This is a genomic window from Pseudomonas sp. SM4, assembly GCF_051913165.1.
GTDB lineage: Bacteria > Pseudomonadota > Gammaproteobacteria > Pseudomonadales > Pseudomonadaceae > Aquipseudomonas.
The window spans coordinates 173,015-285,077 of sequence record NZ_JBODOE010000010.1; the positions used below are offsets into that span (position 1 = coordinate 173,015).

108 protein-coding genes and 2 pseudogenes (1 of these 110 only partly in view) are annotated in these 112,063 nt (G+C 60.0%); 62 read left to right on the top strand and 48 right to left on the bottom strand.

Going from position 1 to position 112,063, the window contains the following annotated elements; genetic code table 11:
* On the bottom strand, positions 1-1,209 hold the 5' portion of the coding sequence (locus ACQ4MY_RS19510; protein ID WP_440096175.1) for an AAA family ATPase. The gene continues 75 nt to the left of window position 1, outside the view; the window shows 1,209 of its 1,284 coding nt (coding positions 1-1,209); it begins with the start codon at positions 1,207-1,209; its stop codon lies off the left edge, out of view.
* A gap of 531 nt (positions 1,210-1,740) precedes the next feature.
* Between ACQ4MY_RS19510 and ACQ4MY_RS19515 the strand changes: the two are divergent.
* The 9 genes and pseudogenes from ACQ4MY_RS19515 to ACQ4MY_RS19555 form a co-directional block, all read left to right on the top strand.
* Positions 1,741-1,935, top strand: a pseudogene (locus ACQ4MY_RS19515) (DUF6124 family protein); the annotation flags it as partial.
* 147 nt (positions 1,936-2,082) lie between these two features.
* Positions 2,083-3,072, top strand: coding sequence for an aldo/keto reductase (locus ACQ4MY_RS19520; protein ID WP_440096176.1), 990 nt, complete (start codon positions 2,083-2,085; stop codon positions 3,070-3,072).
* Positions 3,069-3,659, top strand: a complete 591-nt coding sequence (locus tag ACQ4MY_RS19525; RefSeq protein ID WP_440096177.1) for a flavodoxin — start codon at positions 3,069-3,071, stop codon at positions 3,657-3,659. Before ACQ4MY_RS19520 ends, ACQ4MY_RS19525 begins: the two co-directional genes overlap by 4 nt.
* 68 nt (positions 3,660-3,727) lie before the next feature.
* A complete protein-coding gene (locus ACQ4MY_RS19530) occupies positions 3,728-4,195 on the top strand; it encodes a (R)-mandelonitrile lyase (protein WP_008086708.1) in 468 nt (155 codons plus the stop codon).
* Positions 4,196-4,423: 228 nt separating this feature from the next.
* A complete protein-coding gene (locus ACQ4MY_RS19535; protein WP_440096178.1) occupies positions 4,424-5,197 on the top strand; it encodes a carboxymuconolactone decarboxylase family protein in 774 nt (257 codons plus the stop codon).
* A 121-nt stretch (positions 5,198-5,318) separates the two neighbouring features.
* A complete protein-coding gene (locus tag ACQ4MY_RS19540) occupies positions 5,319-6,263 on the top strand; it encodes an alpha/beta hydrolase (RefSeq protein ID WP_440096245.1) in 945 nt (314 codons plus the stop codon).
* A gap of 49 nt (positions 6,264-6,312) precedes the next feature.
* Positions 6,313-7,365 (top strand): alpha/beta hydrolase, encoded by a 1,053-nt coding sequence (locus ACQ4MY_RS19545; protein WP_440096179.1) that lies wholly within the window; start codon positions 6,313-6,315, stop codon positions 7,363-7,365.
* A gap of 81 nt (positions 7,366-7,446) precedes the next feature.
* Positions 7,447-8,340 (top strand): LysR family transcriptional regulator, encoded by an 894-nt coding sequence (locus ACQ4MY_RS19550; protein WP_440096180.1) that lies wholly within the window; start codon positions 7,447-7,449, stop codon positions 8,338-8,340.
* A gap of 48 nt (positions 8,341-8,388) precedes the next feature.
* Complete coding sequence (locus ACQ4MY_RS19555; protein ID WP_008086703.1) at positions 8,389-9,057, top strand: class I SAM-dependent methyltransferase; 669 nt, start codon at positions 8,389-8,391, stop codon at positions 9,055-9,057.
* A 164-nt stretch (positions 9,058-9,221) separates the two neighbouring features.
* Here ACQ4MY_RS19555 and ACQ4MY_RS19560 read toward each other — a convergent pair whose 3' ends face one another.
* Entirely contained in the window at positions 9,222-9,473 is a 252-nt protein-coding gene (locus ACQ4MY_RS19560) for a transmembrane sensor/regulator PpyR (RefSeq protein ID WP_440096181.1), read from the bottom strand.
* 288 nt (positions 9,474-9,761) lie between these two features.
* Between ACQ4MY_RS19560 and ACQ4MY_RS19565 the strand changes: the two genes are divergently transcribed.
* From ACQ4MY_RS19565 to ACQ4MY_RS19575, 3 genes are all read left to right on the top strand, one after another.
* Entirely contained in the window at positions 9,762-10,286 is a 525-nt protein-coding gene (locus ACQ4MY_RS19565) for a sigma-70 family RNA polymerase sigma factor (protein ID WP_008086700.1), read from the top strand.
* On the top strand, positions 10,279-11,256 hold the full coding sequence (locus tag ACQ4MY_RS19570) for a FecR domain-containing protein (protein ID WP_440096182.1): 978 nt from the start codon (positions 10,279-10,281) through the stop codon (positions 11,254-11,256). Before ACQ4MY_RS19565 ends, ACQ4MY_RS19570 begins: the two co-directional genes overlap by 8 nt.
* 90 nt (positions 11,257-11,346) lie before the next feature.
* On the top strand, positions 11,347-13,773 hold the full coding sequence (locus ACQ4MY_RS19575) for a TonB-dependent siderophore receptor (protein ID WP_440096183.1): 2,427 nt from the start codon (positions 11,347-11,349) through the stop codon (positions 13,771-13,773).
* Positions 13,774-13,786: 13 nt separating this feature from the next.
* On the opposite strand, the gene ACQ4MY_RS19580 is transcribed toward ACQ4MY_RS19575, so the two are convergent.
* Entirely contained in the window at positions 13,787-15,124 is a 1,338-nt protein-coding gene (locus tag ACQ4MY_RS19580) for an XAC2610-related protein (protein WP_440096184.1), read from the bottom strand.
* A 148-nt stretch (positions 15,125-15,272) separates the two neighbouring features.
* On the opposite strand from ACQ4MY_RS19580, the gene ACQ4MY_RS19585 reads away from it, so the two are divergent.
* On the top strand, positions 15,273-15,776 hold the full coding sequence (locus tag ACQ4MY_RS19585) for a VOC family protein (protein ID WP_008086693.1): 504 nt from the start codon (positions 15,273-15,275) through the stop codon (positions 15,774-15,776).
* Positions 15,777-15,811: 35 nt separating this feature from the next.
* On the top strand, positions 15,812-16,645 hold the full coding sequence (locus ACQ4MY_RS19590) for an AraC family transcriptional regulator (RefSeq protein WP_440096185.1): 834 nt from the start codon (positions 15,812-15,814) through the stop codon (positions 16,643-16,645).
* A 121-nt stretch (positions 16,646-16,766) separates the two neighbouring features.
* On the opposite strand, the gene ACQ4MY_RS19595 is transcribed toward ACQ4MY_RS19590, so the two are convergent.
* From ACQ4MY_RS19595 to ACQ4MY_RS19605, 3 genes are all read right to left on the bottom strand, one after another.
* Positions 16,767-17,354: a LysE family translocator gene (locus ACQ4MY_RS19595; protein WP_440096186.1), complete on the bottom strand. Its 588-nt coding sequence runs from the start codon at positions 17,352-17,354 to the stop codon at positions 16,767-16,769.
* Positions 17,355-17,725: 371 nt separating this feature from the next.
* Positions 17,726-19,963 (bottom strand): ATP-binding protein, encoded by a 2,238-nt coding sequence (locus ACQ4MY_RS19600; protein WP_440096187.1) that lies wholly within the window; start codon positions 19,961-19,963, stop codon positions 17,726-17,728.
* On the bottom strand, positions 19,960-20,574 hold the full coding sequence (locus ACQ4MY_RS19605; RefSeq protein WP_440096188.1) for a biliverdin-producing heme oxygenase: 615 nt from the start codon (positions 20,572-20,574) through the stop codon (positions 19,960-19,962). Before ACQ4MY_RS19605 ends, ACQ4MY_RS19600 begins: the two co-directional genes overlap by 4 nt.
* A gap of 288 nt (positions 20,575-20,862) precedes the next feature.
* Between ACQ4MY_RS19605 and ACQ4MY_RS19610 the strand changes: the two genes are divergently transcribed.
* Positions 20,863-21,483, top strand: a complete 621-nt coding sequence (locus ACQ4MY_RS19610) for a LysE family translocator (RefSeq protein ID WP_440096189.1) — start codon at positions 20,863-20,865, stop codon at positions 21,481-21,483.
* Positions 21,484-21,486: 3 nt separating this feature from the next.
* Here ACQ4MY_RS19610 and ACQ4MY_RS19615 read toward each other — a convergent pair whose 3' ends face one another.
* Positions 21,487-21,900: a VOC family protein gene (locus ACQ4MY_RS19615; RefSeq protein WP_008088990.1), complete on the bottom strand. Its 414-nt coding sequence runs from the start codon at positions 21,898-21,900 to the stop codon at positions 21,487-21,489.
* 184 nt (positions 21,901-22,084) lie between these two features.
* Here ACQ4MY_RS19615 and ACQ4MY_RS19620 point away from each other — a divergent pair, with 184 nt between their 5' ends.
* From ACQ4MY_RS19620 to ACQ4MY_RS19630, 3 genes are read left to right on the top strand one after another with little or no spacing between them, the layout of a single operon-like run.
* Positions 22,085-23,167: a bifunctional transcriptional activator/DNA repair enzyme AdaA gene (locus ACQ4MY_RS19620; RefSeq protein WP_440096190.1), complete on the top strand. Its 1,083-nt coding sequence runs from the start codon at positions 22,085-22,087 to the stop codon at positions 23,165-23,167.
* A gap of 33 nt (positions 23,168-23,200) precedes the next feature.
* Positions 23,201-23,998 (top strand): isocitrate lyase/PEP mutase family protein, encoded by a 798-nt coding sequence (locus ACQ4MY_RS19625; RefSeq protein ID WP_440096191.1) that lies wholly within the window; start codon positions 23,201-23,203, stop codon positions 23,996-23,998.
* 1 nt (position 23,999) lies between these two features.
* Complete coding sequence (locus tag ACQ4MY_RS19630; RefSeq protein WP_440096192.1) at positions 24,000-24,617, top strand: DNA-3-methyladenine glycosylase family protein; 618 nt, start codon at positions 24,000-24,002, stop codon at positions 24,615-24,617.
* Between the two features lie 303 nt (positions 24,618-24,920).
* Here the strand turns inward: ACQ4MY_RS19630 and ACQ4MY_RS19635 are convergent, their stop codons facing one another.
* The 3 genes from ACQ4MY_RS19635 to ACQ4MY_RS19645 all read right to left on the bottom strand — a co-directional run bounded on the left by ACQ4MY_RS19635 (position 24,921) and on the right by ACQ4MY_RS19645 (position 28,129).
* Positions 24,921-26,018, bottom strand: a complete 1,098-nt coding sequence (locus ACQ4MY_RS19635) for an extracellular solute-binding protein (protein ID WP_440096193.1) — start codon at positions 26,016-26,018, stop codon at positions 24,921-24,923.
* 2 nt (positions 26,019-26,020) lie between these two features.
* Entirely contained in the window at positions 26,021-27,145 is a 1,125-nt protein-coding gene (aguA, locus tag ACQ4MY_RS19640) for an agmatine deiminase (protein WP_440096194.1), read from the bottom strand.
* A 99-nt stretch (positions 27,146-27,244) separates the two neighbouring features.
* The gene (locus ACQ4MY_RS19645; protein ID WP_008084211.1) at positions 27,245-28,129 is read right to left on the bottom strand and encodes a LysR substrate-binding domain-containing protein; all 885 of its coding nucleotides are present in this window, start codon (positions 28,127-28,129) and stop codon (positions 27,245-27,247) included.
* Positions 28,130-28,390: 261 nt separating this feature from the next.
* On the opposite strand from ACQ4MY_RS19645, the gene ACQ4MY_RS19650 reads away from it, so the two are divergent.
* Both ACQ4MY_RS19650 and ACQ4MY_RS19655 read left to right on the top strand, forming a co-directional pair.
* Entirely contained in the window at positions 28,391-28,879 is a 489-nt protein-coding gene (locus ACQ4MY_RS19650) for a GFA family protein (protein ID WP_440096195.1), read from the top strand.
* Between the two features lie 204 nt (positions 28,880-29,083).
* Positions 29,084-31,276, top strand: coding sequence for a TonB-dependent siderophore receptor (locus tag ACQ4MY_RS19655; RefSeq protein WP_440096196.1), 2,193 nt, complete (start codon positions 29,084-29,086; stop codon positions 31,274-31,276).
* Positions 31,277-31,826: 550 nt separating this feature from the next.
* On the opposite strand, the gene ACQ4MY_RS19660 is transcribed toward ACQ4MY_RS19655, so the two are convergent.
* The 3 genes from ACQ4MY_RS19660 to ACQ4MY_RS19670 form a co-directional block, all read right to left on the bottom strand.
* Positions 31,827-33,113, bottom strand: coding sequence for an ATP-binding protein (locus ACQ4MY_RS19660; RefSeq protein ID WP_440096197.1), 1,287 nt, complete (start codon positions 33,111-33,113; stop codon positions 31,827-31,829).
* A complete protein-coding gene (locus ACQ4MY_RS19665; protein ID WP_122660760.1) occupies positions 33,114-33,821 on the bottom strand; it encodes a response regulator in 708 nt (235 codons plus the stop codon).
* A gap of 213 nt (positions 33,822-34,034) precedes the next feature.
* Entirely contained in the window at positions 34,035-34,643 is a 609-nt protein-coding gene (locus ACQ4MY_RS19670; protein ID WP_008084220.1) for a tRNA-(ms[2]io[6]A)-hydroxylase, read from the bottom strand.
* 158 nt (positions 34,644-34,801) lie between these two features.
* On the opposite strand from ACQ4MY_RS19670, the gene ACQ4MY_RS19675 reads away from it, so the two are divergent.
* Positions 34,802-35,665, top strand: a complete 864-nt coding sequence (locus ACQ4MY_RS19675; protein ID WP_158831882.1) for a universal stress protein — start codon at positions 34,802-34,804, stop codon at positions 35,663-35,665.
* 79 nt (positions 35,666-35,744) lie between these two features.
* On the opposite strand, the gene ACQ4MY_RS19680 is transcribed toward ACQ4MY_RS19675, so the two are convergent.
* Positions 35,745-36,215, bottom strand: a complete 471-nt coding sequence (locus ACQ4MY_RS19680) for a DUF1289 domain-containing protein (RefSeq protein WP_038366489.1) — start codon at positions 36,213-36,215, stop codon at positions 35,745-35,747.
* A gap of 410 nt (positions 36,216-36,625) precedes the next feature.
* Here ACQ4MY_RS19680 and acnB point away from each other — a divergent pair, with 410 nt between their 5' ends.
* Positions 36,626-39,235 carry a bifunctional aconitate hydratase 2/2-methylisocitrate dehydratase gene (acnB, locus tag ACQ4MY_RS19685; RefSeq protein WP_440096246.1) on the top strand — a complete coding sequence of 870 codons (2,610 nt, stop codon included), beginning with the start codon at positions 36,626-36,628 and terminating at the stop codon, positions 39,233-39,235.
* A 179-nt stretch (positions 39,236-39,414) separates the two neighbouring features.
* Here acnB and ACQ4MY_RS19690 read toward each other — a convergent pair whose 3' ends face one another.
* A complete protein-coding gene (locus ACQ4MY_RS19690; protein WP_008086938.1) occupies positions 39,415-40,620 on the bottom strand; it encodes a molybdopterin molybdotransferase MoeA in 1,206 nt (401 codons plus the stop codon).
* Positions 40,617-41,156, bottom strand: a complete 540-nt coding sequence (moaB, locus tag ACQ4MY_RS19695; protein WP_008086942.1) for a molybdenum cofactor biosynthesis protein B — start codon at positions 41,154-41,156, stop codon at positions 40,617-40,619. The genes ACQ4MY_RS19690 and moaB overlap by 4 nt, the downstream gene beginning before the upstream one ends.
* Before the next feature lie 286 nt (positions 41,157-41,442).
* Here moaB and ACQ4MY_RS19700 point away from each other — a divergent pair, with 286 nt between their 5' ends.
* The 7 genes from ACQ4MY_RS19700 to ACQ4MY_RS19730 all read left to right on the top strand — a co-directional run bounded on the left by ACQ4MY_RS19700 (position 41,443) and on the right by ACQ4MY_RS19730 (position 47,934).
* Positions 41,443-42,342, top strand: coding sequence for a LysR family transcriptional regulator (locus ACQ4MY_RS19700; RefSeq protein WP_440096198.1), 900 nt, complete (start codon positions 41,443-41,445; stop codon positions 42,340-42,342).
* A gap of 226 nt (positions 42,343-42,568) precedes the next feature.
* Complete coding sequence (gene fdhD / locus ACQ4MY_RS19705; RefSeq protein WP_440096199.1) at positions 42,569-43,402, top strand: formate dehydrogenase accessory sulfurtransferase FdhD; 834 nt, start codon at positions 42,569-42,571, stop codon at positions 43,400-43,402.
* Positions 43,399-43,884: a cyclic pyranopterin monophosphate synthase MoaC gene (gene moaC / locus ACQ4MY_RS19710; protein ID WP_440096200.1), complete on the top strand. Its 486-nt coding sequence runs from the start codon at positions 43,399-43,401 to the stop codon at positions 43,882-43,884. Before fdhD ends, moaC begins: the two co-directional genes overlap by 4 nt.
* Positions 43,881-44,132 (top strand): MoaD/ThiS family protein, encoded by a 252-nt coding sequence (locus ACQ4MY_RS19715; RefSeq protein ID WP_008088781.1) that lies wholly within the window; start codon positions 43,881-43,883, stop codon positions 44,130-44,132. Before moaC ends, ACQ4MY_RS19715 begins: the two co-directional genes overlap by 4 nt.
* A 3-nt stretch (positions 44,133-44,135) precedes the next feature.
* Positions 44,136-44,597 (top strand): molybdopterin synthase catalytic subunit MoaE, encoded by a 462-nt coding sequence (moaE, locus tag ACQ4MY_RS19720; RefSeq protein ID WP_008088783.1) that lies wholly within the window; start codon positions 44,136-44,138, stop codon positions 44,595-44,597.
* Between the two features lie 545 nt (positions 44,598-45,142).
* Entirely contained in the window at positions 45,143-46,507 is a 1,365-nt protein-coding gene (locus ACQ4MY_RS19725; protein WP_440096201.1) for a glutamine synthetase family protein, read from the top strand.
* A 143-nt stretch (positions 46,508-46,650) separates the two neighbouring features.
* A complete protein-coding gene (locus tag ACQ4MY_RS19730; RefSeq protein WP_440096202.1) occupies positions 46,651-47,934 on the top strand; it encodes an NAD(P)/FAD-dependent oxidoreductase in 1,284 nt (427 codons plus the stop codon).
* Between the two features lie 112 nt (positions 47,935-48,046).
* Here the strand turns inward: ACQ4MY_RS19730 and ACQ4MY_RS19735 are convergent, their stop codons facing one another.
* A complete protein-coding gene (locus ACQ4MY_RS19735; protein ID WP_440096203.1) occupies positions 48,047-48,832 on the bottom strand; it encodes a DeoR/GlpR family DNA-binding transcription regulator in 786 nt (261 codons plus the stop codon).
* Positions 48,833-49,086: 254 nt separating this feature from the next.
* Complete coding sequence (locus ACQ4MY_RS19740; protein ID WP_440096204.1) at positions 49,087-50,004, bottom strand: LysR family transcriptional regulator; 918 nt, start codon at positions 50,002-50,004, stop codon at positions 49,087-49,089.
* A gap of 61 nt (positions 50,005-50,065) precedes the next feature.
* Between ACQ4MY_RS19740 and ACQ4MY_RS19745 the strand changes: the two genes are divergently transcribed.
* A complete protein-coding gene (locus tag ACQ4MY_RS19745; RefSeq protein WP_440096205.1) occupies positions 50,066-50,842 on the top strand; it encodes an NAD(P)H-dependent oxidoreductase in 777 nt (258 codons plus the stop codon).
* 117 nt (positions 50,843-50,959) lie between these two features.
* Here ACQ4MY_RS19745 and ACQ4MY_RS19750 read toward each other — a convergent pair whose 3' ends face one another.
* Together ACQ4MY_RS19750 and ACQ4MY_RS19755 are read right to left on the bottom strand one after the other, a co-directional pair.
* Positions 50,960-51,382, bottom strand: coding sequence for an HD domain-containing protein (locus ACQ4MY_RS19750; protein WP_440096206.1), 423 nt, complete (start codon positions 51,380-51,382; stop codon positions 50,960-50,962).
* Between the two features lie 15 nt (positions 51,383-51,397).
* Positions 51,398-51,787: a hypothetical protein gene (locus ACQ4MY_RS19755; RefSeq protein WP_008086910.1), complete on the bottom strand. Its 390-nt coding sequence runs from the start codon at positions 51,785-51,787 to the stop codon at positions 51,398-51,400.
* 164 nt (positions 51,788-51,951) lie between these two features.
* Between ACQ4MY_RS19755 and ACQ4MY_RS19760 the strand changes: the two genes are divergently transcribed.
* Positions 51,952-52,383 carry a hypothetical protein gene (locus tag ACQ4MY_RS19760; RefSeq protein ID WP_440096207.1) on the top strand — a complete coding sequence of 144 codons (432 nt, stop codon included), beginning with the start codon at positions 51,952-51,954 and terminating at the stop codon, positions 52,381-52,383.
* A 101-nt stretch (positions 52,384-52,484) separates the two neighbouring features.
* On the opposite strand, the gene ACQ4MY_RS19765 is transcribed toward ACQ4MY_RS19760, so the two are convergent.
* The 6 genes from ACQ4MY_RS19765 to ACQ4MY_RS19790 form a co-directional block, all read right to left on the bottom strand.
* Positions 52,485-52,910 (bottom strand): hypothetical protein, encoded by a 426-nt coding sequence (locus ACQ4MY_RS19765; protein WP_440096208.1) that lies wholly within the window; start codon positions 52,908-52,910, stop codon positions 52,485-52,487.
* A 59-nt stretch (positions 52,911-52,969) separates the two neighbouring features.
* Entirely contained in the window at positions 52,970-53,656 is a 687-nt protein-coding gene (locus ACQ4MY_RS19770) for a hypothetical protein (protein WP_440096209.1), read from the bottom strand.
* 625 nt (positions 53,657-54,281) lie between these two features.
* Positions 54,282-54,830, bottom strand: coding sequence for a cupin domain-containing protein (locus ACQ4MY_RS19775; RefSeq protein ID WP_053121083.1), 549 nt, complete (start codon positions 54,828-54,830; stop codon positions 54,282-54,284).
* A 502-nt stretch (positions 54,831-55,332) separates the two neighbouring features.
* Entirely contained in the window at positions 55,333-56,616 is a 1,284-nt protein-coding gene (locus ACQ4MY_RS19780) for an NAD(P)/FAD-dependent oxidoreductase (protein WP_440096210.1), read from the bottom strand.
* A 49-nt stretch (positions 56,617-56,665) separates the two neighbouring features.
* On the bottom strand, positions 56,666-58,156 hold the full coding sequence (locus ACQ4MY_RS19785; protein ID WP_008086905.1) for an aldehyde dehydrogenase: 1,491 nt from the start codon (positions 58,154-58,156) through the stop codon (positions 56,666-56,668).
* 184 nt (positions 58,157-58,340) lie between these two features.
* Positions 58,341-59,717 carry a glutamine synthetase family protein gene (locus ACQ4MY_RS19790; RefSeq protein ID WP_064120847.1) on the bottom strand — a complete coding sequence of 459 codons (1,377 nt, stop codon included), beginning with the start codon at positions 59,715-59,717 and terminating at the stop codon, positions 58,341-58,343.
* Positions 59,718-59,999: 282 nt separating this feature from the next.
* Between ACQ4MY_RS19790 and ACQ4MY_RS19795 the strand changes: the two genes are divergently transcribed.
* From ACQ4MY_RS19795 to ACQ4MY_RS19815, 5 genes are all read left to right on the top strand, one after another.
* Positions 60,000-60,761 (top strand): gamma-glutamyl-gamma-aminobutyrate hydrolase family protein, encoded by a 762-nt coding sequence (locus tag ACQ4MY_RS19795; RefSeq protein ID WP_440096211.1) that lies wholly within the window; start codon positions 60,000-60,002, stop codon positions 60,759-60,761.
* A gap of 346 nt (positions 60,762-61,107) precedes the next feature.
* On the top strand, positions 61,108-62,250 hold the full coding sequence (locus tag ACQ4MY_RS19800; RefSeq protein ID WP_008086902.1) for an ABC transporter ATP-binding protein: 1,143 nt from the start codon (positions 61,108-61,110) through the stop codon (positions 62,248-62,250).
* Between the two features lie 29 nt (positions 62,251-62,279).
* Positions 62,280-63,161, top strand: a complete 882-nt coding sequence (locus tag ACQ4MY_RS19805; protein ID WP_371042493.1) for an ABC transporter permease subunit — start codon at positions 62,280-62,282, stop codon at positions 63,159-63,161.
* On the top strand, positions 63,158-64,030 hold the full coding sequence (locus tag ACQ4MY_RS19810) for an ABC transporter permease subunit (RefSeq protein ID WP_008086901.1): 873 nt from the start codon (positions 63,158-63,160) through the stop codon (positions 64,028-64,030). Before ACQ4MY_RS19805 ends, ACQ4MY_RS19810 begins: the two co-directional genes overlap by 4 nt.
* Positions 64,031-64,238: 208 nt before the next feature.
* Positions 64,239-65,336 (top strand): polyamine ABC transporter substrate-binding protein, encoded by a 1,098-nt coding sequence (locus tag ACQ4MY_RS19815; protein WP_008086899.1) that lies wholly within the window; start codon positions 64,239-64,241, stop codon positions 65,334-65,336.
* Positions 65,337-65,636: 300 nt separating this feature from the next.
* Here ACQ4MY_RS19815 and thpR read toward each other — a convergent pair whose 3' ends face one another.
* A complete protein-coding gene (thpR, locus tag ACQ4MY_RS19820; protein WP_440096212.1) occupies positions 65,637-66,158 on the bottom strand; it encodes an RNA 2',3'-cyclic phosphodiesterase in 522 nt (173 codons plus the stop codon).
* A gap of 106 nt (positions 66,159-66,264) precedes the next feature.
* Here thpR and ACQ4MY_RS19825 point away from each other — a divergent pair, with 106 nt between their 5' ends.
* Positions 66,265-66,459, top strand: a complete 195-nt coding sequence (locus ACQ4MY_RS19825; protein ID WP_158834803.1) for a hypothetical protein — start codon at positions 66,265-66,267, stop codon at positions 66,457-66,459.
* Between the two features lie 109 nt (positions 66,460-66,568).
* Here ACQ4MY_RS19825 and ACQ4MY_RS19830 read toward each other — a convergent pair whose 3' ends face one another.
* Together ACQ4MY_RS19830 and ACQ4MY_RS19835 are read right to left on the bottom strand one after the other, a co-directional pair.
* Positions 66,569-66,922, bottom strand: coding sequence for a DUF1428 domain-containing protein (locus ACQ4MY_RS19830; protein WP_158834466.1), 354 nt, complete (start codon positions 66,920-66,922; stop codon positions 66,569-66,571).
* A 2-nt stretch (positions 66,923-66,924) separates the two neighbouring features.
* The gene (locus ACQ4MY_RS19835) at positions 66,925-68,007 is read right to left on the bottom strand and encodes a hypothetical protein (RefSeq protein ID WP_440096213.1); all 1,083 of its coding nucleotides are present in this window, start codon (positions 68,005-68,007) and stop codon (positions 66,925-66,927) included.
* A 307-nt stretch (positions 68,008-68,314) separates the two neighbouring features.
* Here ACQ4MY_RS19835 and ACQ4MY_RS19840 point away from each other — a divergent pair, with 307 nt between their 5' ends.
* On the top strand, positions 68,315-68,590 hold the full coding sequence (locus ACQ4MY_RS19840; protein ID WP_008086894.1) for a hypothetical protein: 276 nt from the start codon (positions 68,315-68,317) through the stop codon (positions 68,588-68,590).
* A 42-nt stretch (positions 68,591-68,632) separates the two neighbouring features.
* On the opposite strand, the gene ACQ4MY_RS19845 is transcribed toward ACQ4MY_RS19840, so the two are convergent.
* Entirely contained in the window at positions 68,633-68,836 is a 204-nt protein-coding gene (locus ACQ4MY_RS19845) for a hypothetical protein (RefSeq protein WP_007918829.1), read from the bottom strand.
* A 243-nt stretch (positions 68,837-69,079) separates the two neighbouring features.
* On the opposite strand from ACQ4MY_RS19845, the gene ACQ4MY_RS19850 reads away from it, so the two are divergent.
* From ACQ4MY_RS19850 to paoC, 4 genes are all read left to right on the top strand, one after another.
* Positions 69,080-70,834, top strand: coding sequence for an L-lactate permease (locus tag ACQ4MY_RS19850; RefSeq protein ID WP_440096214.1), 1,755 nt, complete (start codon positions 69,080-69,082; stop codon positions 70,832-70,834).
* A 357-nt stretch (positions 70,835-71,191) separates the two neighbouring features.
* The gene (gene paoA, locus ACQ4MY_RS19855; protein ID WP_440096215.1) at positions 71,192-71,815 is read left to right on the top strand and encodes an aldehyde dehydrogenase iron-sulfur subunit PaoA; all 624 of its coding nucleotides are present in this window, start codon (positions 71,192-71,194) and stop codon (positions 71,813-71,815) included.
* A complete protein-coding gene (locus tag ACQ4MY_RS19860) occupies positions 71,812-72,765 on the top strand; it encodes an FAD binding domain-containing protein (RefSeq protein ID WP_440096216.1) in 954 nt (317 codons plus the stop codon). Before paoA ends, ACQ4MY_RS19860 begins: the two co-directional genes overlap by 4 nt.
* Entirely contained in the window at positions 72,762-74,960 is a 2,199-nt protein-coding gene (paoC, locus tag ACQ4MY_RS19865; protein WP_440096217.1) for an aldehyde oxidoreductase molybdenum-binding subunit PaoC, read from the top strand. Before ACQ4MY_RS19860 ends, paoC begins: the two co-directional genes overlap by 4 nt.
* A gap of 97 nt (positions 74,961-75,057) precedes the next feature.
* Here the strand turns inward: paoC and ACQ4MY_RS19870 are convergent, their stop codons facing one another.
* The gene (locus ACQ4MY_RS19870; protein ID WP_440096218.1) at positions 75,058-75,534 is read right to left on the bottom strand and encodes a (R)-mandelonitrile lyase; all 477 of its coding nucleotides are present in this window, start codon (positions 75,532-75,534) and stop codon (positions 75,058-75,060) included.
* Between the two features lie 98 nt (positions 75,535-75,632).
* Between ACQ4MY_RS19870 and ACQ4MY_RS19875 the strand changes: the two genes are divergently transcribed.
* Complete coding sequence (locus tag ACQ4MY_RS19875) at positions 75,633-76,526, top strand: LysR family transcriptional regulator (protein ID WP_008086885.1); 894 nt, start codon at positions 75,633-75,635, stop codon at positions 76,524-76,526.
* A gap of 170 nt (positions 76,527-76,696) precedes the next feature.
* On the opposite strand, the gene ACQ4MY_RS19880 is transcribed toward ACQ4MY_RS19875, so the two are convergent.
* The gene (locus ACQ4MY_RS19880; RefSeq protein ID WP_440096219.1) at positions 76,697-77,641 is read right to left on the bottom strand and encodes an aldo/keto reductase; all 945 of its coding nucleotides are present in this window, start codon (positions 77,639-77,641) and stop codon (positions 76,697-76,699) included.
* Between the two features lie 112 nt (positions 77,642-77,753).
* Here ACQ4MY_RS19880 and ACQ4MY_RS19885 point away from each other — a divergent pair, with 112 nt between their 5' ends.
* The 3 genes from ACQ4MY_RS19885 to ACQ4MY_RS19895 all read left to right on the top strand — a co-directional run bounded on the left by ACQ4MY_RS19885 (position 77,754) and on the right by ACQ4MY_RS19895 (position 80,596).
* Entirely contained in the window at positions 77,754-78,524 is a 771-nt protein-coding gene (locus tag ACQ4MY_RS19885; RefSeq protein ID WP_440096220.1) for an alpha/beta hydrolase, read from the top strand.
* A 297-nt stretch (positions 78,525-78,821) separates the two neighbouring features.
* Entirely contained in the window at positions 78,822-79,688 is an 867-nt protein-coding gene (locus ACQ4MY_RS19890) for a CAP domain-containing protein (protein ID WP_440096221.1), read from the top strand.
* Positions 79,689-79,831: 143 nt separating this feature from the next.
* Positions 79,832-80,596: a PoNe immunity protein domain-containing protein gene (locus tag ACQ4MY_RS19895; RefSeq protein ID WP_440096222.1), complete on the top strand. Its 765-nt coding sequence runs from the start codon at positions 79,832-79,834 to the stop codon at positions 80,594-80,596.
* A gap of 54 nt (positions 80,597-80,650) precedes the next feature.
* Here ACQ4MY_RS19895 and ACQ4MY_RS19900 read toward each other — a convergent pair whose 3' ends face one another.
* Positions 80,651-81,097 carry an NUDIX hydrolase gene (locus tag ACQ4MY_RS19900; RefSeq protein ID WP_008086879.1) on the bottom strand — a complete coding sequence of 149 codons (447 nt, stop codon included), beginning with the start codon at positions 81,095-81,097 and terminating at the stop codon, positions 80,651-80,653.
* 523 nt (positions 81,098-81,620) lie between these two features.
* On the opposite strand from ACQ4MY_RS19900, the gene ACQ4MY_RS19905 reads away from it, so the two are divergent.
* Positions 81,621-82,049 (top strand): nuclear transport factor 2 family protein, encoded by a 429-nt coding sequence (locus ACQ4MY_RS19905; protein ID WP_158834446.1) that lies wholly within the window; start codon positions 81,621-81,623, stop codon positions 82,047-82,049.
* Positions 82,050-82,203: 154 nt separating this feature from the next.
* On the opposite strand, the gene mqo is transcribed toward ACQ4MY_RS19905, so the two are convergent.
* From mqo to ACQ4MY_RS19920, 3 genes and pseudogenes are all read right to left on the bottom strand, one after another.
* Entirely contained in the window at positions 82,204-83,850 is a 1,647-nt protein-coding gene (mqo, locus tag ACQ4MY_RS19910) for a malate dehydrogenase (quinone) (RefSeq protein ID WP_008082399.1), read from the bottom strand.
* A gap of 532 nt (positions 83,851-84,382) precedes the next feature.
* On the bottom strand, positions 84,383-85,246 hold the full coding sequence (locus tag ACQ4MY_RS19915; protein ID WP_440096247.1) for a methyl-accepting chemotaxis protein: 864 nt from the start codon (positions 85,244-85,246) through the stop codon (positions 84,383-84,385).
* Positions 85,241-86,017 (bottom strand): annotated as a pseudogene (locus ACQ4MY_RS19920) (MCP four helix bundle domain-containing protein); the annotation flags it as partial. The gene ACQ4MY_RS19915 and the pseudogene ACQ4MY_RS19920, both read right to left, overlap by 6 nt.
* 222 nt (positions 86,018-86,239) lie before the next feature.
* Here ACQ4MY_RS19920 and sodC point away from each other — a divergent pair.
* The 3 genes from sodC to ACQ4MY_RS19935 all read left to right on the top strand — a co-directional run bounded on the left by sodC (position 86,240) and on the right by ACQ4MY_RS19935 (position 87,720).
* Positions 86,240-86,761: a superoxide dismutase [Cu-Zn] SodC gene (gene sodC / locus ACQ4MY_RS19925; RefSeq protein ID WP_440096223.1), complete on the top strand. Its 522-nt coding sequence runs from the start codon at positions 86,240-86,242 to the stop codon at positions 86,759-86,761.
* A 162-nt stretch (positions 86,762-86,923) separates the two neighbouring features.
* Complete coding sequence (locus ACQ4MY_RS19930) at positions 86,924-87,238, top strand: DUF2388 domain-containing protein (RefSeq protein WP_008082402.1); 315 nt, start codon at positions 86,924-86,926, stop codon at positions 87,236-87,238.
* 80 nt (positions 87,239-87,318) lie between these two features.
* Positions 87,319-87,720 carry a hypothetical protein gene (locus ACQ4MY_RS19935; protein ID WP_177323315.1) on the top strand — a complete coding sequence of 134 codons (402 nt, stop codon included), beginning with the start codon at positions 87,319-87,321 and terminating at the stop codon, positions 87,718-87,720.
* Here ACQ4MY_RS19935 and ligD read toward each other — a convergent pair whose 3' ends face one another.
* From ligD to ACQ4MY_RS19950, 3 genes are read right to left on the bottom strand one after another with little or no spacing between them, the layout of a single operon-like run.
* Positions 87,721-90,312: a DNA ligase D gene (gene ligD, locus ACQ4MY_RS19940; protein ID WP_440096224.1), complete on the bottom strand. Its 2,592-nt coding sequence runs from the start codon at positions 90,310-90,312 to the stop codon at positions 87,721-87,723. It abuts the gene before it with no gap.
* 17 nt (positions 90,313-90,329) lie between these two features.
* Entirely contained in the window at positions 90,330-91,283 is a 954-nt protein-coding gene (locus tag ACQ4MY_RS19945) for a methyltransferase (RefSeq protein WP_440096225.1), read from the bottom strand.
* 11 nt (positions 91,284-91,294) lie between these two features.
* The gene (locus ACQ4MY_RS19950) at positions 91,295-92,671 is read right to left on the bottom strand and encodes an iron-containing redox enzyme family protein (protein WP_440096226.1); all 1,377 of its coding nucleotides are present in this window, start codon (positions 92,669-92,671) and stop codon (positions 91,295-91,297) included.
* Here ACQ4MY_RS19950 and ACQ4MY_RS19955 point away from each other — a divergent pair.
* Positions 92,670-93,089 carry a hypothetical protein gene (locus ACQ4MY_RS19955; protein WP_440096227.1) on the top strand — a complete coding sequence of 140 codons (420 nt, stop codon included), beginning with the start codon at positions 92,670-92,672 and terminating at the stop codon, positions 93,087-93,089. The genes ACQ4MY_RS19950 and ACQ4MY_RS19955 overlap by 2 nt on opposite strands.
* A 34-nt stretch (positions 93,090-93,123) precedes the next feature.
* A complete protein-coding gene (locus ACQ4MY_RS19960; RefSeq protein ID WP_440096228.1) occupies positions 93,124-93,579 on the top strand; it encodes an REP-associated tyrosine transposase in 456 nt (151 codons plus the stop codon).
* Between the two features lie 7 nt (positions 93,580-93,586).
* On the opposite strand, the gene ACQ4MY_RS19965 is transcribed toward ACQ4MY_RS19960, so the two are convergent.
* Complete coding sequence (locus ACQ4MY_RS19965) at positions 93,587-94,366, bottom strand: tellurite resistance TerB family protein (RefSeq protein ID WP_440096229.1); 780 nt, start codon at positions 94,364-94,366, stop codon at positions 93,587-93,589.
* Positions 94,367-94,624: 258 nt separating this feature from the next.
* Between ACQ4MY_RS19965 and pcsA the strand changes: the two genes are divergently transcribed.
* Positions 94,625-95,347 (top strand): phosphatidylcholine synthase, encoded by a 723-nt coding sequence (gene pcsA / locus ACQ4MY_RS19970; RefSeq protein WP_440096230.1) that lies wholly within the window; start codon positions 94,625-94,627, stop codon positions 95,345-95,347.
* Between the two features lie 141 nt (positions 95,348-95,488).
* Here pcsA and ACQ4MY_RS19975 read toward each other — a convergent pair whose 3' ends face one another.
* A complete protein-coding gene (locus ACQ4MY_RS19975; RefSeq protein ID WP_045123160.1) occupies positions 95,489-96,301 on the bottom strand; it encodes a class I SAM-dependent methyltransferase in 813 nt (270 codons plus the stop codon).
* Between the two features lie 234 nt (positions 96,302-96,535).
* Here ACQ4MY_RS19975 and ACQ4MY_RS19980 point away from each other — a divergent pair, with 234 nt between their 5' ends.
* From ACQ4MY_RS19980 to ACQ4MY_RS19990, 3 genes are all read left to right on the top strand, one after another.
* On the top strand, positions 96,536-96,997 hold the full coding sequence (locus tag ACQ4MY_RS19980) for a GNAT family N-acetyltransferase (RefSeq protein ID WP_440096231.1): 462 nt from the start codon (positions 96,536-96,538) through the stop codon (positions 96,995-96,997).
* 260 nt (positions 96,998-97,257) lie between these two features.
* Complete coding sequence (locus ACQ4MY_RS19985; protein WP_440096232.1) at positions 97,258-98,304, top strand: class I SAM-dependent methyltransferase; 1,047 nt, start codon at positions 97,258-97,260, stop codon at positions 98,302-98,304.
* 212 nt (positions 98,305-98,516) lie between these two features.
* Positions 98,517-99,365, top strand: a complete 849-nt coding sequence (locus ACQ4MY_RS19990; RefSeq protein WP_440096233.1) for an NAD-dependent protein deacetylase — start codon at positions 98,517-98,519, stop codon at positions 99,363-99,365.
* 87 nt (positions 99,366-99,452) lie between these two features.
* Here the strand turns inward: ACQ4MY_RS19990 and ACQ4MY_RS19995 are convergent, their stop codons facing one another.
* Positions 99,453-100,334 carry a LysR substrate-binding domain-containing protein gene (locus ACQ4MY_RS19995; RefSeq protein WP_440096234.1) on the bottom strand — a complete coding sequence of 294 codons (882 nt, stop codon included), beginning with the start codon at positions 100,332-100,334 and terminating at the stop codon, positions 99,453-99,455.
* A 273-nt stretch (positions 100,335-100,607) separates the two neighbouring features.
* Here ACQ4MY_RS19995 and ACQ4MY_RS20000 point away from each other — a divergent pair, with 273 nt between their 5' ends.
* Genes ACQ4MY_RS20000 through ACQ4MY_RS20010 form a run of 3 tightly spaced genes read left to right on the top strand, consistent with a single transcriptional unit; the run spans position 100,608 to position 103,189 of the window.
* Positions 100,608-101,306, top strand: coding sequence for a CoA transferase subunit A (locus tag ACQ4MY_RS20000; RefSeq protein WP_440096235.1), 699 nt, complete (start codon positions 100,608-100,610; stop codon positions 101,304-101,306).
* A 24-nt stretch (positions 101,307-101,330) separates the two neighbouring features.
* Positions 101,331-101,996 (top strand): CoA transferase subunit B, encoded by a 666-nt coding sequence (locus tag ACQ4MY_RS20005; RefSeq protein ID WP_008082425.1) that lies wholly within the window; start codon positions 101,331-101,333, stop codon positions 101,994-101,996.
* An 11-nt stretch (positions 101,997-102,007) separates the two neighbouring features.
* The gene (locus ACQ4MY_RS20010) at positions 102,008-103,189 is read left to right on the top strand and encodes an acetyl-CoA C-acetyltransferase (protein ID WP_440096236.1); all 1,182 of its coding nucleotides are present in this window, start codon (positions 102,008-102,010) and stop codon (positions 103,187-103,189) included.
* Between the two features lie 243 nt (positions 103,190-103,432).
* On the opposite strand, the gene ACQ4MY_RS20015 is transcribed toward ACQ4MY_RS20010, so the two are convergent.
* A complete protein-coding gene (locus ACQ4MY_RS20015; protein WP_440096237.1) occupies positions 103,433-104,752 on the bottom strand; it encodes an Nramp family divalent metal transporter in 1,320 nt (439 codons plus the stop codon).
* A 111-nt stretch (positions 104,753-104,863) separates the two neighbouring features.
* Complete coding sequence (locus ACQ4MY_RS20020) at positions 104,864-105,400, bottom strand: chalcone isomerase family protein (protein ID WP_008082442.1); 537 nt, start codon at positions 105,398-105,400, stop codon at positions 104,864-104,866.
* A 147-nt stretch (positions 105,401-105,547) separates the two neighbouring features.
* On the opposite strand from ACQ4MY_RS20020, the gene ACQ4MY_RS20025 reads away from it, so the two are divergent.
* Together ACQ4MY_RS20025 and ACQ4MY_RS20030 are read left to right on the top strand one after the other, a co-directional pair.
* Entirely contained in the window at positions 105,548-106,330 is a 783-nt protein-coding gene (locus ACQ4MY_RS20025; protein ID WP_440096238.1) for a hypothetical protein, read from the top strand.
* 211 nt (positions 106,331-106,541) lie between these two features.
* Positions 106,542-107,102 carry a hypothetical protein gene (locus tag ACQ4MY_RS20030; protein ID WP_440096239.1) on the top strand — a complete coding sequence of 187 codons (561 nt, stop codon included), beginning with the start codon at positions 106,542-106,544 and terminating at the stop codon, positions 107,100-107,102.
* Here ACQ4MY_RS20030 and ACQ4MY_RS20035 read toward each other — a convergent pair.
* From ACQ4MY_RS20035 to ACQ4MY_RS20050, 4 genes are all read right to left on the bottom strand, one after another.
* Positions 107,092-107,808, bottom strand: coding sequence for an alpha/beta hydrolase (locus tag ACQ4MY_RS20035; RefSeq protein ID WP_440096240.1), 717 nt, complete (start codon positions 107,806-107,808; stop codon positions 107,092-107,094). The genes ACQ4MY_RS20030 and ACQ4MY_RS20035 overlap by 11 nt on opposite strands.
* 189 nt (positions 107,809-107,997) lie before the next feature.
* The gene (locus ACQ4MY_RS20040; protein ID WP_440096241.1) at positions 107,998-109,110 is read right to left on the bottom strand and encodes a succinylglutamate desuccinylase/aspartoacylase family protein; all 1,113 of its coding nucleotides are present in this window, start codon (positions 109,108-109,110) and stop codon (positions 107,998-108,000) included.
* Positions 109,111-109,309: 199 nt separating this feature from the next.
* Positions 109,310-110,089, bottom strand: a complete 780-nt coding sequence (locus ACQ4MY_RS20045) for an ABC transporter substrate-binding protein (protein ID WP_158831766.1) — start codon at positions 110,087-110,089, stop codon at positions 109,310-109,312.
* A gap of 288 nt (positions 110,090-110,377) precedes the next feature.
* A complete protein-coding gene (locus tag ACQ4MY_RS20050; protein ID WP_440096242.1) occupies positions 110,378-110,806 on the bottom strand; it encodes a rhodanese-like domain-containing protein in 429 nt (142 codons plus the stop codon).
* Positions 110,807-110,908: 102 nt separating this feature from the next.
* On the opposite strand from ACQ4MY_RS20050, the gene ftrA reads away from it, so the two are divergent.
* Positions 110,909-111,883 (top strand): transcriptional regulator FtrA, encoded by a 975-nt coding sequence (gene ftrA, locus ACQ4MY_RS20055; RefSeq protein WP_440096243.1) that lies wholly within the window; start codon positions 110,909-110,911, stop codon positions 111,881-111,883.
* Positions 111,884-112,063 lie beyond the last annotated feature (180 nt).

Sequence of the window (112,063 nt, forward strand, 5' to 3'; positions counted from 1 at the left end):
GCGCCCTATAGGCCCCTGAGCTAATAGTTTCGGCAACTGCTCAAGGCTTTCCAACAAGGTGAGTACGCTATGACCTGTAGACGGATCTCGATTGGCTACCGTAATAAAAGGCACCATCTCGTTGCCCATGGCGTCCAGGAGCGCCGGATTGTGAGTAGTCACCAAAACATCTACGCCGCGCTGAGTGCCTACACTTTTAAGCATGTCCAGGAGTAAGCGCGCCCTCGATGGATGTAGGCCGTTATCCACCTCCTCAATGACCAGCAAACTTGAGGGTGGGCGAGTGAGCAAAGCAGTCAGGATCGCAAGAAACCGCAGTGTGCCATCTGACATACCACGAGCATCAACAGTCGGGGTTTCGCCTTGGTCTCGCCAAAACTCTTCACAATAAAGCATTGCATCAGAGTTAAATTTCCCTACCGTTTCTGCGTATACCCTTCGAATGTCTCGCTCGGGTAGTTTGCTTGCGTATCGGGTCAGTACTGCTTCAATTTCTTCTTTCTTTTCTTCAGGTAATGCCGCCAGCACACCAGCGATATTGCGCGCATCTGACTCCAGTCGCTCCGAAAGAGAGGAGTAACCCCGCATGTGCGAGGGGATGGGGTCGAGAATAAAAATGTCTCTGAGCGAAGAAATGACCAGGTTGACGCCATCCTGGATTTCCTGCCTCAACTTCTGCCCAACCAACTGAAAAAGGACTGAGTTGGTCCGACTCAACTGGCGTGGAGAGCCCTTTTTTTCATTGTAAAGACGCGCGACGATTGTCGGCGAGTCCTCCGCACCAGCATCCGTGCGGAACAACTTGATGTTGCCAGCTGGCGATTTTCGAATACCGTCCTTGCCCAGTCGATACTTCACTCGAACGAGCTGTTCTGCCTGCAACTCGCAACGATTCTCTCGAATGCTGCATTCGAGACGGTATTCGTAATCCGTCAGGTCGTCGGCACGACAGGTGACCGCCAAAGCGAAAATAGAACCCGGTCGCCTAGCCGCCCATTCGATGCCGCCTCGCAGTGGGATCTGGACGCCATCACCCTGCAAGGCTGAAGTCAGCATAATCCCGGACGCGGAGCGATTGAGCAGCAGGAGCGCGTCCAAGGCGTTCGACTTACCACTGGCATTGGTGCCCACAAGCACTGACAGTGGATCGATATAAAGGATGGCTTTCTCGTAGCTCTTCCAATTTTCGAGCGACAGCTCAGTGATCATGGGTGCTCCTTGCTAAGACCCTTGAATAAATTGCGCAATCATACAGTTACTCGGCGCTCATAACGTTTGACGTGGTGCTAATAGATACAAAATGGCTAAACCTACACGACCCTCGTTGTCGCAGTCCAAGTACCCGGCAGTTCACTTCGTCTGGCGTTCATAAACACGATTAAGCAGATACGTTTAAATAACACAACCCGTTACGCCCTCCTCCCTACAACACCTTGCGCCATTACCTACGCGTACGCCAGAATCCGCCGGCTTACACGGCTATGGGCAGGGCTATATCGTTTGCCTGTCACTGCAAAACAGTGATCGGGTTTGGTAGCCCGCTTTAAATTGTCGTTGTTGCGACACTGTCGATGCTGTCTCCTTTTTTGAGGTATGGCTTTGTATGGTGGGCATGCGTGGGGCTCATCCGTGAGCGCCGGGTTTCTCGATTTGACCGGTCTACCAACCCGCGCATGGCCGACACCCGCCGTTTGGTAGCGAGGCTGATGGCTCCCATTTTTTCAAATTGGAGCTTTATCTATGTTCAAGATCACGCCAAATCCACCGCCCACCGATCCAATCCCTCACGACCCCGCGCTTGACCCGCAAAAGGCCAAAGAGGCAACCGACCGCGCCCTCGACTACTACCTGCGACCCGAAGCACTGGGCGCTCCACCAAGCTCGCCTCCATTTCGCCCGGTCTATCTGGTCGCCCCCAGCAATAATCACCAGACCGAATAAGTGAGGGGTTACCCCCTCACTTTCGCGTTTGCCCCCTCTGTCGATTAATGAACAGAACTCATCAAGCCATCCCGATTTACCCGTCTAGTCCTCACCAGCCACCTCGCTTACTGTTCTCCCCACGCCCAACGGGAGATCGACATGCACAAGCGCACACTCGGCAACAGTTCACTCGAAGTATCCGCCCTCGGCTTTGGCTGCATGGGCCTGAGCCATGGCTACGGCCCGGCCACGGATACCCAACAAGCCATCGCACTGATCCGCTCAGCCGTTGACCGAGGCGTGACGTTCTTCGACACCGCCGAGGTCTACGGCCCTTACCTGAACGAGCAAGTGGTCGGCGAAGCACTGGCGCCGGTTCGCGATAAGGTGGTCATCGCCACCAAGTTTGGCTTTACCTTCGGCGACGACAATAAGCAGCAGATTCTCAACAGCCGCCCCGAGCACATTCGGGAGGCCGTCGAGGGTTCGTTGCGTCGACTGAAAACCGATTACATCGATTTGCTTTACCAGCACCGCGTCGACCCGAACGTGCCGATCGAGGACGTTGCCGGCGCGGTGAAGGATTTGATCAGCGAAGGCAAGGTCAAGCATTTCGGCCTGTCGGAAGCCGGTGCGCAAACCATTCGCCGTGCCCATGCAGTGCAACCAGTCACGGCGCTGCAAAGCGAATACTCGCTGTGGTGGCGCGAGCCCGAGCAGGAAATCCTGCCGACGCTTTGGGAGCTGGGCATCGGCTTCGTGCCGTTCAGCCCACTAGGCAAAGGTTTTCTCACCGGCACGGTGTCGGCCGAGGCCACTTACGGCAGCGATGACTTCCGCAGCATCGTCCCGCGTTTCAGCCAGGCGGCGCTGCAAGCCAATCAGGGCCTGGTGGTGTTGATTCGTCAGATCGCCGCGCAGAAACAAGCGACACCCGCGCAGATCGCGCTGGCCTGGCTGCTCGCACAGGCACCGTGGATTGTGCCGATTCCGGGGACGACCAAACTGCATCGCCTGGAAGAAAACCTCGGCGGCGCGGACATCATGCTCGACGCAGCTGAACTCAAGGCAATTGACACCGCGTTGGCGCAGATTCGCATCGAAGGCGAGCGTTATCCCGAAGCCCTCAAGGCGCGCGTCGGCCGATGAGCCACGATCACGATCCGCTGCGGCGCACCGTTATCGCGGCACTGGCCAGCGCCCCACTGTTGTCGCTCGCCGACACGCAGAGTGCCAGTGAAACACCGCGTTCGGGCTCGCGGATTCTGGTCGCGTACTTCTCGCGCTCCGGCAATACCCGCGTGGTCGCCGGGCTGATTCAACGTGGACTGGGTGCCGATCTCTTTGAGATTCGCGCGGCCCGCGCCTACCCCGAGGACTATCTGCAAACCGTGGAGCAGGCGCGTCAGGAGCGCGACAGCGGCTTCGAACCCGAGCTGCGAAACAGGGTTCATGCCCTCAGCGACTACGACACGATCTATCTGGGTTTTCCGATCTGGGGCGAAACCGCCCCACCGATCATGCGCGCATTCCTCAGCGCCCACGACCTGACCGGCAAGACCCTCATCCCCTTCAACACCCATGGTGGATTTGGTTTGGGCAATAGCCGCAGTGTCCTCGAACAGCACGCGCCCAATGCCAGGCTGATCGAAGGTTTTGTAATGGAGGGCGAACAGGAGCGCAGAACCATGGAACGCGTGAACGGCTGGCTATCGGATAACCCTCTCAAGGGCTAGGCGATCACTTGCCTTGCCACGGCGGTTCGCTGCAGGGATCACTTCACTGTCTGACCGGAGTTCATCCAATGAATCGATTAATTGCGCCATTTGTTGCCTTGTCGTTCATGACCGCTGAGGCCGGGGCCGCCAGCGAAATCCGCATTACCCCGAACGGCGCTCAGCCCTCGATCAAGGGCGCGGCGGAAAATTTTACCGGCTCCGTACGCGTCGATGGTCTGTTCAAAGGTGAACCGCCGGCGCGTATCGGTGGCGGCACGGTGGCCTTCGACCCCGGCGCACGCACGGCGTGGCATACCCATCCACTGGGGCAAACGCTGATCGTCACTGCTGGTGTCGGCTATGTGCAGCAAGAAGGTGGCCCGCGCCAGGAGATTCGCCCGGGCGACATTGTCTGGATACCGCCGCACACCCGCCATTGGCATGGCGCCTCCGCCAGCAACGGCATGACCCACATCGCCATCGCTGAAGCCGAGGATGGCAAGACTGTCACTTGGGCAGAACAGGTTTCAGAGGCGCAATACGCTGGCCAATGAAGTTACGGAATGTGTCGAAGTTTCCTGCCGGCACTTTCGCAACAAATCGGCAAACGACATCAAGGCCCCACACCAGCGGGGCCGCGTCAGGATTTCAGCGTTTAGCGCCGAGCCGACTCATGAGTTCTGCTCAGGAGTCCATGCGCAATTTCGGGGTTAATCGCCCCAAACATCCTCCGTACGATCCAGCGACACCGCAGTGACCTGCAATGGATGGAGCCTTTCACGATGAACACTGACCCACGCAACCGCACTGCCCTCCCCGCACTCATGGCGCTCTGCCTGAGCGTCGGGGCGATATTCAGCGTTACCACTCAAGCAGCCGAGGCATCGCAAACCATGACCAGCACGCCAGTCAGCGCAGCAGCACTGTCGAGTAAACAACAAACCATTCCACTGATCGCCGCGTTCATGGCGACCAGTGACATGCCCAACCTCAACGCAGCCCTCAATCAAGGTCTCGATGCTGGCCTGAGCATCAGCGAAACCCGGGAAATTCTCGTGCAACTCTACGCCTACGTCGGTTTCCCGCGCAGCCTCAACGCCTTGAACGAGCTGATGACCGTGGTACAGGCGCGCAAACAACGCGGCATCGAAGATGCGCCGGGGCGTGAGCCGAGCCGGGCGATTCCAGTCGGTGATGAACTGCTGGCCGCCGGCACCGCGAATCAAACGAAGATCTCCGGCGCTCCGGTCAAAGGCCCGGTGTTCGAGTTCGCGCCGGTGGCCAACCAGTTTCTGCAAACCCACTTGTTCGGCGATATCTTCGAGCGCGACAACCTCGACTGGCAAAGCCGCGAACTGGCCACCGTCGGCGCGCTGGCAGCGACGCCGGGCGTGGAATCGCAATTGCGCTCGCACATGGCGGCGAGCCTGCGCGTCGGGCTCAGCGCGGCACAGTTGCGCCAAGTCACCGAACTGCTGAAAAAACATGGCGATGCTGAGACTGCCGAACGGGCCAACGCAGCGCTGACCCAAGCCCTCCCGGCCTCGGGAAAATGACATGAAATCGGCAAAACACCTGCTGGGGATCACCCTGTTCGGCGCATTGGCCGCGTGTGCGAACCATCCCGAAGGCCCGTTGCTGATTCAGAAGCAAGGCAGTTTCGCCGCTGGCGGCACGATGACCACCGCGGCGGGCATATTCGATCCACGCAAACCGATGATGCCCGACGGTCAGACCTATCACGGTGATCACGCCTACGCGTTCTACCAGATCCCGGCCGACGCGCGGAAACTGCCCATCGTCATGTGGCACGGTGCGGGTCAGTTTTCCAAGACCTGGGAAACCACCGCCGATGGCCGCGAAGGTTTTCAGAACATTTTCCTGCGTCGCCACTACGGCGTTTATCTGATCGATCAACCACGGCGTGGCGACGCCGGGCGCAGCATGGTCGAGACCACAATCAAACCGGTGCCGGACGAACAGCTGTGGTTCAACCAGTTTCGCATCGGCCTGTGGCCCAACTATTTCAACGGCGTGCAAGTGGCACAGGACGCTCAGACCCGCGAGCAGTTTTTCCGGGCGATGACGCCGAACACCGGGCCGTTCGACATGGGCGTGGTGTCCGACGGCGTATCAGCAATTTTTGACCGAGTCGGCCCAGGCATCTTGTTCACCCATTCCCAAGGTGGCGGGCCGGGTTGGTTGACGGCGATCAAGAACGACAAGGTCAAAGCCATCGTGGCGTTCGAACCGGGCAGCAGTTTCGTGTTTGCTGACGGTGAAGTGCCGGCGCCGATCCCCAGCGCGTTCGACACGGTGCAAGGCGCAGCGGTGCCAATGGATCAGTTCATGGCGCTGACGCGCATTCCGATTCTGATCCTCTACGGCGACAACATCCCGGAACAGGCGGTCGACCTGCCCGCTCAGGACAGTTGGCGCGCACGCCTGAAGATGGCCCGACTGTGGCGTGATGCGGTCAATCGCCACGGCGGCGATGTACGCCTGATCCATCTGCCGGAGATTGGCATCCACGGCAACACCCACTTCCCCATGTCGGATCTGAACAACGTGCAGATCGCTGACCTGGTCGCGCAATTCCTCAAAGAAAAACAGCTGGACTGACCCAGACACTTTTGCAACTGCCGCCCTTTTGATTGCTCAGGAGCTTCACGTGAAAAACACCCTCAAAGCCACGCTCATGTCGGCACTGGTCGGCCTCTCGGGCGGCGAAGCCTTGGCCGCCGACTACAAAAAGAACCCGTTCACCCTCGCCTACGACGGCGCGATCAGCAAGAACGAAGCGGGCAAGGTCAACATCCACCCGGTCAGCTACAAGCTCAACGGCCTGGACATCGCCGCCAACGTTTACACCCCGGCCAATTACGACGCGAAAAAGACCTACCCGACCGTGGTCATCGCACACCCCAATGGCGGCGTAAAAGAACAAGTCGCCGGGCTGTATGCCCAGCGCCTGGCCGAACAGGGTTACATCACCATTACTGCCGATGCGGCCTATCAGGGCGCCAGCGGTGGTCAGCCGCGCAGCATCGATAAACCGGCGTATCGCATCGAAGACATCCACGGCATGGCCGACTTCATCAGTCAGTTTGCCGGCGTCGATAACAAGCGTCTGGGCCTGCTCGGCATCTGTGGCGGCGGTGGTTATTCGTTGGCGGCGGCGCAAACCGATAAACGCTTCAAATCGCTGGCGACGGTGAGCATGTTCAACTCGGGTCGGGTGCGCCGCAACGGCTATAACGACTCGCAAATCGACAGCATCCAGCAACGTTTGCAACAAGCATCAGCAGCCCGCGCGCAAGAAGCGGCCGGCGGCGCGGTGTTGTATTCGGGTGATGCCAACCTCACCAATGAGCAGATCGCGAAACTGCCCTTCGAGCTGTATCGCCAAGGCTACGAGTACTACTGGAAGACCCATGCGCACCCGAACTCGACCTTCAAATACACCACCAGCAGCCTTATTGACCTGATGCGTTTCGACGCCACCGACCATATCGAGTTGATCAACCAACCGTTGCTGATGATCGCCGGCAGCAAGGCCGACAGCCTGTACATGACTCAGGATGCGTTCCCCAAAGCCACCGGCACGACCGACAAGGAAGTGTTCATACTCGATGGCGCCACGCACATCGAAACCTATTGGGTGCCGCGTTATGTCGATGCGGCGATCGGCAAACTGAGCGAGTTCTACGCACGCACCCTGTGATGAGCGCTTTGAGGGTCGCGCATCCGTGTGCGACCTGCTTACATGGAATAATCACGCGCTCCTCATGAGAGGCTCTCATCAATGTCCCGCGCCAACCTCAACGACCTGCAAGCCTTCGTGGTTATCACTCGCGAAGGCAGCTTCACCCGCGCCGCCGCGCAACTGGGCGTCTCGCAGTCGGCACTGAGCCACACCATGCGCGCGCTGGAAAGCCGATTGGGTGTGCGCCTGCTGACGCGAACGACGCGCAGCGTATCGCCGACCGAAGCGGGTCAGCGCTTGTATCAATCGATGGCGCCACGCTTTGACGAGATCGAACTGGAACTGGCAGCGGTCAGCGAGTTTCGCGACACCCCGGCCGGCAATGTGCGTATCCAGGCCTCCGAGCATGCGGCGAACAATATTCTCTGGCCGAAGCTGCTGAAGGTGTTGCCCGACTACCCCGACATCAAGGTCGAAATCACCGTCGATTACGCGCTCGCCGACATCGTCGCGCAGCGCTATGACGCTGGTGTGCGGCTGGGCGATCAGGTGGCCAAGGACATGATCGCCGTGCCGATCGGTCCGTCGTTGCGCATCGCAGTTGTGGGATCACCTGAGTACTTTCGGGGGCGGTCATTTCCCAGGGAGCCGGGTGATCTGGCCGCGCACAATTGCATCAATCTGCGTCTGCCGACGCATGGCAGCCTGATGCAATGGGATTTCGAGAAGGACGGTCACGAACTCAAGGCGCGCGTTGAAGGGCAATGGACGTTCAACAGCAGTGTGCCGATTCTGCGCGCAGCGGTGGCGGGATGCGGTCTGGGCTTTCTGCCCGAAGACATGGTCGCCGGGAATCTGGCCGACGGCAGTCTGGTGCGGGTGCTGGAGGACTGGTGCCAGCCCTTTGCCGGCTATCATCTTTATTACCCGAATCGCCGTGAACATTCGTCTGCGTTCGGGGTTGTGGTGGATGCGCTGATCTACAAGCCCTAGCTTGCGATCATCGTCCATACTGGGTTTTTCAATCGTCGGGAAACCGCCATGCCCTCCCCCGAATCCAGCCTTTTGCAGAGCTGGCACGACAACGCCGATGCCTGGATCGAAGTGATCCGCAGCGGCGGCATCGAAAGCCGTCAACAGGTGACCAATCAGGCGATTCTGCTGGCGATCATGGGCCGCCAGCCGGAGCATGTGCTTGATCTGGGTTGCGGCGAAGGCTGGTTGTTGCGGGCGCTGGCGGACCTGGGCATCGCTGCGGTGGGCGTGGACGGTGATGCGACGCTGGTTGAAGCGGCGCGTCTGGGCGGATCTTCGACGGTGCATGTCGCCGACTACGACGCGCTGGTCGAAGCCAAGGTTGATATCGGTTGTGACTTCGATTTGATCTGCGCGAATTTCTCGCTGCTGCACCAGGACATTATTCCTCTACTGGCCGCGATGAATGTGCTGCTGGTTCCCGGTGGTGCGCTGGTGATTCAGACATTGCATCCATGGGCAGCAGCGGCAGGCGATTATCAGGATGGTTGGCGCGAAGAATCATTCGTCGGGTTCAAAGGCCAGTGGCAGCCGATGCCGTGGTATTTCCGCACGTTGTCGAGCTGGTTCAATGCGCTGGACATGGCCGGCTTCCGCCTGATCAGCCTGCAGGAACCCCAACACCCACAAAGCCCGGTGCCGCAGGCGCTACTGATCGTCGCTGAGCGGCGCTGACATTCGAAAACACCCCCAATCATTGTGGGAGCTGGCTTGCCAGCGATGGCGTCGGGTCAGGCAACATTGATGTTGAAGGGAACGGCCTCATCGCTGGCAAGCCAGCTCCCACAGTGATTTCAGTTGTCATCGGGATTTGTGGGCACCCCATAAACCTGTGGGAGTCAGGCAGCTTGCGGGACCAGTCGTGGCCCGCGCAGGCGGTATTGCGCCAGCAGGCGCATGACGTAGCCGATCTTGATCAGGGTCGGGCCGAGGATGGTCAGCGCATGCATCGCCACCAGCAGGGCAATCGGCATGGGGCCGTTGTAGAGGTAGGCGCCGTAGATGCCGGCCAGCAGCATGATCAGGCCTGCAGCGAGGACTTTGCTCGACAGGTGCAGAACATGCAGCGGGCTTTCGAAGAAGGTGAGCATGGCGGCGTACTCCTGATCCGTTCGGTGGGTACGTTATGTATTTCAAGTCTCGTGCCAGTTTTTTAGCCCAATAGAATCAAGCACCTGAGCCGACGAGAGTCAATTTGACACGGGTAACCAAAAGTCAATTTGACTCCAGCAAGAGTTATTACGACTACATCCGCAAAAAAACCAGAACCCCACTGCCTAAAAGCAAACCAATATCATTTGCACACCATCCAGCCTTTTGCTTTAATCGCGACCCATTCCTATTTATACCGATCACGGTCGTTCTGGACGCTTGCTCTGATGACGGTCGCCGACACCTCACTTGTGCAGAATCTCTACCTCAGCCATCACCGCTGGCTGCACGAGCTGTTGCGTCGACGCCTGAGCAACGCGATGGATGCCGCCGACCTCGCCCACGACACCTTTATCCGCGTGCTCAAGCGCCCGCAAACCTTCAATGGCGAAGTCCACGAGCGCTCGCATCTGGCGACCATCGCCCGCGGTTTGTGCGTCGATCACTGGCGCCGTCGGCAACTGGAACAGACCTGGCTCGACACCCTCGCCAGCCGTCCGCCAGCCTTGCAACCCTCGCCCGAACAGCAAGCGATCATCGTTGAAACCCTGCACGAAGTAGACGCCATGCTCCAGCGCTTGCCGCCGCGAGTCAGCGAGGCATTTATCCTCGCGCAACTGCATGGCATGCCTTACAAACTGATTGCCGACCAGATTGGCGTCAGCGAGCGGATGATCAAGAAGTATCTGGCGCAGGCGATGATGCACTGCGCGATCCTCGAAGCCGAACTCGACGGTCTGCTCATTGAATAATCCGCTGAACACGCTCAGCCATGCCTCCCTCGAACAGGCGGCGAACTGGTACGTGCAATTGCATGACGAACAGGTCGCCGAGCCTGAGCGTCTGCGTTGGCAGGCCTGGCTCGCACAAAGCCCGGAGCATCAGGCAGCCTGGCGTTATGTCGAACGCGTTGGCCAGCGCTTTGCGCCGTTGCAGAGCGAAAACGAGGCCAGCAGCCACGCCCTGCGTAATAACGCACGCCACGCGATCAGCCGCCGCCAGTCACTTAAAGGCTTGTTGGTTATTGCGGCGACCGGGCTGGCGGGCTGGGCTGTCGGGCGCAATACGCCGCTGATGGATTCGGTCGATCGCTTGACGGCCGACCTCTCGACGGGCACCGGCGAAACCCGCGAAGCCACATTGAGCGATGGCAGCCGGGTCTGGCTCAACGCGTTGAGCGCACTGAATATTCGTTTCGACGCCCATCAGCGACTGCTGCAATTACGCGCCGGCGAAGTGTTGATCGACACGGCCAAAGACCTCGGCCGGGCCTTTTGGGTGGAGACCGAACATGGTCGATTGCGCGCGCTGGGGACGCGTTTCAGCGTGCAGCAGAACGAGCGCAACACCGTGCTCAATGTCTACGAAGGCGCGGTCGAAGTGCACAACCGCCAAGGTGAAACCGAGGTGGTCCAGAGCGGTCAGCAAATGGCCTTCAGCACGGGCCGATTGAACACCGCGACAGCCGCTGATCCCTCCCGCGAAGCCTGGCACCGAGGCCTGTTGCTGGCCGACAACACGCCGCTGGGCGAACTGATCGACGCGCTCAGCCGTTATCGACCGGGGCATCTGCATTGCGATCCGGCCGTGGCGGCGCTGCCGGTGATGGGTTCGTTCCCGCTCACGGACACCGATCAAGCCTTGCGCCTGCTGGAAGCGGCGCTGCCGATCCGTGTCGACAAGACCTTCAACTGGTGGGTCAGCATCGGGCCGAAAGCCTGAGGACTTTTTTCACCACGTGGTTCCCTTTTGGCTTTTTCATTCGGTTAACCCTCAGCAACCCTCACTTCGTTGATCGCCCCCGGGAACTCCATGTTGCGCTTCACCCTCGCCCGTACTCGTTTCGCCCTGGCTTTGGCGTCTGCCGTGCCGGGGCTGTGCGCGTCGAGTGCGTGGGCAGAGGCGCAGAAGCAGCATTATTCAGTCGCGGCCGGCTCACTGGTTTCAGCGCTTAACCGCTTTGCGCAACAGAGCGGGGTGTTCATCGCTGGCCACAACGACCTCGCCGCCGACAAGCGCAGCCCCGGTCTTCACGGCGAATACTCCGCGCAACAAGCCCTGCAAATTCTTCTCAAGGACAGCGGCCTGCAAGCCCAGCAACAAAGTGGCGGCGGTTATGTCTTGCGCAGCGCAGCCACTGCAGATCCGCTGCAACTGGACGCCACCACCATCAGTGGCAAAACCCTCGGCGCCATCAGCGAAGACACCCACGCCTACACCACCGGCCAGACCTCTTCCGCCACCGGCCTGGCACTGTCCCTGCGCGAAACCCCGCAATCGATCAGCGTGATCACTCGCCAGCAACTTGACGATCAAGGCGCCACCGGCATCGCCGACGTGCTGCGCCGCGCGCCGGGCATCAGTGTGCAGAACTACGACAGTGAGCGTTGGGAGTTTTCCAGCCGTGGCGCGCCGATCACCAATTTCCAGTACGACGGGGTCAATACCGACTACGACGGCGTCTACGATTACGGCACCACCAGCACCGACATGGCGACCTTCGACCGGGTCGAAATCATCAAGGGTGCCACTGGCCTGATGACCGGTTCAGGCGACCCCTCCGCCACGGTCAACCTGATCCGTAAACGTCCAACCCCAGCGTTCAAGGCATCCCTGAGCGGCAGCGTCGGCTCGTGGGACAACTACCGCAGTGAGGCCGACGTCTCCGGCCCATTAACCGCGAGCGGCAATCTGCGCGCACGCTTTGTCGGTGTCCATCAGCAACGCAGCGCCCACGCCGATCATTACCAGAACAGCAAGGACATCGCCTACGCCATTGTCGAAGCCGACCTGACCCCGGACACCCTGCTGACCCTTGGTTTCGATCAGCAGAACACCCGTTCACGCGGCGCCAGTTGGACCGGTTTCCCGATGTTCTACAGCGACGGTACGCGGACGAATTTCTCGCGTTCGTTCAACCCGGCCACCGACTGGAGCCGCAGGGATTTCAGCAACCAGACGCTGTTCGCCGCCCTCACCCGGCAACTGCAAAACGACTGGACGCTGAAGCTTAGCTACGACCGCAAACACCGTGAGCACGACACCCTGCTCGGCTCCGCCAGCGGCGGCAATCCGGACCCGCTGACCGGCGACGGCATGTTCCTGTACATGGGCAAATTCAAGGGCGACGAGGTGCAGGACAATGTCGATCTCAACCTCGGCGGACCGTTCAGCCTGTTCGGTCGCGAGCATCAGTTGATCGTCGGTTTCATGTCGATGAACACCCGCCAGGACAACCCGGTGTACGGCTCGGTTTATCCGGCGCTGGGCGCCAGCATTTTCGCCTGGCACGGCGCGTTCGCCAAACCCGACATCCCGCAGATCGGCACCGACGCCATCAGCCAACGCCAGACCGGCGCGTACGCCTCGACGCGCTTGAAGGCCAGCGACGATCTGGCGCTGATTCTCGGCGCACGTGTCAGTGATTTCAGCGCCAGCGACCACCTCGACTATCGCGACCCGAACACCGCCAATGTCCGCGACGGCTATCGCCAGACCGGCGTGGTCACACCCTACGCCGGCGCGGTCTACGACCTCGACGACACGTACTCGCTGTACACCAGCTACACACGCATTTATCAGCCGCAACTGAGCAAGGACGCCTCACGCCAGGTGCTCGACCCGGTGCAAGGCGACAGCTATGAAGCGGGGATAAAAGCCGAATACTTCGAGGGCCGGCTCAACGCCAGTTTTGCCGTGTTCCGCATCGAACAGGACAACGTCGCCGAGCAGGTCAGCGGCTTCGACAATCAGGCGGTGTATCGCGCCGTGCAGGGTGCAACGACCAAAGGTTTCGAGTTCGAAGTGGCCGGCGAAATCGCTGAGGGCTGGAACCTCTCCGCCGGCTATGCCTACAACCACACCCGCGATGCCAAGGGCGACCCGGTGTATGCCTCAATCCTGCAAACCACCGCGCCGGAGCAGTTGGTGCGACTGTTCAGCAGCTATCGCCTGCCCGGCGCCTGGCAGAATCTGACCCTGGGCGGCGGCGTCAGTTGGCAGAGTGAGTTCTTCGGCAACGTGTTCCAGCCCACAGCAGGCCAGAACGTACGCATCACTCAGGACAGTTATTACCTGGTCGATGCCATGGCACGCTACCGCTTCAACGACCACCTGAGCACCACGCTCAATGTCAAAAACCTCTTCGACAAGACCTACTACACCGGGCTCGGCAACTTTGGCACCGGGTTCTATGGCGAACCGCGCAGCCTGCAACTGACTGCGCGCTGGGATTTCTGAGGTTGCCGCCGATTTACGGTTGCTTCAGGTAAGTGCCGCGAAAATCGCCGTATTCACCGAAAGCTTCCACACGGACAACACCATCGAGCAAACGCACGCGATAGAGCGGCTCGGCGACTTCCTTTTGGCCAATGATCAGATTGCCCGCTTGCAAAGGCCATTGTTCAACCACTTGATTGGCGGGTTTGCCTGGCTGCGTGACCGCCATTTGCACCGAGGCGATCTCGCTGCCCTGCGCATCTTTGCTGATTTTCAACGTCAACCACGCGGAGCGCCCATCGTCGGTCACCATCACGTAGCGCCCTTCGCGCTCGCTGGCCGCAACAGCGGCGAATTTTTGCGGCGCAACATGAAACGCTGTCGGCCGCGCTTGAATAACATACGACTTGGTGCCGCTGTGCCACATCCCGCCCTGAAAACCTTGTTCATCGGGCTCACCGTCAATGAACCAGTTACCCGTGATCGCGCCCTCATCACTGATTTCATGCAAGGCAATGCCGCCATCGTCGTAAGGTTCGCCGACCAAGCGAATGGGCACGCCGCTGCCGCTGACATAGCGCACTTCGCCGACATAAACGCCGCCCTGCAACTGCCACCACAATTGGAAAGCGATCTTCTCGTCCAGCTTCCCCCGCAACATCACCGGCGCCTCTCCAATCGGCCCTTCGAGACGACGTTGCTCGACCCACTGACCGCCCTTCAAATCCCGTTGGGTGATTTCGGTGTAGCCCTTAGGCATAAACGGACTGCCTTCGGAAGGCGCCTGCGCCACCTCGATGGTCTCCGCTACACGCACCGGTAGCTTGTCCTGAATCTCCCAACTCGCCTGCTGCCGCCAGCAGCAGCCGCTTTTCGAACGCGTAATCAGACGCTTGCCTGCACTGTCGACCTCAAACATGCCAAGGTTCGGCTCGCGGGTCAGCGCAGAGAATGCCTTGTTCGCAATCAACACCGGATTCGCCGCATCGAACAGGTAGATATCGTAGGAAGCGGCAGCGTAGCCACCGTCATTGCCGTTGCGCACGGCCACATCCTGCTGACCATCGAAATTGAAGTCGCCAAACACCAACAGTTGCTGGTTGTCGCAGCGCAGGCTTGGCCCTGTGCCGTCAGTCTTCAGCAGCTCGGCAGCGTCGGCAGTTTCGAGGGTTTGCAGAACCGCACCGCTGGTTTTATCGCGCAGGACGATGTGTGCCGCCACCGGATCGAAGCTTGCTACCGGTGGTTGCTCGACACGCACGTCGATGAGGTATTTCTGTGTCGGGTCCTGCAGTTGGCAGCTCAACGGCGCAGCGCTGGCCGAGGCCGTGGCGAACAGGCAGGCGAAAAACAGTGAACGTGGGGCAACCATGATGCGAAGCGTCCTTGCGGCAAAATCGGGGCGGCAAGTCTATCGACAATCGAAGGGCCGCGCACTTGTCGATCTACGGCGCTGCCAGTCGACCAAGGACTGTCTACGCTGATAGTCCAGCGTGTCTAACCTGCCGAGGATGACTGCCATGCAACGCTTTCAAAAACTCACGCCCTGCCTGTGGTTCGACGATCAGGCCGAAGCGGCGGCGAAGTTCTACTGCTCGATCTTCGATCACGCGAAAATCACCGGCCTGACCCACTACAGCAAGGTCGGTCAGGAATTTCACGGCAAGCCGGAAGGTGCGGTGATGACAGTCAGTTTCGAGCTGGATGGCCAGACTTTCACCGGGCTCAACGGTGGGCCGATGTTCAAGTTCAGCGAGGCGATCTCGTTTCAGGTCAATTGCCAGAATCAGGAAGAAGTCGACCACTTCTGGGGCAACCTGTCCGAGGGTGGCCCGGTCGAAGCCCAGCAATGCGGCTGGCTCAAGGACAAGTTCGGTGTGTCGTGGCAGATCGTACCGGTGGCGTTCATGCAGATGATGCTGGATGCCGACACCAGCAAGTCGCAACGGGCAATGCAGGCCATGTTCAAAATGAAAAAACTCGACATCGCCGAACTGGAACGGGCCTTTGCCGGCCAGAGCTAATACACTCGGGCACTGGCCTGCCGGGAATAATCACAATGAAACACGCTGCCGCCAAAAACCCTGAAAAAGCCCCGCGCTTCTGGCGCGACGACGCCCTGCCCTTCATCGAAGCGCGGGCCATCGCCGATGGCCGCGAAGTCTGTTACGCCCGGCATTCCCACGCGCACTTCTCGATCGGTGCGATCACCGCCGGGCGCAGTACTTACGTGCATGAGCAGGCGCAATTCGAGGTGGCGGCGGGCACGGTGGTGTTGATGAATCCTGGCGATGTGCACGCCTGCAACCCCATCGATAATCAGCCGTGGTCGTACGTGATGTTGTATGTCGAGACGCCGTGGCTGACGGATTTGCAGCATCAGTTGGGCTTTGCCGAGGATGTGGAATTCCGACGGTTCTCGGCCACGCATCTGCACGATGCCGAGCTGTTTCGCGAGTTGATCGCGCTTTACCAAGTGCTGGTCGACGAGCAGCAGGATGTGCTGCGTAAGCAGAGCACGGCGGTGGAGTTTTTCAGCGATCTGCAACTGCGCCTGAATCCTGCCGGGCAAGCGTTGCGCGAGCCGAACTTCAAGCTGGAACGCGCCGCGGATTTCATCCGCGAACATTGCACCGACCTGCTCAGCCTCGATGACATCTGCGCGGCAGCGCAGCTGTCACCGTCGTATCTGATCCGCGCCTTCAAACAGCATTACGGCATGACCCCGCATGCGTTTCTGGTCAATCAGCGCATCCAGTTCGCCCGCGAACGCTTGCGCAACGGGCAACTGATTGCCGATGTGGCGCTGGAGGCCGGGTTTGCTGATCAGGCGCATTTCCAACGGGCGTTCAAGCAACACCTGGCCGCAACCCCCGGCCAATATCGCGGCTGACATTTCACCTGAAATTGAACACTTCCCCTTGTGGAAGCGAGCCTGCTCGCGAAAGCGGTGGTTCAGTCGACATATCCAGTGACTGACCACAGCATTCGCGAGCAGGCTCGCTCCAACAGGGTCAAGTGAACAAAAAGTAGATTGCGCTCAGCGCCAACAACAACGCCATGCTTCGATTGAACCAGCGCATGCCTGCCGCATTGCTCAAATAGCCGCGCAGGAATGTCCCGGCATACACCCAACAGCCGACCGACACATAGCAAATCACCAGATACACCGCCGCAAACTGCCAGACCAGATGCGCCTCGCCATCCGCCACGAACGCGCCCATTCCTGCCACGCAGGCAAGCCAGGCCTTGGGGTTGAGCCACTGCATCACTGCGCCATACAGCATCGACGGCGCACGCGCGGCATCCTTTGCGTTCAACTGCCCGTCGTCGCTGGCGAGTTTCCAGGCCATGAACAGCAGAAACGCCACCCCGGCCAGTTGCACCACTCGCGTCATGAACGGCCACAGCTGCAGAACCTCGTGCAGGCCCAGGCCCATCAACACCAGCAACAACACAAACCCCAATGTTGCCCCGGCGACATGCCGCTGGCTGGCGCGGAAGCCGAACTGCGCCCCCGAACTCAATGCCACGATATTCACCGGTCCCGGCGTGATCGACGCCGCCAACGCAAACGCCGCCATCGAAACAATCAGACTCATCGCACACCTGCTTCAAATCGAGGAACAAGGTGCTCACGGTATCGAGCGCCCAATCCCCGGTATTGAAGAAAATGCCCCTGTGATCTGATCGTTCCCACGCTCTGCGTGGGAATGTAGCCCGGGACGCTCCGCGTCCCTTCCAGAGCCGAACGCAGAGCGTCCGTTGAGGCATTCCCACGCGGAGCGTGGGAACGATCAAAAGAAAATGCCCCTGTGATCCTGATCGTTCCCACGCTCTGCGTGGGAATGTAGCCCGGAACGCTCCGCGTCCCTTCCAGAGCCGAACGCAGAGCGTACGTTGAGGCATTCCCACGCGGAGCGGGGGAACGATCACATCAACAGATCGCAGCCTGCGGCAGCTCCTACAGGGGTTAGTCGAGGCGTGGCACGGTGAAGCGGAATTCGCTGCCCTGCCCCGGCTCACTCTCGGCGACGATCCGGCCGCCGTGGGCTTCGACGATGCCTTGGGTGATGTACAAACCTAAGCCGGTGCCGTTGGGATTGCCTTCCTTTACCGTCCAGTAACGGTCGAACACGTGCGGCAGGTGTTCCTTGGGGATGCCTTCGCCGCTGTCACGCACGGTGAAGACGATTTCATCGCCGACTGATTTGGCATGCACGCCGACGGTGCCCAGGCGCGGGGTGAACTTGATCGCGTTGCCGACCAGATTCGACAGCACTTGAAACAGCCGCTCCGGGTCGGCGTGAATGCGCAAATCGGGATCAGCAGCAAAGGAAATGCTGATGTCCTTGTCCAGCGCCAGCGGTGCGAGCAGCGCCTGCGCTTCCTCGAACATCTGCCCGACGTCGAGCTTCTGCGGGGTGATGGAGTAGCGCCCGGCGTCAATCTTCGAGGTGTCGAGCAAGTCTTCGAGCAACGTATTCATGCGCCCGGCCGCCTGCTGCATGGTGTCGATTGCGGTGGAGATGCGGCGCGAGGTGTGTGGGCCGTCGGAGCTGAACGCCTTCTGCATCATGCCGCAGAGCATCGAGATCACTGTCATCGGGTTGCGCAGGTCGTGGGAGACAACCGCCACCAGTTCATCGCGGGCGCGCACGGCTTCCTGTTCGCGGCGCACCTGGCGCGCCAGATCGTTTTCCAGCGCCGAGCGACGCAGATCGTTGGCGGCAAACAGGTCGCCATGGCTCCACTTGGTGGAGATCCCGGCCATCTCGACTTTCCAGATTTCAAACGAGGTGCGCGGACGCAGGCGCAAACCGGCGTCGGAGTTTTCCAGGTCCAGTGGCTTGCGCGGATCACCGCTCCAGTTGATGTTCTCTTTGACCTCGGGACGGAACCACAGCACGCCGTTGTCGACCGGTTTCGGCAGGCTCATGGCAAGCACGCCGCTGGCCACTTGCTGATACTCCGCAGCCGGCGGATACACACTGGCCAGATTATGGCTGGCGAACACCGGCTCGCCGCTGTCCTGCAGCCATTTGTGCAGGGCGCGGATCTGCGCAGGCTCCGGGCAATTGCCGTAACGGTGCAATTGATTGTCTTCAATGATCGCGATACCGCCGGCATTGTTCAGCGCCATGAGCACTTGCGGCTGGTTGGCCAGGCCATCGAAAACGTTTTGTGGCGAATCGATCATCGCCTGATTGAGCAAGGCCAGCGCCTCGACTTTTGCTTCACGCTGACGGCTGATCTCCAGCGCTTCCATCGCGCTGATCTGCAGCGACAGCACCTGGCCGATGGTCTGGCACGCCGCGCGCAGTTCATGCGGCACATGCAGCGGCTGACGGTTGCCGCAACTGATCAGGCCCCAGAGTTTGTCGCCCTTGAGCAGCGAGATACTCATCGACGACAGCACGCCCATGTTTTTCATGTACTGGCAATGGATCGGCGACACGCTGCGCAGGGTGGCAAAACTCAAATCCAGCGGCGTGTCGGTGTCCGGGCGCAGCTTCGGCAGCAACGGCACCGGTTGGTAATCGGCATTGGGGATGATCCGCAGCCAATTGGTCCGATACAACTCGCGGGCCTGCTCGGGAATGTCCGAGGCCGGGAAGAACAGACCGTTGAACACTTCCATCGACGGGTCGGACGCTTCGGCGATCACCTGGCCGTGCCCTTCCTCTTCGAAGCGGTAAATCAGCACCCGGTCGTAACCGGTCATGGCCTGGATTTCCTTGACGCTGATGTCGTACAGCGCCTGCAACGACGTGGCCGCGTGCAGACGCTGGAGCATGCGCCCCAGATGGGTCTGGTTGCCGGCGACATTGCGTGGCTGGAAGTTTTCGACGTGGATTTCCAGTTCCAGGATCAGCACGCCCTGATGCCGGTGCAACAAGCCATCGAACGCCGTGCCATTGAGGCGAAAGTGCAGCGGCGGCGTATCGGACAATGCCGGCTGCAGCAAGGCCTCGCGCACTTGCGCGGCCTCGGCATCGCCGATCAGTTGCGCCAGTGGCTGGCCGATCAGGCCGAGCGGCTCACGGTCCAGCAGGGTTGCAACGTTGGCGCTGACCTGAACGATCTCCAGCGCAGGTTCGTTCAGGGTCAGCAGCAAACCGTGGGGCTGGATCGCGCCGGGGAAGCGAATCGGCTCGTCGGCACAGTTGGCCAGCAGTTCTTCAAAGGCTTGTTGGTCTTGCGGGGTCATGCCAGTACCTCCCGGCGTTCGAGCCAGCGCTCGAAACAGCTGAATGTGGTGTGTGCGGCCGCAACCACGGCCTTGCGCTCGTCCGCATCCATCGGTCGACGGCTCAGGTATTCAATGAAATCGCGCCAGCGGCGGCCAGTGGCGGCGCCATAGATATCGAGAAACGCCGCGCCATTGTCGGCTTCCAGGCCGAGTCGGCTGGCGATTTCCCGGCGCAGGATCTGCCCGCCCAGCGTCGCACCTTCGAGCACATACAGTATGCCGAGGCAGCAAGCCGCTGAATTGATCAGGGGCAAGTCTTCACACTGTGGCAGACGTGCCAGCGCCTCGCTGCTCACGCCCAGGGCATGCAGGTCGGCGCGCAAGGTTGGCGCCTTGAGTCGTGGCGTCAGATCAAAATCAGTGGGAATTGCACCGCTGCTCAGCAGCGCGTCTTCCAGCGGTAGATAGAAGCCGTAATAAGCCTGCATCAACTGCACAAAAGCTGGGGTATCGAGAGTATCGGAGAAAAATGGAAGGCGTTTTTCCAGTGCGATGTGCAGTTCGGCAGTGCCGGCCCGCAGATCTTGCAGCACCGGTGGCACATAAACTTCACGGGCCTTTGCTTGCATGTAGATCGCTCTTGGTGGGGCCGCCTGGGGCCGTGCGGGATGTTTGAAACAGGGAGCAGAAACAGGGGGCAAATGTTACACGGCAATCGCTGTTTCTGACCGTGCGGATAACTTTTTCTGACGAAACCATCGCCCTCTGACTGTTTCAGAGTTGCGCCGTCCGCAAAAAGTTCGACGGGGTTGTCCTGCACGGCCGGGCGCTGTACCGCGACAGCGGGGCCTGACTGTATGGGTCTGGCGGCGCGTGGGCTGTGATAAAAATGGCCTTCTCGTTTCTGGAGTGCCGTCATGGATCTCGCCACCCTCGCCCTGTTTCTCCCGGCCTGCTTTGCCCTGAACATGGCCCCCGGCCCGAATAACCTGCTGTCGGTGAGCAACGCTACCCGCTACGGTTTTCGCCGCGCCTGCACGGCGGGCATCGGGCGTATTCTGGCGTTTGCCGGGATGATCGCGCTGGCCGGCGCCGGTCTGTCGGTGGTGTTGCAGACGTCGGAATGGCTGTTCCATGCGATCAAGATCATTGGCGCGGCGTACCTGCTGTATCTGGCCTGGCAGTTGTGGCGGGCCAATCCGCAAGCCGAGGAGCACGTGACGGGTGCAACCGTTGGCTTCTTCGCCCTGGCGCGACAGGAATTTCTGGTCGCGGCCGGCAATCCGAAAGCGATTCTGCTGTTCACCGCTTTTCTGCCGCAGTTTGTCGATCCGGCCCGCCCGGTGCCGGCACAATTCGCGGTACTGGGTGTGCTGTTCCTGCTGCTGGAATGGATCGCCATCAGCGCTTATGCGTGGATGGGCCTGCACATGCGCCGCTGGTTCGCCGAGCCGCGCGGCAAGCGGATATTCAATCGTTGCTGCGCGGGGCTGCTGTCGGCGGCGGCTTCGGTATTGTTGATGGCCAAACGCGCCTGAGGTCTACGCCTCGGACGGCCCTTTGAGTTCGACCTGATTGCCGTCCGGGTCGAAGCAATAGAGGGACAAACCCTTGCCCTCGGCGCCGAAGCGCGACTCGGCTTTGGCAACGCTCAGACCAAAAGACTGCAAATGTGCGCTCAGCAGCGCTTCATCGAAGGGCTCGATGCGCAGACAGAAGTGATCGACGTTGCGCCGCTCGGCACCGGCCGCCCCGCCGCCCTTGCGGCCGAGTTCGCCTTGCAGGTCGACGAGATCGATCATCGAGCTGCCCGCGCGCAGATGGATCAACCCCAGCGGTTCGTTGCGCCTGACCACCTCGGCGCCGAACACCTGGCCGTAGAAGTCGATGCTGCGCTGCAGGTCTTGCACGCGCAGGACAATGTGATCAATACGCTGAATGGAAAACGGATGCATAAACCCGATACCTCACAATCTCTGTAGGAGCTGCCGCAGGCTGCGATCTTTCGACTTTGATTTATACAAACAAGATCAAAAGATCGCAGCCTTCGGCAGCTCCTACACGGTAGTTCAGGGGTAATGGAAATTCACTGTCGATTTTTCGGTGGAGCCATCGAGAATCTGCTTTTACAGTCATGCCATGAACATACAAACCGCTGTCTTGCCGCCCCACGCCGAGATGGTTCGCGCCATGCTCGAACGCGACACTGCCTATGAAGGCGTGTTCTTCACGGCCGTGAAAACCACCGGGATCTTCTGTCGCCCCAGTTGCACGGCGCGCAAACCGAAACCGGAGAACGTCGAGTTCTTCGCGCACGCCGATGAATGCCTGACCGCCGGTTATCGCGCCTGCCTGCGCTGCAAGCCACTGGACGCTGCGGCCATCGCCCCGGATTGGGTGCAGCGCCTGCTCAAGGCTGTGGACGCTGACCCGGAGCTGCGCTGGAGCGATGCACAACTGCTCGCCGCAGGCATCGAGCCGCTGAAGCTGCGGCGTTGGTTCAAGCAGCATTTCGGCATGACTTTCCACGCTTGGCTACGTACCCGGCGGTTGGGCATGGCGCTGGGCGGGATCAAGCAAGGCACCTCGATCGATCATGCCGCGTTCGACTCGGGGTATGAGTCCCTCAGCGGTTTTCGTGACGCCTTTCAGAAGTCGTTCCACATCACACCTGGCCGCGTCGAACAGAGCGAGCCGCTGCTGTTCACCCGGCTGACCACGCCGCTGGGGCCGATGATCGCCATGGCCGAACGCCGTGGATTGGTGTTGCTGGAGTTTCTTGATCGGCCGGCGCTGACCGGCGAAGTTGAAGCATTGCAGAACCGCTATGGCTACGCGGTCGCGCCAGGGCATAACGCACACCTGCAGCAAATCGAAGAGGAACTGAAGGCCTACTTCGCCGGCACGCTGAACGTATTCACGGTGCCGTTGCATTTGCCCGGCAGCGAATTTTCCCGGCAGGTCTGGGCAGCGCTGCTGCAAATCCCTTACGGTCACACCAGCACTTACGGCGCCATCGCGGCGGCGTTGGGCAAACCCGGCGCGAGTCGGGCGGTCGGGCTGGCCAACGGGCACAATCGGCTGTCGATTGTCGTGCCGTGTCATCGGGTGATTGGCGCGGACGGCGCGCTGACCGGCTATGGTGGAGGACAACCGCGCAAGGCATTCTTGCTGAGGCTGGAAAACGCCGCACTGCAGCTCACTCAACCATTGGCTTTCTGACGATTTTTGCCCCATCAACAACAAGGAATTTCGATGAGCACGCTCGACACTCGCTTTCACCAGTTGCACCAGCAAGGCCTGTTGATCCTGACCAACGTCGCCGACGCCACTGGCGCGCGACTGGTCGAACAGCTCGGTGGTCAGGCCGTCGCCACCAGCAGCGCGGCCGTGGCCTGGGCCCACGGTTACCCGGACGGCAACACGCTGCCCCTCGAACGGCTGGTGTCGACGGTGGAATCCATCACCCGGGTCATCAGCGTGCCGCTGACCGTCGACGTCGAGGCCGGTTATTCCGATGACCTCGGGCGGGTCGCCGAAGTGCTCGATGCGGTCATTGCCGCGGGCGCGGTCGGCGTCAATATCGAAGACGGCGCGCAAACGCCGGAGCTGCTCGCGCGCAAGATCGAAGTGGCGCGGCAAGTCGCCGACAAACGCGCGGTCAAACTGTTCATCAACGCGCGCACCGATGTCTATCTGAAAAGCCTGGTGCCGGCTGAAGACCGCGTCGCCGAAACCCTGCGCCGTGCCGCGCTGTATCAGGCCGCCGGTGCCGATGGCTTGTTCGCCGCCGGGGTCACCTCGGGCTACGAAATCGAAGCGATCTGCAAAGGCACGACGCTGCCGGTCAACGTGCTCGGCTTCGCCTGCCTGCCCTCGCCCGCCGAACTGCAAGCCTTGGGTGTGCGCCGCCTGAGCGCCGGCTCCGGCATCGCCGAGTTCCTCTACGGCGCGATGGGCGGGCTGGTGAAAAGCTTCCTCGCCAGCGGCAAACTCGATACCCATGACCTCAAGGCCTTCACCTACGGCGAAGTCAATGGCTTGCTGAAATAGCATGCCCGACGCCTATCAAGCGGCCAGCGCATACCTCGCCAGCCTCGACTCCGACTGGCAGCGGCACATTGCCGCTGTCGGCCCGTGCCTGCATCAACCGCACCCGGCGCGCGATCCGTACGAGTCGCTGGTGCGGGCGATTGCCTATCAGCAACTGCATGCCAAGGCCGGTGATGCGATTGTCGGGCGGCTGGTGGGGCTGTTTCCGTCGCAGTCATTTCCCCGCCCGGAACAAATCCTCGCGACCGACTTTGAGCGAATGCGCAGTTGCGGGTTTTCAGCAGGCAAGATTGCCACGATTCAAGGGATCGCCCAGGCAACGCTCGACGGCGTGGTGCCGGATTACGCCACGGCATTGGCGATGGACGATGAAGTGCTGATCGAGCGCTTGATCAGCCTGCGCGGGGTCGGCCGCTGGACGGTGGAGATGCTGCTGATTTACAGCCTGGAGCGCATGGATATCCTGCCGGCCGATGACTTTGGCGTGCGTGAGGGTTATCCGCGGCTGAAGGGGCTGGAGGTGCAGCGGACGCGCAAGCAGATGATCGAGATCGGGTTGAAATGGAGCCCGTTCAGAACCGTCGCCGCCTGGTACCTTTGGCGCGTTGCCAAGACTTAGACCGCGTTATCGTTGATCGCTGGCAAGCCAGCTCCCACAGGTTTTTTGCTACACCGAACCCTGTAGGAGTGAGCCTGCTCGCGATGAGGCCAGTCCAGTCAACATCCCCATCGACTGAACCACCGCCATCGCGAGCAGGCTCACTCCTACAGAGTTCAGGGGTGGGTCAGATGGCACCGATTCACCTGTGCTGAAAACCCAAACATGTAGGAGCTGCCGCAGGCTGCGATCTTTTGATTTTTGATTTTTAGAACAAGATCAAAAGATCGCAGCCTGCGGCAGCTCCTACGGGTGGAATGGGGCTTAGAGACCGGATTTGAGGCGGCTGAAGGCGCGGATCAGCGCGCGATTGAAGGCTTTGCCGTTGTCGTTTTTGCTGTACAGCGTGGCCCTGACGTCGGCCGAGGGGTAGGTGCCCGGATCATTGCGGATCGCCGCATCGACCAGACCGTCCGCCGCCGTGATCGCATTGGCGTAGTGAATGGTGTCGGTGATCGGCGCCATGACTTCCGGCGTCATCAAGTAATCCATCAGCGCCAGCCCGGCCTGCGGGTGCGGGGCGTCCTTGGGAATGACCATCGCGTCAAACCAGATCAACGTGCCCTCTTTCGGAATCCGGTAACTGAGTTTGAACGGTTTGTTCGCTGCCTCTGCCTGCCCTGCCGCAATCGCCACGTTGCCGTTCCACGACATCGCCACGCAGGTATTGCCGTTGGCCAGATCGCTGATGTTCAGGTCATTGTCGAAGTAGCGAATGTACGGACGGATTTTCGCCAGTTGCTGCTCGGCGAGTTTCAGGTCGTCGAGGTTTTGCCGGTTGATGTCCAGGCCCATGTACTTCATGACCGCAGCGAACACCTCGTTCGGATCATTGAGCAGGCTCACCCCGCAATCAGCGAATTTCGACACCACCGCTGGATCGAACAACATCGCCCAGCTGTCCTTTGGCGCATCGGGCAAACGCTTTTTGACAGCCTCTTCCTGATAGCCCACGCCCGTGGTGCCCCACGCGTAGATCCCGGCGTAACGATTGCCCGGATCGAACGCCGCCATGTGCTGACGGAATTCCTCACCGACGCCGGCAAAGTGCGGCACCCGCGCCTTGTCCAGCGGCTGAATCGCGCCGCTTTCGATGGCCCGCGACAGGTGCTGGCCTGCGGTCAGCACCAGATCGTAGCCACTGCGCCCGGTGAGCAGTTTGGTCTCGACGGTTTCCAGTGAATCGAAATGATCGGCAACCACATGAATGCCGGTTTTCGCCTCGAAGTTCTTCAAGGTTTCCGGGGCCAGGTACTCGCCCCAGATGTACAAGTTGACCACCGGTTTCGCGGTGTCGGCGGCCTGCACACACAAGGGTGCAAGCACCAGCAATAACGCTTGAGTCAGTTTGTGCAGGCGCATGGTCATGCTCCCTTCTTGTGGACAGGCGTGCCGGCGTATTGCGGCATGGTGATGCACGCGACATTACCGCCGCCGAGGAGAATTTCCCGGGAGTTTTCGATGCCGACGATCTTGTGTTGCGGGAACAGTTCGGCCAGCGTCGCCAGGGCTACCCGATCCTGACGATCGCCAAACAGCGGCACCACGATCGAGCTGTTGCCGGCGTAGTAGTTGATGTACGACGCGCAGATTTTCGTGCCGGCCTGACGGGTGTGGGTGCTGTCCTGCTGGTCGAGGCCTTCGGCTTCCTCGGCGGTCCATTCGAGCACGTCCGGTTGCGGCAGTTTATGCACAGTCAACTCGCGCCCACGGCTGTCGCGGGTGCTGCGCAGAATGTCGTAGGCCTCTTGATAGATTTCCCACTGTGGATCGTCGCGGTTGTCGGTCCATTGCAGCACCACTTCGCCGGGACGGACGAAACAGGCGAGGTCGTCGACGTGTCCATCGGTTTCATCGAACTTGCAGCCGCGCGGCAGCCAGATGACTTTTTCGGCGCCGAGATAATCGGTGAGCCGCCGGGTGACTTCGTCCTTGCCCAGGTGCTGGTTGCGGTTGCGGTTGAGCAGGCATTGTTCGGTGGTGAGGATGCTGCCCTGACCGTCGCTCTGAATGCCGCCAAGTTCGGCAATCAACGGTGCGCGGTAGCGGTCGAAGCGCTCGATTTCGAGGATCTTGCTGGCAATCTGGTCGTCCTTGTCCCACGGGTAGTAGAGGCCGCCGTCAAGACCACCATAGGCGTTGAACTCGAAGTCGACGCCGCGCACTTCGCCGCTCTGGTCGTTGACCACGAAGCACGGGCCGCTGTCGCGGAACCAAGTATCGTTGCAGGTCATTTCCACGACGCGCACTTGCGGTGGCAACTGGCGGCGAGCGGTGGCGAATTGCGCGGCCGAGGCGCAGACGGTGACCGGTTCGCTGTGGGAGATGGCGGTGACAATCTGCACCCAGACTTTCTGCGCCGGCTTGGCGCCGTTGCGCCAGACGTCGGTGCGTTCCGGCCAGCCGAGCCAGCAGCCGGACTTGCTTTCGAATTCGCCGGGCAGACGGAAGCCGTCGTGTTTAGGGGTGGAGTCGAGCAAACGTGCCATGGTCAAACCTCGTCTTCGCGATGGGAATGACCACAAGGTACGGGCGTTGGCGGCGGGCTCGCCAACGATGAATATTGCGGAACAGTTGAATTCAACTCATCAATCAGCCAGCTGATCGTTGAACCACTCAAGCATCTGCGCCACCGCCGGACGCTCCATACGCACCCGTTCGCAGACCAGCGCATATTGGCCGAGCGCAGTCATGCTCCAGGAGAACGGCCGTACCAGCCGACCACTCTGCAAGTCTTCCTGCGCCGTGAGGTTGTCGCCCATCGCCACGCCCTGCCCTTGCGCCGCCGCTTCCAGCGCCAGACCTGCATGGGCGAAATACAACTGACGCTGCGGGCGTTGATCGCCGGCGTGACTGGTCAGCCAGGCGGTCCAGGTCTTGCCGTCCTGGTCGTCGTGCAGCAAGCAGTGGCGGGCCAGATCCTTCGGGGTTTTCAATGTGCCCTGGTTGAACAGGCCGGGGCTGCACACCGGGAAGAACTGCAGCGCCGGCAAGGGCCGCACGAAATAAGCGCTGCTGTCGGCCGGGCCGGTGCCGTAGGTGATCGCCAGGTCGATGTCTTCGCCGGGGGCGCTGGCGTCGATCGGTTGTTCGTAGAGGTGCAAGGTGATGTGCGGGTAGCGCGCGTAGAAATCGCTGAGACGACTCATCAGCCATTTCTGCGCCAGCTCAGCGGTGACGGCCAGGCGCAATACCGCCAGCGAGGACGGATCGCGCAGTTCATCGCAGGCATCGCCGATCAGTTCGAAGGCTTGCTGCAGACTCTGCATCAGGCGCCCGGCGGCGATGGTCGGGCGAATCTGCCGGCCTTCGCGGATGAACAGCGAGACGCCGAGCTGCTCTTCGAGCTGGCGGATCTGGTGGCTGACGGCGCTGTCGGTGACGCACAGTTCAGCGGCGGCCCGCCCGAAGTGCGCGTGACGGGCGGCGCATTCGAAAGTGCGCAGGGCGGCCAGTGAGGGAAGTCGTCGCATGAATTTTGAGCCCCTTTTTGCCGACCATGCTGACCGTCGCGCCTGAGCGAGTCCAGTAGGAGCTGCCGCAGGCTGCGATCTTTTGATGTGGTTTTTGAACAACAAGATCAAAAGATCGCAGCCTGCGGCAGCTCCTACAAGGATTAATGTCGTCCACAACACTTAACCCTGTGAGAGCTGGCTTGCCAGCGATGGCGTCTGCACTTACACCGCACATCTTCTAGGCTGAACCGAACCCATCCAGCCCACCGGAGGCCCACCATGCACCTTGAAGGCTCCTGCCACTGCGGCGCTGTCACTTTCAGCCTCATCAGCGCCCATCCCTACCCTTATCAACGTTGCTACTGCTCGATCTGCCGCAAGACCCAGGGCGGTGGCGGCTACGCGATCAACCTGGGCGGCGACGCGACCTCGCTCAAGGTTCACGGCCGCAAAAACATCGCCATCTACCACGCGAAGATGAAAGACGAAGGCGACAAGCGTGCCCATCGCAGCAGCGCCGAACGGCATTTCTGCTCATTGTGCGGCAGCGGTCTGTGGCTGTTCAGCCCGCAGTGGCCGGAGCTGATCCATCCATTTGCCTCAGCCATCGATACGCCGCTGCCCGTGCCACCGGAGCACACGCACCTGATGCTCGGCTCGAAAGCTCCGTGGGTTGAGGTCGACGCCAAAGCCAAGGACAAACAATTCGACGTCTACCCCGAAGAATCCCTCGCCCAGTGGCACGAACGCCTCGGCATCAGCACCTGATAAACACCCCAATGTAGGAACTGCCGAAGGCTGCGATCTGTTGATCTTGTTTTTAAAAACCAACGTCAAAAGATCGCAGCCTGCGGCAGCTCCTACAGGGGGGATGTGGGGATTTTTGCCGGGGCAGTTCCCTTTTGTGTTTTTCGTTCGGTTAACCCTCAGAAGCACTTCAACGACCGATCGATTTGATGCAAAGGGATCTCCATGCCGTACGTCCGTTTTCGTTTTGCCTTGTGCCCGTTGGCGCTGGCGCTGCTGAGCCTTAATGCCCAAGCCGCTGAAACCGCCGCCCTGCAACTGGGCGCCACCAATATTTCTGCCGAAGGCCTCGGCGCCACCACCGAAGACACTCACGCCTACACCACTGGCAGCATGTCCTCGGCCACCGGCCTGCCGTTGTCGATTCGCGAAACGCCGCAATCGGTCACCGTGATAACCCGCCAGCAAATGGACGATCGCGGCGTGCAAAGCGTCGGCGATGCGCTGCGCAACACGCCCGGTGTTTCGACGCAGAAATACGACAGCGACCGCAGCGAATTTTCCGCGCGGGGCCTGGCGATCACCAACTTCCAGTACGACGGCATCAACATCCCGTACGACGGTGTTTACGGCGAGAACCCGAACAACGGTGACGACGCCGCGAGCATCGACCGCGTCGAAATCATCAAGGGCGCGACCGGGCTGATGACCGGTAATGGCGACCCGTCCGCCACGGTCAACCTGATCCGCAAGAAGCCGACCAAGCAATTCAAGGCCTCGATCAGCGGCACCGTCGGCTCGTGGGATGCCTACCGCACTGTCGGCGACATCTCCGGTTCGCTGACCGATTCGGGCAATGTGCGCGGGCGTTTCGTCGGCGCTTACTCGGACAAGAATTCCTACCTCGATCACTACAGCCAGAAGAAAGACCTGTTCTACGGCATCCTCGAAGCCGACCTGACCGACGATACCCTGCTGACCTTCGGCATCGACAAGTCCAGCACCACCCCACGCGGCACCTCCTGGACCGGCAACCCGGTGTACTTCAGCGACGGTGGCCGCACAGACTTTGCGCGCCACTTCAACTCCGGTGCCGACTGGAGCCGTCGCGATTTCGACAACATCACCTACTTCGCCTCGCTCGAACAGGCGCTGGCCAATGACTGGAAATTCAAGGTCAGCGTCGACCAGAAAACCACCGACCACGACACTCGCCTGGCGTCGGCGAGCGGCGGCAACCCGGATCGCGCCACGGGTGAAGGGATGTTCCTGTACTGGGGCCGCTGGGAAGGCCATCGCGTGCAGAACACGGCTGACGTCAACGTCTCCGGTCCATTCTCCCTCGGCGGTCGCGAACATGAACTGGTGGCCGGCGTGATGACCGCGCACTCGCGCCAGACCGGTTCGACCTACGACACCAGCGCCTTTTCGCAAGTACCGGGGAGCATCTATGACTGGCGCGGCGATCTGCCAAAACAGGATTTCCCGAAGAACGGCAAGTACGAGCGCACGCAGAGCCAGAACGGCATTTACCTGGCCACGCGCCTGCACCCGACCGATGATTTGTCGGTGATCCTCGGCAGCCGCTTGAGCACCTTCAAATACAACGAAGACTACGGCTACAACCCGGGCGCCGGGCTCGACGACACCCACGCCAGCTACAAGGAACACGGCGTGGTCACGCCCTACGCCGGGGTGGTTTATGACCTCGATGACACCTACTCGCTGTACGCCAGTTACACCAGCATCTACCAACCGCAAACCTATAAGGACAGCAACGGTTCGACCCTCGCGCCGGTCGAGGGCGACAGCTATGAGGCCGGCCTTAAAGCCGCGTACTTCGACGGTCGCCTGAACGCCAGCCTGGCGTTCTTCCGCATCGAACAGGACGGCGTTGCCGAGTCGATCGGCACCAATGCGGTGACCAACGAAGGCATTTACAAAGCCATCGACGGCGCCACCACCAAAGGCGTGGAACTGGAACTGGCCGGCGAACTGGCCGACGGCTGGAACGTCTCCGCCGGCTACACCTACGCACGCAGCCGCGATGCCGACGAGCAGCGCATCTACGGTTATCCGCTGTCGACCACCAAGCCGGAACACGTGGTGCGCACTTTCACCACCTACCGTTTGCCCGGCGTGCTCGACAAAGTCACCGTCGGTGGCGGTGTGAGCTGGCAAAGCGCGTTCTACGGCAAGATCTACAGTGCGCCGGCCGGCGATTACACGCGCATCAAGCAAGGTGGCTACACCCTTGTCGACCTGATGAGCCGTTACCAGTACAACGAGCATTTGAGCTTTACGGTCAACGCCAACAACGTGTTCGACAAGCGCTACCTGACAGGGCTGGGCAACTTCGACACGACGTTCTACGGCGAGCCGCGCAATGTGATGCTGACGACCAAGTGGGATTTCTGATCTTCAGCTGATTTTTTGCTGCCTGTGCTGGCCTCATCGCTGGCAAGCCAGGCTCCCACAAGGTCTTGCGGCGTTGCCGATACAGTGGCAACACCGACCAACCCTGTGGGAGCTAGCCTGCCAGCGATGGCGGTGGGTCAGTCACAAAATACCGAGCGGACCGGCCCCATCGCTGGCAAGCCAGGCTCCCACAAGGTCTTGCGGCGTTGCCGATACAGTGACAACACCGACCAACCCTGTGGGAGCTGGCTTGCCAGCGATGGCGGTGGAGCAGTCACAAAATACCGAGCGGACCGGCCTCATCGCTGGCAAGCCAGGCTCACACAAGGTCTTGCGGCGTTGCCGATACAGTGGCAACACCCACCAACCCTGTGGGAGCTGGCTTGCCAGCGATGGCGGTGGGGCAGTCACAAAATACCGAGCGGACCGGCCTCATCGCTGGCAAGCCAGGCTCCCACAAGGTCTTGCGGAGTTGCCAATACAGTGGCAACACCGACCAACCCTGTGGGAGCTAGCCTGCTGGCGATGGGGCCAGCACGGGCAACATCATTCAATCCAGATGCGCCCAGCTCATCCGAAACGACGCCCCGCCCCACTCCGATTCGCCGACTTCAACCTGCCCGCCATGGGACTGCGACACCCGCCGCACCAGCGCCAGGCCCAACCCAAACCCGCCGGTACGCCGATCTCGGCTGGCATCCAGCCGAGAAAATGGCTCGAAAATCTTCTCCCGCCCGTCCAGCGGCACACCCGGGCCATCGTCGTTGACCCGCACTTCGTAATAATCGCCGTGGCGCACCAGGGTCACTTCAACCCGCTGCTCGGCATAACGAATGGCGTTGCGCAGCAGATTGATCACCGCCCGCGCCATGAACCGCGGTTCGATGCGCACGGTGTCGAGCCGGCAATCGCCAATCAGCAACTGCACCCCCGCCGCTTCCGCTTCCAGGGCCACGCTGCCGACGACGCTGTCGAGCCAGTTGGCGGCCTGAATGTTCTCGCGTTTGATCACCGTCGCGCCGCGCTCAAGGCTGGCGTAGGTCAGCAGTTCGGAAACCATCTCCTCCAGCTCGCCGAGGTCGGCGTACATGTCGGCGATCAGTTCGCGGTTCTGGCTGGCGTCCGGTTGTTGCTTGAGTTGATCAAGTTCGAATGACAACCGCGCAATCGGCGTGCGCAATTCGTGGGACACGGCGTTGGTCAGCTCGCGCTGATTGGCGATCAGTCCCTCGATGCGTGCGGCCATCAAGTTGAAGTGCTCCGCCAGATCGCGGATGTTCGAGCGTTTCGACAATTGAATACGCGACGACAAGTCGTTGCCGCCGAAACGCTCGGCGGCCAGCCGCAGCTTTTCCAGGTCACGCCAGTGCGGGCGCACCCAGAAAAACAGGACGATACCGATCACCACGGCAATCATCAGGTACGCCGCGACGATGTAGAAAGGCATCAGGCTCGGTTCGGCGGGCAGGCGAATACTCAGCAACTGCGCGCCGCCATCGATCGCGGAAATGTATTGGCTGTATTTGTCGCGGATGACCAGCAAGCCATCGGCCAGCTCGGTTTTTTCCTCGTCGGTCAGGTTCAGTTGGCCGGCATCGACCAGCGTCAGCCCCAGCCCGTAGTGCGGGCGTATCGATTGCAGCTGGTTTTCCCGGGCCGGGCCATCGAGTTCACGTAACTGCTGAGTGAGCGTCCAGGCCTGACCGCGCACGGCTTCACGGTTGTAGTCGCGTTGCTGATAATCGAGCAGCGCATCGAACGTGTGTTCAACCGTCTGCAACGCCAACACCAGCCCCACCGTCATGACCAGAAACAGCCCGAAAAATAACCGCAGCATCTACAGCTCCCACGCGAACGGATTGAACAGATACCCCTTGCCCCACACAGTCTTGATGCACACCGGTTCGCGGGGGTTGTCCTTGAGCTTGTTGCGCAACTTGCTGATGTACACGTCGACGCTGCGGTTAAGGCCATCGAAGGCAATGCCGCGCATGCGATTGAGGATGTCATCGCGCGAAAGAATCTTGCCGGCGGCACTGGCCAGCAACCAGAGCAGTTCGAATTCCATGGTGGTCATTTCGATGATCTCGCCGGCCAGGCGCACTTCGCGACAACTGCGGTCGATGCTCAACCGGCCGAACTCCATGGCGCTGACCACGCTGCTGTCCGGCACCTGACGTCGCTGCAAGGCACGCAACCTGGCCAGCAGAACCGGCGGCTTGATCGGTTTGATCACATAGTCGTCGGCTCCCGATTCAAGCCCGAGGATGTGATCGAGGTCGTCTTCCTTGGCCGTCAGAATCACGATCGGCGTGTCCGACACGCTGCGAATCTCGCGGCACACCTGCAGACCGCTCTGCCCCGGCAGCATCAGGTCGAGCACCACCACTTTCGGCTTGAATTCAAGAAACGCGGCCACGGCCAGATCGCCGCGATGCACCGAGCGGACTTCGTAGCCATGTTGTTCGAGGAAGTGCGCGATCAGCGCCGCGAGGCGCTCGTCGTCTTCCACCAGCAGGACTTTGCCAAAACCCAGGTTATCCATAACGACCGTGTGCCAACCCATGTGTGAAAGGGTCGACATTATGGCGGCATTCGTGGGTGGAAGCCGGTTATCGGTGATGTTTCATACTCTTAAGAGTTTTTAACAATCACACGCAAAAGATCGCAGCCTCCGGCAGCTCCTACATTTGGAATGCGTTTCCCCGTAGGAGCTGCCGAAGGCTGCGATCTTTTGACGTTGTTTTTTCGAACAGGGCTATGCCGCGACAGGCACACCGCTGTGAAACCGGAATTCTTCGTCCGGCGACTCAATCAGCTCTTGCTCGGCAGCACGAACCCGCACGATCACTTGCTCAACGTCCTTGGCCTCGCCGTACTGATAGGCCAGCTTCAGGTATCCCTGAAAATGCCGTGCCTCGCTTTTCAGCAGGCCAAAGTAAAACTTGCCGAGTTCTTCGTCCAGATGCGGCACCAGCGCTTCGAACCGCTCGCAACTGCGTGCTTCGATAAACGCCCCCACCACCAGCGTATCCACCAGTTTCACCGGCTCATGGCTACGCACCACCTTGCGCAGGCTCGACGCATAACGGCCGGCGTGCAACTGGCGCAGCTCGATCTTGCGGCGTTTCATCAGGCGCATGACCTGTTCGTGGTGTACCAGTTCTTCCCGTGCCAGACGCGACATCATGTTGATCAGGTCGACGTGGGAATGGTACTTGGCTATCAGGCTCAGCGCGGTGCTGGCAGCCTTGAACTCGCAGTTCTTGTGGTCGATCAGCAGGGTTTCCTGATCGGCCAGGGCGGCCTGGACCCAGGCGTCTGGCGTGCGGCAGCCAAGGAATTCGTGGATTTCGGGAAGGATCATGGGGCTCACGGTAAAGGTGTTCGAGCGAAGGGCGCCGATTATACCGGCCTGCCCGCAGACCACCAGCCGCCCGCGTTGATATGCATCAAGTCACGGGCGCATGAGCAGCAACTATAGTTGTGCAACGCCGTGCCTTTTCTTTGCTGGAGACTCCGCTCATGCAAGCCATTCGCAGCATTCTGGTGGTCATCGAACCCGAACATTCGGAAAGCCTGGCGCTCAAGCGCGCCAAGTTGATCGCGGGTGTGACCCAGGCCCATCTGCACCTGCTGGTGTGCGACAGAAAGCACGACCACGCCGGAATGCTCGGCGTGCTCAAGGCCGCGCTGCTGGCCGACGGTTACAGCGTCACCACCGAGCAGGCGTGGAACGAAAGCCTGCATGAAACCATCATCGATGTGCAGCAGGCCGAGGGCTGCGGGCTGGTGATCAAGCAGCACTTCCCCGACAGCTCGCTGAAAAAGGCCCTGCTGACCCCGGCAGACTGGAAACTGCTGCGCCACTGCCCGACCCCGGTGCTGCTAGTGAAAACCGCCAGTTCGTGGAAGGACAAAGTGATTCTGGCGGCGGTGGATGTCGGCAATGTCGATGGCGAACACCGGCATTTGCACACAACGATCATTGATCATGGCTACGACATTGCCAGTCTGGCCAAAGCGCACCTGCATGTGATCGCAGCGCATCCCTCACCGATGTTGTCAGCGGCGGACCCGACGCTGCAACTGAGCGAAACCATCGAGGCGCGCTATCGCGAACAATGCCGGGCGTTTCAGGCGGAATTTGATGTCGACGATGAACATCTGCACATTGAGGAAGGGCCGGCGGATGTGTTGATTCCGTTCATGGCGCACAAGCTGCAGGCGGCGGTGACGGTGATTGGCACGGTGGCGCGGACCGGTTTGTCAGGGGCGCTGATCGGCAATACCGCGGAAGTGGTGCTGGATGCGCTGGAAAGCGACGTGCTGGTGCTCAAGCCGCAGGAGGTTGAGGATCATTTGGTGGAATTGGCGGTGAAACATTAAAGATCGCAGCCTTCGGCAGCTCCTACAGGTAGAACGCATTCCCATGTAGGAGCTGCGGCACGCTGCGATCTTTTGACCTTCAGGCGCCAAAGGCGTCTTTAAGGAAACCGGGGGCGATGTAGCGCTGATAATGCGCTTCCGACAGCAGGAAGAATTCCCGATCAATGGCGTCACGCAATTCCGGCAGATTCCAGTCGCGAAACTCCGGCAGCAACACCATGCCGTACGCTTCCAGATTAATGATCACCCGCGCCCCCCGCGCAATCAGCTGATACGCCCAGCAATATTCCGACTGATGCGGCACGAAGCGGATCTTGCGCTGTTCGAGCTGCTCGCGCAGACGCGCCGAATCAAAAATCTCGACCTTGCCCGCCATCACTTGTGACAGCAATTGTTCCAGACGCAACCACACCGCGCGTTTTTCCTCCTCGTTGTAACCATTCCAATGGATCACTTCGTGATGGAAACGCTTGCAGCCACGGCACACCAGATCACCGTAAACAGTGGAGCAGAGGCCGACGCAGGGGGTCTTGATGGTCTGATTGGGCATAAGATAGGCAAAGGCACTGAAACGCGGAACAGGTCGGCATGTTAGCCCTTTGTCTAACATTCATCACCCCTCAAACTTCAGGGACGAACTTACGTTTAATTTTTTTTTGCCGTAGAATCAGCCAGCCTTTTAAGGCGCCAATGTCCGTTAGAAGCTGTTTTCAAAGCGTCACGAGCACAGTCGTTCCTTCAGAGCGGTGTTGGCGAGGGGTTTTTCCAGCGGGGAAAAGCCCAACGCCAACCCTCATCAGCTCCCCGTTCTGCAGGCGTAAAACTTTGAAAGCAGCTTCTGTAAGGAATTGCCGGTAATTCTGGCCGAACGACCCACAACGTCGTGAGGAGCATGAGTACGGCAATTTCGGGATGAGCGTCCCGGACACCCATTTGGGACCACTGATGAGGGTAATAACTGTGCTTGAAGCCTACCGCAAACATATCGAAGAGCGTGCAGCCCTGGGTATCGTTCCCCAGCCGCTTAACGCCGAACAAACAGCAGGCCTGGTCGAGCTGCTGAAAAACCCTCCGGCTGGCGAAGAAGAATTCCTCGTTGACCTGATCACCAATCGCATTCCACCAGGCGTGGACGAAGCGGCCTATGTAAAAGCCGGCTTCCTGTCTGCACTGGCCAAGGGCGAAGTTTCCTCCCCGCTGCTGGACAAAAAACGCGCTGTAGAACTGCTCGGCACCATGCAGGGCGGCTACAACATCGTGACTCTGGTTGACCTGCTGGACGACGCCGAGCTGGCGCCAGTCGCTGCCGCGCAACTCAAGCACACCCTGCTGATGTTCGACGCGTTCCACGACGTCGCGGAAAAAGCCAAGAACGGCAACGTTCACGCTAAAGCCGTGCTGCAATCCTGGGCTGACGGCGAGTGGTTCAAAAACCGTCCGACCCTGGCCGACAAGATCAGCCTGCGCGTATTCAAGGTGACCGGCGAAACCAACACCGACGACCTGTCCCCTGCTCCTGATGCCTGGTCGCGTCCAGACATCCCGCTGCACGCCCTGGCCATGCTGAAAATGGCTCGCGACGGCATCGTTCCTGATCAGCAGGGCGCCATCGGCCCGATGAAGCAGATCGAAGAAATGCGCGGTCAAGGCTTCCCGATCGCCTACGTCGGTGACGTGGTCGGTACCGGTTCCTCGCGTAAATCCGCGACCAACTCGGTGCTGTGGTTCTTCGGTGACGACGTTCCTTACGTGCCGAACAAGCGCGCTGGCGGTTTCTGCTTCGGCAGCAAAATCGCTCCGATCTTCTACAACACCATGGAAGATGCCGGCGCACTGCCAATCGAGTTTGACGTTTCCAACATGAACATGGGCGACGTGATCGACCTGTACCCGCATGCTGGCAAAGTCTGCAAACACGGCACCGACGAAGTCCTGACCACCTTCGAAATGAAGACCCCGGTACTGTTGGACGAAGTCCGTGCCGGCGGCCGTATCCCGCTGATCATCGGCCGCGGCCTGACCGAGAAGGCTCGCGCCGAACTGGGTCTGCCTGCGTTCGACCTGTTCAAGAAGCCTGATGCACCGATCGAAAGCACCAAGGGTTACACCCTGGCGCAGAAAATGGTCGGCAAGGCGTGCGGTCTGGCAGAAGGCAAAGGCATCCGTCCTGGCACCTACTGCGAACCGAAAATGACCACCGTGGGTTCTCAGGACACCACCGGTCCAATGACCCGTGACGAACTGAAAGACCTCGCGTGCCTGGGCTTCTCGGCTGATCTGGTGATGCAGTCCTTCTGCCACACCGCGGCTTATCCAAAGCCGATCGACGTGACCACCCACCACACCCTGCCTGACTTCATCATGACCCGCGGCGGCGTTTCCCTGCGTCCGGGCGACGGCATCATCCACTCGTGGCTGAACCGCATGCTGCTGCCGGACACCGTCGGTACCGGTGGTGACTCGCACACCCGTTTCCCGATGGGCATTTCGTTCCCGGCCGGTTCCGGTCTGGTTGCGTTTGCTGCGGCCACCGGCGTTATGCCGCTGGACATGCCGGAATCGATCCTGGTGCGCTTCAAAGGCAAAATGAAACCTGGCATCACCCTGCGTGACTTGGTTCATGCGATTCCTTACTTCGCCATCCAGAACGGTCTGCTGACCGTCGAGAAGAAAGGCAAGAAAAACGCCTTCTCCGGCCGCATCCTGGAAATCGAAGGTCTGGAAGGTCTGACCCTGGAGCAGGCGTTCGAACTGTCCGACGCCTCGGCCGAACGTTCGGCTGCCGGTTGCACCATCAAGCTGTCGAAAGAGTCGATCACCGAGTACCTGAACTCCAACATCACCCTGCTGCGCTGGATGATCGGCGAAGGCTACGGCGATGCACGTACCCTGGAACGTCGTGCTCAAGCGATGGAAGCCTGGGTTGCCAACCCGGAACTGATGGAAGCCGATGCCGACGCCGAATACGCCGAAGTCATCGAAATCGATCTGGCCGACATCAGCGAGCCGGTACTGTGCGCGCCGAACGACCCGGACGACGCCCGTCTGCTCTCCAGCGTTGCTGGCGAGAAGATCGACGAAGTGTTCATCGGTTCGTGCATGACCAACATCGGTCACTTCCGCGCTGCCGGTAAACTGCTGGATCAGGTCAAGGGTCAGCTGCCAACCCGTCTGTGGCTGTCGCCGCCGACCAAGATGGACGCTCACCAACTGACCGAAGAAGGCTACTACGGCATCTACGGCAAGGCTGGCGCACGCATGGAAATGCCAGGCTGCTCGCTGTGCATGGGTAACCAGGCACGTGTAGAGCCGAACGCGACCGTGGTCTCCACTTCCACCCGTAACTTCCCGAACCGTCTGGGCGACGGCGCGAACGTCTACCTGGCTTCGGCCGAGCTGGCGTCCGTGGCTTCGATCCTGGGTCGCCTGCCGACCGTCGAGGAGTACATGGAATACGCTGGCAAGATCGACAGCATGGCGGCCGATATCTACCGCTACCTGTCCTTCGACCAGATCGCCGAGTTCCGTGAAGCTGCTGCGAACGCCAACATTCCGGTCGTTCAAGCCTAACGTTACAACGCACTGAAAAACGCCGCCCATCGCAAGATGAGCGGCGTTTTTTTTATGCCCGCACAACCCACCGATGCAGGAACAGAGCTTGCTCTCGATGGCGTCGTATCAGCCAACATATTCGTTCAATGGTTAACCGCTTTCGCGAGCAAGTTTTGCTCCAACAGATTTACAGGGGGTCAGAAGAGTTCGTTGAACGGGATAAAGCGCAGCGGTTCGCCGAGCGTGTGCGTGCTGTTCTCAGGAATCTCCACCAGACCATCAGCCCACGTGGCGCCAAGCAATACGCCCGAACTCTGATTCGGATAAAGCACAGCAGCCCCCGCTTCCAGGCGTGCTCGCAGGTATTCGCGGCGGCTGCCCGGTTTCGCCCAGTCGAAGCCCGCCTTCACCGTGAAGCTCAGCGGCATCACCTCCTCGACCCCTTGAATCCTCAGCAGATACGGCCTGGCCAGCAAACCGAACGTCACCAGCGCCGAGGTCGGATTACCCGGCAGACCGATCACCGGCACCGTGCCGAAATGCCCCACTGTCAGCGGCTTGCCGGGCTTGATCGCGAGTTTCCACAGTAGCGGCTTACCGTTGTCGCGCAGCACCTGACCCAGGCAATCGGCATCGCCGGCAGACACTCCGCCCGTGGTCAGAATCAGGTCAGCGCCAACTTGCAACTGCTCAAGCTTGAGCCGCGTCTGTGCCGGACGATCCGGCAGGATGCCGCCATCGATCACCTCGCAGCCCAGTTCACGCAGCCAGTGCGCGAGCAACACACGATTGCTGTTGTAGATGCTCCCGGGACGCAGTGGCAGCCCCGGCTCGACCAGTTCGTCACCCGTCGACAACAACGCCACGCGTGGCCGACGCACAACGTGAACTTGCGCCACGCCCTGCCCCGCTGCCACTGCCAGTTCGAACGGCCCAAGACGTTTGCCGGCGCGCAGCAGAATGTCGCCAACGCGATTCTCCTGACCTTGTGCGCGAATATTCTGGCCAACCTTCAGCGGCTGCAAAAACCGCACACGGCCATCTTCCAGCACCTCAACGTTTTCCTGCATTTCCACACAGTTGGCACCCGGCGGCAGCGGTGCCCCGGTGAAGATCCGCGCACAACTGCCCGGCAACAAGGCATCCGGCGCCAGACCGGCGTACACCCGTTGCGACACGGCCAACGGCTGACGGTGCAGATCCGCGAGGTTCAAGGCGTAACCGTCCATGGCACTGTTCGGCCAGGGCGGCAGATCCAGCGTCGCCACCAGATCACTGGCCAGCACCCGACCATGCGCGTCATCGAGCGAGCGCATTTCGCTATCCACCAGCGGCTGCTCATTGGCCATGGCCAGCAGTTGGTCGAGGGCTTCCTCGACCGGCATCAACGGTGCCCGACTCATCCGCGGGTTCCGCAGGCTTGTACCGATTTGAGGTGCGGGACGAAGTTGCACGGGCGGTGACGGTTGTCGAGTTGCTCAGCCAGAATGCCTTCCCACGCCGTGCGGCAGGCGCCGGTCGAGCCCGGCAGGCAACACACCAGCGTGCCGTTGGACAGCCCGGCCAGGGCGCGGCTTTGCACGGTGGAGGTGCCGATATCGAGAATCGAAATTGCGCGGAACAGTTCGCCAAACCCGTCGATTTTCTTGTCCAGCAAACAGGCCACCGCTTCCGGCGTGCTGTCGCGTCCGGTGAAGCCGGTGCCGCCAGTGATCAGCACCACCTGAATGCTGTCGTCGGCGATCCAGTGCGCGACCTGAGCGCGAATCTTGTACAAATCATCCTTGAGCAGATTACGTTCGCTCAACGTGTGACCGGCTTCCAGTAAGCGGCTGACCAGCAACTGGCCCGAGGTGTCGCTGGCGTAATCGCGGGTATCGCTGACCGTCAGCACGGCAATGTTCAGGGGGACAAACAGGGCATCCGATTTCGCGCTCATGGGAATTCTCCGGCAGCAATTAATCCAATTGCCGACAAGCCTAAGTGCCTCTTCTTAGTACTGTCTAATCACTCTGGCCAACCGGACTATCGAGCGCCTCTATCGCCCGCCGCAACTACGCTGAAAGCCTCTAACGACGGGGCCGATAGAGCTGGTCGATAGTCCTTTCAATGCTTCCGATTGGACGAATAACCGCTTAAATGAGATCGTCGCCGCCTGCGCTTTTCGTGCGCTGCGCGCCGCTGCGTCAATACTCAATCAAAATTCCCATCGAGCAGGTGCCATCGTGGACATCAAACAACTCAAGTTCCTGATCGCGCTGGACGAAACCCGTCACTTCGGCCAGGCCGCCGCACGCTGCCATATCACTCAGCCGACCCTGTCGATGCGCCTGCGCAATCTGGAAGATGAGCTGGATCTGGTACTGGTCAACCGTGGCCAGCGCTTTGAAGGATTTACCCAGGCAGGCGAGCGCGTGCTGGCCTGGGCGCGGACCTTGCTGGCTGCGCACGACGGCTTGTTCGCCGAAGCGGCGGCGTGTCGCGGGCAACTGGTCGGCAGCTTGCGCCTGGGGTTGGTGCCACTGAGCAGCTTCAACCCGGTCAATTACATCCAAGGCTTGTCGGGCTCGTATCCCGAGCTGAAATTCAGCCTGTCATCGCTCAGTTCCGACGAAATCATCGCAGGGCTGGGCAACAACCAACTGGACCTGGGCGTGTGTTACCTCGATCACGTCAACCCGAACTATTTCGAGTTTTTCGAGATCGGCGAAACCCGCGTCGGGCTGCTCTATGACAACCGTCACTTCCATTTCGAAGGCACGGAAATGAGCTGGGAAGCTGCCGCCGAACTGCCGTTGGGCATGATCACCACCGGCATGCATTACCGCAAATCGATTGACTTGAGCTTTCGCAGCCGTGGGCTCAGTCCGCAGCCGATCATGGAGAGCGATTCGACGTATCAGCTATTGCAGGCGATTCACCAGGGATTCTGCTGCTCGATCATGCCGCTGGACAGCGGGCTTGAGGAGCCGATCGAGCATCTGTCGTTCATGCAGTTACCGGATGCCAGCGTGCTTGCGCCATTGGGCCTGGTGATGCGCAAGACCGAACCGCGCTCGGCGATTGCCGAGAAGTGCTTTGCCGAGGCGCGCAAACTGTTTGGAGTTGAGGTGCCTGCCGAATAATTGACCAGTTCAACCCAGCCTGCGCAAAATCCAGAACCTGTAGGAGCTGCCGCAGGCTGCGATCTTTTGATCTTGTTTTTAACAATCAAAATCAAAAGATCGCAGCCTGCGGCAGCTCCTACAGGGAGTGATAGATGCATCCGATCAGCAGATCGGAACAAGCGATTGGACGCTTTTTTTACGCCCCCGTAGCCTGAACACTCTTCAGCGCTTCGGGACTTTCAAGATGCTCTGCCACGTCGAACCCACCACCGAACCCAACGCCCCCGCACCACAACCGGCGCAGGTGGCGTATCGCGAATACCTGCCTGACGCAGCGGTAGCGCACGCGGCGCTCGCGGCGGAAATCGCCCTGGCCATCACCTACAACGGCTTGAATCAAGCGGTGATGATGGTCTCGCCCGGCAATATTGAAGACTTCATCCGAGGCTTCAGCCTGAGCAACGCGATCATCGCCAGCGTTGACGAAATCCATGACCTGCGCCTCACCCATTTCGATCAGGCCTGCCAAGCCGACGTGCAGATTTCCAACCGCGCCTTCTGGGCGCTGAAGGAACATCGTCGCCAAATGGCAGGCACCAGCGGCTGTGGCCTGTGCGGCGTCGAAGCGCTGGAGCAGGCGCTGCCGCCGCTGGAGATTCTGCCGCCGTCAACGCTGCCACCGGCGGCGCATTTCGACAACATCCGCCAGCGCATCGAGCAGGCTCAATCACTGGCCCGCAGCAGTGGCGCCCTGCACGCGGCGCTGTACTTCGATGCCACGGGTGAAGCCCTGCTGTGTCGCGAGGACATTGGCCGCCACAACGCCCTCGACAAGCTCATCGGCGCTCTGCACAGCGATGCTGTCGACGCCCGCCAAGGCTTTGTCGTGGTCACCAGCCGTTGCAGCCTCGAACTGATTCACAAAGCCGTGCGCGCCCGCCTCGGCACCCTCGTCAGCCTGTCGGCACCCACCGCATTGACCGTGCGCTGGGCGCTCAAGCACCGGCTCAATCTGATCCACGTACCCCACCGCAACGCCCCGCGCATTTATAGCCCGGTTCAGGAGTTTTCCGCATGAGCAACACCCTCACCCACCTCGACGATCAGGGCCGCGCCAACATGGTCGATGTCAGCGACAAGGCTGCCACTCGCCGCGAAGCCACCGCGCAAGCCTGGGTGCAAATGCGCCCGGAAACCCTGCAGATGATCCAGGCCAACGGTCATCCCAAAGGCGACGTGTTCGCCGTGGCGCGTATCGCCGGGATTCAAGCGGCCAAGCGTACTCACGAGCTGATCCCGCTGTGCCATGCGCTGCTGCTCAGCTCGATTCACGTCGAGCTCAAGGCCTGCGCACCGGATCGCGTGCAAATCACCAGCACCTGCCGCCTCACCGGGCAGACCGGTGTCGAGCTCGAAGCCTTGACCGCCGCCAGCGTCGCCGCGCTGACTATTTACGACATGTGCAAAGCCGTCGACCGGGCGATGGTCATCGGCGACATCCGCCTGCTCAGCAAACAGGGTGGTCGCTCCGGACATTTTCAATGGGAGGACGCGCAATGATCCTGATCAACTACTTCGCCAGCTACCGTGACCGGCTCAACCTGGGCGGGGAAAAGATTCCGCTGAGCGAAGCCTTGGGCAGTGTCGAAGATGTTCGACAGATGCTCATGGCGCGCGGCGAGCTTTGGCGCGAAGTGCTCGGTGCCGGCAACCTGATGTGCGCAGTCAATCAGGAGCTGTGCCAGCCGAGTCAGGCAATTGAAGATTTCGACGAAATCGCCTTTTTCCCACCGGTTACCGGGGGCTGACCAATGGCAATTCGAGTCCAGTACAAGAGCTTCGACATCGGTCAACTGACTGCCGATCTGCACGCGCGCAATCCACGGGTGGGCGCGGTGGTGACGTTTATTGGTTACGTGCGTGACTTGAACATTGGCCAACCGGTGAACGAGTTGTTTCTGGAACACTATCCGGGCATGACTGAAAAATCCCTCGAACAGATTGCCGACGAAGCGCGCGAGCGCTGGCCGTTGCTGGGTGTGGAAATCGTCCATCGGGTGGGCGCATTGTCGGTGTGCGAGCCGATCGTGTTTGTCGGCGTCAGCAGCAAACACCGGCACATGGCGTTCGAAGCCTGCGCGTTCATCATGGACGTGCTCAAGACCCGCGCACCGTTCTGGAAACGCGAAACCACGCCTGAAGGCGCGCACTGGGTGCAAGCGCGCGACTGCGACCAGAATGCGGCGCTGCGCTGGAGCCTGGCGCACGCCTGAACAAGATTGAATGTAAACCTGTGGCGAGGGGATTTATCCCCGATGGACTGCGCAGCAGGCCCAGCGTTTTTGCAGACCGCCGTGCGGCGCGTCGGGGATAAATCCCCTCACCACAGAATCTTCTTCAAATTTGGGTGTTCAAGATATTTCACATTGAGCGTTTACACGCCCGCAGATTCCCCCTTACTATCCGTGGCACACCGGTAAGCGGGTCTGCCCCGCCACCGACGTTTTCCGCCAACGGAAACACGCGTTATGAGCACGTCACTACAACAACTAAAATCGTTGAACGTCTCCGCTGTGCGCCCCCTCTGCGACAGGGGTTGCGCATGAATCGCATCGTCAATCTCCCCATGGCCCTGCGCCGCTCCAAGCTGCGTCACTCCGCACGCCCGCCGGATATCTGCGCTACTGCCTGATCACGTCTGAAAAACGTGTAGGCCCTTTCTCTTTCGATATCCCTGCCAGGACGCCTGGGCTTTTGCCCTCTAAAGTCGTCCGGCCCGAATCTGCGCGCCTGTGCGGCGCCCCCCTGAGTGTTTGCCATGAAATTCGCAGCCATTGAAGACGCACGCCTGTTCCTCGAACAAAACCCTGATATCGACATGATCGAGCTGTTCATTCTCGACGCCAACGGCGTGCCACGCGGCAAGCTGTTGCACCGCGAAGAACTGCTCGCCGTTTATCAAAGCGGTCGCCCGCTGCCGAGCACCATCCTTGGCTTGACCGTGCAAGGCGAAGACGTCGAGAACTCCGGTCTGGTCTGGGACGTCGGCGACATCGACTGCCGCGCCTACCCGCTGGAAGGCAGCCTGGTGCGCTTGCCATGGCGGCAGATTCCGACCGCGGCGGTGCAGGTCAGCATGCACCCGACCGAGGGCATGCCGGCCAGTATTGCCGACCCGCGCCATCTGCTGATCAAGGTCATCGACGGCCTCAAGGCCGAGGGCTACTACCCGATCATGGCGTGCGAACTGGAGTTCTATCTGCTCGACGCCAAGCGCGATCACAACGGACGCCCGCAACCGGCACTGGATGCTGACGGTGGTCGACCGCGACATACGCAGGTCTACGGTTTGCGCGAGCTGGAGCAGATCGAACCGTTCCTCGCCGACCTCTACAGCGCCTGCAAACTGCACGGTATTCCGGCACGCACGGCGATCTCCGAATACGCACCGGGCCAGGTGGAAATCACCCTCGAACACGGCGATGCGTTGCAGGCGATGGATCAGGCTGTGCGCTACAAACGCGTGGTCAAAGCCGTGGCGCACAAGCACGGCATGCAGGCGACGTTCATGGCCAAGCCGTTCGACGATCTGGCCGGTACCGGCATGCACATGCACGTCAGCCTCGCCGACAGCGCGGGGCACAATCTGTTTGCTTCCGAAGACCCCGCTGGCACGCCGCTGCTGCGTACGGCGATTGGCGGCATGCTCGCATCGTTGCTGGACACGCTGCTGCTGTTCTGCCCGAACGCCAACTCTTACCGTCGTTTCCAGGCCAACAGCTACGCGCCATTGGCGCCGACCTGGGGCGTCGACAACCGCACCGTCAGCCTGCGCGTGCCGGGCGGTCCGGCCAACACCCGACACATCGAACACCGCATCTGCGGCGCCGATGCCAACCCGTATCTGGCGGCGGCGGCGATCCTTGCCGGTATTCATCGCGGCATTCGTGAAAACCTCGATCCGGGAGCGCCGGTCGAGGGCAATGGTTACGCGCAAGCCAAGGAATTGCTGCCGACTGACTGGCTGACGTCGTTGCAGGCACTGGAAAACTCCGTGTGGGCACGCGATGCGTTGGGGCAGGAATTTCTCGGGGTGTATCTGGCGGTGAAGCGTGCCGAGTACCGGCAATTCATGGCTGAAGTGGGCGAGCAGGATTGGCGTTGGTACCTCACCGAAGCCTGAAGCCTCGCCACTACCCCCTGTAGGAGTGAGCCCGCTCGCGATAGCAATCTGTCAGTTAGCCCTGTTTTGACTGACACACCGCTATCGCGAGCAGGCTCACTCCTACAGGGGAACGCGTACCGAATTCTGTGTGGACTTTTAAAATGACCGAACGCTGCAATTCCTACTACACCGCCACCCTCAACCAGGACACCCACTACCCGACCCTGCAAGGTCGGCACGCGGTTGACGTGGTGATCATCGGGGGCGGTTTCACCGGCGTCGCCTCCGCCGTTGAACTCGCCGAAAAAGGCCTGAAAGTTGCCATCGTCGAGAGCAACAAAATCGGCTGGGGCGCCACCGGGCGCAACGGCGGGCAGGTCACCGGCAGCCTCTCCGGCGACGGCGCAATGCGTAAACAGATGCGCGCGAAACTCGGCGATAACGTCGACGATTTCATCTGGCACCTGCGCTGGCGCGGGCACGAGATCATCAAGCAGCGTGTCGAAAAATACGCCATCCAGTGCGATCTCAAACACGGCCATCTGCACGCGGCCTACAAGCCGGGCCACATGACCGATCTGCGCAACGATTACGAAGAAGCGGTGCGTCGTGGACTGGGTGATGAAGTCAGCCTGCTCGACCGCAGCCAGGTCCGCGATCTGCTGCAAAGCGACCTCTATCACGGCGCCATCAAGAACACCCGCAACATGCATTTGCACCCACTGAATCTGTGCATCGGCGAAGCGCGGGCAGCAGAAAGCCTCGGCGCGCTGATCTTCGAAAACAGCGAAGTGCTGGAGATCATTCACGGCGATACGCCAGGGGTAAGAACCGCTCACGGTCAGATCGACGCCAAGCAAGTGATGCTCGCCGGCGACGTCTACCACAAGCTCGAACCGGGCCAGCTCAAAGGCAAGATCTTCCCGGCCATGGGCGGCATCGTCACCACCGCGCCGCTGGGCGAACTGGCCAGGCAGATCAACCCCGAAGACCTCGCGGTCTACGACTGCCGCTTCGTCCTCGACTACTACCGCCTCACCGCCGACGGGCGCTTGCTGTTCGGTGGCGGCGCCAACTACAGCGGCAAGGATTCACGCGACATTGCCGGCGAACTGCGGCCCTGCATCGAGCAAACCTTTCCGGCGCTCAAAGGCGTGCAGATCGACTATCAGTGGAGCTGCGCGATGGGCATCGTCATCAACCGCATCCCGCAACTGGGCAAACTCTCGGACAATGTCTGGTATTGCCAGGGCTACTCGGGACATGGCATCGCCACCACGCACATCATGGGCGAGATCATGAGCCGGGCGATTACCGGGCAGCTGGAACAGTTCGACACGTTTGCCGCGTGCCAGCACATTCGTGTGCCGATGGGGGATTGGCTGGGGAACCCGATGCTGGCGGCAGGCATGTGGTACTACCAGATGCTCGAAAAGCTGCGCTGATACAACACCCTCCCCTGTAGGAGCTGCCGAAGGCTGCGATCTTTTGATCTTGATTTTAAAAAACAAGATCAAAAGATCGCAGCCTTCGGCAGCTCCTACAGGGGGGGCGGTCTCAGTCTGGCAGTTGCTCGACAACGATGCCCAAGCGTCGATAATCCTCGACACTCCCTGATGCCAGATGCCGTTCAGTGATCAGCGTGTGCAATCGCTCGCACCCCGCCACGACAAACGGCTCAACCGCCCCAAGCTTGTCCGCCGAGGTCACCGCAATCACCCGCGCCGCGCCATCGAGCATCATTTGTTTCACCGGCACTTCATCGAAATGCAACGAGGTAATCCCCACCTCCGGATGGATCGCACATACGCCGGTAATCGCCAGATCCGCCTTGATCCCCGCAAGCAAACGCAACGTCTCATGACCACTCGCGGACATGGTCCTCGGGTTCAACACCCCGCCCGCCAGAATCACCTTCACTCCCTTGAATTCCGACAACGCAATCGCCGTCATCGGTGAGGCCGTCACCGCCGTGATGCTGATATCGGCACGCAACGAGCGCGCGACCTGCAACGTCGTCGAGCCGGAATCGAACAGCACAATCTGCCCATCCTCGATCTGCTGCGCGGCCAATTGCGCGAGACGGATTTTCACCTCATCGGTTTCATCCAGCCGCGCGAAGTAATCCTTGCCGGAGTCCTTCGGACGCGGCAGCGCGCCACCGTGAACCCGCTGCACAAGCCCTGCGTTATCCAGTTCAGCGAGGTCGCGGCGGATGGTGTCTTCGGACACCGCAAAGTGCTGACTCAGCTCGGACGCCATGACTTTGCCGTCGCGTTCAAGGATCAGAAGAATTTTCTGGCGGCGCAGAGAGGGAAGTTCGGACGCGGAGTGGTCGTGCATGGTTACGCCTGTTTATGCTTGTAATTGCAGGTTTTAGCGAGACTAGCGAAAGCTTCGGGCAAACACAAACAAGCGGCTATCAATTGTTTCGATCATTGGAATCAACAAGGCGAATTTTTTCTTCGCTTTCAGCCTGTCCACAATGGCTGCACTTCAATAAGGCTCAGGATGAACACCTCATGAATCTCAATTTCGCGTTCGCGTGCATGATCGTCGTGTCGTTTGCCGTCGCGCTCGGCCACGCGTAACCCCCGTCAGACCGAGGCCAGCAACTGCTCGCGAAGCCATTTGTGCGCCGGATCGCGGTGCGAGCGTTCGCCCCAGAACATCGTCATCTCGTAACCGGGTACTTCCAGCGGCGCGTCGACCACTTGCAATGCCGGGTTGCCACGCACCAGGCGTGACGGCAGCATCGCCACCAGATCGGTGCTGGCCAGCACCGACATCACCATCAGAAAGTGCGGCACCGACAACACCACTTTTCTTTGCAACCCGACATCGGCCAACGCCTTGTCGGTCACGCCGAAAAACCCTCCGCCCTCACGCGACACCATCACATGCTCCAATGCGCAGAACTGTTGCCGGGTGGGTGCGCGCTGCAAACCCGGATGACCGATACGACCGGCCAGCACATAACGCTCCGTGAACAACGGTCGTGAGTGCAACTCCGGCGGCGCGTCTTCGCTGATGTGCAGAGCAATGTCGAAGACGCCCTGCTCGGCCTGCTTGACCAAATGCGCGGGAGTCAGGTCGATCACTGCCAGGCGCGTGCCCGGCGCCTGTTCGCGCAACCCGCTGAGGGCCGGCAGGACAACGGTCGATTCGCCGTAGTCCGTGGCGGCGATTTTCCAGGTGTGCGTTGCCTGTGCCGGATCAAATGCACTCGCCGGCGCCACTGCTCTTTCCAGTGCTTCCAACGCTTCGCGCAACGGCTCGCGCAATTCATCGGCGCGCGCGGTCGGGCGCATTCCTCGCGGCCCCGGCAGTAGCAACGGATCGCCAAAAATGTCGCGCAACTTGGCCAGATGCACGCTCACCGAAGGTTGCGACAGGTTCAGCCGTTGCGCCGCGCGGGTGACGTTGTGCTCGGACAGCAACACATCGAGCGTGAGCAGCAGATTGATATCGAGGCGTCTCAAATTATTCACGGCTATACCAGACATATCAGACATTCATTTCCAATATACCGGGTGAACGCCGATCCTGCTGTCACTCAAGCACAGGAACCTCAACATGAATGTCTTACTGGTCTACGCCCACCCTGAACCGACCTCCCTCAACGGCTCGCTGCGGGACTTCAGCGTCCAGCGCCTGCAAGCCGCCGGCCACACCGTGCAGGTCTCCGACCTCTATGCGATGAACTGGAAACCTACCCTCGACGCCGACGACGCCCCTGAGCGCGATGCGACGAAACCGTTCCATGCCTCGCTCGACTCGAAAGTCGCTTACGCCGAAGGCACCCAGGCCGACGATATCGCTCGCGAGCAAGAGAAACTGCTGTGGGCGGATGCGTTGATCCTGCAGTTTCCGCTGTGGTGGTTCACCATGCCGGCCATTCTCAAAGGCTGGGTCGATCGGGTGTACGCCTACGGTTTTGCCTACGGCGTCGGTGAACACTCCGACAGTCGTTGGGGCGAGCGCTATGGCGAGGGGAAAATGAAAGGCAAACGGGCGATGTTGATGGTCACCACCGGTGGGTGGGAGTCGCATTACGCGCCGCGCGGGATTAACGGGCCGATGGATGATCTGCTGTTTCCGATCCAGCACGGAATTCTGTACTACCCCGGTTTTGAAGTAGTGCCGCCGTTTCTGGTGTATCGCACCAGCCGGATGGACGCGGCGCGGTATGCCGAGACCTGCGACGAATTAGGCCGCCGACTGGATGAGTTGTGGAGTACGCGCCCGATTGCGTTTCGGCAACAGAACGCGGGCGACTACGAGATTCCGGCACTGACCCTCAAAGACCCAATCACCCCCGACCGCCAAGGCTTCGCAGCACACCTCCTGTAGGAGCTGCCGCAGGCTGCGATCTTTTGACTTTGTTTTTTCAAACAGCAGATCAAAAGATCGCAGCCTGCGGCAGCTCCTACCGGATGCGGTGTGGCGTGCTTTCAGCCAGACGGGGTTTCAGTTGCGCAGTCTTGCGATGGCGCGGCGATACTTCTCGATCCGCTCGAGGTCTTCCCAGCTCGGCGAGGCGATACGCGAGAGGTCGCTGTTCTCTTCCAGATCCGCGAGTTTTACCAATCGCCCGATCGGGTTCTGGCCCGCGCGTTCGACGAAGTCCTCGTAGGACTCGCCAGGCACTTTGGTGACGGCTGCAATGGCCGTCAGCACGTCCTCGCTGAAACCTTCCTGGCGCAGGTCCTCAAGGCTGATGTCACAGTCCTCGACCACATCGTGCAGCACGGCGACGATGCGCTCCTCCAGCGAAGACATGCGCATCATCACTTTCAGCGGATGCAAAATGTACGGCGCGCCGCCCTTGTCGACCTGCCCCGCATGAGCCGTGGCAGCGATGGCAATGGCGCGTTCGAGTGTCTGAGTCATGGGAGTCTCCGAGGGTTAAAGGCCGTAGCGGCCGCCAACATGAATATTGCGCTTGAGCCAACCGCCAATCGCCTTCAAGCGCCCACCGGACGTACCCGCCTCGGCATGCTGCTTGAGAATCATCGACACCAGCGCTGCCTGATCGGCATCGGGGTGGGCATCGAGCAACTCGACGACCCAGGCGCAATCGGCTTTTTTCAGGTGCTCCCGACATTGACCGGGCCACGCGTCCAGCTCGTCCAGCGCCAGCCAGCGCGCCCCGCCCTGCTCGGCATGCCCACCGCCAATCGACTGCTCGAAACAGAACGGTGTCGCCGGCCGCGACGGGTCGATACTGAACAGATACACATCGTGGCTTTTGTGTTGCGGCGTGGGGGCGTTGTTGCGGCTGCCGATTTCGATCATGGCAATGTTCCGATCCTTGGGGCGCTGGAGAGTCGCGATGGTTGGCAGTCTACCGGAGCGGTGCAAACGAACAACCTGATTGAACCTCCCTGCGCCACGTCATCTCGAAAGAAAGAGACGCCCTGTCAGTGATCGGCAATGGCGTCACCGCAGAGGAAACAGCGATGAACATTCGATTTCTGCTCCTGCTTGCCACTTTCAGCGTCATCCCCACCTGCGTCATGGCCGAGGGTTGCGATGTGCAAACGCAATCCTCCAGCGCCTCGGTGCCGGCCATCGAAACCCACAGCTGCTACGAATACGAAGGCATGCCCGTCAATGCCATCGATTGGTCGTGCAGCAACGAAAGCAAAGACATGCTCAGCAGCACCAAGAACAAAGTCGAGCACTGCGCCGACCACTATCAGGCAACGTGTATCGCCACCCTCACCCAGGAGTCGCTGGCTAACCCGCATTCCACCAGCAAGGACAAAAACGCCAAGGCGCTCAACATCCCGGCCAGCGCACAGGTGACCACGTATTACTACGACGTGGAGCATTTGGCGCAGGCGCGGATTGATTGTGAGAATGGGGGTGGGCATTGGAAAACGAAGTAAACGACCCGATGGTATTGCCCCCAGGAATTCAGCGCAAAAAAAGCCCGGCTCATGCCGGGCTCAATTGATTCAACAAGCACCTCTCGTGGCGGTGATTGCTCTCAACGCTTGGACTCGCATCGCGTTCGCAAGTCGTGCTCACTGATATCACCGCAGCTTCCGTTGCCCTTCATGGCATTACAAAAAGCACGCTGGTCATGATCACCGATGTTGCCGCAGGAGCCGTTGCCGTTCTCTGCGTTGCAGCGCTCACGCAAATCGTGATCATCGATATTGCCGCAACTGCCGCCGCTCTTTTTGGCATTGCAATAAGCGCGCTGGTCGTGATCGGCAATGTTACCGCAGGAACCATTGCCGTTCTCCGCGTTGCAGCGCTCGCGCAAGTCATGATTATCGATATTGCCGCAACTGCCGCCGCTTTCCCGGGCGTAGCAATAGTTACGTTGGTCATGGTCATCAATGTTGCCGCAACTGGCTGAAGCGTAGCCGCTGATGAGCAACAATATGATGGCAAAAATCAGTTTCATCAGATCCCCCCCTAAAAGCCCAGTATGAAGCGTATCTTTATTCCGGAAACGATACTCACCTAACCAAAGGCTTTAGACATAGGACCAGCTGCATACCAAACTGCAAAAACTGCAACAAGGGCACCAATAAAATAAAGCACTCGATCAAAGCGGATATTTCCGGACTGAAAATCCTTATTATAGACTAGCCATGGCATACCCCGGAACAGCAATGCAAGTATTAGCAAGCCAATCAGATATCCGACTGCAGCGAGAACCGCACCGGTACATATGGTCACCGCTAAGGACAGTGGCGCACTAACTGCAGCGGCGACGCAACAAAGGTCTTCACCAAAACGCGCAGGGCGGCTAACAACAAGAAAAGCCTTTGAGTGTTTACTCGAACCTTTGTAGGTTCGCGGACCTTTTTTTATGTAACTTACGAACACCATAAAATAGCAACCAATAAATGCCACTAGTATACTTCGGTAGGCTAAATGCTCCCCATAAACCCCCTGAAAAAACTTTGGGAAATCCTTCCCGAACGGTAAATACTCCCCGAACAACATTAACAACATGCAAACCATACCGATTACAAAAAAGAATGCGAAATTATAACGTTGACGCTGATAGACCTGGCAGATAGCATCAAGCACTACCAAGGAAATCTTTCTAAACCAACATTCTTGGATCGCTTTAACAGGCTTTACTTCTTCGTCATTTAAGCCAGCATCCACCAAACAAGCTGAACCATCATCTTTATTCAAAGCAACTTACCTTAACTTAGCCATACCACATAGAAGAACAGTGTAGTCCTGCACCCTCGAAAGCTACGGAAATTGAAGCCCCCCGCTAGAGTGTTTTTATTTTAACGTTATTTATCAAGTAGCTTGAGGCCAACTTTATGAGCCCCCATCCGACCAATCCGAGTACGGCGGCACCAGCAACTGCACAACCGACAATAGGAAGGACTGCGGCACCAGCAGCACTCCCTGTGATCGCAGTAACTCCACCGACCATTCCGGTCCCTCCAGCAGCCAGGCTACCCCCGCCAGCTGCAGCTAACGTTGCTGTAGTTGCGGCTGCGGTTCCTGCACTTGCCAAAGCCGCTGCTACTGTTGCTTCAGCCGAGGTAACTCCATACGCAGCTCCAAGGCCAGCGCCTGTCGCAGCCCCTATTCCGGCGGCAACGGTTCCACCGAGCTTCTCATCCGTGTTGTGGCTCACAATTAGTTACTCATTCATCCGTAAGCTCAGAATGATGGCACAAAAGCATCATCAGAGACAAAGTCCAGAATCCGAACGAACTCAACTAGCGCATAAAAAACCGCATTCTGCGGTTTCTTTATCGTCTGGATCTTGAGTCACTTCAAATGCGCAACGTATAGCTGATCAAAAATTCGCCGGCGTATTCGCACTGATAATCTCAGCCTCATCCGCCCCGATATTGCGGAACTTGTGCGGCAGCGTCGTCGGAAAGTAATACCCGTCCCCCGCCCCCAACACACTCACCTGCCCATCCACTGTCAACTCGACTGTGCCACGGGTGACAAGCCCACACTCCTCGCCCTCGGCATGCACAATCGGCTCTTCCCCGGAACTCGCGCCCGGTGCGTATTGCTCGCGCAGCAAGCGCATCTGCCGGCTCGGTACCGAGGCGCCGATCAGCAGCAGGCGCAAACCATGGCGGCCGAGGTCCGGCTGTTCGTTGGCGCGGAATACGTATTGATGTTCGCGTGGCGGCTGGTCGAAGGTGAAGAAGTCAGCCAAGGACATCGGGATGCCTTCGAGCAGCTTTTTCAATGAGCTGACGGAAGGGCTGACGCGATTCTGTTCGATCAGGGAGATGGTGGCATTGGTCACGCCGCTACGCCGGGCCAGCTCGCGCTGGGAGAGTTTGTAGCTTTCGCGTACTAGTTTGAGTCGAGAACCCGTATCCATGACAGCCTTATGTGAGAACGACTTAAGGGCGATGGGGGTGGGTGGCGGGTGACGCGCCGAGGGCGCGGATCACGTTGCTCCCGTGTCCCGGAACCGTGAAAGGCGGCTATTAAATCACGTTTGCCGGTGTTGCTCAGCAGGTTCGATGGACGGTGGGTGAAATGAATCTGCCGGTGGTAATTCCGGGCTGAATGCAAAACCTGTGGGAGCTGGCTTGCCAGCGAATGGGTGGCACATTCAACATCCCTTTTGCTGATCGGCCGCTATCGCTGGCAAGCCAGCTCCCACAGGATTTTGTGGTGTGTCAGCGGGAGTGATGGTGTCTTTTCTAACCCCATCGCGAGCAGGCTCACTCCTACAATTTGATCTTTGGTGTTTCAGTCGGATTGATGTTGTGTTGGCTGGTCTCATCGCTGGCAAGCCAGCGCCCACATCTGGATATCTGCGGTGTTGCGATAAGAAAAACCGGCGGGGCCTTGGGGACCGCCGCCGGGGAGGTAACTCAGATGCCGAAGCGGTCGCGCAGCGAATAGTAGACGGCGCCCAGGGCCGTCAGCGGCGCCGAGAAGGTGCGGCCGCCGAGCATTGGCATGTGCGGCAAGGACGCGAAGGCGTCGAAGCGCTCGGCGTCGCCACGGATCATTTCCGAGATCAGTTTGCCGGCCAGGTGCGAGCACGTAACGCCGTGGCCGCTGTAGCCTTGCATGTAGTAGGCGTTTTTCTCGATACGGCCGAATTGCGGCATGCGTGACATGGTCAGCAGGAAATTGCCGGTCCAGCGGTAATCGATTTTGACGTCTTTGAGTTGCGGGAAGGTCTTGAGGATCTTCGGCCGGATCAGTTGTTCGATATCGTCCGGTTCGCGCGCGCCGTAGACCACACCGCCGCCGTAGAGCAGGCGGTTGTCGGCAGTCAGGCGGTAGTAATCCAGCAAGTAATTGCAGTCTTCGACGCAGTAATTGTTGGTGATCAGGCTGCGGGCCTGTTTCTCGGTCAACGGTTCGGTGACAACGATCTGCGAGCCGCACGGCATGCTTTTCGCGGTCACGCGGTTGTCCAGACCTTGCGGCAGGTAGGCGTTGCCGGCGATCAGCAGGTACTTGGCGCGCACCAGGCCTTTGGCAGTGCGCACGGTAATCGGCTCGCCATAGGTGATTTCCACGGCAGCGGATTGCTCGTAGATTTTGCCACCCAGACGCACGATGGCGGCGGCTTCACCCAGCGCCAGGTTCAGTGGGTGAATGTGCCCGCCTTGCATGTCCAGCAGGCCACCGACGTAAGCATCGGAGCCGACCTCACGACGAATGTCGGCCGCGTCGAGCATCTTCAGATTGCGGTTGCCGTAACGTTCCCAACTGCGCTTTTGCTCAGCCAGACCGTTGAGTTGTTTTTTGTTCATCGCTGCGAAGATACCGCCCGGGCGGTAGTCGCATTTGATGTCGTATTCCTTGATGCGCGAACGGATGATGTCGGCGCCTTCGAAGATCATGCTGCCGAGAATTTCCGCGGTCTTGTCGCCGTAGCGCTCTTCGATCACATCGACGTCGCGGCTATAGGAGTTGACCAGTTGACCGCCGTTGCGACCGCTGGCGCCGTAGCCGACTTTCGCAGCTTCCAGCACGGCCACTTTGTAGCCGGCCTCGGTCAGGAACAGTGCCGAAGACAGGCCGGTGTAGCCCGCGCCGATGATGCAGACATCGCAGTCCACCGCTTCTTCCAGAACCGGGAAGTCAATGACTTCGTTGCGGGTGGCGGCGTAGTAGCTGTTTACGTGTTGCTGTTTCATACGTTTCTCCGAGGGCCACCAATGAACGGCGACCACCGCTGTAATAGAGTCAGAGCTTGATCCAGGTCGCTTTCAGCTCGGTGTACTTGTCGAACGCGTGCAGCGATTTATCGCGGCCGTTGCCCGACTGTTTGAAGCCACCGAACGGTGCGGTCATGTCGCCGCCGTCGTACTGGTTGACCCAGACGCTGCCGGCACGCAAGCCACGGGCGAAGGTGTGCGCCTTGCTCAGATTGCTGGTCCACACGCCGGCGGCGAGACCGAAGATGCTGTCGTTGGCGATCTGCAGCGCTTCTTCGGCGGTGTCGAAGGTGATCAGCGACAGCACCGGGCCGAAAATTTCTTCCTGGGCGATGGTCATTGCGTTGGTCACGCCGTCGAAGAGCGCCGGTTGCACATAGAGGCCGCCGGTTTCTTCGAGGGTGCGCTGGCCGCCAGTAATAAGCTCGGCACCCTGCTCACGACCGATGCTGATGTAGCGCAGCACGTTGTCGAGTTGACGCTGATCGACCACGGCGCCGACGGTGGTCGCCGGATCCAGTGCGTGACCCGGTTTCCACGCTTGCAGCGCTTCCACCAACAGAGGGATGAACTGTTCGCGGATCGAACGCTCGACCAGCAAACGCGACCCCGCAGTGCAGACTTCGCCCTGATTGAAGGCAATGGCGCCGGCCGCTGCTTGTGCTGCCGCGCGCAAGTCCGGTGCGTCGGCAAACACCACGTTCGGGCTCTTGCCCCCTGCTTCGAGCCAGACGCGTTTCATGTTGCTTTGGCCGGCATAAATCATCAGTTGTTTGGCAATCGCCGTGGAGCCGGTGAAGGCCAGCACGTCGACGTCCATGTGCAACGCCAACGCTTTGCCGACGGTGTGGCCGAAGCCTGGCAGCACGTTGAACACGCCTTTCGGAATGCCGGCATCCAGCGCCAACTGCGCGATGCGGATAGCCGTCAGTGGCGACTTTTCCGAAGGTTTCAGAATGAACGAGTTGCCCGCTGCCAGCGCCGGGGCGAATTTCCAGCTGGCCATGATCAGCGGGAAGTTCCAAGGCACGATGGCCGCGACCACACCGGAAGGCTCGCGGGTGACGAGGCCGAGTTGGTCGTGCGGGGTCGCGGCGACTTCGTCGTAGATCTTGTCGATGGCTTCGGCGCTCCAGCGGATCGCGTTGGCGGTCGCCGGGATGTCGATGCTCATCGAATCGCTGATCGGTTTACCCATGTCGAGGGTTTCCAGCAGTGCCAGTTCTTCCTGGTTCTGCAGGATCAGATCGGCGAAGCGGATCAGAATGCGCTTGCGCTCGGCCGGGGCTTTTTTCGCCCACACGCCGGATTCAAAAGACTGGCGCGCGACTTCAACGGCGAGGTTGGCGTCGGCTTCATCGGTGCTGGCCACGGAGGCGAGGAAACGGCCGTCGACGGGGCTCAGGCATTCGAAGGTATCGCCACTGATGGCCGGGCGGTATTCACCGTTGATGAACGCGCGGGCTTCGATGGTCAGGGACTGGAAGCGTTGTTCCCAGTCGTTGCGGGTCGTTGTCATTGTTGTGGCTCGACAAGGGGGATGGGGTGATCGGCGGACGAACGCCGCCGATCAAAATCTGCTAACCCGCCCCCCTGTAGGAGCTGCCGAAGGCTGCGATCTTTTGACTTTGATTGTTTAAAAGCAAGATCAAAAGATCGCAGCCTTCGGCAGCTCCTACAGGGTTACGGCGGTGGGTCAACCGTCAGACTGTGTGCAGATACCAGTTGTACTCAAGGTCAGAGATCGAGTTCTCGAACTCGGCCAATTCGCTTTCCTTGCACGCGACAAACACGTCGATGTACATCGGGTCGATGTAGCGGGCCATGACTTCGCTGTCGTCCAGCTCGCGCAGTGCGTCGCGCAGGTTGTTCGGCAGGCTCTGTTCGTTCTGCTCGTAGCTGTTGCCTTCCACCGGGGCGCCCGGCTCGATCTGGTTAGTCAGACCGTGGTGAATACCGGCCAGCACCGAAGCCATCAACAGATACGGGTTGGCGTCGGCACCGGCAACACGGTGTTCGATGCGCACGGCGTCCGGCGAACCGGTCGGTACCCGCACGGCCACGGTGCGGTTGTCGATGCCCCAGCTTGGCGAGTTCGGTACGTAGAACTGCGCGCCGAAACGACGGTACGAGTTGACGTTCGGGCAGAGGAACGCCATTTGCGCAGGCAGGGTCTCCAGCACACCGCCGATCGCGTGACGCAGTGCGGCGTTCTGCTCGGGATCCTCGCTGGCGAAGATGTTGTTGCCTTCTTTGTCCAGGATCGAAATGTGCACGTGCAGACCGTTGCCCGCCTGGCCCGGATACGGCTTGGCCATGAAGGTGGTGTCCATCTCGTGGTCGTAGGCGATGTTTTTCACCAGACGCTTGAGCAGGACGGCGTAATCGCACGCCTTGATCGGGTCGGAGACGTGATGCAGGTTGACTTCGAATTGCGCCGGGGCGCTTTCCTTGACGATCGCGTCGGCCGGGATGCCCTGCTCTTTCGCGCCTTCGAGGATGTCTTGCAGGCAATCGACGTATTCGTCGAGATCGTCGATCAGGTACACCTGAGTCGACACCGGACGCTTGCCGGACACTGGCGAACGTGGCGATTGCGGACGACCGTTCACGTTGTCCTGATCGATCAGATAGAACTCGAGTTCGAATGCCGCGCAAATGGTCAGACCGAGGTCATCGAATTTGCGCACGACGTTGGCCAGCACTTCACGCGGGTCAGCGAAGAACGGCTGGCCTTCGATCTCGTGCATGGTCATCAAGAGTTGTGCGGTTGGGCGTTTCTGCCACGGCTCGATGCTCAGGGTGCCGGGGATCGGGTAGCAGATGCGGTCAGCGTCGCCGATGTCCAGACCCAGGCCGGTGCTTTCCACCGTGGAGCCGTTGATGTCGAGGGCGAAAAGCGAGGCCGGCAGGTTGATGCCTTTCTCATAAACCTTATGAAGACTGGTGCGTTCGATGCGCTTGCCGCGCACCACACCGTTCATATCCGCAATCAGAAGGTCGACGTACAAAACCTCAGGATATTTCTTAAGGAATGCGTTTGCTTCGTTGAGTTGAACGGTACGCAGAGGGACCGACATGATGCACCTATTTAGCTGTTAATTATTATGTTCACTGCTGTTTCGCCGAGCCAGTCAACCCGAACGGCAAAGTGAAGTCAATAGCGAACAGATGACCGCTCAGGGTTTATTTTTCAGGCTTTTTTTAACACTTGAGTGCCAATACAGGTGCCGGAGCCCCGAGAATCATGAAGATATGATGAACGGCGTTTAGAATTTTTTACATGGCAGTTGTTAATTAAAATCAACGAGGCTAAGCTCCGGAAAAGCTCGTTCAAGTGTCAAACTTCGAGGTGAATAAAAATGGCATTCAAGCCATTGATCGGCGTTACTGCGTGCGTCAAACAGATTGGCCTGCACCCCTATCACATCAGCGGCGACAAGTACTTACGTGCTGTCAGCGTTGGCGCTGAAGGGTTGCCAGTGGTCATTCCTTCCCTTGGCAACCTGACAGAAATCGAAGACCTGCTCGGTCAACTCGACGGTCTGCTGCTGACCGGCTCGCCCTCCAACGTGGAACCCTTCCACTATCAAGGCCCGGCCAGCGCCCCCGGCACGGATCACGATCCGGCGCGGGATGCCACCACCCTTCCTTTATTACGTGCAGCCATCGCGGCGGGCATTCCGGTGCTCGGCATTTGCCGTGGCTTCCAGGAAATGAACGTGGCGTTCGGCGGCAGCCTGCATCAGAAGGTGCACGAGCTGCCGGGCATGCTCGATCACCGCGAAGCCGACAGCCCGGACGTGGCCGTGCAATACGCACCGGCCCATGCGGTGACCGTGCTTGGTGGAGGTGTGTTCGAAGCACTGGAGCTGCCGGGCGAGTTTCAGGTCAACTCGATTCACAGCCAGGGCATCGATCGCCTCGCGCCCGGCCTGCGTGCCGAAGCGCTGGCGCCGGACGGTTTGATCGAGGCGGTCTCGGTCGAGCACAGCCCGACCTTCGCCCTCGGCGTGCAATGGCACCCGGAATGGCAAGTGCTCGACAACCCGAACTACCTGAAGATTTTCCAGGCATTCGGCGCGGCTTGCCGGCAACGGGCGGCGCGGCGCAACCAGCGCTGATCCAACCCAGGAATTAGTAACGATTTACTGCCCCCATGAATATCGGGTGTGCCTGCGCGCATCCGTCATTCGTGAACAGCAACACCCGTAATAACAACAAGTACGACCCAGGCAGCCAGGACGGCGGCGCCGACCAAGCCAGGGCAACCCGCTGAAAACGTGGCCCCTGTAGGAGCTGCCGAAGGCTGCGATCTTTTGATGTTGATTGTAAAAAACAAGATCAAAGGATCGCAGCCTTCGGCAGCTCCTACAGGGCCATGTGTGAGGGGAATGGTTGTTCCTGGCTTGCAATCCACTTAAGCCCGGCCACATTGGCCGCGCGACTGAAACCTGTTGGGAGTTTCACATGGCAAACGCCTCCAGCACTTACAGGAAGGCACTTGAAGGTCATCAGCAACCGAAAAAGGTGCTGGTGAAAGTCGATCGTGTCACCAAGAAGTTCGACGAAACCACCGCCGTGGACGATGTGTCCCTGGAGATCCATCAGGGCGAAATCTTCGCCCTGCTCGGCGGCTCCGGTTCGGGCAAATCGACCCTGCTGCGCATGCTCGCCGGTTTCGAACGGCCGACTGAAGGGCGGATTCTGCTCGACGGCGTGGACATCACTGACATGCCGCCGTACGAGCGGCCGATCAATATGATGTTCCAGTCTTACGCGCTGTTCCCACACATGACCGTGGCGCAGAACATCGCCTTCGGCCTGAAGCAGGACCGTTTGCCAGCCAGTGAAATCGATGCCCGCGTCGATGAAATGCTGCGCCTGGTGCACATGACCCAATACGCCAAACGCAAACCGCATCAGTTGTCCGGGGGTCAGCGTCAACGCGTCGCCCTCGCCCGCTCGCTGGCCAAACGTCCGAAGCTGTTGCTGCTCGACGAACCGATGGGTGCGCTGGATAAAAAGCTGCGTTCGCAGATGCAACTGGAACTGGTGCAGATCATCGAACGTGTTGGCGTGACCTGCGTGATGGTGACCCACGACCAGGAAGAGGCCATGACCATGGCCGAGCGCATCGCGATCATGCACCTCGGCTGGATCGCCCAGATCGGCAGCCCGATCGACATTTATGAAGCACCGGTCAGCCGCATGGTCTGCGAATTCATCGGCAACGTGAACGCCTTCGACGGCACCGTGGTGGAAGACCTTGAAGGTCACGCAATCATCCACAGCCCGGACTTGCAGCAGAAGATCTACGTCGGTCACGGCGTCAGCACCTCGGTGCAGGACAAGTCGATCACCTACGCGATCCGTCCGGAAAAAATGCTCGTCAGCACCACCCAACCCGAGTTCCGCTACAACTGGTCCGAAGGCAAAGTGCATGACATCGCCTACCTCGGCGGTCACTCGGTGTTCTACGTCGAATTGCCCGGCGGCAAAATCGTCCAGTCGTTCATGGCCAACGCCGAACGCCGTGGCGCGCGTCCGACCTGGGACGACAAAGTCTACGTGTGGTGGGAAGACGACAGCGGCGTGGTACTGCGCTCATGAGAACCTTCAATCAGCAATTCCTGCGCCTGGTGCCCAGCGGACGAAAACTGGTGATCGGTATTCCGTTCATTTGGCTGTTCCTGTTCTTCATGCTGCCGTTTTTCCTGGTGATGAAGATCAGCTTCTCGGAAGCAGCGCTGTCGATCCCGCCGTACTCGGAGATCTACACCTACGCCGAACAGAAATTCCAGCTGCTGCTGAACATCGGCAACTACACCATGCTCGGCGAAGACGAGCTGTACCTGTCGGCCTACCTCGGTTCGCTGAAAGTCGCGGCGCTGAGCACAATGATGTGCCTGCTGATCGGTTTCCCGATGGCCTATGCGATCACCAAAACCGGCAAGGAAACGCAAAACGTCCTGCTGCTGTTGATCATGATGCCGACCTGGACCGCGATCCTGATTCGCGTTTACGCGTGGATGGGCATCCTCAGCAACAACGGTCTGCTCAACGCGTTTCTGATGTGGACGGGGCTGACCGATCACCCGATCGAGATCCTCAACACCAACACCGCCGTCTATATCGGTGTGGTTTACGCCTACCTGCCGTTCATGGTGTTGCCGCTGTACGCCAACCTCGTCAAGCACGACGGCAGCCTGCTGGAAGCCGCGCAGGATCTGGGTTCGAGCAACTTCAACAACTTCTGGAAAATCACCGTGCCGCTGGCCAAGAACGGGATTATTGCCGGCTGCATGCTGGTGTTCATTCCGGTGGTCGGTGAGTTCGTAATCCCTGAACTGTTGGGTGGCCCGGAGACGCTGATGATCGGTCGCGTGCTGTGGCAAGAGTTCTTCAATAACCGCGACTGGCCGGTAGCGTCTGCGCTGGCGGTGGTGATGCTGTTGATCCTGATTGTGCCGATTCTGCTGTTCAACCGCAGCCAGGCCAAAGAGATGGAGGCACGGGGATGAAACGCTTCGGTTTTTCCAAGTTCATGCTGATCTTCGGCCTGATGTTCATTTATCTGCCGATGCTGATTCTGGTGATCTACTCGTTCAACGCATCCAAACTGGTGACGGTGTGGGGTGGCTGGTCGGTGAAGTGGTACGTCGGTTTACTCGACAACACGCAACTGATGGGCTCGGTAGTGCGCTCGCTGGAAATCGCCTGCTACACCGCGATTGCCGCTGTTGCATTGGGCACGCTCGCCGCCTTCGTGCTGACTCGCGTCACGCGCTTCAAGGGTCGCACGCTGTTTGGTGGTCTGGTGACCGCGCCGTTGGTGATGCCGGAGGTGATCACCGGTCTGTCGCTGTTGCTGCTGTTTGTGGCGATGGCGCAGTTGATCGGCTGGCCCCAGGAGCGTGGCATCGTCACGATCTGGATCGCCCACACCACTTTTTGTGCCGCCTATGTGGCGGTGGTAGTCTCCGCCCGCCTGCGTGAACTGGACCTGTCGATCGAAGAAGCGGCGATGGATCTCGGAGCGAAGCCGTTCAAGGTGTTTTTCCTGATCACCATTCCAATGATCGCGCCGTCGCTGGCAGCGGGCGGGATGATGTCGTTCGCCTTGTCGCTGGATGACCTGGTATTGGCCAGCTTCGTCTCCGGGCCGGGTTCGACGACCTTGCCGATGGAAGTGTTCTCGGCCGTGCGTCTGGGCGTGAAGCCTGAGATCAACGCGGTGGCGAGCCTGATTCTGCTGGCGGTATCGCTGGTGACCTTCCTCGTCTGGTACTTCGGCCGCAAGGCAGAGGCCAACCGCAAGCGTGCGATTCAGGAAGCGATGGATCAGACCGCAAACGAGTCGTGGCAGCAACCGGCAACGGCGACCGCCTAAGCAACACCGATGAACAACTGTGGCGAGGGGATTTATCCCCGTTCGGCTGCGCAGCAGTCGTAAAACCTGAATACACAGTTTTCAGGTTGAACTGCAAGGGGCTGCTTCGCAGCCCAACGGGGATAAATCCCCTCGCCACAAGGTTATGTGTACAGCTGATTTGTGCTTTTGATTAAAGTTTTTGAATAAGAAGAATGGAGTTGTACCGATGAATATGTTTGGCAGGACTCTGCTGACACTGTCCTTAATGGGCGCGATGGTCATGGGCGCCCAGGCCAACGACAAGGTGCTGCGTGTTTACAACTGGTCCGATTACATTGCACCGGACACCGTCAAGAAGTTCGAAGACGAGACCGGCATCCGCGTGACCTACGACGTCTTCGACAGCAACGAGACCCTTGAGGCGCGTTTGCTGGCGGGCAAATCCGGTTACGACCTGGTCGTGCCGTCGAACAGTTTCCTGGCCAAGCAGATCAAGGCCGGCGTGTATCAGACGCTGGACAAATCGAAGCTGCCGAACTGGAAGAATCTCAACCCGGTGCTGCTGAAAAACGCCGCCGCCAGTGATCCGGACAACGCCCACGCGTTCCCGTACATGTGGGGCTCGATCGGCATCGGTTTCAACCCGGCCAAGGTCAAGGAAGTGCTCGGCGCCAATGCCCCGACCAATTCCTGGGACTTGCTGTTCAAGCCGGAAAACGCTGAAAAACTCAAAGCCTGTGGCATCAGTTTCCTCGACTCGCCGACCGAGATGATCCCGGCCGCCCTGCACTATCTGGGCTACCCGGTGAACGACAAGGACACCGCGCACATCAAGGAAGCCGAGGCGCTGTTCATGAAGATTCGCCCGAACGTGGCGTACTTCCATTCCTCGAAATACATCTCCGATCTGGCCAACGGCAACATCTGCGTGGCGGTCGGTTACTCCGGTGACGTGCTGCAGGCCAAGGCTCGCGCGGTGGAGTCGGGCAACAACGTGGTGATCGACTACAGCATTCCCAAGGAAGGCGCCGGCAGCTTCTACGACATGGTCGCGATCCCGCGCGATGCCGCCAACGTCGACAACGCCTACCTGTTCATGGACTTCCTGATGCGCCCGGACATCATCGCCGAGATCACCAACAGCAACGGCTACAGCAACGCCAACGCGGCGGCCACGCCATTGGTGGATGAAGCGATCCGCAACGACCCGGGCTCGTACCCGTCGCAAGCGGTGATGGCGACGCTGTACGCCGTGCCGGATCAGCCGATTGCCACCCAGCGCATCATGACGCGCGGCTGGACCCGGGTGAAACTCGGTAAGTAACTTACGGAGTTGGGATTCCAACAACACTGATGAACATGTGGGAGCTGGCTTGCCAGCGATAGCGGTGGGTCAGGTAACGATGATGCTGGACGTGCCGCCCCCATCGCTGGCAAGCCAGCTCCCACAGGATTTTTGATCACATTGAATACAGTACCCAATGCCGATTTTACGTACTTAAAGAATTAATTATTTCCCGTTCGCGCAGCGCCTTACCACCGCTGCACCCTGCTATGAACGGCCTCACCTGGCTCCCTCGGCTCAGGTGAATTCAGGCGCCCTCGGGCGCCTTTTTTTGTGCCTTCAAATCAGCGACCACTCCTGCACAATCCGATAGCGGCCCTTGTGCGATTCAAACAAGGCAAAACGTTCAGCGCGCAGGAAAAACTCCGGGGGCGTGGCGGATTCCGGCTCCGGTGCGCGGTAGTCGCGGGCCAAGGTCAGGTGCGGACGAAACTCGCGGGCAGTCTCTTCAAGGCCGAACGGCAGCATCGCCTGCTCCAGCGCGTAGACCAGCCGCAGCAACGCTTGTGGCGCCTGCTCCGGCGCCAGCGACAAAACGCCGGCGCGATGCCAGACCTGCAAACGATCCAGCGCAATCCGCAACGGCTCACCCGGTTTTCGCACGTTGCCAGCCGCCTCGCAAACCTCGTTGATCTGCGCCAGCGGCACAGCACCGAGGAACAGCAATGTCAGATGAAAGTTATCCGCCAGCACCGGCTTACCGGTGCGCAAACCCAACTCCCCGCGCCACTGAGCAATCGCCTTGCGCTGCACCGGCGGGCAATCGAGGGCGAAAAAAAGTCGCTTCGCTTCATCGGTCATGGCCCTGCTCCCCTGTTTATCCTGATCCGCCGGATTCTACACAGCCTGAACTGACGACTCGTCACGGGAAGCTATAGTTCAAGGATTGCCATCAACGGAGGCCGCCATGCGCGAGATCCTCAGCAAAGAGCCATGGTGGGCCCGCCCGCCGCAGCCCGGGCAGGACGAACAGGAATTGGAATGGGGCTGGCTGGTGCATTACAGCGAGGGTGAACCGCGCTTCGAATTCGTCCGCGAACGCCCCACGGACGAACAGATTCGCGAGCGCAAAAGCTGCCGAATCACCCCCTCCTCCGAGTGACAACACTCCCTGTAGGAGCTGCGGCACGCTGCGATCTTTTGATGTTGATTGTAAAAAAAGATCAAAAGATCGCAGCGTGCCGCAGCTCCTACAGGGGTGTGGGTGTGGTTCAGGGTTCGAGGAGGTCCTGGAAGCCGCCGTAGATCATCCGCTGGCCGTCGAAGGGCATCGGGTTGACGTCCGGTTGCATGCGCGGGTCTTCCATCATTTTTGCCATGCCGGCATCGCGGGTGGCTTTGTCGGGCCAGATCAGCCAGCCGGACGCTACGGTCTCGCCGTCCTTGAGCTTCACTGCCATCGGGAACGAGGTGAGCTTGCCGTCCGGCACGTCATCTCCCCAACACTCGACCACGCTCAGGGCGCCGTATTCCTTGAACAGCTTGGCGGCAATGATGCAGTGCTGCTTGTACTGCTCACGATTGGCGGTCGGCACGGGTGCTACAAAAATATCGATGTAAGCCATGATCATTCTCCTTGCACGTTGGGTTCGATCTGCTGATTGGTCGATTGCGGTGGCTGCCATTCGACACGATTGGCACCCAACCCGACCGACGGCGCGTCACTCGCCCCGAGATTGCGCTCGATCTGCCCGGCCATGTGCAGCGTACCCGCCATGACGCCGGTGGTCGGGTTCTGCACCAGTTTCAACCAGGCCTTGTCGAAGGTGTTGCCCAGGCTGCTACGGATCAGTGCTTCGCTGTCAGGGCGATCGTTGGCCTGAATGATCGCGCGGATGCCCACCACGCCCACCGAGATCATTGCCCCGGCGAGCTTGCCCGCGGCAGCGGCGACGGCACTCGCCGCACCGCGAGGCGCCATTTCCGCTTCAATGCGCTGGCTGGCCCGCTTGGCCACCGGCGCCATGCCGGCGTCGGTCGAGGCAATGCCCTTGGCGCCGCCATCGGTGTGGATCTTGTCAATCAGCGCGGCATAGGCCGGCAAGGTGTTCAGCGGTTCGGTGCTGATGACCTGAAACAGCGAAGCATCGCGCGCCGGGGGCGGGCCGAGCGCAATCGCCGGAATCTTTTGCAGACGGCCATTGAGCTGCGCAACCGGCACGCCATGGCGTTGGGCGATGAGCGGCATTTGCTGCGCCATCAACTGCGCATAGAACGCCGTGGCCTGACCCAGAATCGCATCCGGATCAATCTCCACCGCCACCGGCGCCAGCACTTTTTCCTGATATTGCTCAAGCAGATACGTCGCCAGACGCTTGGCCGAAGCATCCTGCTCTCCGCCAGCGCTGATCGTGTACCAACTGACCTTCATCGACAGCCATTCCTGCGTCCAGTAGCTGCTGAACCACGGGATGAAATTTTCTTCAGTTTGCTCATAGACGCGAGTACGCCAATGTTCCATCGAGCCACGGGCGAACAGCTTGACCTGCTCGGTGGCCTGTTGCGAAGCGCTGACGATTTCGCGGTCGATCTGCTGCCAGGTCGCAGGCGAAACCACCACGGCCTGCGGCGCTGACACCGGGGCCCGCGCCGACGTGGCGCAGCCGGCCAGGAGGAACAGTGCGGCGACGACTAGCGCACGCAGGTTCACGGTGAGGGCGTCCTTTGAATGAGGAAGAGGCAGTTTTGATTATAGGTGGATCAGCCGGGCCTGATGGTGGATGTACCGGCCTCATCGCTGGCAAGCCAGCTCCCACAAAGACTTATGTTGGAAACATAACCTTAGCCACAACATGGCTCCCTGTGGGAGCTGGCTTGCCAGCGATGGGGCCCGCAAATTCACACAAAAACCCGAACCATCACTGCCGTCGATATTCACCATCGCCACGATTGCCTTCCGCCCGCCGCCAACGATAGGCACGATTACCCCATCCGAGACACAACGAGGAGCACACAGCATGATTCATACCCACGTCACCCTCTCCGTGAGTTTCCCGGTGTTCGGCAGCAACTACTACGACCAGCACGCGGTGTCGCACAAAGCGCAGGCGCTGCTGTTCAACGAAGATTTCGAAGATTTGCTGATGCCCGCCGCCACCAATCATTTCAGCAATGAAGTGGTGGGCATCAACGATCAGTTCCGCTTTCTGAGCGACATTCTCGCCACCCATTTGCTGGACATCGAGGCCTCTGTGCCTGCGCGATCCAGCGTCCAGGCGAGCGCTCATTTTTAACAACAAAGGGCGTCCCATTGCGGGACGCCCTTTTCTGTTCAATCAATCATCATCCCGATCACGGTAGTAGCGACGCCCATCGCGGCGATCGTCACGGTCATCCCAACGGCGGTCATGGTCGTAATTACGGCCATGGTCGCGGTCGTAATGCCGGCCATGGCGGTGGTCATCATCAAAATCCGCCACACAGCCACCGAGCAAAACGGCGGCGGTCACGGTCAGCAGCATCGTTGTAGCGCGCTTCATTCAACACTTCCCTAAAACCAAGGTCTTGACGACGGAATCGGCCACGCTGCCCACGCCTTCAGGACGCGGTGCGCGCAGCCGCAGATACGACCGGGCAAATCGAGGTTGATTCACTGGCCACTAGCGACCGTTTGTCGCCCCGCCGGCCCTGTGCGGACGGCGGCGAAATGCCACCTATACTCCTTGCTACCTAGCCCCACGCAATGGATCTGCGCCCTCAATAACAACAAGCAGAGGTGGACCATGGTCTGGCAGCAAATCTACGACCCGTTCGGCAATCCGTTGATCTCCACACTGATGGCCGCCGTGCCGGTGGTGGTGATGCTCGCGGCGCTGGCGTTCTTCCACGTCAAGGCTCACCTCGCAGCGCTGCTGGCGTTGGCATCGGCGCTGTTGATTTCAATCTTCGCCTTCGGCATGCCGGCGAGCATGGCCGGCTCGGCGGCGTTGTTCGGCGCGGCAAATGGCTTGTTGCCGATTGGCTGGATCGTCCTCAACATCATCTTTCTGCATCGCCTGACCACCGAGAACGGCTCGTTCAAAGTGCTACAGGATTCCCTCGCCCGAATCACCGATGACCGTCGTTTGCAGTTGCTGCTGATCGCCTTCTGCTTCGGCGCGTTTTTTGAAGGCGCGGCAGGATTCGGCACTCCAGTGGCGGTCACCGGGGCGATTCTGATCGGGCTCGGCTTTTCGCCATTGGCAGCCTCTGGCCTGGCGCTGATCGCCAACACCGCTCCGGTCGCGTTTGGCGCACTTGGCACGCCGATTATTACCCTGGCAAAAGTCACCGGGCTGGATGAAATGGAGTTGTCGATGATGGTCGGTCGGCAGTTGCCGTTCTTCTCGGTGCTGGTGCCGTTCTGGCTGATCTGGGCCTTTGCCGGTTGGCGCAAAATGCTGGAAATCTGGCCGGCGATTCTGGTGGCCGGCGTCAGTTTCGCCGTGCCGCAGTTTCTCGTGTCGAATTACCACGGGCCGATGCTGGTGGACGTGATCGCCGCACTGATTTCCATGGCCTGCCTGACGCTGTTTTTGAAGGTATGGAAACCGGCGACCATCCACACCTCGGCGGCGCTTTCCGGGCGGGTCGACAACTCGAAAGTCGATGAAGAGAAAGTCAACGCCAGCGCCGCATTCAGCGATCAGGCGCGCCCGGCCATCATGCGTGCGTGGATGCCGTGGATCATCCTCACCGTGTTCGTATTTGCCTGGGGCACGCAGGGTTTCAAAAACATCTTCGACGTGCGTCCGGCGATGGATCCAGTCACCCATTCGGCCAAGCTCGATCCGCAAGGTAAACCAGTCAATGAGGCCAACCCGTTTTTCGCCCCGGCTGTGATCTTCACTTCTTTGCACCTGCAGATCGAAAAAGTCCCGCCGGTGGTGGCCGCGCCGAAGGCTGAAGAAGCCGTGTACAAATTCACCTGGTTCACGGCGACTGGCAGCGGGATATTGCTGGCAGCAATCGTCGGCGGGTTGCTGATGGGCTACTCGATTCCGCAACTGATCAAGCAGTACCTGCGCACGCTGTGGGTGGTGCGTTTTTCGCTGATCACCATTGCGGCGATGCTGGCGCTGGGGTTTCTTACGCGCTACTCGGGGCTTGACGCAACCATGGGGCTGGCGTTTGCGGCGACGGGGATTTTCTACCCGATGTTTGGCACGTTGCTCGGTTGGCTCGGGGTGGCGCTCACCGGCTCCGATACGGCCTCGAACGTGCTGTTTGGCGGTTTACAGCGAGTGACGGCAGAGCAACTCGGCATCAGTCCGGTGCTGATGGCGGCGGCAAACAGTTCGGGTGGCGTGATGGGCAAAATGGTCGATGCGCAGTCGATCGTGGTCGCTTCCACCGCAACCCGTTGGTATGGGCATGAGGGTGAGATTCTGCGCTACGTGTTCTTCCACTCGATCGTGCTGGCAATACTGGTCGGTGGATTGGTGACATTGCAGGCCTACGTGGCGCCGTTCACCTCCATGGTGGTTGGCGGGCATTAAGGTTGGGTGATCTGGCCCCATCGCTGGCAAGCCAGCTCCCACAGAGATTTGTGCTGTAAACACAATCTCACTCACAACATGCAACCCTGTGGGAGCTGGCTTGCCAGCGATGGGGCCATGTCATTCAACACTTAGGTTGGCTGACAGGGCGCTATCGCGAGCAGGCTCACTCCTACATGTAATGCGTGTCGCACCCGCGATTGATGAGCCCTGCGCATAACTCTATAGCGAAAATCCGCAAAAACCTTTTCCTCTCTCCAGCAGTCACTCCTTAACGAGACCGGCGATCACGCTGGCTGCCCGCTTGGGCCATCGACGACCCTGCTGCCCTGATTGAGAGAGAAAAGGAATCGAACCATGACGATTTCCCGACGCGGATTTCTGATCCTCGGCGCCGTGACCGCCACGGCATTCGCGATGCCGCCATTTATCAGCCTCAAGGCCTACGCGGCCAACCTGGAGCAACCGGCCATGAGCAAAGTGACGATCAACGTCAACGGCAAGCCGCGCGCGCTTGATGTCGACACCCGCACCACCCTGCTCGATGCCCTGCGCGAACACCTGCAACTGACCGGCACCAAAAAAGGCTGCGACCACGGCCAATGCGGCGCCTGCACGGTGATTGCCGATGGCCGGCGGATCAATTCGTGCTTGACCCTTGCAGTGATGCACGACGGCAGCGAAGTCACCACCATCGAAGGCCTCGGCATGCCCGACAATTTGCATCCGATGCAAGCCGCGTTCATCAAGCACGACGGCTATCAATGCGGATATTGCACGCCCGGGCAAATCTGCTCGGCAGTGGCTGTCATCAAGGAAATTCGTGACGGCATTCCAAGCCACGTCAGTGACAGCCTCACCGAAGCGCCGCAGTTGATCGCCCGGGAATTTCAAGAGCGCATGAGCGGCAACATCTGCCGTTGCGGCGCCTACTCGAACATCATCGAAGCCATCACTGAAGTCGCGGAGGTGCCAGCATGAGACCGTTCAGCTACAGCCGCGCCGATTCCCCCGCCGCCGCTGCGCAAGCCGCGCAAGTCGAAGGCGCGCGTTTCATTGCCGGCGGCACCAATCTGCTCGACTTGATGAAACTCGACATCGAAACCCCGCTGCACCTGATCGACGTCAACCACTTGGGGCTGGATCAGATCGAAGCCACGCTCGAAGGTGGATTGCGCATCGGCGCGCTGGTGCGCAACACCGATCTGGCCGCCGACCAACGCGTGCGCAAGGATTACGGTTTGCTTTCCCGTGCATTACTTGCCGGTGCTTCCGGACAGCTGCGCAACATGGCGACCACTGCCGGCAACCTGCTGCAACGCACGCGCTGCCCTTACTTCTACGACACCAATCAGGCCTGCAACAAGCGCCAACCCGGTAGCGGTTGCGCGGCGATTGGCGGAGTCAGTCGGCAACTGGGGATCATCGGTGTCAGCGACGCCTGTATCGCCACGCATCCCAGCGACATGGCCATCGCCATGCGTGCCCTCGATGCGCAGATTGAAACGATCAAACCCGACGGCAGCACACGCAGCATCGCCATGGCCGATTTTCATCAGTTGCCAGGTACCACGCCGAACATCGAAACCAGCCTCACGCCCGGCGAATTGATCACCGCCGTGACACTGCCGGCGCCCGTCGGCGGCACACACATTTACCACAAGGTACGCGATCGCTCGTCATACGCGTTCGCCTTGGTTTCGGTCGGCCTGATCCTGCAAAAGGACGGCAGCGGGCGGATTGCGGTCGGCGGCATTGCGCCGAAACCGTGGCGCGTGGAAGCCGCTGAAGCGCTGTTGCCCAAAGGCGCAAAAGCCGTCAGCCAACGTCTCCTCGACGGTGCGACGCCAACCCATGACAACCAATTCAAACTGACCTTGGTGGAGCGCACGCTCGGCTCAGTGTTGGCCCAAGCGAGGGACGAAGCATGAAATTCGACACGCCCGCCACCACCAACCCGATCGACCAGTTGAAGGTCGTCGGCAAAGCCACCGACCGCATCGAAGGTCCGTTGAAAACCTGTGGTCAGGCACCGTACGCTTATGAGCAACATGAGGCCGTGGCCAATCAGGCTTACGGCTTCATGGTCGGCTCGGCCATCGCCAAGGGGCGAATCAACAACATCGATCTGGAGGACGCCAAAGCCGCGCCCGGCGTCCTGGCCATTGTCACCGCCGCCAACGCCGGCAAACTCGGCAAGGGTAAATACAACGCCGCGCCATTGCTGGCCGGGCCCGAGATTCAGCACTATCACCAGGCCGTAGCGCTGGTGGTCGCAGAGACCTTCGAACAGGCCCGCGCCGCTGCGCAAATGGTCAAGGTCGATTACGTTACCGCCGAAGGCAAGTTCGACCTGGCCAGCGTGCGCGACCAAGGCGTCGAGCCGAAAGACGAGTTGCCTGATGTCAAACACGGCGATTTCGCCAAGGCTTTTGCTGCCGCACCGGTGCAGTTCGACCAGACCTATACCACGCCGGATCAGTCCCACGCGATGATGGAGCCGCACGCAACATTGGCCGCGTGGAAAGGCGATCAACTGACTCTGTGGACGTCGAATCAGATGATCGCCTGGAGCGTTGCCGACATCGCTGCCACCCTCGGTTTACCCAAGGAAAAAGTCCGCTTGATTTCGCCCTACATCGGCGGCGGATTCGGCGGCAAACTGTTCATCCGCGCCGACTCCATCCTTGCGGCCCTCGGTGCGCGCATGGCTGGCAGACCGGTGAAGGTCGCCCTCGCCCGCCCGCAGATGGCCAACAACACCACCCACCGCCCCGCCACCATTCAGCACATTCGCATGGGCGCGACGGCGGACGGCAAACTCACCGCGATCGCCCACGAAGGCTGGTCGGGCAACCTCGCAGAAGGCAAGGTCGAAGTTGCGGCGCAGCCTAGCCAATTGCTCTACGCCGCTGAAAATCGTCTGGTCAGCATGCGTCTCTCACCGCTGGATCTGCCAGAAGGCAACTCCATGCGCGCGCCGGGCGAAACCCCGGGGTTGATGGTGCTGGAAATTGCCATGGATGAAATGGCCGAGCAGCTCAAACTCGACCCGATTCAGTTCCGCATCCTCAACGACACTCAAGTCGACCCGGTCAAAACCGACCGGCCATTTTCTCAGCGACAGTTGATCGAATGCCTGCAAGTCGGCGCTGAAAAGTTCGGCTGGAACCAACGCAAAGCACAACCCGGGACACGGCGCGAAGGTCGCTGGTTGATCGGCATGGGCGTGGCAGCGGCGATTCGCAACAACCTGTTGGTCAAGTCCGGCGCGCGGGTACGGCTGGAGCGCGACGGCAGGGTCACGGTGGAAACCGACATGACCGACATCGGCACCGGCAGCTATACGATCATCGCGCAGACAGCAGCGGAAATGATGGGCGTTGAGTTGAAGGATGTGACCGTGCATCTGGGTGATTCGAGCTTCCCCGTTTCGTCCGGCTCCGGTGGGCAATTCGGCGCCAACTGCTCGACCGCCGGCGTCTACGCCGCGTGCATGAAACTGCGCGAGGCAGTAGCCGGCAAGTTGGGTTTGGCAGCAGATCAAGCGGAGTTTGTCGACGGTCAGGTACGAGTAGGCGACAAGCATGTGCCGCTGCGCAATGCGGCGCAAAACGGCGCAATAACCGCCGAGGACGGTATCGAGTTCGCCGACCTTGCCGAGCAGTATCAGCAATCGACTTTTGGCGCGCATTTCGTCGAAGTCGCGGTGGACGCAGCAACCGGCGAGGTGCGCGTGCGGCGGATGTTGGCGGTGTGCGCGGCTGGGCGAATTCTCAACCCGAAAGCGGCGCGCAGTCAGGTGATCGGGGCAATGACCATGGGCGTCGGTGCGGCGTTGATGGAGGAGTTGTCGGTGGACAAAAAGCTCGGCTTTTTCGTCAACCATGACCTGGCCGGATACGAGGTGCCGGTGCATGCCGACATTCCCCATCAGGAGGTGATTTTCCTTGATGAGACCGATCCGATCTCGTCGCCGATGAAGGCCAAAGGGGTCGGTGAGCTGGGCATCTGCGGCGTCAGCGCGGCGGTGGCGAATGCCATCTACAACGCCACTGGAGCGCGGGTACGGGATTACCCGATCACCCTCGATAAAATCCTCTCTTCACTCCCCGAAATGATCTAACTCTGTAGGAGCTGCCGCAGGCTGCGATCTTTTGATCTTGCTTTTAAAAAATCAAAAGTCAAAAGATCGCAGCCTGCGGCAGCTCCTACATGGACCATTAGTCGATCTGTGGGTATTGCTCGGCACTCACCTGCTCCATCCATTCCACCACTTTGCCATCGAGCACTTCAGCAATGGCGATGTGGGTCATGGCCGTGGTCGCTGCCGCCCCGTGCCAATGCTTGGCGCCCGGCGCAATCCACACCGTATCGCCTGGACGAATCTCGCGCACCGGCTGCCCCCATTCCTGCACATACCCCGCCCCGGCGGTGACGATCAATGTCTGTCCCAGCGGATGCGTGTGCCAAGCGGTGCGCGCACCCGGCTCAAAGGTCACCGTCGCGCCACTGACCCGCGCTTCATCAGAGCCCTTGAACGGCGCATCGACGCGCACAGTGCCGGTGAACCAATCCGCCGGGCCACGGGCCGAAGGTTGCGAGCCATTGGGCGTAACGCTCACGCGGGGATTTTCATTGGCCTGTACCTCACCCGCCAGCAGGGACAGGGTCAACGCAGAAGCAGCAATCGGGTTCATGGCAATGTCCTCCTCAGAATCAATGCAATCACTTTACCGACCCGCACTCTTTTGATAATCGACTAGAATTCGAAAAAACTTATGCAGGACACTCATCAATGCTCCGAGAAAACGCCACCGACCTGCTCGCCTTCCTCGCCGTGGCCCGCGAACGCAGCTTCACCAAAGCTGCCGCCAAGCTCGGCGTCTCGCAATCGGCGCTGAGCCACACCATTCGGGCGCTCGAAGCACGCCTCGGCCTGCGCCTGTTGACGCGCACCACGCGCAGCGTTTCTCCCACCGAAGCCGGCGAACACCTGCTGCAAACCATCGGCCCGCGTTTCGAAGAGATCGAAGTGGAACTGGCCGCCCTGAGCAACCTGCGCGAAACCCCGGCGGGCAAGATCCGCATCAACGCCACAGACCATTCGCTGGACTGGCTGCTGCGCCCGGTGCTCAAGGAATTCCTGCCCCGATACCCCGACATCGCCGTCGAAGTCAGCTGCGATTACGGTTTCGTCGACATCGCCGGGCAGGGTTTCGACGCCGGCGTGCGCTTGGGCGAAGACGTGGCGCAAGGCATGATCGCCACGCGCATCGGCCCGGACATGCGCATGGCGGTGGTCGGTTCGCCCGCCTACTTCGCCAAACGCAACGCCCCACAAACCCCACGCGACCTGACCGACCACGCCTGCAACAATCTGCGCCTGCCCACCAATGGCGGGCTCTACAGCTGGGAGTTCGAGAAGGATGGCGAAAGCCTGAAAGTGCGGGTGTCCGGGCAGATCACCTTGAACGGCGTCTACCCGTTGCTTGATGCGGCGCTGGATGGCTTCGGTCTGAGCTACATTCCGGAAAACATCGTTGCACCGTATCTGGCCGACGGGCGCCTGGTGCAAGTGCTGGAGGATTGGTGCCCGACCTTCGCCGGTTACCACCTGTATTACCCGAGCCGGCGCCAGGCAGCACCGGCATTTGCGTTGTTGCTGGAAGCGTTGCGCTATCGTCCCTGACCCCAACCGCCAACCTGCTTTCTGTAGGAGCCGAGCTTGCTCGCGAAGAGGCCATATCAGTCGATATTTTCGCTGACTGATACAGCGCTTTCGCGAGCAAGCTCGGCTCCTGCAGAATTTGTTGCAAGAGTTGGCCCGCGCGCATGGCACAAGCTGGATATCCCCGCAGACTAGCCCAGTAAAGCAATCAACTGATGCCGCTGCGCATCCGTGAGCATCGGCCCGAATCCGGCCCTGACGTTGTCGGCCATATAACGCGGATTGCTCGTCCCCGGAATCACACAGGTCACCGCCGGATGCGCCAGCAGAAACTTCAGTGCCAGTTGCGGCCAGCTGTTGACCTGGACGTCCGACACCCACGCTGGCAGCGGTTTACCCTTGAGCCGGCCCAGCAAACCACCGCCGCCGAACGGCCGATTGCAGATCACCGCGACCCCTCGCTCGCGGCACAGCGGCAGAATCCGCTTCTCGACGCCCCGGTCATCAAGGGCGTAGTTGATTTGCAGAAAATCCAGCTGTTCGGCCTTCAGCACCGCTTCGACTTCATCGTAGGCCGACGGCGTGTAATGAGTGATGCCGATGTAGCGGATGCGCCCCTGCGCTTTCCATTCGCGCAGGGTCGGCAGGTGCGTTTGCCAGTCGAGCAGGTTGTGGATCTGCATCAGGTCAATGCGTTCGGTGCGCAACAGGCTGAACGACTGCTCCATTTGTGCGATGCCCTCCTTGCGCCCGCGTGTCCACACCTTGGTCGCCAGAAACGCCGGCGAACGCGGTTCATGGATCGACAGCAGTTCACCGGTGGTCTGCTCGGCGCGGCCATACATCGGCGAGCTGTCGATCACCGTGCCGCCCTTGGTGAACAGCTCATCGAGTACCGCGGGCAGTTGCCGATAAACCGGGTCGCCCGGCGCCACATCGAAACCGCGATACGTGCCCAGACCGACCAGGGGCAATGACTCTGAGCTGGAGGGGATGGCGCGGGTCTGCATGGCTTGGCCTCGGATAGTCACGGAAGGCGTGGCAGCGGCCAACGCCCGATCAAAAGAGAAGACCGCCGAAACCCCGGCAGCCAGCGTGAGCAATCGGCGACGGGAGTAACCCTCAGTGTGGCTCATGCTGGTTCCCCTGCTGCGTGGATCTGTTGCATGTTGTGTGCGCAGGCTGCCCGGTGAAACCCCTGAACTACACTGCGACAGCAAACCTTCTTGTCCCGTTAAAAGTAGCCGAATGTCCCGAACCCTGATGTCACTCGTCGTATTGATCGTCGCCGTGTACCTGGCGCTGTGTGCGGCGCTGTTCTTTTTTCAGCGCTCGTTGATCTATTTTCCGCAGCCCAGTGCGGTGAATTCGGCAGATTCGCGCCTGAAACTGGCAATGCCCGATGCGGACGTTTGGGTGAGCACGCACGAGCGCGTCGGCGCGCGGGCACTGATCTATTTTGGCGGCAATGCCGAAGACGTCTCGCGCAACGTGCCGGAGTTCGCCGCAGCATTTCCCGATTACGCGTTGTATTTCCTGCACTACCGTGGCTTCGGTGGCAGCGGCGGTTCGCCGTCCGAAGAGGCGATTGCCGAGGATGCCCTGGCGCTGTTTGATCAGGTGTATGCCAGCCATCCGCAAATCGCCGTGGTCGGGCGCAGCCTGGGCTCGGGGGTGGCCGTGCGTCTGGCCAGTCAGCGGCCGGTGCAGAATCTGATTCTGGTGACGCCGTACAACAGCCTCGAAGAAGTCGCCGTGAAACAGTATCCGTGGGTGCCGGTGAAATGGTTGCTCAAGGATCGCTACGAGTCGGGCAAGTACGCCGCGCATTTACGCGTGCCGACGTTGCTGCTGGCGGCGAGTGATGACGAGGTGATAGCGCGGGACAGTACGCAGCGCTTGCTGGAGAATTTCCCCAACGGCGTGGCGACGCTGAAAATCGTGCCGGAATCGGGGCATAACTCGATTTCCGAGCGTCGGGAGTATTGGCGGTGGATGGGGGATGTGTTGAATCGGTGATGTTTTTCCCCTGATGTCCCTCTAGTGCCTGGAATGGCCCCATCGCTGGCAAGCCAGCTCCCACAATTTTTGTGATGAATAGAAATGACGTGTACGACTCAAATCTCTGTGGGAGCTGGCTTGCCAGCGATGAGGCCAGCTAGATAGCCATCAACGCCCCTGAAACACGCAACATGTCGGCGCCATGCAAAGCCTTTATCCGTCTGTGAACCAAGTCCAGAAACCCCAGTCCTATTCGCGCCGCTTTCTGCGGCGCAACCCATTTGAGCGCTGTCTTCCTTCTGAGCCATCCACCCCATGCGCCACGCCGTTCGCTCGTCTCGCCTTGTTTCGCTGTGCCTGCTGATCCTTTCCCCCCTCTTCACCACCATCGCCCACGCCGGTGCAGAACGGCAACTGGTGGCTGCCATCAATGATTACCGCGCTCACCCACAGCGCTGTGATCGGCGCCCCGCCCAACGGCTGGCACCGCTGGCACTGAAATCCAATCTGGTGCTACCCAACGGTTATCGCTACAGCGGCGGCATGCGCGAGGCGCTGAAGTCAGCGGGGTATTCGGCGGTGGCCGTGCGCAGTATCCGCATCGTCGGTGCGCAGGATGCCGAAGAAGCCTTCGACCGACTGCAAAGCGACTATTGCGGTGCATTGCTGGATGCAACCTACGCCGACATCGGCATCCGTCGTACTCGCAGCGAATGGCAAGTGGTGCTGGCCCGCCCGGTGCTCGACAGCCGTGTCGGTGACAATCGCAGTGTCGGCACAGCGTTGCTCGCCGAGGTCAACGCCGCCCGCGCCCGCCCAAGAATGTGCGGCCGCCAGCGTTTCGCGGCGGCGCGACCATTGAGCTGGAATGCGGCGTTGGGCGCAGCGGCTCAGGGCCACAGCAAAGCCATGGCGTACGGCAACTATTTCGCCCACCGCGATCCTGATGGTGATCTGCCGGCGGATCGTGCCAAAGCGGCGGGTTATAGGGGTCGACAGGTCGGCGAAAATATTGCCGCCGGGCAGAGTTCACCGGGCAAGGCGATGGCCGGATGGCTGGCCAGTCCCGGGCATTGCGCCAACCTCATGAACCCGATGTTCACACAGGTCGGCGCCGGTTTTGCCAGTGAGGCGCGCAGCGATGAAGGGGTTTACTGGACAATGCTGTTCGGCGCCCCCTGATTTCCCTTCCAATGTAGGAGCTGCCGCAGGCTGCGATCTTTTGATGTTGTTTTTCAAGATCAAAAGAATACGTTCGTGCGCTTGATCGGCCTACCCGAATGCCGCACCCTTTGCGCGTTTTTTTCCAATGGATGGATCCCTGTATGCCAATCGAGCGTCAGCCGTATTTCAGTGCGCGCCACTACGAAAACTTCTTCAAAGAACACGATGAGGTGATCGAGTTTTGCAAGACCAACCGATTCCAGTCCGACTCCGACGAAGAAGAAGCCTCCCTGCGTGCGAGACACATGCAGGGCCTCGCCCTGGATAAGCTACTGGCGACTTACACGGCCGGAGAAGCCATCGAGTTACTGGTGCCATTGCTTGAGGATGTGATTGAAAAGTATGAAGTGGTCCAGCGTGCGCTAGAGATTTATAACGAACTTGAACATATTTCCCCGCTGGCGATCGATGACTGGCCAGACCAGTATCAAGAAGCGGTTCAAGTCATGGGGCTGTGCATTTTGTTGCACCGCCACGACTTGCTGGCACGCTTCGTCAAACTGCTGGACCAAGCTGGTTATGCCGGCGATGACACGCTGTATGAGGATCTGCTGACAAAAGTGCTGCCGGGGCGGCATGACATCGATCAGTGGTATCACGACGCCTATACGCCGCTTGTTCAGGCGATTTACGTGGAGACGGCTGAGGCGGCTTCGGCGCGCCTGGATGAGTTTTGCCAGGGCTGGTACGCGTCCTTCGAACACGCTCCCTGGCATGACACTCACTTGCAGGGCGAGTGCGGCAACTTCGTCGGTTACTGGGCGATCGAAGCGGCAGCCATTGCCTTTTTGTACAACATCGATGACAGCAAAATCGATCACATGTTCTACCCGAAAGACCTGATCGAGTACGCACGCAATCATTGAGGCGATGCACGTTGCAATCAGGCGCAAGGCGCACATCACGACCTTGCGCTGAACTCAATCAAGCAACCCGGCGTTCTTCAGCAGCGCCTCCAGCCCCACCGGCACCAACGGCGTCTGTTCGCTGAAGCTGGCGCTGTCATGCCAGCGCACGGTGAAGGCAGCGCCGTCACTTTCATGCCCCTCAAGGTGGGATCGCTCATAGAGGCTGGAATCGGCGAAGTGAGCGTCATAGACCTGGACGATCTCGTGGCCGGGCGTGCCGTTGTAGACGAACAGACTTTCGAGCGTCCCGAGCAGTTGAAGCGCGGTCATCGCAAAGCCCAACTCCTCCTCGACTTCTCGGGCAATTGCCTGGGCGCTGGTTTCGCCGAATTCGATGCCACCGCCGACAGGCCGGTAGATCGTCTGCTGTGTGACGGGGTCGTGAAACTGATTGACGAGGATCCGGCCTTTGTCATGAAAGACGCAGAGTGCGAGCGCGCGAATACGTTGTTCGGCCATGAGTGTGAAGTCCATTTGCAGTTTTTTGGGCGCGGCATTAAAACATGATTAATGCGCCCCAATCCGTGAACTTCACACGCTCAGACGTCGTTGTGAGGTCAGACCGGAGAAATGGTTGCCAGCATGCCGATCAGAATGGTCAATGTCAGAAATCCACCGAGAAAAAAAGCCATCTTGTTCATGTTGCTCTCTCCATTGCTGAGCTTGCGGTGCACCGGACGCTTCGGGATGAAGAACTGTCGCGAGTGACCGGACTGCGCAGCTATTCTGAGCCTGTGACTGAACCGGTTACAGAGGCAGATTGAAGCGAAAAAAGCGTATCAGATGACATCTGATCCTGCCGAGGCTGGGATTTTTTGATCTTTTCTTTCCAGATTGAAAGTCAAAAGATCGCAGCCTGCGGCAGCTCCTACAGGTGTGCATGGGGGGATATTCAGGGGATAGCAACAAGGTTGCCTTGTTGGCGTGTTGATCTAGAGTCATCGCCATCGTCTGAACAACAACAAAAATAACCGGAGTGCACATGACTGAGCTGAAGCTGCAAGCCAACGTTGCAGAATCCCTGAACCGCTGGCACGAGATGATCCGCACCGGCAACTTGAGCGCCCTGCCCGAGCTGCTCGATGCGCAAGCCGTGTTTCGCTCGCCAATGGCACACACGCCCTATCCCGGCGCACCGGTGGTGTCGATGATCCTCAATACGGTGTTCGAGGTGTTTGAGGACTTCCACTACCACCGTGAACTGGCGACAGCGGATGGTTTGAACGTGGTTCTGGAATTCAGCGCCAAGGTGGGAGCGAAGGAGCTCAAAGGCATCGACATGATTCGTTTTGATGAGCACGGCAAGATTGTCGAGTTTGAAGTGATGGTGCGGCCGCTGAGCGGATTGCAGGCGCTGGGTGAAGAGATGGGCCGTCGACTCGGCGCGTACCTCGCCTCCGCCAAACCCTGAATGGACCTGTAGGCGCTGCCGAAGGCTGCGATCTTTTGATCTTAAAAACAAGATCAAAAGATCGCAGCCTTCGGCAGCTCCTACAGGGGGACAGTGCATAAAAAAACCCACTGACCGTCGCCGGTTCAGTGGGTTTTGTGTGTCAGGGGTCTAGTTACAGAGCCATGTCACGTGCAGCGTTTTCCTTCGGTGCTTCAGCTTTTTCAGCAGCAGGTGCGGCCGGAGCAGCTACCTGACCGATGACTGGAGGCGTCGGCAGTTCGAGGATCTTGGCGGTGTAAGCCCATTCTGCAGCCACTTTGGCTGGATCGCTGTTCAGCTGAGTGCCGTAGCTTGGCACGATCTGATGCAGCTTGGTTTGCCATTCTGGGCTAGCCACTTTGTCTTTGAAGACTTTCTGCAGCACGCTCAGCATGATCGGAGCAGCGGTCGACGCGCCTGGCGATGCGCCCAGCAGGCCGGCGATGGAGCCGTCTTGTGCAGCAACAATTTCGGTGCCCAGTTTCAGCACGCCGCCAGCGGCTTCATCACGCTTGATGATTTGCACGCGTTGGCCGGCTTGCCACAGGCGCCAGTCTTCGGCTTTGGCGTTCGGGAAGTATTCCTTCAGCGCGTTCATGCGGTCTTCATCCGACAGCATCAGTTGGCCAGCCAGGTACTCGACCAGCGGGTATTCCTTGATGCCGACCTTGGTCATAGGCCAGATGTTGTGGGTGGTGGTGCTGGTCAGCAGGTCCAGGTACGAACCTTCCTTGAGGAACTTGGTGCTGAAGGTCGCGAATGGGCCAAACAGGATCACGCGCTTGCCGTCCAGAACACGGGTATCCAGGTGCGGAACGGACATCGGCGGTGCGCCAACCGAGGCTTTACCGTAGGCCTTGGCCAAGTGCTGTTCAGCGATGGTCGGGTTATCGGTCACCAGGAACGAGCCGCCTACCGGGAAGCCAGCGTATTCCTTGGCTTCAGGAATGCCCGACTTCTGCAGCAGGTGCAGTGCACCGCCGCCAGCGCCGATGAACACGAACTTGGCGTCGGTTTCGGTTTTAGTGCCGTCTTTCAGGTTTTTGTAGCTGACACGCCAAGTGCCATCGGCATTCTTGGTGATGTCCTCGACTTCGCTCGACAGTTTCAGATCGAAGTTAGGCTTGGTTTGCAGGTGGGCAGCGAACTGGCGGGTGATTTCGCCGAAGTTCATGTCGGTACCCAGCGGGCTCCAGGTGGCCGCGATTTTCTGGTTCGGGTCACGCCCTTCCATCATCAGCGGAACCCACTTCTTGATCACAGCCGGGTCTTCGGAGTACTGCATGCCGGCGAACAGCGGGCTCGCTTGCAGGGCTTCGTAGCGCTTTTTCAGGAACTTGATGTTGTCATCACCCCACACGAAGCTCATGTGCGGCGTGGTGTTGATGAACGAGCGAGGGTTCTTCAGAACGCCTTGCTGAACCTGCCAGGCCCAGAACTGACGGGACACCTGGAACGCTTCGTTGATCTCGACGGCTTTCGGGATCGTCACGTTGCCTTTGTCGTCTTCCGGGGTGTAGTTCAGCTCAGCCAGAGCCGAGTGACCGGTACCGGCGTTGTTCCAGCCGTTGGAGCTTTCCAGGGCGACGCCATCAAGGCGCTCGACCATTTCCATCGACCAGCTTGGCTCCAGCTCATTGATCCACACACCGAGGGTGGTGCTCATGATGCCGCCGCCGATCAGCAGAACGTCGACTTTCTTTGCTTCGTCAGCATTGGCGGATGTCATCCCCATCGCCAAAGCCAGACCCAGCAGGGCTGTGTTCACTTTTTTAAACATCTGTTGCACCTATGATAAAACGCCTTCCGCCCGCCGCTGTTATCTGTATGCGATCCGCTTTGATGACGCTCAGGCTAGCGTCGCAGATTCCGGCACACTTCAATTTTGACGGGTGGGCACACAAGGCCGACGTGCTGCATCGACCTCAGTTAATGTCCCTTCTGAACTGACTTTTTATCATTATTGGCTTCAGCTACTTGAGCGACAGGGATTCCGTCAGCCCGCCCGAAGGCAAGCAAACTGAATTAGGTCAAACCAAGTTGGCGCGCAGAATATCACGTCAGGGCAAACCCGCGCGTCTGTTCCCGACTTGAGAGTCTTTTTCCGCTCAGGGGCTTATCGGCCGATAGCAGCTGAACATGACCGTGTGTTTTATCAATAGCGTCAGGGTGACTGGTCTGGCCTCATCGCGGGCAAGCCCGCTCCCACAAAGTTTGATGGTGTTACCAGGTTTGTATTTACACCGCAGAAACTGTGGGAGCGGGCTTGCCCGCGATGGCGTCAGGCCCGACACCATAGAACCGCCCTGCTGTCACAACCGAAACCGATCCACCGACTGCGCCAGCTGCCCTGCCAGGCTCGACAACTCATCGGTGGTTGTCGCCGTTTGCCCGATCACCCGGCTGTTGCCCTCCGACATTCCGGCAATCATTTCCACCTGGTGGGCAATCTCGTTACTGGCCTGACTCTGCTCGCCAATCGTGCGGGTGATGTCGTTGACCAGTTGCGTCGTGCTCAACGTGGCGTCGAGGATTTCGCGGATCGCCCGCTCGACATCCGCCGTCACCGCCATGCCTTTGTCGACCTGCGCCACCCCCGCTTCCATGCTGCTGACTGCCTCGCGCGTGCTGCTTTGAATACGCGCGACCATCGCGGCGATTTCCTGGGTAGAAGCACTGGTGCGCGCTGCCAGACTGCGCACTTCGTCGGCCACCACGGCAAAGCCCCGACCCTGTTCTCCCGCGCGAGCGGCTTCGATCGCGGCATTGAGCGCCAGCAGGTTGGTCTGGTCGGCAATGCTCTTGATCACCTGAATGATGTTGAAGATGCCTTCGGATTCCTGATCCAGCGTGCGGATCACCTGTGCCGACTGTTGCGCCGAACGGGCGATGTCATCCATGTCACTGACCACTTGATGAATCACCCCGCCGCCCTCCTTGGCAAGGTTTTCGGCCTGGCTGGCCATGCTCAAGGCACGTTCGGCGTGGCGGGTGATTTCCTCGATGCTCGCGGTCATCTGGCTGGCCGCGGCAGCCATGGTGCTGGCGGCGACACTTTGCTGCTGACTGCTGTCCGCGACCTGATGGCAACCGTGACTGAGCTGCTCGCTCATGCCGCTGACGCCATGGGCATTGCTGCGTACCACGTCGATCATGTTGCGCAAATCCCGCTGCATGGTTGCCAGCGTACGAATCAGGGCGCTGGCTTCGTCCTTGCCGGTTGGCTCGTTGATCGGCTCGCTCAGATTACCGTGGGCGATGCTCTCGGCGATGCGGCTGGCGGTTTGCAACGGCCCCGTGATGCTGCGAATCACCCAGCGCCCTTCCACCATTAACAGCAGCAAACCGGCGAGCAACACGACAGCGAGGGCGATGTTGGCGTTGCGGATGGCAGCTTCAGTGGCTTCGCTGGTTTGCCGGGTATTGCTTTCAATCAACTCGCTCAACGCGGCCATCTGCGTTTCGAGCTGGCTGAAGGCGCTGTTGAACGTGCCGAGTTCCTGCTGCGCAGCCTGCGGATTGTCCAGCGCCAGACCGACAATCCGTTCACCGGCATTGATGTAGGTGTCGAGGCTCGGCTTGATCTGCTCCAACGCCGTGCGCAACGTCGGGTTGATCGGCAGCTTGAGATTCTCCTCCAGCACTTCACGGAAATGCCCCGCATGCTCGTCTATCGAGTCTCGCGCTTCGACTGCCGTGCTGGTGCTTTTGCCCAGCCCGACCAGCATTGCCGAGTAGACATCGGCGCGCAGGGCGTCGTGCATCATGTCGGCTTCCATGTGGTTGCGCAGCGCGCTCATGCTGACCGCGTTATCGCTGACTGCCGTGGCCATCCGCTGATTGCCGACATAGCTGACCAGACTGACCAGCAACGCCGTCAGCAGGCTAGTAACAATCAGCAACACTAAACGCAGTTTGATCGACACCGGGTTTTCCTCCTTGGTCACGCCCGTAAACGCTTGTCAGACCTTCAGTTAAGCCTATCTGCGCAGGTCTGCCGGGCCAGTGCGTGTCAGCAGGTGTCCGCGTGAGGGCTGAATGCCAGAAAACTTTCCGATTGCGTGACAAGTCACACTTTGCACGCAGGCGGCCGAGGCCTTCATCGCCGGTTAATGCCGGCCGGCTATTGAGTCCGTCGTTGAAAAACCCTCATGCACAAGGAAACGCTTATGAAACGCGCTCTGTGGTTAGGACTGCTCGGCACTTTCGCCATCGGCACCGCGCAGGCAGCGACAGAAAAAGTCGCCATCAATCTGGTCAGCGCCGACGGTGCGCCGCAGGCGATCGGCTCGGTCACTGTCAGTGAGACGCCGTACGGCCTGTTGTTCACCCCTGATCTGAAATCCCTGCCGGCCGGCATCCATGGCTTTCATGTGCATGAAAACGGCAGTTGCGAGGCGGGTATGAAAGACGGTGTCAAAGGCGCAGCACTGGCTGCCGGCGGCCACTTCGACCCGCAAAAAACCGGCAAACACCTCGGCCCTTACGCCGATGGCCATCTCGGCGACTTGCCGGCGGTTTACGTGACAGCTGACGGCATCGCCAACTATCCCGTACTGGCGCCACGCCTGAAAAAGATTTCCGAGATCAAAGGGCACGCGCTGATGATCCACGCCGGTGGCGACAACCACGCCGACATGCCCAAGCCGCTGGGCGGTGGCGGTGATCGCATGGCCTGCGGGGTGATCTGACGCTTCTCCGTGGAAAAGACCGGGCAGCCCCGCCGTGGCGCTGCCTGCGTCTGCTTTGCAAAAACGCAGACTTTGCCCTGCCATGGAACTCCCGCCCACCAAGCCCCTCTCACATTATGTAGTCCTTCCCTTTTTGCTTCGCGCTTGTGGAGGAACACCGTCATGCGCAAGTTAGTGCTCGTTTCTTCTTTACTCCTATGCCTGCCCGTTGGCTCCGCTCTGGCAAAAGTCGATGCCGGAGATGTCGCTACCTCGGCCGGTGTCTCCGCGTCGCTGTACTCGACCTTCAAGGATCACAAAATGGTGATTCCGGCCCGTGACGACTTGTCTGCATTTGTCGCCAGTGGCGGGGCCATTCGTGGGGTTTATCTTGAATCGGTGCTGCAACAGGTTCGCCAGGACAACCCTGGCCTGAACGCCAGCGATGAAGACCTCGCCAATGCGATTCTGGTGCATTACGAAGGTTTGAATCAGTAGCGCTCACGGATCAGGCAGCCGATGGATGGCCGCTGAAGGCGCATAGGCAAAACTGTCCGACGGCCTCTATGATGGAGGCCATGACGACTTCCGTGCCCTTGCGTTCACCCTGCCCGCCCGGCGCCTGCATCTGCGGGCGCGATCCGTTGCTGGAGCAACCCGGCGCGGATCTGCGCATCTTGCGTCTGACCCGCGAGGAAGAAAAAGTCTTGCTCGCGCGCTTGGAAAAACTGAAGAATCTCGATGATCTGAAGCATCTGCAAAAGCGCATGTTCGAGCAGTTGGGTATCCGCGTCGAGGTCGCGCCCGGCTTTCACGAAGTGCGCACCATGCTCGGTATCGAAATAGAGATCGACGAGTTACCGGGGCTCTGCCGCAAGACGCGCAAGGCGATTCCCACCGCGATTCGTCGTGGCCTGAATAACAACCCCGAAATCGCCTTCGAATTGCTCAACGCCAACGACTTGCTGCGCGACACCTGATCATTTCTTCATGCCGACCCGTTTGCGCATCTCGGCGGTGATGCTCTGGCGGGTTTTCTTCAGATCCGCCCACGGTTCGTCGCCCACTTCGGCCAAGCGTTCGTGGACGTTGTGGATGTTCCACTGATTTCCGCCCTTGATCTCGGCAACCTCTTCGCGAAACAACGGCACCGACACTGGCAGACCTTCGCGAGTGCGCGCCGCGTAGGCGCAAATGGTCGTGGCGCCGAGGCCGTTGCGCAGGTAATCGATGAAGATCCTTCCGACGCGATTCTTCGGCCCCGATACCGCCGAAAAGCGGTCCGGCAACAGCTTGGCCATGTGACTGACAATCGCGTGGCTGAAGTCTTTCACCTCATCCCAGCCCAGCTTGCGCGTCAGCGGCACCACCAGGTGAATGCCCTTGCCGCCGCTGGTTTTCAGAAAGGCCTTGAGCCCCAGTTCATCGAGCACCGTCAAGGTCAGGGCCGTCGCTTCGACCATGCTTTTCCAGGGCAACGCCGGATCCGGGTCAAGGTCGAGGACGAAGCGGTCAGGCTTGTCCAGGTCAGTGGTGGTCGCGTTCCAGGTGTGCAGTTCGACTGTGCTCATCTGCACCGCGCCGATGAGCGCTTCGGCATTGTTGATGAGCATCACCGGTTGCCCGGTGAGATCTTTGTCCAGCGTGGTGATGCCGGGGATCGCCAGACGCTCGGCGTTCTTCTGAAAGAACAGCTCGCCGGCAATGCCATCCGGCGCACGCACCAGGGCGACCGGGCGATCCTTGAGCTGCGGCAGGATCCACTGCGCAACGCTGGCGTAATACTCGGCCAGTTGCATCTTGGTGGTGCCGCTGACAGCGTCGATCACCCGATCCGGGTGGGTGATGCGCACTTTGCCGCTGGCCAGACCGAGTTGCGATGGCGCCGTGTCAGCTTTTTCCGCAGGCGCTTTTTTCGCCGGTTTCTTCGCAGCGGTTTTGCTCTCGGAAGTCTTCACGGGCTTCGCTCGCTCCTCGTTGATGTCCTTGGCCGGTTTGTCATTGCGCAGACCATGAAACACAGCATGGCGCACCGAGCCGTCCTTGGTCATCTCGGCAAAAGCCACTTCGGCCAAGAGTTTCGGTTTCAGCCAGTGCACGCCTTTGGCTTCGAGTCCCGTGGGTGGATTGACCACGGCCGCGCTCTTTGTCTGCAGCGGTTTCAGTTGCGCAAGAATGCTTTTCAGCGTCGCTTCGTTGAACCCGGTGCCGACCTTGCCGGCGTAGCGCAATTCGCCGCTGTCGCGATCATGCAGGCCGAGCAACAATGCGCCGAAGGCACTGCGCGAGCCTTTCGGTTCGGTGTAGCCAACCACGACGAATTCCTGCCGATGTTTGCATTTGAGCTTGATCCAGTCGCCGCTGCGTCGGGACACGTAGGGCGAGCCGAGACGCTTGCCGATCAGCCCTTCCATCTGCATCTGGCAGGCGCTGTTGAGCAAGGCGTCCGGGGTTTCGTCAAACGCTTCGGAATAGCGCAACAGTGGATTTTTCTGGGCGCCGAGGATGGTCGACAGCGCAGCTCGCCGCTCCTCGACCGGCACTTCGCGCAAATCCACGCCGTTGAGGTACGGCAAATCAAACAAGTAGTAGAGGATGTTAGCGCTGCGCCCGACTTCGAAGGCATTTTGCAGTGCCTGAAAATCCGGCACACCGTGTTCGTTGGCGACGACCATTTCGCCGTCCAGCCAGGCCGATTCCAGCCCCAGCGCAGCCAGGGCTTCGGCCTGTTGCGGCAATTTGTGCGTCCAGTCGTGGCCGTTGCGGGTGAACAGTTGCACCTGATCATGATCGATCCGCGCCATGATCCGGTAGCCGTCGAATTTTATTTCGTAGCTCCACTGGCCTTCCGGCGCACTGTCGACCAGCGTCGCCAGCTCGGGCTTGAGCTGCGCGGGCAGTTTGGCTTTGTGCGCCCCGGTCAGCGTGCCGGTGGCTTTTTTGCGCGCTTTGGCGGCGGGTTTCTTGACCGGTTTGCTTTGCTCGGCAGCGAGTTTGGGTTTGCCGACGATCGTGCGTTCGCTGAGCACACTGTCGGGCTCGGCGACCAGCACGTCGTAATCATCCTGCGGGCGCGCGGCGTTGTCCTGATGCTTGATCAGAAACCACTGCTCCTTTTTCCCCGGCATGTGCGTGCGCACCAGATTCCAGATGCCGCCGAGTTTTTCGCCTTGCAGTTCGAACTTGAGTTTGCCCTTGGCGTAGGCCTTTTGCGGGTCCTCCTGCGGAATCCACACGCCGCGATCCCAGACGATGACGTCGCCGGCACCGTAATGCCCTTCTGGAATGCTGCCCTCGAACGTCGCGTAATCCAGCGGATGATCCTCGACATGCACCGCCAGACGCTTGACCTTGGGGTCGAGCGACGGCCCCTTCGGCACCGCCCAGCTCTTCAATGCGCCATCGAGTTCCAGGCGAAAGTCGTAATGCAGGTGCGAAGCGTCGTGCTTCTGGATGCAGAACTGCAGGGCGTGATCCGTGGCGGTTTTACCCCCCCGGCGCTTGGTCGCGGCCGGTTCCGACGTCGCCGAAAAATCGCGCATGCGGTTGTAGTCGTCGAGGTTCCTGTTCATCACACACCTGCCTTGTGTCAACCCAATCGGGTCACGGTCAGCGCCACCACGGCGATCCGGTCAACCCGCTGGTAACCGGGGTGGAGCAATTCCTCGCCGAAGACATCGGGGTCGAGTTCACGATACGTCCAGCCGAAGCGCTTTTCGTCCAGGCGTGGCAATACCGTGTCGAGAAACGGATCCCGACCGTCGACCATCGCCACACCGGTGTAGAGCAACAGCGAGCCACCGGGTGCCAGCCGATTCAGTGCCTGCTCGACAATCCGCAACGACAACCCGGCCCCCAGCGTGCCGCCGCCATGGCGATACGCGCGCCCCGCCGGATCGGCCATGTATGGTGGGTTGGCGACGATCAGATCGAACTCGCCATCGACACCTTGCAGCAGATCACTGGCGCGTGCCTCGACGTTGGCCACTTCGGCCAGCGCGGCGTTGATCGTGGTCAGGCGCAGCGCAGCAGGGTTGATGTCCAGCGCCAGCACTTGCGCTTCGCGACGGGCACGACCGATCACGATGGCGCCGACGCCGGCACCACAACCAATGTCCACGGCGCGACGGATCGGCGCAAAATTCTGCTGCAGATGAGCGTGAATCACTTGGGCGAAACGATAGGTGTCGGGCCCGAAGAACACTGCATCCGCCGCGTCAGTGGGAAACGATGAATGCACGAACAGCAAATCGTCGAGACTCGACCAACGCACCCGGCTTTTCAAATGGCCGTCGTATGCATCGATGATCTGCGCGTCTTGCAGTTGCCGTTGCTCATCGGCAGACAACAATCCCGGTTGGAACGGACGCGACCAGCCGAACACATCGCGCAGGCAATCGGCCGCTTGACCTTCGTCGCGCTGATTGACGCGCTGATGCGTGAGCGGCGTCGGGGTGATGAATCGATAACCGTCGGCCTGCAGTCGCCGACCGAGTTGCAGCAACGCCAAGTCGTTGCTGTCGAGTTGTTCTTCCTGAGTCATTGGCGGCTTCCTTAAGGCAGGCGGGATTTGAGTTCGATAAAGCGCCGAGTGGCGAGCAACCCGGCCGGGTGTGCATGCCGCGCTGGCGCGAGCCAAGGCAAGAGTGTCGCGATTTGCATGAGGGCGTCCTGACCTTGCAGCGCCGCCATGAGTTGCTGCACATCCGGATCCTGTTCAGGGACCTCGATGGCTGCCGCCATCTGACCGTGCCGCCGCGGCGCTCGCGGTTTTTCCGACGACGTCCAGTCACCGGCAATCCAGTCGTGCACAAGTTGCTTTTCATAAGCATTGAACACGCCGAACATCGCCGCGCCGTCGCCCGCGATCAGTTGCCAGAAGCGACTTGCCTGCGGGTCTTCATGGCGTTTGATCCAGCCTTTGTTCTGCAAGGCCTCAAGGAACCCGGGCAATTGCTCAGGTGCTGACAGCCATTGATTGACGGTCTGCCCTTCGAAGCGGCAGTAATCGGAATGCATGTGCTGGCCGAATGGGCGCTTGCGCTCAAGCATCGCCAGCAACGCTTGCTCCAGGTCGAAACCTTCGATGATCGCGCGACTGCCCTGCCCCAGATCATTGAGCCGATACCCCAGCGATACCCGGCGCAGAAACTCCGCGCGATCGGCCTCCAGCGGCATCAGGTCGAGAACCGCCTGCACGGCTTTTTGCGCATGGCCGGTGCTGGCATTGTCGATGGTCACGTGCAGGGTGAAGTAGTACGGATCGATCCCCAGCTCACTGAGTTCGTAACTGCTGATCAACAGGTGCAACGGCAGTTGTTCGTAGCCAAGGTTGTAGCCGATCACCTCAGGCAAGTAATCGACACCGGCGATGCCGAGGGCAAGTTGCAAAGCGCCTTGCAGATAGTGTTCATCAGCCGTTGCGCTGCTGTCTTGCAAGTCATGTTCGGCAAGGAGTTTGCGGTAGATCACCACATGGTTTTGCGCGGGGTTGCCGTCGCCGAGTTCTTCAAGATAGGTGGTCAGCAAGTCGCTGAAACGTGGATCCTGCCATTGCGGTAGCAGGCCGGCGAGCCAGGCGCCGTCAACCAGTTTGGTCGGCGCCACGGCTTGCAGAAAGTACAGCGCTTGCGCCTTGCAGGCGAAAAACTGGCGCGGCCCGCCAGCCTTGCGATGTTGCAGGTAATCGGCGTATTGGCGCCCGACGTCGGTGCAATGGTCGGCGACCCACGCGTGCCACGTCGTCGGGTCAGCCGGCAGCGGGTCGGTCAGTTGCGCAGCGTCTTGCAGTTGTTCCTGCAAGAACGCTTGCGCGAGGGCCTGAGGATCATCCTCGCGCAGCAGAGCCTCATATATTTGCCGAAGGTTCCCGGCAGGATTGATCGCTTGCGGCTGGGCCGGCGCGGAGTGCAGGCGTGTCAGGACAGTCATGGCAATGTTCTCGGTCGGTTTTGGCAGGGCGCTGTTTCACACGCCTCTAGAGCAGCAGAGGGTGTGCGCCTGTGAAAAATTCAATCGACGTGAAATTTGCCCGGACGGACGGCGACCTACGGCGCTTTCGCAGCCCCGGAAACTGGCGAAACTGCTGGAACTGCTGGAACTGCTGGAACTGCTGAAACTGCTGAAACTGCTGAAACTGCTGAAACTCACTGTAGGAGCTGCCGAAGGCTGCGATCTTTTGATCTTAAAAACAACGTCAAAAGATCGCAGCCTTCGGCAGCTCCTACATGGGTTAGATCGTGCAATTTGGTTAGATCGTGCAATGGGTTACGTGTGCAATGGGGTTGGTTGGTGCAATGGGTTACATCGTGCAATGGGTTGGATTCGCGCAGGGGCCAGGGATGGCTAGGGTTTAGGGACGATCATTTTTGGAGGGCAAGGGAATGCCTGTTGCGGCAAAAGGATGTGGTTTGAGGAAGGGGCGGTATTCGGAGGTGGGTCAGGTTTATTTGTTAACGGTTGTCGTAGACCAGCGGGTGGCGGTTTTCGCTGATTGGAGATTGGGGCGGTTGTTAGTTGAGCAATTGCGCTTGGCAGAAGAATCAGGAATGGTGCGGTCGCTGGCCTTTGTATTGATGCCCGATCACTTGCATTGGTTGGTTGAGCTGAAGCGAGGTTCTTTGGCAGAGCTGATGTGTCGAGTCAAATCACGCAGTTGTCGTTCGATCAATCTCTGCCGCAGCAGCAATGGGCGGGTATGGCAGCGCGGGTATCACGATCGGGCTTTACGGCGCGATGAGAATCTTCAGGCGACAGCACGGTATATCGTGATGAACCCTCTGCGCGCGGGGTTGGTTCGGCGCTTGGGAGATTATCCGTTGTGGGATGCGATCTTTTGACGTTGCTTCAGGCCTGACCTTTGGCCTGCTGCTCCAGGTGCACTTGCAAATCCGGATCAATCTGCAACGCCGCCGCCAGTTCATCGAGATAACTGCGTTCGGCGTCCTGCTGATCGTTCACCAGAATCACGCTGACCAGATACATCTCGGCGGCCACTGCAGGGTCGTCGTTGGCTGCTCGGGCGACTTCGTTCGCATCCAGCGGTTTGGCGACTTCGATTTCAAACCACTGCTGCAATTGTGGATCGTCGGTGTGTTTGCTGATTTCAATGTTGATCATCTGCTGTTCCCGGTCATCGATCTCACCGTCAGCCTTGGCTGCCGCGATCAGCGCGCGCAGCACCGCATGGCTGTGTTCTTCCACCTCGGGGCCTGCAAGCAGATTGGCGGTTTGCGGGATCTGTTGCGGCGCCGCGCTGGCCTGGCTGCGTTGCCAGGCTTGATACGCCTGATAGGCCATCATTCCCAGCGACGCGAGTGCCGCGTAATTGCTGCCGCCGGAACGGCTTTGCGTACCGCCCGCACCGCCACCACCGCCCAACGCCCCACCCAATGCGCCGCCCAGGCCACCGCCGGCCCCGCCGCCAAGCAACCCACCGAGCAAACCACCCAGGCCGCCAAGCCCACCAGCAGAGCCCGCGCCACTGGCAGCACCGGAACCGCCGCCGAGCAGGCCACCGAGCAAACCGCCGAGCCCGCCCAGCCCTCCGCCGGCCGAGGCGCTACCTTGTTGTCCAGCCGAGGCCTGGCCTCGCAGCAGTTGTTCGAGCAAATCGCTGGTGTTCATGACGTCATCCTCAGGCATTGGCAGTGACTGCGTCAGGCAACTCTAGACCTCTGCGGCCATAGCGCCAGCACCGTTTGGCCGACACTCAAGGCCTGGGCGGGTTTGGCCCGGGAATTTTTCCAGCCGCCAGCTAAGATTCAAGGGTGGTGAACCTTATCCCGGCCAGACCGGTCGATAGCTGCAACCCCGACCCGGTTTGCCGGCGCCCTTTGCCCAAGGGTGATAACCGGCTTGCTTCACTTTCTGGAGAACGCCCCCGTGATATCGACCGTACACATCGCCAGGCTCAAAGCATGGGGCGCCCATGGTTTTACCGCGACTGGCGTGGTCACAGCTTTCCTGGCCACCCTCGCCCTGCTGGAAAACCAACCGACCCATTGCCTGATGTGGCTGGGCGTGGCGCTGATCGTCGACGGCCTCGATGGTGCCCTGGCGCGCAAGGTCAATGTGCAATCGGTGCTGCCGAGCTTCGACGGTTCGATCCTCGATCTGGTGATCGATTACCTGACCTATGTGTTCATTCCGGCGCTGTTTATCTATCGCTACATTCCGTTGCCTGACTACACCCTGCTGCTGACGGTGTCGCTGATTCTGGTGTCGTCGCTGTTCTGTTTCTGCAACGTCAATATGAAGAGCAAGGACAACTACTTTGTCGGCTTTCCGGCGGCGTGGAATGTGGTTGCGCTGTGCCTGTACATCATCGGCCCGGGACCATGGATTACCTTCCTGACGGTGATCGGCCTGGCGCTGTTGACGGTCACGCAGATGAAGTTCCTGCACCCGTTCCGCGTGCGCCGATTCATGCCGATCAATATTGCGGTGACGGCGATCTGGCTGCTGTGCAGCTTGTCGCTGGTGCTCAATCACCCGGCGATCAACCCGCTGGTGATGGGCTTGTGGTTATTGATGTCGGCGTACTTTCTGGGCATCTGCATCTGGCGCACGGCACTGGAGTGGTTTGATCGGCCGCATCTGAAATAAGCCCCTCGAACTCAATACAAAACCTGTGGGAGCTGGCTTGCCAGCGATGGCGGTACACCCGTCGGCAAATAAGTCGACTGAATGTCCGTCATCGCTGGCAAGCCAGCTCCCACAGGGATTTCATTGATCCGGGGAGCGGCTTCAGCGTTTGTTGATGACGACTTCCAGGTATTCGCTCGGCACCACCAGCGAACCCTCCCCCGCCCGGTTCGAGCGATTGAGCAACTCCGCCAGATCACTTTCCAGTGCCTGCCCGCTCTCCGGCGGCAACGCTGCGAACGCTTTGTGCACCGGACCGTACCAATGCCGGAAGATGTCGATGAAGTGCGCCGCCGAGCGATAACGGAAGTTGAATTCCCGCCGGCTGACCCGCACCAGAAATTCGCGATCATCGAAGTGCTTGTGCAGCCACGCGTCCGAGCCCCAGTTCGACGGTGGCTGCGCTCCCGCGGGTGGCGGCAGATGGCGGCCGAGGATTTTGAACATCTGCCCGACGAAGCCTTCCGGCGTCCAGTTTGCCAGGCCAATCCGCCCGCCACGGCGACAGACCCTGCCCAACTCGGCGGCAGCCTTGTCCTGATCCGGGGCGAACATCACGCCGAAGGTCGAGAGCACCGCGTCGTAACTGTCATCTGCGAACGGCAGCGCCTCGGCGTCGGCGACTTGAAACGTCACGTCCAGATGCTCGGCCCGCGCTCGGTCCTGTCCGCGTTCCAACAGCGCCGCGACGTAATCGGTCGATGTGACCAGACACCCGCGCCGCGCCGCCGCCAGCGTCGCATTGCCGTTGCCGGCGGCGACGTCCAGCACCTGCTCATCGCAACGCAGATCACAGGCTTCGGCGAGGTTTTCGCCGACGATTTGCAAGGTGGTGCCGATCACGGCGTAGTCACCACTGGCCCAGGCGACTTTCTGGCGTTCCTTCAAGGCAGTCAGATCAATCGGGGTACTCATGAAGTCGAGCTCCGCTGCGTTCTTGTTATGGGGCACAGGGCTGTTGATGAGCCTGCTCGGCCACTATCGCGCCGAGTCGTGCCGGCGTCCCTGTCAATCGTCCGGCAACCCTGTAAAACCGAGGCTTTGCCGATGAGTGGCGAGAATTTGTAAAGGCGCTGCAACACCTCCGGGATTGCCAGTGCCGACGGATTGGTTTCTGATGCACGCTCGCCTCTGCAACGGACTCACCTGATGTCACTGCACCTCGATTGGCTGGCTCATCACTTGCACCACAGCGACCACTATGCCGAATGGATTCACCAACAGTTTCACTACGAATACGCCCACCAACCGTTAGCCGAATGGCAGCGCGAATTTGCCGAAGGGCAAAGCAACGGCGATTGGTCGTGCCTGATTGCCATGGACGGTGAACAGTTGGTCGGAGGTGCCGCGCTGGCCCGCGATGACTTGGCGCATCGGCCCGATCTGGGGCCGTGGCTGGCCTGCGTGTTCGTCGACCCCGAAGCGCGCGGCCAGGGTTTGGCGGAGCGACTGATTGAGGGGATTTGTCGGGAGGCGAAAGATCGTGGGATCGCGCGTCTGTACCTGCACACTCAGAACAAGCAGGACTACTACGCCAAGCGTGGCTGGCAGGTTCTGGAGCGGTTTCGCGCCTGGGACAACGAACAATGGCTGATGGTGCGCAACCTCTGAACCCGACACATTCCCCTGTAGGACCTGCGGCACGCTGCGATCTTTTGATCTTGTTTTGAAGATCAAAAGATCGCAGCGTGCCGCAGCGCCTACAAGGAGGGTTGTGACGGGGCGCAGTCGGGCTAGACTCATTCATGACCCAGTCGAGGGGGCCGCAGGGCGCAGCGTACGTCCTGCCCGTATCCCCGACCACCGCCCGGTGGCGCATGCCTCGACCCTCAACGCCGCCGGACTGTGATCCTGTTTCAGGAGCACACACAATGGACGAGGCCCGACTCAACGACTTCATGGGCAAACTGGTCAATGACATGGGCGGCGCGGCGATGCTGGCCAATGTCATCGTCGGCGAAGAACTCGGGCTCTACCGGGCGATGGCCGACAGCCAACCGATCAGCCCCGAAGCCCTCGCTGCAAAAACCACCTGCAACCCACGCCTGGTGCGTGAATGGCTCAGCGCCCATGCGGCGTCCGGCTACATGGAACACCACGACGGCCAGTTTCGCCTGCCGGAAGAACAGGCGCTGGCGCTGGCTGTGGAGGATTCGCCGGTGTATGTCGCCGGCGGGCTCGGCGTGGTGGCGTCGTTTTTCCATGACAAGGACAAACTGGTCAAAGCCATGCGCGGCAACGGCGCCCTGCCCTGGGGCGATCACCATCCGTGCATGTTCACCGGCACCGAACGGTTCTTTCGCCCCGGCTATAAAGGCCACCTGATCGCCGAATGGTTGCCGGCGCTGGACGGCGTTGTCGCCAAACTTGAAGACGGCGCCAAAGTTGCCGACGTCGGCTGCGGTCATGGCGCCTCGACGGTGATCATGGCCCAGGCGTTTCCCAACTCGCGTTTCGTCGGTTTCGACTACCACGCGCCGTCGATCACCGTGGCGAGCCAACGTGCGGAAGAAGGCGGCGTCAGCAGTCGGGCGAAATTTTTCCAGGGCACAGCCAAAAGCTATCCGGGCGATGACTATGACCTGATCTGCTACTTCGACTGCCTGCACGACATGGGCGACCCGGTCGGTGCTGCGCGGCATGCCTACGATTCGCTGAAAGACGACGGCACGGTGCTGCTGGTCGAGCCTTTCGCCAACGACACGCTGGACGACAACATCAATCCGGTCGGCCGATTGTTCTATGCGGCGTCAACGTTTATCTGCACGCCAAACTCGCTGTCCCAGGAAGTCGGCCTCGGACTCGGCGCGCAGGCTGGGGAAATGCGCCTGCGCAAAGTTTTCACTGAAGCCGGATTCAAACACTTCCGCCGGGCCACCCAAACACCCTTCAACCTGATCCTCGAGGCGCGTAAATAAAGGCGTGACGACAACCCTTGTGGCGAGGGGATTTATCCCCGATCGGCGACAAAGTCGTCGCAAAACCCGTAACTCGCCGTGCCTGACACACATCATTAACCGATCCCGGGGTCGCTTGGCGATCCCGCAGGAGCAAGCTCCCTCGCCACAATCCGCCCCACCACAGAGGTTGGTGCTAACCTGCTGGCACTGTCCACTTCGGAGTGCTGAGCATGTTCGACAGCCCGACCCAAGAACACCTCGACACGCTGCAACAGGCGATGGCCGACGGCGACTTCCTGGTACTGACCGGGGCCGGCATCAGCACGCCCTCCGGCATTCCGGATTATCGCGACAGCGAGGGCGTACGCCGGGGCCGGCAACCCATGATGTATCAGGAATTCCTCGCCGCCCCCGAATCACGCCGCCGCTATTGGGCGCGGGCCATGCTCGGCTGGCCGCGTGTGCGCCAGGCCCAGCCGAACGTCGCCCACGAGGCATTGGCCACGATGCAGCGCCAAGGCCAGATCAGCGGCCTGATCACGCAGAACGTCGATACCCTGCACGATCAGGCCGGCAGCCATGACGTGATTGAATTGCACGGCAGCCTGCACTGGGTGCTGTGCCTGGATTGCGCCCAGCGCAGCGAGCGCGATGCGATCCAGCAGTTGATGGAGGCGCAGAACCCGTACCTGGCCGGCGTCGATGCGGTGCAGGCGCCGGACGGCGATACCTTGCTCGATCCGGCCTTCGAAGCACGCTTTCAGACCCCGCGCTGCCCGCGCTGCGCGGGTGAGCGGCTGAAACCGGATGTGGTGTTTTTTGGCGAAAATGTGGCGGCGCAGACAGCGGCGCGGGCCATGGCTGCGGCAGAGAATGCGGCAGGCCTTCTGGTGGTTGGCTCATCGTTGATGGCGTACTCGGCGTTTCGCCTGTGCCGGGTGATTGCCGATCGCGGCAAACCGTTGATTGCGATCAATCTGGGCAAGACCCGCGCAGACGATTTGCTTGACCTGAAAATCGAAGCCTCCTGCGAACAGCTCCTGCCCCTGCTCGCCCACCACCTGAATACCCCCCTGTAGGAGCTGCCGAAGGCTGCGATCTTTTGATCTTTAAAACCAACATCAAAAGATCGCAGCCTTCGGCAGCTCCTACCGGGGATATGTGTTTCAGGCGTAGTGTTCCTGCTGAAGAATATCGAACAGTGCCTGCGCCGCCGCCGACAGTTCATTGCCCGGCTCGGTCAGCACGCCGATGGCCCGCTCGACTGAATCAATCAGTGTCAGGCAATGCGCGCCGAGTTCTTGCATCTGCTCGGCGCACAACGCCGGCACTGCGCTCACTCCCAACCCACTGGCGACCATGCGCCCGACCGTTGCCAGTTGGTGGCTTTCGAACTCTACCGGCAACTTCATGCCCCGCGCCTGCAAGTGCTCCTCCAGCATCACCCGCACTGTTGAGGGTCGTTGCAGGGTGATAAAGGGTTCCAGCAACAACGTCTGCCAGTCGATCTCGTTGCGGGCGGCCAAAAGCGAATCCTTCGGCACCACTGCGACGAAGCGATCCATGTACAGCGGCGTAAAGGTCATCGAGGTGTTCTGCATCGGCTCGAAGGCCACGCCCAGTTCAACCTGGCGATCGCGGACCATTTCCAGCACCTGCTCGTTGATCACATCGTTGACCGTAACGTTGACGTTCGGATAGCGCGCACGAAAAGTCTTGAGGATCGGTGGCAGCAGATTGCCGGCAAACGACGGCATCGCCGCCAGCGTCACGCGTCCGCGTTGCAGGCTGAAGCGCTGGCGCATTTCATCTTCGGCGTTGTCCCAGTCAGCGATCAGGCGGCGGGCCAGTGGCAGCAGCGATTCGCCTTCCGGGGTTAATGCGACGTTGCGCGTGTTACGGCTGAACAAGCGCCCGCCCAGGCCCTCTTCCAACGCCTTGATGGTCAGGCTGAGCGCCGATTGCGACAGGTGCAGGCGCTCGCAGGCCACGGCGAAGCTCAGGCTTTGCGCGACGGCGAGGAAAGCGCGGATCTGTTTGATGGTCATACTCAAGCCTCAGAATTCTCGATGCATGATCGTTCCCTCGCTCCGCGTGGGAATGCAGCCCGTGACGCTCTGCGTCACTGGACGCGGAGCGTCCATGGAGGCGTTACCACGCGGAGCGTGGGAACGATCAGCCACAGGTATTCGACGATTTCGGTGATTGTTGAGCTTTATCAATCAATCAACCTTAAAAATCAACTTAACAAATATATCCCCCAGCGCGACACTCCAACCATTCGGCTAGCCAGCCGCCCGCAAATAATAAAAGAGGTGCATATGGCAGGTTTCGACAAGCGCGTGAGTTCCTACGAGGAAGCCCTGGCCGGGCTGGAAGACGGCATGACCGTCATCGCCGGCGGCTTTGGTCTGTGCGGCATTCCGGAAAACCTGATCGCCGAGATCAAGCGCAAAGGCACCCGCGACCTCACCGTCGTCTCCAACAACTGCGGCGTCGACGGCTTTGGCCTTGGCGTGCTGCTCACCGATCGCCAGATCAGCAAAGTGATCGCCTCCTATGTTGGCGAAAACAAGCTGTTCGAAGAGCAACTGCTCAAAGGCGACATCGAAGTCATCCTGACCCCGCAAGGCACCCTCGCTGAAAAAATGCGCGCGGGCGGCGCCGGCATTCCGGCCTTCTTCACCGCCACCGGCGTCGGCACTCCCGTCGCCGATGGCAAGGAAGTGCGAGAGTTCAAGGGTCGCAAGTACCTGATGGAAGAATCCATCACCGGCGACTTCGCCATCGTCAAAGGCTGGAAAGCCGACCATTTCGGTAACGTCGTCTACCGTCACACCGCGCAGAACTTCAACCCGCTGGCCGCCACTGCCGGCAAGATCACCGTGGTCGAAGTCGAAGAAATCGTCGAACCCGGCGAGCTGGATCCGACGCAGATTCACACCCCGGGCATCTACGTCGATCGGGTCATTTGCGGCACGTTCGAAAAACGCATCGAACAGCGCACCATCCGCAAATAATTCAGGCTGACGGAGAATAACAACATGGCACTTTCCCGCGAACAAATGGCTCAGCGCGTCGCCCGCGAAATGCAGGACGGCTTCTACGTGAACCTCGGTATCGGCATTCCGACCCTGGTCGCCAACTACATTCCTGAAGGCATGGAAGTCATGCTGCAATCGGAAAACGGCCTGCTCGGCATGGGCCCGTTCCCGACTGAAGAAACCATCGACGCCGACATGATCAACGCCGGCAAACAGACCGTGACCGCACGCATCGGCGCGTCGATTTTCAACTCCGCCGAATCCTTCGCGATGATCCGCGGTGGCCACGTCGACCTGACCGTGCTCGGCGCGTTCGAAGTCGACGTCGAAGGCAACATCGCTTCGTGGATGATCCCCGGCAAACTGGTCAAGGGCATGGGCGGCGCGATGGATCTGGTGGCCGGCGCCGACAACATCATCGTGATCATGACCCACGCGTCGAAAGATGGTGAGTCCAAGCTGCTGTCCAAATGCAGCCTGCCGTTGACCGGCGCCGGTTGCATCAAGCGCGTACTGACCGACCTCGCCTACCTGGAAATCGAAAATGGCGCTTTTGTCCTCAAGGAACGCGCACCTGGCGTCAGCGTCGAGGAAATCGTCGCCAAAACCGCTGGTAAACTGATCGTCCCGGATCACGTACCGGAAATGCAGTTCGCTGCCGAGTGAGGAATTCGAAAATGCAAGACGTCGTCATTGTTGCCGCCACGCGTACCGCGATCGGCAGTTTCCAGGGCTCCCTGGCCAGCGTTTCGGCGGTGGATCTGGGCGCGGCGGTGATCCGCCAGTTGCTCGAACAAACCGGTCTGGACGGTGCGCAGGTTGATGAAGTAATCATGGGCCAGGTGTTGACCGCCGGCGCAGGTCAAAACCCCGCGCGTCAGTCGGCGATCAAGGCTGGCCTGCCGCACGCAGTACCGGCGCTGACCCTGAACAAAGTCTGTGGCTCTGGCCTCAAGGCGCTGCATTTGGGCGCGCAGGCAATCCGTTGCGGCGACGCGGACGTGATCATCGCCGGCGGCCAGGAAAACATGAGCTTGGCCAATTATGTGATGCCAGGCGCACGCACCGGTCTGCGCATGGGCCACGCGCAAATCGTCGACACCATGATCAGCGATGGTCTGTGGGATGCGTTCAACGATTACCACATGGGCATCACCGCCGAAAATCTGGTCGACAAATACGATATCAGCCGTGAGCAACAGGACGCCTTCGCTGCTGCGTCGCAGCAGAAAGCCGCCGCTGCCATCGAGGCCGGCCGCTTTGTCGATGAAATCACCCCGATCCTGATCCCGCAGCGCAAAGGCGATCCTGTTGCATTCAAGGTCGACGAGCAGCCACGCGGCGACACCACCGCTGAATCGCTGGGGAAACTGCGTGCAGCGTTCAAGAAGGACGGCAGCGTCACCGCTGGTAATGCTTCGTCGCTGAATGACGGCGCCGCCGCAGTCATCCTGATGAGCGCAGAAAAAGCCAAAGCCTTGGGTTTGCCAGTGCTGGCGAAAATCGCTGCTTATGCCAACGCGGGCGTTGACCCGGCAATCATGGGCATCGGCCCGGTGTCGGCAACCCGCCGCTGCCTGGACAAGGCTGGCTGGAACATCGAGCAGCTCGACCTGATCGAGGCCAACGAAGCCTTCGCTGCACAATCGCTGGCGGTGGCCAAGGATCTGCAATGGGATCTGAGCAAGGTCAACGTCAACGGCGGCGCCATCGCGCTGGGCCACCCGATCGGTGCATCGGGCTGCCGTGTGCTGGTGACGCTGTTGCATGAAATGATCAAGCGCGATGCGAAAAAGGGTCTGGCGACCCTGTGCATTGGCGGCGGCCAGGGTGTAGCGCTGGCGCTGGAGCGCGCGTAAGCAAGAGTTCAACGGCGGGCGGCGGACCCACGACATCCGCTGGTTGCCGGCAACAAAAAACCCGGTGCAGCTTGCGTTGCACCGGGTCTTTTTTTGTCTGGATTTTGTGTTGTGCTTTAAGGCCCCATCGCTGGCAAGCCAGCTCCCACAGTGATTGATGGTGATTACAAATATTGTGTACACCCACTACCCCTGTGGGAGCTGGCTTGCCAGCGATGGGGCCAGCCCTGGCACCACAAAACCTCAGCCAGCCAACTGCAGGATCAACCAGGCATTCGCCCCACTGATCACCACAAACAATCCCCACGCCAACACCCGCGTCGGCAGCCGATTCACAAACGGCCCCATCAGTTGTTTGTCATTGGTCATGCGAATCAGCGGATACAGCGCAAACGGCAGTTGCAGACTCAACACCACCTGGCTCATCACCAGCAACTTGCCCACCGCGTTATCGCCCATCAACCACACGCCGATAAACGCCGGAATCAGCGCCAGCCCGCGCGTAATCAAACGGCGCTGCCAGCACGGAATCCGCAGATTGAGATACCCCTCCATGATCACCTGCCCGGCGATGGTGCCGGTGAAGGTCGAACTCTGCCCGGAGGCCAGCAACGCCACGCCGAATAACACGCTGGCCAGCGCGCCACCGACCAGCGGATCGAGCAAGTGATAGGCGTCCTGAATATCGACCACGTCGGTATGCCCCGACTGGTGAAACGCCGCTGCCGCGAGAATCAGAATCGCCGAGTTGACCAGCAACGCCAGCGCCAGCGAGCCGATGGTGTCGATGCGCGCCAGTTTCACCGCGTCCTGTTTGCTCGCCAGATCCTTGCCGATCATCCGGGTCTGCACGATCGAAGTGTGCAGGTAGAGGTTATGCGGCATCACCGTCGCACCGAGAATGCCGATTGCCAGGTACAGCGGCGCCGCGTCGCTGATCGCCGACAACGAAGGTTTGAAACCTTGGAAGACGTCCGGCCAGTACGGTTTGATCAGTACCAGTTCAACGAAGAAACACACGCCGATAGTCGCGACCAGCACCAACATGATCGCTTCCAGTCGGCGGAATCCACGGTTCTGCAGAGCCAGCACCAGCAGCGTGTCGAATGCAGTCAGGGCAATGCCGAAGGTCAGCGAACAACCGAGCAACAGGTGAAACGCCAACGCACAGCCAAGTACTTCGGCGAGGTCGGTGGCGATTATCGAGATTTCCGCCAACACCCACTGCAAGCGTGCGGTCGGCGTGCTGTAGCGTTCGCGCGACAGTTGCGCCAGATCGCGGCCGGTGGCGATGCCCAGCCGCGAACACAAACATTGCACCACCATGCCCGCCAGACTCGCCAGCAACACCACGAACAACAGGCTGTAGCCAAACCGCGAACCGGCCTCGATCGCAGTCGCCCAGTTGCCCGGATCCATGTAGCCGATCGACACCAGCAAACCGGGGCCGGCGAAACGCAGCACGCGTTTGAAGAAGGGGGCGTTGGGGTCGACCGCGACACTGCCGGCCACTTCCGGTGGGCAAAACGGCGCGGTGGCGATTTTGGGCAAACTGAATTTCACGCACACATCCAGAAACAAGTCGGAAAGACGCAGCTTAGACGTTTCAGCGGTGACGTTGAAGATCAAAAGATCGCACCTGTAGGAGTTGCCGCAGGCTGCGATCTTTTGATCTTATCGGCTCGCGCCCAACAATTGCTCGCGCAATTCGGGGCTACGGGTGCGCGGATCCAGCCAGATGTCGAAAAACGCCCTGGCGAACTGTGGATCATCGATTTCATGCTGCAATTGCTGCCCGACGAAAAACCGTGCGCCCTGCCCCGGCAGATAGACGCCGGTGATGCGCGTACCGGCCTGCACGTCGACGAAGGATTGCTGCATCTGAATCTGCCAACCGGCCAGTTGCGCCGGGCTGACGCGAGGGCCGGCCAGGCGCTTGATTTCATCGAGGCTGGCCTTGACCAGATCATCGCGAGAAATGTTGCGGCGGTAGATCAGTTCCAGCGCAAAGGGCTGCCCCTCCGCCAATGGCCGCGCGGCACTCCAAAGCCGGGCGTTGTAGACATCGAAACCGAATACGCTGAAATCGCCGGTGCCGATGATTTGCGCGCCGGGCACGGCGTCCTGCCAATTGGCCCAGGTCGGCGTCAACAACAGGGCCCACAAGCCTATGCCGCAGCATCCCCGCAACACCTTCGGTGTTCTGTTCATCGCGGCATCGACTCCGGCAAGCCCTGATAATCAGAGCATAGTCGGCTATCCGCCCGAGCACTTTGTATACAATTTTCGTACAACGATGCAGCAATCCACGATCGACGATGCTAACGTGAGCGTCTCTCACTCGACGGAGCCACCTGCGTGCTGATCCTCAAACTGCTGCTGATTCCCGGATTTCTCTTGCTGATTTCTCTGGCGGGCAAGCGTTGGGGGCCGAGTGTGGCCGGGTGGCTGTCGGGGTTGCCGGTGGTGGTCGGGCCGATTCTGTTTTTCCTCGCCATCGAACAGGGGCCGCAGTTTGCCGCGCATTCAGCAGTGGCGGCGCTGTCGGCGATGTTCGCAATGATTGCCTTCTGCATCACCTATGCGCAGGTCGCACAACGGGCGAACTGGCCGTGGGCGCTGGCGATATCAATGACAGTCTGGGCTGTGTTGGCGCTGCTGCTGTCGCTGATTCCACCGTCGCTGCCGTTTTCGGTGGTGGCGGCGGCGGTTGCCCTGCTCGCCTCGCCATATCTGTTTCCGGATGTGCAACCGGTGCTGAATGGTACGGCGCCGAAGTCGGACAAACTGATCTGGCGGATGATTGCCGGTGCGGCTTTGACGTTGCTGGTGACGATGCTCGCCAGCACCGTCGGCGAACGCTGGAGCGGTTTGCTCGCGGTGTTCCCGGTGCTCGGCAGTGTGATGGCGGTGTTTTCCCAGCAGACACGCGGCCCGGCGTTTACCGCAGCATTACTGCGCGCGACGGCGACGGGGATGTATTCGTTTTCGGCGTTTTGCCTGGTGTCGGCGCTGACGTTGCCGAGCATGGGGCTGAGTGGGTTTGCGGTGGGTGTGGCTGTGTCGGTGGCGATGCTTGGCGTTACCCGCAAGCTGCTGGCAAAACCGCCTTCCTCTAAAACGCCCCAGCCTCAAAGTTGAAACCGTCCCCTGTGGCGAGGGGATTTATCCCCGCTCGGCTGCGCAGCAGTCGTAAAAAAGATGGGCGCGCTGCGCACGCCAGCGGGGATAAATCCCCTCGCCACAGGTAAGTCGCCAACTCAAAACCATGTTCAGACGAGCCGGGCTGGAGTGCCAGTCCTCTGCATGGGATGATCGCCCGCCCAAGCGCGACCATCCCCTGGAGATTCGAATGTCATTGTTGAGCAAAAAAGCCGTTGTCCTTTTACTCGCGGCAGTCGCCGGCCTCGGCGCCATCAATGCTCAGGCGGCCAAGGCCAAGGACACGGGCAGCGAGAAGGTCTCGATGCTCGATGGCAAGTTCACCTTCGTCCTGCCCAAAGGCTTCGTCGCCGACCCGCTGCCGGCCGGCCCGACGGGCGCCAAAGGCACGATGTACACCAACCAGACCACCAAAACCGTGGTCATCGCCGCCGAGAACGTGATTCCCGAAGGCAACAACGTCAAGGACAACGACAGTGCGTTCCTCGACGGCACCGTGTCGGACTTCATCGACGCCCAACGTAAGGCGCTGCCGGACTTCAACAAACTCACCGAGAAAAGTCTGACGCAGAAAAGCAGCGGCCTCGGCCTGCGCCAAGTCGACAGCACCGCTACCCAAGGTGGCGGCCAGACCCTCAACACCACGTTGATGGCCGGCTCCGGCACGCACATGGCCTTGGTTCAGGTGATTTCCCGGGTCAGCGACAAGGCTGGCCACGATAAGCTGGTGAAAACCATCCTCAAGGATTGAGCTGCTGCAACCAACCGTTCAAATCCCGCAGTTCGGCCGCACTGATGCTGTGGCCGACGCCGGGATAAGCGTGAAATTGTGGTTTGTAGTCGAGCTTCTCCAGCATGGCTTTGGCTTCGGTGCCGTCGTGGTACGGCACTCGATCATCGGCAGTACCGTGGCCGATGAAGATGCTCAGCGGCAGCGGTTGTTGTTCGGCCTTCAGCTCGGTTTTTAACACCGGCAACAAGCGCCCGCTCAACGCCGCGATACCGCCAACAGCTGCCGGCGGTCGCAAGCCCACTTCGTAGGTCATCATCGCGCCCTGACTGAAACCGATCAGGTACACCTTGTCCGGGGTGGTGTGATATTTCTTCGCCGCTTGCGCGACAAAATCCCGCAGTTTCTGGCCGCTGACCTTCAGATCATCGGTCTCGCCGTTGTAGGCACCTTCGCCTTTCTTGCGAAACCATTGATAACGTCCTTCGCCCAACGACAACGGTGCCTGCACTGACAGGTAGTTGTACTGCGCTGGCAGCTGGAATTTCATGCCGATCAGATCAGCTTCGTTACTGCCGTAACCGTGCAGAAAAATCACCAGCGGACGCGGCTCGGCGTCCGCGTGAACTTGCTCGATGTACTTGAGCGGCAGATCGTTTTGCAGCGTGGTTTGCGCATGAACGGCGGTGGACGCCAACAGGGTCAACAGAGCAAACGCCTTCAACATAGAGCCTTCCTTCACAGAGTGTCGGGTTTGCGGGTGAGCCTAACATTCCCCGGCAAAGATCCATATGCGGCGGTGCTTTCGATGCCGACATCGCTGGCAAGCCAGCTCCCACAGGATTTGTGTGAACACCTTCATTCACTGTGGGAGCTGGCTTGCCAGCGATGAGGCCAGCGGATTCAGCGTAAACCCTCAGTCGTTAGTCAGCTTCCCGGTACGAAACGCTACCCGCCCCGCCACTTTCGCCTGCCAGATCCCAGGCTCCGTATAACGCCCACGATCAATCGCAAACAGCACGCCGCTAGTGCCGGCGCGCACGGTGCTTACGCGATCCTGCAAAGGATCAACCACTTCGAACAGCGCATCGCCCTTCTCCACCCACTCGCCGGCATTGCGCAGGAAACTCACCACACCATGATGCGGGGCGAACAGGTATTCGGTGCCTTCAAACGGCAAGCCCTCGCAGCAGTCGGCCGGTGCCGCCGGCCATTCGCCGTCGATGAAGCCCTGCTCGGCGAGGAAGCCCAGAATCGCCTCGCAATTGGCCTGCGCCTGATCGACCCGAGTATCGCCCATGCTGCCCAGCTCCAGCGTGGTTGCCAGGTTCGCCGGGGGAATTGCCGCGTCAGGAAAGGTGCGCGCCAGACGCAGCCATGGCGAAGAACAGGATTCATCAAACGAGCTGCCGCCGGAGTCTTCACACAACAGCGCCACACCGGCTTTCAGGCGTGCGGCCAGCGATTGCCATTGTGGCCAGTGTTGCGGCAACGCATACAAGTGAATCGCAGCGTCAAAATCGCAGTGCAGGTCGAGGGTGATGTCGGCGTCGCAGGCATGACGCAGCAGCAGACGATGCAGCGCCTCCAGTTGCGAGGCCGGGGCTGGCAAGTCATCGAAAACCTGGAGCATCGTTTGGCGGATCAGCGCGATGTTGGCGGCGGCATCCGCGCCCAGGCGCTCACCGACCAACGCCGCCACCGGGGTGCTCAGTTCGACGAAAGCGCGATTGAAATTCTTGCCACTGCCCAGCTCGAAGCGCCCCATGTGCGCGCCCTGCAGATGCTGATCGAGACCAATCGGGTTGGCCACCGGCACCAACTCGATCACGCCGTGTAAACGCCCTTGCTGCTCAAGTTCGTTTAGGCGCTGCTTGAGTTCCCACGCGGTGCGCATGCCCGGCAATTCATCGGCGTGCAGGCTGGCCTGGATGTACACCTTGCGCGCGCCGGCGCCATAACGAAACACGCTGAGGGAGCGCTCGCTGCCCAAGTGGCTCCAAGGCAGGACATGATCGATACGTTGCATGGGAAGACTCCTCAATAGCTGGATCACACAGATCCGCTGTAGGAGTGAGCCTGCTCGCGATAGCGGTTTTACATTCAGCACCGATGGCACCTGACATACCGCTATCGCGAGCAGGCTCACTCCTACAGGGTCTGGTCACAATTAAAACGCAAAAAAAGTGGCCACCGCGCAAACGGGGCCACTTTTTTCCTACGGCGTATTAATGGCCGTAAACGTCAAAGTCGAAGTACTTGTCCTGCACTTGCTTGTACTTGCCATTGGCGCGGATTTCGCTGATTGCCTTGTTGAATTGCTCGGCCAGCGCGGTATCGCCCTTGCGCACAGCAATGCCGGCGCCGCCGCCGAAGTACTTGGCGTCTTCGTAGGTCGGGCCAACGAATTCGAAGCCTTTGCCGGCGTCGGTTTTCAGGAAACCGTCGCTGAGGTTGACCGAGTCGGCCAGCATCGCGTCAAGACGACCCGAAGTCATGTCGAGGTTGGCTTCCTGCTGCGAACCGTAACGTACCAGGTCGATCCCGGCTGGAACCAGTACTTCGGTGGCGAAACGGTCGTGGGTACTGGCACGCAGCACGCCGACTTTCTTGCCTTTGAGCTGGGTCAGCGGGTCGGTGATGTTCGAGCCGGCCTTCATCACGAAGCGGGCCGGGGTGTGGTAGTACTTGATGGTGAAATCGACGTTTTTCTTACGGTCATCAGTGATGGTCATCGAGGACAGGATCGCGTCGATTTTTTTCACTTTCAGTGCCGGGATCAGGCCATCGAACTCTTGCTCGACCCAGGTACATTTGACTTTCATCTGCTCGCACAGCGCATCGCCGATGTCCACATCGAAACCGGCGAGTTTGCCGTCAGGGGTTTTCATCGAGAATGGCGGGTAACCGGCTTCGATACCGATGCGGATCGGCTTGGCGTCTTCGGCCACAGCGGTCAGGGACAACATCGACAGTGCCAGGGCACCGAACATCACTAGCTTCTTCATTTATTACTCCTGTGTGCGGAGGCTTTTATTGGCAGCTTTCGATTCAGCGTTCAGTCATGGCCATTTGGCGGCAAATACTGAAGTGGCCGGCAGTCTATGGCGGCGCGCACAGGGTAAATTGTGTTGATGCGACAAATACTTACAAAAAACCGGCGAGACAATTCAGCAACATCAAAGGCTGTAGGAAAAACACCAATCCCCCTGTAGGAGCTGCCGCAGGCTGCGATCTGTTGATCTTTTTAACGACACGGATCAAAAGTTCGCAGCCTGCGGCAGCTCCTACAAGGTTCAGCATTCGCAGGGGAATGCGCTGCGGGCGGGTTGCGCCACGCTCAGTTGGAATCCTTCGTCCAGCCACCCGGTCACGCCACCGATCATCTCTTTGACCGGGTAACCCAGCGCCGCCAGTTTTACCGCCGCCTTGTTCGCGCCGTTGCAGTGCGGGCCGGCGCAATAGACCACGAACAGCGTGGTTTTCGGGTAAATCGCCAAGCCTTCAGCCGTGAGCAATCGCGTCGGAATATTGATGGCCCCGGGTACATGGCCGCGCTCAAAGGCCAGCGGCCCGCGCACGTCGACCAGCACGAAGTCGACCTCGGCGACCTCTTGGCTGCTGTAGACGTCGGAACAATCGGTTTCGAAGGTCAGACGGTTGCTGAAATGCATCAGGGCGATGGCCGAAGGGGCGGCGGGAATGTCGCGAACCAGGCTAGGCATAAGGGGTTGCTCCTGTGTCTCGTTGGGGATGAACAGACTTTATCCAGCCGCCGCGAATCGCTACAGTGGCGCACAAGACACTCACCGGGAATTTTCCGCCAAATGCCGACATCACCAGGTCTGGTTGCGATTCTGGCCTACGACGGCCTCTGCACGTTCGAATTCGGCATTGCCGTGGAGATCTTCGGCCTGGCGCGTCCCGAGTTCGAGTTTCCGTGGTACGAACACGCGATTGCGGCGGTCGATCCAGGCCCGATGCGCGCCATGGGCGGGATTCAGGTGTTGGCCGATGGCGGTCTGGAACTGCTGGCCGAAGCCCGCACGATCATCATCCCCGGCTGGCGCGACCGGAACGCCACGGTGCCGCCGGCACTGATCGACGCACTGCGTCAGGCCCACGCCCGAGGGGCGCGGCTGTTGTCGATCTGCTCCGGAGTGTTCGTGCTGGCGGCCAGCGGTTTGCTCGACGGCCATGGCGCGACGACGCACTGGCGCTACACCACGGAACTGGCGCAGCGCTTTCCGGCCATCGCGGTCGATCCAGATGTGCTGTACGTCGACTCTGGCCAGTTGATCACTTCCGCTGGCAGCGCTGCCGGGATTGATGCCTGCCTGCATCTGGTGGCGCGGGACTTCGGCACTCAAGTGGCCAACGCCGTAGCTCGCCGACTGGTGATGTCGCCGCAACGCACCGGCGGCCAGGCGCAGTTCATTCCGACGCCCGTGAGCCCGACGCCGCGCAACGATCTGTCACGCGTCATGCAATGGGCCCGCGAGCGTCTGCATGAGCCGCTGGAGGTGCGCGACCTGGCCAGCGAGGCGGCGATGAGCGAACGGACCTTTCTGCGGCGATTTACCGAGGCCAGTGGCCAATCACCCAAGGCGTGGCTGCAGCACGAACGACTGGCGCGAGCGCGGGAGCTGCTGGAGAGCACGCCGCAGAACACCGAGCAGATTGCTCAGCGTTGCGGGTATCGCTCGGTGGAGAGTTTTCGGGTGGCGTTTCGCACGGTGGTCGGCGTGCCGCCCTCAGTGTATCGCGAGCGGTTTGGGCGAGGGGTCAATGCCGATTCCTGAGGTGTGGTCGATGGCCCAATCGCTGGAAAGCCAGCTCCCACAGGGTTTGCGCTGACTGACGATGTGTGAACAACACAAATACCTGTAGGAGCAAGGCTTGCCCGCGATGGCGGTGGATCAGATGGCATCAATTCAAGCTATGCCGACGCCTTTTCCACAATGATCAGCACTGTTGCCACT

Coding starts and splice junctions, on each gene's coding strand:
- ACQ4MY_RS19520 (WP_440096176.1), top strand. CDS start 2,083: ATGCACAAGCGCACACTCGGCAACAGTTCACTCGAAGTATCCGCCCTC.
- ACQ4MY_RS19525 (WP_440096177.1), top strand. CDS start 3,069: ATGAGCCACGATCACGATCCGCTGCGGCGCACCGTTATCGCGGCACTG.
- ACQ4MY_RS19530 (WP_008086708.1), top strand. CDS start 3,728: ATGAATCGATTAATTGCGCCATTTGTTGCCTTGTCGTTCATGACCGCT.
- ACQ4MY_RS19535 (WP_440096178.1), top strand. CDS start 4,424: ATGAACACTGACCCACGCAACCGCACTGCCCTCCCCGCACTCATGGCG.
- ACQ4MY_RS19540 (WP_440096245.1), top strand. CDS start 5,319: ATGACCACCGCGGCGGGCATATTCGATCCACGCAAACCGATGATGCCC.
- ACQ4MY_RS19550 (WP_440096180.1), top strand. CDS start 7,447: ATGTCCCGCGCCAACCTCAACGACCTGCAAGCCTTCGTGGTTATCACT.
- ACQ4MY_RS19555 (WP_008086703.1), top strand. CDS start 8,389: ATGCCCTCCCCCGAATCCAGCCTTTTGCAGAGCTGGCACGACAACGCC.
- ACQ4MY_RS19560 (WP_440096181.1), bottom strand. CDS start 9,473: ATGCTCACCTTCTTCGAAAGCCCGCTGCATGTTCTGCACCTGTCGAGC.
- ACQ4MY_RS19565 (WP_008086700.1), top strand. CDS start 9,762: ATGACGGTCGCCGACACCTCACTTGTGCAGAATCTCTACCTCAGCCAT.
- ACQ4MY_RS19575 (WP_440096183.1), top strand. CDS start 11,347: ATGTTGCGCTTCACCCTCGCCCGTACTCGTTTCGCCCTGGCTTTGGCG.
- ACQ4MY_RS19580 (WP_440096184.1), bottom strand. CDS start 15,124: ATGGTTGCCCCACGTTCACTGTTTTTCGCCTGCCTGTTCGCCACGGCC.
- ACQ4MY_RS19585 (WP_008086693.1), top strand. CDS start 15,273: ATGCAACGCTTTCAAAAACTCACGCCCTGCCTGTGGTTCGACGATCAG.
- ACQ4MY_RS19590 (WP_440096185.1), top strand. CDS start 15,812: ATGAAACACGCTGCCGCCAAAAACCCTGAAAAAGCCCCGCGCTTCTGG.
- ACQ4MY_RS19595 (WP_440096186.1), bottom strand. CDS start 17,354: ATGAGTCTGATTGTTTCGATGGCGGCGTTTGCGTTGGCGGCGTCGATC.
- ACQ4MY_RS19600 (WP_440096187.1), bottom strand. CDS start 19,963: ATGACCCCGCAAGACCAACAAGCCTTTGAAGAACTGCTGGCCAACTGT.
- ACQ4MY_RS19605 (WP_440096188.1), bottom strand. CDS start 20,574: ATGCAAGCAAAGGCCCGTGAAGTTTATGTGCCACCGGTGCTGCAAGAT.
- ACQ4MY_RS19610 (WP_440096189.1), top strand. CDS start 20,863: ATGGATCTCGCCACCCTCGCCCTGTTTCTCCCGGCCTGCTTTGCCCTG.
- ACQ4MY_RS19615 (WP_008088990.1), bottom strand. CDS start 21,900: ATGCATCCGTTTTCCATTCAGCGTATTGATCACATTGTCCTGCGCGTG.
- ACQ4MY_RS19620 (WP_440096190.1), top strand. CDS start 22,085: ATGAACATACAAACCGCTGTCTTGCCGCCCCACGCCGAGATGGTTCGC.
- ACQ4MY_RS19625 (WP_440096191.1), top strand. CDS start 23,201: ATGAGCACGCTCGACACTCGCTTTCACCAGTTGCACCAGCAAGGCCTG.
- ACQ4MY_RS19630 (WP_440096192.1), top strand. CDS start 24,000: ATGCCCGACGCCTATCAAGCGGCCAGCGCATACCTCGCCAGCCTCGAC.
- ACQ4MY_RS19635 (WP_440096193.1), bottom strand. CDS start 26,018: ATGCGCCTGCACAAACTGACTCAAGCGTTATTGCTGGTGCTTGCACCC.
- aguA (WP_440096194.1), bottom strand. CDS start 27,145: ATGGCACGTTTGCTCGACTCCACCCCTAAACACGACGGCTTCCGTCTG.
- ACQ4MY_RS19645 (WP_008084211.1), bottom strand. CDS start 28,129: ATGCGACGACTTCCCTCACTGGCCGCCCTGCGCACTTTCGAATGCGCC.
- ACQ4MY_RS19650 (WP_440096195.1), top strand. CDS start 28,391: ATGCACCTTGAAGGCTCCTGCCACTGCGGCGCTGTCACTTTCAGCCTC.
- ACQ4MY_RS19655 (WP_440096196.1), top strand. CDS start 29,084: ATGCCGTACGTCCGTTTTCGTTTTGCCTTGTGCCCGTTGGCGCTGGCG.
- ACQ4MY_RS19660 (WP_440096197.1), bottom strand. CDS start 33,113: ATGCTGCGGTTATTTTTCGGGCTGTTTCTGGTCATGACGGTGGGGCTG.
- ACQ4MY_RS19665 (WP_122660760.1), bottom strand. CDS start 33,821: ATGGATAACCTGGGTTTTGGCAAAGTCCTGCTGGTGGAAGACGACGAG.
- ACQ4MY_RS19670 (WP_008084220.1), bottom strand. CDS start 34,643: ATGATCCTTCCCGAAATCCACGAATTCCTTGGCTGCCGCACGCCAGAC.
- ACQ4MY_RS19675 (WP_158831882.1), top strand. CDS start 34,802: ATGCAAGCCATTCGCAGCATTCTGGTGGTCATCGAACCCGAACATTCG.
- ACQ4MY_RS19680 (WP_038366489.1), bottom strand. CDS start 36,215: ATGCCCAATCAGACCATCAAGACCCCCTGCGTCGGCCTCTGCTCCACT.
- ACQ4MY_RS19690 (WP_008086938.1), bottom strand. CDS start 40,620: ATGAGTCGGGCACCGTTGATGCCGGTCGAGGAAGCCCTCGACCAACTG.
- moaB (WP_008086942.1), bottom strand. CDS start 41,156: ATGAGCGCGAAATCGGATGCCCTGTTTGTCCCCCTGAACATTGCCGTG.
- fdhD (WP_440096199.1), top strand. CDS start 42,569: ATGCTCTGCCACGTCGAACCCACCACCGAACCCAACGCCCCCGCACCA.
- moaC (WP_440096200.1), top strand. CDS start 43,399: ATGAGCAACACCCTCACCCACCTCGACGATCAGGGCCGCGCCAACATG.
- ACQ4MY_RS19715 (WP_008088781.1), top strand. CDS start 43,881: ATGATCCTGATCAACTACTTCGCCAGCTACCGTGACCGGCTCAACCTG.
- moaE (WP_008088783.1), top strand. CDS start 44,136: ATGGCAATTCGAGTCCAGTACAAGAGCTTCGACATCGGTCAACTGACT.
- ACQ4MY_RS19725 (WP_440096201.1), top strand. CDS start 45,143: ATGAAATTCGCAGCCATTGAAGACGCACGCCTGTTCCTCGAACAAAAC.
- ACQ4MY_RS19730 (WP_440096202.1), top strand. CDS start 46,651: ATGACCGAACGCTGCAATTCCTACTACACCGCCACCCTCAACCAGGAC.
- ACQ4MY_RS19735 (WP_440096203.1), bottom strand. CDS start 48,832: ATGCACGACCACTCCGCGTCCGAACTTCCCTCTCTGCGCCGCCAGAAA.
- ACQ4MY_RS19740 (WP_440096204.1), bottom strand. CDS start 50,004: ATGTCTGATATGTCTGGTATAGCCGTGAATAATTTGAGACGCCTCGAT.
- ACQ4MY_RS19745 (WP_440096205.1), top strand. CDS start 50,066: ATGAATGTCTTACTGGTCTACGCCCACCCTGAACCGACCTCCCTCAAC.
- ACQ4MY_RS19750 (WP_440096206.1), bottom strand. CDS start 51,382: ATGACTCAGACACTCGAACGCGCCATTGCCATCGCTGCCACGGCTCAT.
- ACQ4MY_RS19755 (WP_008086910.1), bottom strand. CDS start 51,787: ATGATCGAAATCGGCAGCCGCAACAACGCCCCCACGCCGCAACACAAA.
- ACQ4MY_RS19760 (WP_440096207.1), top strand. CDS start 51,952: ATGAACATTCGATTTCTGCTCCTGCTTGCCACTTTCAGCGTCATCCCC.
- ACQ4MY_RS19765 (WP_440096208.1), bottom strand. CDS start 52,910: ATGAAACTGATTTTTGCCATCATATTGTTGCTCATCAGCGGCTACGCT.
- ACQ4MY_RS19775 (WP_053121083.1), bottom strand. CDS start 54,830: ATGGATACGGGTTCTCGACTCAAACTAGTACGCGAAAGCTACAAACTC.
- ACQ4MY_RS19780 (WP_440096210.1), bottom strand. CDS start 56,616: ATGAAACAGCAACACGTAAACAGCTACTACGCCGCCACCCGCAACGAA.
- ACQ4MY_RS19785 (WP_008086905.1), bottom strand. CDS start 58,156: ATGACAACGACCCGCAACGACTGGGAACAACGCTTCCAGTCCCTGACC.
- ACQ4MY_RS19790 (WP_064120847.1), bottom strand. CDS start 59,717: ATGTCGGTCCCTCTGCGTACCGTTCAACTCAACGAAGCAAACGCATTC.
- ACQ4MY_RS19795 (WP_440096211.1), top strand. CDS start 60,000: ATGGCATTCAAGCCATTGATCGGCGTTACTGCGTGCGTCAAACAGATT.
- ACQ4MY_RS19800 (WP_008086902.1), top strand. CDS start 61,108: ATGGCAAACGCCTCCAGCACTTACAGGAAGGCACTTGAAGGTCATCAG.
- ACQ4MY_RS19810 (WP_008086901.1), top strand. CDS start 63,158: ATGAAACGCTTCGGTTTTTCCAAGTTCATGCTGATCTTCGGCCTGATG.
- ACQ4MY_RS19815 (WP_008086899.1), top strand. CDS start 64,239: ATGAATATGTTTGGCAGGACTCTGCTGACACTGTCCTTAATGGGCGCG.
- thpR (WP_440096212.1), bottom strand. CDS start 66,158: ATGACCGATGAAGCGAAGCGACTTTTTTTCGCCCTCGATTGCCCGCCG.
- ACQ4MY_RS19825 (WP_158834803.1), top strand. CDS start 66,265: ATGCGCGAGATCCTCAGCAAAGAGCCATGGTGGGCCCGCCCGCCGCAG.
- ACQ4MY_RS19830 (WP_158834466.1), bottom strand. CDS start 66,922: ATGGCTTACATCGATATTTTTGTAGCACCCGTGCCGACCGCCAATCGT.
- ACQ4MY_RS19840 (WP_008086894.1), top strand. CDS start 68,315: ATGATTCATACCCACGTCACCCTCTCCGTGAGTTTCCCGGTGTTCGGC.
- ACQ4MY_RS19845 (WP_007918829.1), bottom strand. CDS start 68,836: ATGAAGCGCGCTACAACGATGCTGCTGACCGTGACCGCCGCCGTTTTG.
- ACQ4MY_RS19850 (WP_440096214.1), top strand. CDS start 69,080: ATGGTCTGGCAGCAAATCTACGACCCGTTCGGCAATCCGTTGATCTCC.
- paoA (WP_440096215.1), top strand. CDS start 71,192: ATGACGATTTCCCGACGCGGATTTCTGATCCTCGGCGCCGTGACCGCC.
- ACQ4MY_RS19860 (WP_440096216.1), top strand. CDS start 71,812: ATGAGACCGTTCAGCTACAGCCGCGCCGATTCCCCCGCCGCCGCTGCG.
- paoC (WP_440096217.1), top strand. CDS start 72,762: ATGAAATTCGACACGCCCGCCACCACCAACCCGATCGACCAGTTGAAG.
- ACQ4MY_RS19870 (WP_440096218.1), bottom strand. CDS start 75,534: ATGAACCCGATTGCTGCTTCTGCGTTGACCCTGTCCCTGCTGGCGGGT.
- ACQ4MY_RS19875 (WP_008086885.1), top strand. CDS start 75,633: ATGCTCCGAGAAAACGCCACCGACCTGCTCGCCTTCCTCGCCGTGGCC.
- ACQ4MY_RS19880 (WP_440096219.1), bottom strand. CDS start 77,641: ATGAGCCACACTGAGGGTTACTCCCGTCGCCGATTGCTCACGCTGGCT.
- ACQ4MY_RS19885 (WP_440096220.1), top strand. CDS start 77,754: ATGTCCCGAACCCTGATGTCACTCGTCGTATTGATCGTCGCCGTGTAC.
- ACQ4MY_RS19890 (WP_440096221.1), top strand. CDS start 78,822: ATGCGCCACGCCGTTCGCTCGTCTCGCCTTGTTTCGCTGTGCCTGCTG.
- ACQ4MY_RS19895 (WP_440096222.1), top strand. CDS start 79,832: ATGCCAATCGAGCGTCAGCCGTATTTCAGTGCGCGCCACTACGAAAAC.
- ACQ4MY_RS19900 (WP_008086879.1), bottom strand. CDS start 81,097: ATGGCCGAACAACGTATTCGCGCGCTCGCACTCTGCGTCTTTCATGAC.
- ACQ4MY_RS19905 (WP_158834446.1), top strand. CDS start 81,621: ATGACTGAGCTGAAGCTGCAAGCCAACGTTGCAGAATCCCTGAACCGC.
- mqo (WP_008082399.1), bottom strand. CDS start 83,850: ATGTTTAAAAAAGTGAACACAGCCCTGCTGGGTCTGGCTTTGGCGATG.
- ACQ4MY_RS19915 (WP_440096247.1), bottom strand. CDS start 85,246: ATGCAGCGGGATTTGCGCAACATGATCGACGTGGTACGCAGCAATGCC.
- sodC (WP_440096223.1), top strand. CDS start 86,240: ATGAAACGCGCTCTGTGGTTAGGACTGCTCGGCACTTTCGCCATCGGC.
- ACQ4MY_RS19930 (WP_008082402.1), top strand. CDS start 86,924: ATGCGCAAGTTAGTGCTCGTTTCTTCTTTACTCCTATGCCTGCCCGTT.
- ACQ4MY_RS19935 (WP_177323315.1), top strand. CDS start 87,319: ATGACGACTTCCGTGCCCTTGCGTTCACCCTGCCCGCCCGGCGCCTGC.
- ligD (WP_440096224.1), bottom strand. CDS start 90,312: ATGAACAGGAACCTCGACGACTACAACCGCATGCGCGATTTTTCGGCG.
- ACQ4MY_RS19945 (WP_440096225.1), bottom strand. CDS start 91,283: ATGACTCAGGAAGAACAACTCGACAGCAACGACTTGGCGTTGCTGCAA.
- ACQ4MY_RS19955 (WP_440096227.1), top strand. CDS start 92,670: ATGGCAATGTTCTCGGTCGGTTTTGGCAGGGCGCTGTTTCACACGCCT.
- ACQ4MY_RS19950 (WP_440096226.1), bottom strand. CDS start 92,671: ATGACTGTCCTGACACGCCTGCACTCCGCGCCGGCCCAGCCGCAAGCG.
- ACQ4MY_RS19960 (WP_440096228.1), top strand. CDS start 93,124: ATGCCTGTTGCGGCAAAAGGATGTGGTTTGAGGAAGGGGCGGTATTCG.
- ACQ4MY_RS19965 (WP_440096229.1), bottom strand. CDS start 94,366: ATGAACACCAGCGATTTGCTCGAACAACTGCTGCGAGGCCAGGCCTCG.
- ACQ4MY_RS19975 (WP_045123160.1), bottom strand. CDS start 96,301: ATGAGTACCCCGATTGATCTGACTGCCTTGAAGGAACGCCAGAAAGTC.
- ACQ4MY_RS19980 (WP_440096231.1), top strand. CDS start 96,536: ATGTCACTGCACCTCGATTGGCTGGCTCATCACTTGCACCACAGCGAC.
- ACQ4MY_RS19985 (WP_440096232.1), top strand. CDS start 97,258: ATGGACGAGGCCCGACTCAACGACTTCATGGGCAAACTGGTCAATGAC.
- ACQ4MY_RS19990 (WP_440096233.1), top strand. CDS start 98,517: ATGTTCGACAGCCCGACCCAAGAACACCTCGACACGCTGCAACAGGCG.
- ACQ4MY_RS19995 (WP_440096234.1), bottom strand. CDS start 100,334: ATGACCATCAAACAGATCCGCGCTTTCCTCGCCGTCGCGCAAAGCCTG.
- ACQ4MY_RS20000 (WP_440096235.1), top strand. CDS start 100,608: ATGGCAGGTTTCGACAAGCGCGTGAGTTCCTACGAGGAAGCCCTGGCC.
- ACQ4MY_RS20005 (WP_008082425.1), top strand. CDS start 101,331: ATGGCACTTTCCCGCGAACAAATGGCTCAGCGCGTCGCCCGCGAAATG.
- ACQ4MY_RS20010 (WP_440096236.1), top strand. CDS start 102,008: ATGCAAGACGTCGTCATTGTTGCCGCCACGCGTACCGCGATCGGCAGT.
- ACQ4MY_RS20020 (WP_008082442.1), bottom strand. CDS start 105,400: ATGAACAGAACACCGAAGGTGTTGCGGGGATGCTGCGGCATAGGCTTG.
- ACQ4MY_RS20030 (WP_440096239.1), top strand. CDS start 106,542: ATGTCATTGTTGAGCAAAAAAGCCGTTGTCCTTTTACTCGCGGCAGTC.
- ACQ4MY_RS20035 (WP_440096240.1), bottom strand. CDS start 107,808: ATGTTGAAGGCGTTTGCTCTGTTGACCCTGTTGGCGTCCACCGCCGTT.
- ACQ4MY_RS20040 (WP_440096241.1), bottom strand. CDS start 109,110: ATGCAACGTATCGATCATGTCCTGCCTTGGAGCCACTTGGGCAGCGAG.
- ACQ4MY_RS20045 (WP_158831766.1), bottom strand. CDS start 110,089: ATGAAGAAGCTAGTGATGTTCGGTGCCCTGGCACTGTCGATGTTGTCC.
- ACQ4MY_RS20050 (WP_440096242.1), bottom strand. CDS start 110,806: ATGCCTAGCCTGGTTCGCGACATTCCCGCCGCCCCTTCGGCCATCGCC.
- ftrA (WP_440096243.1), top strand. CDS start 110,909: ATGCCGACATCACCAGGTCTGGTTGCGATTCTGGCCTACGACGGCCTC.